Raw genomic sequence first — 112485 nt, forward strand, 5'->3', positions numbered from 1 at the left:
GCGATCATGCCCTCCAGAAGAGCGGAGAAGACCCCGGCGTCCCGCCAGACGCGAAAGCGCCCGTAGACCGTCGGCCACGGTCCGAACTCGGAAGGCATCTCGCGCCACTGGGCGCTGGACCGAAACCGCCAGATCACCCCCTCGAACTGCTCCCGCAGCCGCTCGGGATACGGACCGTACTCGCCTATCGGCAGGTACGGCTCGATGAACTCCCACTGCTCGTCGGTGAGTTGCGTACGTGTCACACCCAGCGTCCTACCAGGTCCCACCCCCGCACGGGACCAGAACCCGAGAATGATCACGACCTCACACAGGCACTAGCAGGTCCGGCTCGATGAGTGGCGGCAGCGACGAGCGATTGCCCCTGGGGCCTCCTTGGGCCGTCCCTGGGCCGTCCGAGGTCGACCAACGCCGACAGTCGGCACCCACAGGTGACCACCCCCACCCCGCTGTGGCCTGGGCTACTGGAGTTGATCTGCGACACTGGGAGGGTTATGCCGAAGCCCGGAGAACTGGCGTACTGACGGGCGCAGAAGCCCTTCACCTGCAGGTTTCTCGTCAGTCGGCTGCATCTGGACCACCCAGACCGTCTGTGGGCCGTGGCCCTGATGGGGGACGGCTTCGGGGAGTCCCGCAAAGGGAACTCCCCGAGTACATGCGGCCTACTGCTCGTGATGCAGCAGGATGATGATCGCGGTGGTGATCAGCCGCACGACGACCGCGACGGCCGCCTTCCGCCAGAGACCGCCCACTTCGCGCTGCTGCGTCTCATTTCGGCGTGACTCTTCCTTCATGATGAGAATCCACCCCTTCGCCGCTAGAGTCCCTGTAACTCCCGGCACCGGGGGTATGTCCTACCTACGCTTGACCAATCGGCGTGTGCTGTACCGACCGCATGCCGTACTGCCTCGCTGGTACAGCGATCCCCGCCTCGTACTATCCGGCTGGTACGAAGTGCTGAGCATCTGATACGGCCCTGGTACTGAAACCGAAGTGGCGAAACTCTGTACACATGAGCGACGAATCGAAGAAGACTGCACGCTACATCAACGAGCCGTGGTGCCAGGAGCTGCGGGCTGTGGCCGCCACCATGACTCGCGCAGAACTCGCGGTCAACGCCCGTATGGCCAAGGCAAAGGTCCAAGAAATCCTCGGTGGGCATGCCAAGCCGACGATGGACGACGCTGCCCGTCTGGCAGAGGCGCTCAACTATCCCAAGCTGCGGCTCCTCGCGCTTCTTGGTTATTTGGAGGGCTTGTCGAACCTCCTCGCGTATCTTGACCAGATCGAGGAACAGGCTGAGCGGATAGAGCACTCCGCTAAGCGTCTGCCGGGAGATCCCCTTTCAGGGGCTACCCGCATTGCCAATACGGCCTTGATGGAAGGGAACTTCGAGGTCTCCATGCGTCCGATCTTTCTGGGCATTGGAGACCGCCGGCGGCACTACGCCGACCGTGTTGTCCTTCGGCCACTGCATGACGGGCCAGTGTCGGAGACTGCCCGCACGCGTGTCGAGGCGACCCTCTATGACGAACTTGCTTGGTTTGGAGCAGGATTCAACGAAGGATGGAAAGAAGGTACGGACGCCCTAACCATCAACGTGCCGCGCTTCGTCGCCCTCCGCCGAGGATCTGGCACGCCCTTGCCGGGCGCCCCTCGGTCCATCGCGGTCGTCGGAGGACACTGGGCAGGCTCAGCGGACGTTGCAAGCTTCATGGGTTACGCCTTCGACTACGACTACAGCCACGTCGCCTTCGTCGCTTCACGCGCCTTTTCGCGACTCACGCATCACTACAGTGACAGCTTTCGCGACCGCGACCGACTGGAAGTCGCGCGCACGTACGTCGAGGGTAGTGATCTCGGGCGGGTCCGTGTTTGGGCAGCCGACACGGGAGACTCCGAGGCTGTCGCAAGGATCATTGCTACTTCAGCTACTCGAAAGACGCCGCTGGTGGTGCACTTGCGTCCCACTGATGACCTACTCGAATGGACAGCCCACGTTAGAAGTTCACGGCGCCACACTTCTGCTTCCGTGGGGAAAGATCTCCGTGCCCTGCACGAGGCGCGCCGCAATACGGACGAGGCTTTGCGCCCCGTGGCACCCAAGACTCTTGTGCTGCCAGCTTCCCTTCCTTCAGGTGCACGAGTCATGTCCTCTGGAGAGGTGGTCGATGCACCGGATGAGTTTTTCGTCATGTGGGCTTCACTGGCGGAGCAGGCGATCAGGAGGATGCACGACCAATTCCGCCTGCCATTCCGCCTCGAAGCAGCTCTGGAGCGCCTAAATGATGCAAAGATCCAGGTTTGAGTAGTGCATGCAGCATTGCCGGGCCCTCTGCTCTGAAGCAGTGGGCCCCAGTTTGTGGAGCACTGCCAGTGACGCACGTCGAACTAATCCGCTCTTGGCTTGACGGCGTTAGGTGCGCGTACACCCGCAGTGTCAGCCCTTCTCGGCTGACGTGCGCTGACCCCGCGCCCCGGGAGCCGCACCGGCTGAGTGTCTAACTGCGTGACAACGTCGACGAACAACGGCGGACGAGCGCGGACGTCTGCAGACGGTCAGCGCAGGTGCAGGCCCCACCAGCCCAAGGCGGCACGCCCGCCCAAGTTGCTTCGGGACGAAGAGGTCATCGCCGAAAGCGACACTGCTACACGTCCGCCGTCGCACGTTCCCAAGCTGAGGTCCCGCCAGGACACCGAAGCTGGTCACTCCTACATCAAGGCCGACGCCGTCATGGACGATGACCGCATGCGTTACTTCAACGGGACAGGCTGGCTCGCGATCTTCACCGGCACGGATACGATGATCGGTCGGACAGTGCGAGTGGACGCCTGGGACGAGACGACGGGCGTCGCGCTTGTGGTCGATCCCGAACGCGGTACCCGCCGCCCGGTGACGGACTACCCGGACCTCTCCCACCTGGAACAGGCCGACCAGGTTGTGGCAGCCATCCCAGGAGGCGGCTGGCGCGCGTACTGGAAGGACGAGGGACCCGACAACGGCCCGTTGACCGAGCAGGTGCTCGCATGGCTGGTCACGTCCAAGGGCCGAGCCACCCCGATCACCGTCGATGCCCATGGGCACGTTGACGACGCTGAGAGCGCCGATCGCCTCATCCCACCTGGTGAGGAGTGAAACAGCCTCCCCGCGCCGCCGTCTCATTTCCGTCTCATTCAGCCCTGTTCACAGCCGTTCAGGGGAGGCCACGCATCAGACTCGCCGCACAGATCAGCCGCCCATGAACGCAGGTGAACGCTCCTGCACACGACCCCTCACCCCACCACCACAGTTGGAAAGCGTGTTGGGTGGTGTGCGCCGAGGAAGAAGCTGGTTCGTGCCGATGTCAGAGGCCGATGAGAGTGTGTCGGCCATGGAGACACCCATTGCCCCTGGGAGCGGGGATGAGGAGCAGGCTGTCATCGCACACTTCCGGCTCGCCAGTGACGGTTTCGGCGAGGCCGACCAGCGGGAGCTGGTCTACGAAGCCGAGCAGGCGATGGCGGCCGCGGCCGAGGCAGCCGACGTTGGAGAGGTCGACGGCAACGAGTTCGGTGGGGGCGAAGCAGTCGTGTACGCCTACGGACCGGATGCCGATGCTCTTTTCAAGGTCATGGAGCCGACTCTGCGCGGTCTACCGTTCCGGCCGGCGCACGTCGTTCTCAGGCGAGGCGACGGCGAGTCTCGCCTGGACCTGTAAGCCCGGCCCAGCGGCCATAGGCGAACCGGGCAAGATAGAGACGAGGCGCACCACTAGCGCACCAGATCAGGCGGGGAACAGCGGGGAACCACGGTGAAGCAGCCGAGCCCTACGAGGCCACAGCTCGGCCGTTCGCCCAGGTCAGCACCCGAACCCGCCTCGAAGGCTCGCAGCTTCCCGAGCTGATGGCTCAGGTGTCGTCGATGCGGCCCGACTGTCGAGGCATGCGCTGACGACAGGCGATTCGTGGCTGAGCCTGGTTACAGCTCTGCCATAAAACGCTTGAGATGCGGTGGAGTATTTACACGCGGACAATCAGTTCATGAGGTCCGAGAATGTTCGAGCCCCGCGGTGGACATGGCGTGCGGCAGGTTCGGTGGCGCTCCTGCTGTGCTTCGCGACCGCGTGTGGTGGTAGCGACTCTCCGAGCGAGACGCCCACGCCAACGAAGACTGTCACAGATGCCGTTGAGACGCCTGTAGAGGTCGAAAAGTCGGTTGAGCAAGCGGCCCTACCAGACATGGTGGGTGAGGTGCTGCAAGATGCGCAGGACAGTGCGCAAGCGAACGGGTTCTATCGTCTCGACTCAACTGACGCTACGGGTGCAGGGAGGTACCAAGTCCTGGATCGCAACTGGGTTGTCTGTTTTCAGACACCAGAGCCCGGGACACATCCTATTGATGTCATGGTCAGCTTCGACGTAGTCAAGATCGACGAGACCTGTCCTTGATGCAGAGGATGCCGAAACTAGCTCTCGGATCAGATCAACCTCGTACACCACTTCGCTGGAAGCAATCGATCAGGGATCGGCTGATCAGCACTCAGGGCTGCTCAGGCAAGAAGTAGTCAGAGGTCAACACGGCTGGGCCAGCGGCCTGCGCTTGATCAAAGGCCTGATCCAGTATGCGGATGAATCTGCGGCTTCGACGCCCGTGGCTCATGGTCACCCGCCAGCCAGCAGCCCACATGGTCCAGTACTCCCGACCGATCTCCCCTTGAAAGAGACGGCTCGCGTTGGCTTTTAACACCGCATCAGCCGCTGCTCCCCTGGCTAGGGTGAACTCCGAGTGCCAGAAACTAAGGATCATATTCGTGTAGGTGAACTGCCTCCACCTCACAGGCGTAAGTCGTTCACGCGCCGGCCCCCAACACACCCGGAGTTCACGGTCGTCCAAGGCGAGCGACAGAAGGGCTCTGTGCGTGGAGTTTCTCGTCTCCTCGTGGCTCACCCGTGCTTGGCGAGCCTGATAAGTGAGAGACGCAACGGCTCCGAGCAGGGCTGCAGCTGTCAGCGGTGCCGCGATTGCGGCGTAGGTTTGGCTGATGTCGCTCAGTTCCGCCCAGTTCATTCCTCGCGGCGCAGTCAAGCGCAGTAGGAAGGGGGTCACGATGACAGCAGCCAAGCTCAGGGCCCCAAGCAGAAGCCACGATCCCCACCGTAACAGCATGTAACGCACGTTCTCCCCCTCGACTTATGCGTGTAGTTCGGTATGTTCCCGGAGCCTGTTGCACGGAACAAGGCCGCCCAACGCGCCCTGAGAGATCTGTGCAACCGAGCGTGACAATCCAGGGTTTTCCATACAGCCACCACCAGGCCGACACAGTTCGAAGAGTGCGCGGCAGCGGCACTGTCTGATCCTGGGCTTACGGTTCAGGACATGGCAATCAGACCATCAGCACGTTGGCGTGCGCGTGTGGACGAAGAGGCAGCAAAGATTGCGGCGGGGACACAGGAGCCGGGCGATGCCTTCCTGTCGGAGCTCTTCCCCGGGTCGCTCCTGGCGGCGACGGACGGAGCCCTGCGCACGTTCGAGCTGGATGTGGACGTGCTCCGGGGTCAGGACGACGAGCGGGCATTCGAAGCGATCAAGCGTGTCGTGGTGGCGCTGAACGAGATCAACGAGGACCACGACGGCGCCGGCTACGAAACCGATGAGCGTGAACAGCTGTGCCTCTACATCGATCAGACCTTGACCGAGCACGGCATCGACGTTCCCGCTCTGGCGGCGAGGCGAGGCATCAGCCGCACCGAGATCACTGATGACTGGCGGGACTGGTAGCCGTTGCTGTACCGCAACGAAGTACGGCAACCTCAGCCCTCAGCAGCGACCACCACCGGCCCTCACGACTCTCCCCGCAGCCTGCATGCCCTCCAATGACCGGTCCCTATAGAGCTAGGGATTCAGATGTTGCTCCTACGCAAGCACCTTCAAGACGCCGCAGCGGTGAGTGTCCAACTGCGTGACAACGCCGATGAACACCGGCAGACGGCTGCGAACGTCAGCGGACCTTCAGCGCAGGTGAGTGCCACGGCAGGCTTCGGTGGAGCCCTCAACCGAGTTACTTCGGGACGAAGAGGTCCGCGTGTAAGGACTGCCGCTAGGTCAGTTGGAGCAGCTTGAAACGATGCGGCCGTCTCAGCGGAGGAACTCGTGGGCGCCGCGGAGCCTGGCCTGCAACCGCTCCTGCGTTGCTCGGCTGTCGAGGCGTACGTCGAGGGCCCCGGGCAGGTTGGTGTCGGCTCGTCGTCCGGCAGGCAGTTGGGCATGGTCGAGTCCTTGATTCCGGGCGATGAGGACACCGAGATCGTGGCGGCTCAGGGCATCCGGCCCGGCGAGGTGGAACACGCCGGCTGCGTCGGACAGTGCGAGCTCCCACAAGGCTGCGGCCAGGTCTTCGACATGTACTGGGCACCGGATGTCGTCGGTGAACAGGACCCCGTCGCGAGTGCCGGCTGCCAGGGCATGCACCGTCCGCTCGTGCCCGGACTTGCCGTGTCCGAGGATCAGTGAGGTGCGGGCGACGACGGCATCTGGCAGCAGCAGTCGCACTGCCGTCTCTGCGGCGGCCTTTGCGGCGCCGTAGGGCGTGACCGGGTCGGGCAGGCTGCTCTCGTCGTAGCAGACGTGCGTACCGGAGAACACCGCGTCGCTGGAGACGTGGGCCAGGCGACAGCCTTGCTCGGCAGCAGCCAGCGCTAAGCGGATCGAGCCGTCAGCGGTGACCGCCCAGACTGGCCACTGGACGCGTTGACGACGACCGACGGGGTAACGTCGGCGATCAACCTGGCGATACGCGCAGGATCCCGGACATCGAGCCGATGCCAGGCGACACCCGAGGTTGTGCCGGGTCGGGAAGTGAATGTCGCGGCCGTTTCGTGCCCCGTCGCGATAGCACGGCGGACCAGTTCAGTTCCCAGAAAGCCACTGCCGCCGATAATCAGGACCGTCATGGGCTGCCACGGTAGCGAAGGGAGATCGACGCCAGGTCTACGCCTGGCGGGGCGGGTCCCGGCATCGCCTGTGCTGCTCGCGATGATCGAGCGCTCCAAGCCGCAGATCACGTACTGGCCCACCTTCAAGGCAGCCGAGTACGACCAGGCGGAGCGGCTGCGCTGAGCGCTGCGGTACAGCAGCGAAGTACAGCAACCACCGTGGCTGCAGCCGACTGGCACCAGCCATCAATGGCCCACCGACCAGCTCACCAGACTCCAATGACTTCACCGCCGAGAGTTCGGGACGAAGAGGTCGTGCCACCCAGGACAGCCGTAGGGTGAGGGCGTGCGAAACGACCGACACGACGAGTCTCTCTCCGACGAGGAGCTGGAACTCTTCCTGCAGTACCTCCATCGTTTCGCCAACCACGACGTCGATCAGTTCGTGATGATGGAAGTAGGCGACCCCGACCACCCGTGCTACCTGAACCTGTCCCGGGCTCCGGCACCCGGAACCGACCCTGCCGCCTACCGTCGCCCGTAGCCGCACCGGCGGGGCACCTGACATCCATGGCTGACATCAACAGCAACGGACGCCAGCAATTCCGGGCGGTCGTAGACGTCAGCTCCAGCCTCGCAGCAGCGGACCGCTGAGGGCGTCGGATCGAACTCTTAAAGCGGTGCTCAGCCAGCCGTGGACTATCCGTGGACTCGTCCCGCCTGATCTGCCAGGTGCAGGGGCGTGACCTGCGGCGTTGCCCAAGTCCCAAGGGGCCTCCGGAGCCGTGTGCGAGACGGTGGTCGTTCCGTGGGCAAGCCGTGCGGTTACTCGAAAGGTGGAGCAGCTGCCACCAACATGCCGCTGATCGAGCCCGCATCGGCGGCGACTTTCGTGGGGTCGACGCTGTTTTCCTCTGCGACCGTCGTCGCCCAGCAATCCCCCCAGGTCGCCGCCCAGTCGCCGGCCAGGTCGCTGTCAGGGGCGAGATCCTCGGGCTTGCCCGTGATGCCGTAGGCGTCGAGGAGTCGTCGCTCGACTCCGAACGGCTCACCCAGGGCGAGCTCCGGGTACTCACTGATCCAACGTCTGAGGATCCGTCCGCGTTCGGCGATCAGCCACGCCTCCCCGTCGTTCTGCTCGCTGTGGAAGAAGAGCTGGGCTTTGCCGAAGTGCGCGCTCAATTTTCGGCACAGGTCAGTGACGTGCGCTGTCTGCTGCGGATAGGACAGGCCGAAGTACGGTCCGACGACCAGGGTCCACCCCTGCACGGGCGGGGTGACGACGACTGTGGAGAACGGCTCCTCCTCGTCGTGTGCCACCTCGTCGATGAGTTCCACGCCATCGGCCCAGGTGGTCTCCCGCGCATCCATCAAGCCAAGGGTCTTCACCAACTCCGCTTGATCCACGGTCGCGACCGCGAGCCATGAGAGCCAGCAGGCGCGTATGAGTGGTGTGGAATCAGACGTCCCCATGACCCGCATCGTAGGGGCGTACGAGTGGGATTCGCGCAGCAGGCCAGATGCTGGCGAGGCACCGGCCGGACGTGCCAGATGCGTGCCAGATCTCGCGGAGAACCACGGGGAACAGCGGGGACCAAGTCTGCAACCGCTCGGAAGCGGTTCAAGTTCCGTCGCAGGTCAGAGCAGTAATCGCTTGCAGAACACCTGAGCTTCCCAAGCTGAGAGCGCGAGTTCGATTCTCGTCACCCGCTCCATGAGCAGGCCCAGGTCATAGACCTGGGCCTTCTTGCTGTGCTCTGTGCTCTTTCGCCACGTGCCGGATTCGGGCCAGTACGTTGATCGGCAGGATCGATCGGCTGTCTCCGGTTCCGGCACGGCCGCAACTTGCCGGCGTGCCTTGCGTACGGTCGCGTCGAGGCCGGCTGCAACTTCCTGCTGCCGGTCGTCGTCGGAGTGCTGGTAGATCAGTGATCGGATGCGTGCCGGGCGATAGCCCAGAGGTCGGCATCGTCGTGGAGGACGGCCAATCCGTGGTGGGCCGCCGTAGCGGCGATGGTGAGGTCCACCGCCGAAGCACCGCAATGCTCCCCAGCCTGGGCCCTACGGTGGTGCGCCGCGCTGATCCAGCGCCCCGCGTTCTTCGGCACCGAGTCGTCGGGGTATGGACACGTGGGGGCGGGGCTGTCCCTGGGCCGTCCGAAGCCGCTCAACAGCGGCCAAGAACGACCACAGGACGTACGGACCCACCGCTGCTGAGCAGGAAAACCCAGCTCACCAGGATCACCGCCAAGAATCAGGGCAAGAAGAAGTCCCGCACTACGCAACGGGGGTTCTTTGCAGTTCAGACCGGTGAGCGGGTGCCGCACCACAAGGGCGGCATCCTTGCGATGCCGTTCGTGGTCGCGGCGTCGGCAGATCATCGCGGCGTTCTCACGGGCCGGCGCGCCACCATGGCCTTGGACGGCGCCCGATGGGGCCTGGCGGGTTTTGCGACCCCGCGAGCCAGGTGGCGTACCGACGGGAGGGTGCTCGATCAGTCGTCTACCGCACCAGGCAGGGACGCTTGCTGTCGAACTCCCAGTCAGGGATGAGGCGTTGCATGGTGACGGCATCGTCGCGTGCCCCCAACGCCTTCTTCCGGTAGAGGTCGTGGGCCGCGAGGAGCCGGTCCATGTCGAGGTGGACGCCCAGCCCCGGGCCGTCCGGGACGGCGATCTCACCACCGACGATGCGCGGTGGGGCAGTGGTGAGCCGTTCCAGCCCTTCCTGCCAGATCCAGTGGGTGTCCAGGGCGTTGTACTCCCCCGGGGCCGCGGCGCCACAGTGGGTCACCATGGCCAGGGAGATGTCGAAGTGGTTGTTGGAGTGGCAGCCCCAGGTCAGACCCATCGCGTTGCACAGCTGCGCCACACGCACAGAGCCTTGCATCGTCCAGAAGTGGGGGTCGGCCAGCGGGATGGAGACCGACTGGAGGGCCAGGGCATGGGTCATCTGGCGCCAGTCGGTGGCGATCATGTTGGTCGCGGTGGGCAGGCCGGTGGCGCGGCGGAACTCGGCGAGGATCTCCCGTCCGGAGTAGCCGCCCTCGGCTCCGCAGGGGTCCTCGGCGTAGGCGAGCGTGCCGACCAGGGGCCGGCACAGCTCGATCGCCTCGCTCAGTGACCACGCGCCGTTCGGGTCGAGGGTGATCCGGGCCTCGGGAAAGCGGTCCTTGAGGGCGCGTACGGCCACCACCTCCTCGGCACCCTCCAGGACTCCCCCCTTGAGCTTGAAGTCCCGGAACCCGTAGAGATCGAAGGCCGCCTCGGCCTGACGGACGATCGCCTCCGGCGACAGGGCCTCCTCGTGCCGGAGCCGGTACCACTCCTCGGGCGAGTCCGGTTCGCGGACGTACTCCAGGTCGGTCCGGTCCGGGTCGCCGACGTAGAAGAGATAGCCCAACACCCTTACTGAGTCCCGCTGTTGGCCGTCTCCCAGCAGCGCGGCGACGGGCACGTCAAGGTGTTGCCCGAGGAGGTCGAGCAGCGCCGACTCGACAGCGGTGACCGTGTGGACGGTGGTCCGCAGGTCGAAGGTCTGCGCGCCCCGTCCGCCTGCGTCGCGGTCGGCGAACCGGTCGCCGATCTCGCGCAGGACGCGCTTGTAGTCGCCCACCTTCACCCCGACGACGAGCGACTCGGCGTCACGCAGCGTCTGGGTGATCTTCTCCCCGCCGGGTACTTCGCCCAGTCCGGTACGTCCTTCGGAGTCGGTGAGGACGACGATGTTGCGGGTGAAGTAGGGGCCGTGGGCGCCGGAGAGGTTGAGTTCCATGCTGTCCCGGCCGGCGACCGGGTAGACGGAGAACGCCGTGACGGTCGGCTGTCCGATGCTCATCGGGTGTCCTTCTGCGGTGAGATGGGTCGTGTGTGGGATCGGAGGTTCTGGTTCAGAGGCTGAGGACGTCGAGGGCCCACTCGGCCACCAGGACGCCGCCCAGGCCAAGCACGGCGAGCACCGTCGTATAGGTGGTACGAACCTTGATCGCCTCGATGACGGAGAGGTTGAAGTACTCCTTGAACAGCCAGAATCCGGGGTCGTTAACGTGGGAGCACGCGATGGAACCGCAGGCGACGGCAAGCACCATCATCTCCGGGTGGGCCCCGCTGCCCGCCAGAAGCGGCAGCACCACGCCGGAGGCCGTGACGACGGCGACCGTCGCCGAGCCGAGCGCTATGCGGAGGATGACAGCGACGAGCCAGGCGAGGACGATCGGCGAGATGGACCAGCCGTCCGTGACGTCCTTGATGTAGTCGGAGATCCCGCCTTCGACGAGTACGTTCTTGAAGGCCCCGCCGGCGCCGATCACCAGGAGGATCATCGCCATCGCCTGGGCCGCCGAGGTGCAGGAGGCGCCGACGTCCTCCAGACTCCGGCCGATCCGTGGCCCGAACGCCCAGACCGCCAGGCACAGGGTCAGCAGCAGCGCGATCGGTGCCGAACCGATGAAGGCGACGAAGTGCACCAGCGGGCTCTCGGTGGAGGCGGCCATCTCGGTCACGGCGGCGGCCACGATCAGTACCACGGGGAAGAGCGCCACGAACAGCGACCAGCCCAGTCCGGGCATCTCCTCGTCGGTGAACTCGCGCTCGCTGACCAGGCCCTTGGGGATGGAGGGGTTCATCGCCTGGATGAACGGAAGGCGAGGCCAGGTCAGGGCGATGAGCGCGCCGGCGGGAACGGCGATGAACAGACCGTAGAAGAGCGTCAGCCCGACGGAGGCGTGGAAGGTCGCGGCGACGGCGGTGGGGCCGGGGTGCGGCGGCAGGAAGCTGTGCATGGTGGACAGCGCGATGGACATCGGCAGACCGACCCACAGCAGCTTCGCCCCGGTGACCCTGACCAGGGTGAACGCGATCGGCACGATGATGATGAAAGCGACCTCGTAGAACATGGTCACGCCGATCAGCATGGACGTGACCACCATGGCCACCTGGACCCACCGCGGGCCGAAGGCGTCCAGGAGCTTGCCGGCTATCCGCTGCGCGGCGCCGGAGTCGCCCATCACCCGCCCGACCATGGCGCCGAGTCCGATGGTGAGCATGGTGTCACCGATCTGGCCCCCGATGCCTTCGGAGAGGACGTCCGGGATGGTGGCCACCGGGATGCCCCGGACCAGTGCGACGCCTACCGCCACGAGCAGCAGGGCCGCGAAGCCGTTCAGTCTCAGCCTGGTCATGAGGAGAAGCAGGATCACAACGCTGATCCCGACTACGAGGAGAGGCATGGCAGTTCCCCTTTGAACTGTTGAGTGAGCAGTCGCAGGCGCCGCCGAGTGCGGGGGCGGCCCGATCGGTGTACGGCGTGACGGACGCACGCTCCGGGGGAGCGGTAGGGCGCTGTCGCGTGGCTCGCGGCAGGGGTGTGGTGCGGGCGGCGCGGTACGGCGGCTGTGGCCGTACCCGGCCCACGGAAGGAGCGAGGAAAGTCGGTGAGGTGGCGGCCCCAGGGCTCCTCGGGACCGCTGGCTTCTCGGATCCGGTCCGGTCCGGTCCGGTCCGGTCCGGTCCGGTCCGGGACACGGGTCATCCTGCGGGCACGACGCTCACCCGCGGGTTCGTCGGGCGGGCAGGAGTGGTGCCCCGGTTCGTCAAGCGGTCCGTCGTACGGTGCCGACCAGGCTCAGGCCGTGGTCCAGCACCTTCTCCAGGTCGGCGAGGTCGATCGGGCCGGGGTCGATGAGCGGAGCCCGCACCGGGCCGACCGGGAAGCCGCGCAGCCGGGCGGCGGCCTTGACCAGGGAGACGGCGTAGCCCGGCACCCGGTCACGTAGTTCGACCAGTGGGACGTAGAACTCGCGCAGGAACTTGGTCACGCCCGCGTCGTCTCCGTCCCGCAGCGCGGCGAAGAAGGCGTTCGCTATCTCGGGTGCGAAGGCGTGGACGGCGGAGGAGTAGGCGGGTACGCCGACGGTGGCGTAGGCGCGGGCCTGGATCTCGGCGGTGGCGGCGCCGTTGAAGAAGAGGAAGCCGTCGGGCGCGGCGAGCGTGAGGCGCTGGAGCCGGTCGAGGTCGCTGTGGCCGTCCTTCAGGCCGACGACGGTGGGGATCCGCGCGACCCGGCGCAGGCTGTCGGCGGTGAAGGCGACCTGGCCGCGCTGGTAGACGATGAGTGGCAGCCGGGTGCCTTCGGCGATCCGACGCACCTGCTCCACCAGGCCGTCCTGCGGGGCCCCGACCAGGTAGTGGGGCAATACCAGCGCGGCGTCCGCGCCGGCTTCCTCCGCGATACGGGCGAAGCGCAGCGCCTGGGCCCAGCCGTAGCCGATGCCCGCCACCACCGGCAACCGTCCGTCGGCGACCTCGACCGTGGTCCGCACGACCGCCCGGTACTCGTCCTCGTCCAGTGAGAAGAACTCTCCGGTCCCGCAGGCCGGGAACACCGCGCCGGGTGCGGTGGCCAACCGGTCGGCCAGGTAGGCCCGGTAGGCCTCCAGGTCGAGGCTGCCGTCGGTCCGGAAGCTCGTGAGGGGGAAGGACAGCACCCCGCTCGTCATTCCGTCACGGAGTCGCTGGGCGAGCCCTGCGACCTCCACGCTGATCCCTGCCATAATCCCATCCCTGTATATAGATGACGTCTACGTATGCAGATGGAGGTTAGATGGGTCAACGGGGTGGGTCAACGGGGTGGGCGGACTCGGAGTGAGGCGGATCTACGATGGGGTCCGTGTCAGAGTCGAAAGGTGTCCGTGGTGTGAAGTCGGCGGCCCGGACCGTCGCGCTGCTGGAACTGCTCGCCGCGCGGGGTGAGCGGCCCTCGCGCCTGGACCAGCTCGCGGAGGACCTGGGTGTGCCGCGCAGCAGCATGTACCAGTTGCTCCAGACCCTGGTCGACTGCGGTTGGGTCCGCACCGACGCCACCGGCTCCCTCTACGGCATCGGCATTCGCGCACTGCTCACCGGCACCAGCTATCTCGACGGCGACCGGCGCGTCCGTGCGGTCCGCCCGTATCTCGACGAGGCGTCGGACGCGCTCGGCGAGACGATCCACATGGCACGGCTCGACGGCTCGGACGTCGTCTACCTCGCCACCCGCGAGTCCCACGAATACCTGCGCACCATCAGCCGGGTCGGCCGCCGCGTCCCGGCCCATGCCGGCGCCCTCGGCAAGGCGCTGCTCGCCGAGCGCCCCGACGACGAACTGCCGCTCGCGGACGGGCCCTTGACTGCCCTCACGGAGAACACACGTACCGACCGTGCCGCACTGCTCGCCGACCTGGCCGAGGTGCGCGAGCGCGGCTACTCCATCGACCGCGAGGAGACGGTGACCGGTATCGCCGGCTTCGGCTTCGCCCTGCGGTACGACGCACCGGCCACCGACGCCATAAGCTGCTCGGTCCCGGTGGCCAGGCTGACCCGGGAACACGAGGCCCGCATCGTCTCCGTGATGCGGGAGGTACGAGCGAAGATCGAAGCCCACCTGCCGCCCGTCGCGGGCATACCCGACTGGCGCTGAGGCTGCGGGTACGTTCGGGACCTCGTCGGCAAGAGCCGAGAAGCAGCGGTCACGCTCCGCCGGCCCCAGACCGCCCCCTTCGGAACCGATGCCGGCAGGCGGCTCCCCACCGGCCGCGATGGCGCCGCCGAACGACACAGGCCGAGGCCGTGCCCCATGCGTGCCCGCAAGAACGGACAGGCACGGTCAACAGCGGTGCTCAGACCGCTCACGCTGCCGACGGAGGAGCCGCCGGTGAAGACAGTGGTGCCGTTCGCCTTGATGACGGACTGGGAGCCACCGTAGGTGGGCACACCGACCAGGGCCGTCGTGCCACGGCACCCTCACGTGTACCGCGCCTCCAGGACGTAGAACTCCACGCAGGGGCCGGCATCGCCGGTGACCGTGCTCGTGTCGCCGGTGGTAGAGGGGAAACGTCCAGAACGACCACGCCGAGGCGAGCATCTGGTTGGGCAGCTCGGCGGTCCAGATGGCCGAGGGCATCGGGGAGTAGCGCGTCCCGGTGTCCTTCTGCCAGGAAGCCGGCTGCGAGATGGCCTTCTCGCCGAGGGTGTGGGGCTTGGTGCCGAAGGTGTTGAAACCTTCCCTCAGCCGGCTGACCACATCGCCCCACCACTGGGCGCGTTCGCGGGCCGGGCAGTCCATGCAGGTGTCCCGCATGTTGACGTTCATGGTGCGGGCGACCTTGGGTCCACAGGGTGTCCAGGGAGGCGTCGTTACCGGCGAACGACCCGCCGAAGTCCGTGTCGTACCCGGACTCCCGGTACGTGAGATCCACGATCGTCCCGCCCGCGGGGATGGTCGCGGACTCCTGTGCGGGACCGGCGGGGAGGGCGGCGAACGGGGCGGCAATCCGGAGGCCGGAAGGAATGGAAGTATCGGTTCAGCGTCTTTGAATCGTTTCAATAATGGGGTCGCAGGCGCGCCTTTTTGTCCTGATCTCGCCGCCGCCTGATGGTTGCGCAGCAGGAATTCCCGCGAGCCATCCGAACACACAAGGAGGTCTCCGCAGTTCAAGGGGATGAGCCAGGCGAGTACCCACCGCCGCGACCGGTCACGGGTGCGAACGCGGGAAACCGAACTGGCCAGTTCCATTGACGTACCTCTGACCGACATCTATCTTCTGCTCGAACTTGCGAACAATGTTCGATTTTTCGAACCATGGCCGTCAAAGGAGACAGCCCGTGTTGCGCATCCGTCTCCGGCGCACTTCTGAGTCGGCTCCTCCGCCGGCCGTCCCCGCCGTCTTCGTCACCCGTCCCGCCACCGCAGGGCCTCCGGTCGCTGCCGGGCTCACGCGGAAACCCAGGTTCGGCGGTCACTGACCGGCATGACGCGGCGTCCCACGTCGCGCGGGAACAGCCCTGCCCCGACGGTACGGAGGCCGGGTTTCACCCTCGACCCCACCAGCACCTGATCAGTGCACTCCACAAAGACAGGAACCAATATGCCCGCGGTTCTCTCCAGGCTGGCGGCGATATTCGTCGCCGCCTGCGTGCTCTTCACCGCCCAGGTCGTGACCACACCTCAACGGGCCGCCGCCGCCGATCCGGGTTACCTGATGACGCACTTCATCGGGGAGGGGGCGACCGGTCAGCAGATGTACTTCTCGTACAGCGCGGACGGGCTGAACTGGACCGACCTCAACGGTGGGGGGATGACCCTGCGCTCCACCGTGGGCACGCGAGGGGTGCGTGACCCCGCTCTGGTCCGCTCGCCCGACGGCAGCAAGTACTGGATCATCGCGACCGACCTGTGCATCGGCTGCGGACAGTCGTGGGGGGACTCGACCTCCAACGGCAGCCGCAACCTCGTGGTGTGGGAGTCGAGTGACCTGGTCACCTGGTCTCAGCCGTGGCTGCTCAATGTCGCCGGCGCCATCCCCGACGGGCGCAACGCATGGGCACCGGAGGCCATCTGGGACCCGGCCACCAACGACTACGTCCTGTACTGGGCCACCAACGCGACCCTCAACGGCGTACTGAAGCACCGCATCTACTACGCACGCACCTCCGACTTCCACACCATCACGACCCCGCAGATCTACATCGACCGCCCCGGCACCCAGGGCATCATCGACACCCAGATCGTCGAGGTCCCGTCCGGCGTCGGCAACTACCGCTACGTACGCGCCTCCGGCGACGGCCAGATCACGATCGAGGGCAGCAACTCGATCCTCGGCACCTGGACCAGCCTCGGCAACCTCTCCGGCATCGGCCTGACCGGCTCCCAGGTCGAGGGCCCGATGTGGATGAAGTTCCGCGACCGCAACGAGTGGACCCTCTACCTCGACCAGTACGCGGCCGGCAAGGGATACATGCCGGTCACGACGACCAACCCGTCCGCCACCGGCACCTACAAGCTCCCGACGTCGGGCACCTACTCCCTGGGCGGGACGAAGAAGCGCCACGGCTCGATCCTGAACCTGACGGCCGCCGAGGACGCCCGGATCACGGCGCGCTGGGCCAACGTCCCGGCCAAGCGGCTGCAGTCCTTCAACTTCCAGGACCGCTACGTACGGCACACCAACTTCGATGTGCGCATCGACCAGAACATCACCAACGACGACGCCAAGTTCCGCCCGCGCCCCGGCCTGGCCGGCTCCGGCACCGTCTCCTTCGAGTCGGTCAACTTCCCCGGCTACTACCTGCGCAGCGACGGAGCCGACTTCCAGCTCGTCTACAACGACGGCACCACCCAGTTCGCCGAGGACGCCACCTTCCGCCAGGTCGCCGGGCTCGCCGACTCGACCTGGTCGTCGTTCCAGTCGTACAACCACCCCGACCGGTACATCCGCCACTACGCGTTCCAGCTGAAGCTCGAAACGATCACCACCGCGACGGGACGCAGCGACGCCACCTTCCGTCTGACGAGCTGACCCGACCCGGATGCCGGCGCCCTCGGGCGACCCCCCTGCCGCCCGCCCGTGATCGGGAAAGGCGCCGGCATCCCACCCGCGAGCGCAAGCGACACCAGATGTATCCCGGCGGGACGCGGTGCCTCGGCCGAGGCACCGCGTCCCGCTCCTCAGGCATGTCTTCTTCAGGGATGTGAACCATGCACAGCGTGAAACCTCAGGGCCTCCGGAGATTCCGGCCCGGCGCCCCGGCCCGGGCGGGGGCCGCCGTGGCCGTCGCCTCACTCCTCATGGGCCTTGCCGGCCCGGCGGCCCCCGCCCAGGCGGCGGAGATCACCGACGGCCTGGCTCTCTGGTACAAACTCGACGCCACCTCGGGCACCGTGGCGGTGGACTCCTCGGGCAACGGCAGGAACGGTACCGTCAACGGCACCGCGGGCTGGTCGGGCAACGGACAGGGGCTGACGTTCAACGGATCCGACACCTACGTCAAGGTGCCGGACAACATCATGAGCGGCATGAACTCGATCACCGTCTCGATGGACGTGCAGATCGACGCCACCCAGGCCACGCCGTACTTCCTCTTCGGCTTCGGCAACACCGCGAGCAGCGGCGCCGGCAACGGGTACCTCTTCGCCACCGGCAATTCGTTCAGGGCCGCGATCGCCTCCGGGAACTCGTCCACCGAGCAGAACACCCGGACCTCCGCCGCGCTGCAGCGCTCGGTCTGGAAGCACGTCACCTACACCCAGACCGGCACCACGGGCGTTCTCTACGAGGACGGGGTGGAGAAGGCCCGCAACACGTCGGTCACCCTCACCCCCGGTTCCATCGGGTCCGGCATCACCACGGCCAACCACATAGGCAAGTCGGTCTACGCCAGTGACAAGCTCTTCAAGGGCAAGATCCGTGACTTCCGCGTCTACGACCGCGCGCTGTCCCCCGGCGAGGTTCTCGATGTCAGCGGGAACACCACCGGCATCGGCGCGGCCACCCACCCCGACCTGAAGATCGACGCCATCGTCGACGACGCGACCGGCAAAATCACCCTCCCACTGACCGAGGGCACCGACCTCACCACGCTCGCCCCGCAGTTCACCATCGCCCAGGGCGCGACCATCAGCCCGGCCTCCGGCACCCCGCGCGACTTCACCAGCCCCGTGACGTACGAGGTCACCGGCTCGGGCGGCGAGAAGCGCACCTGGACGGTCTCGGCCCTGGTCATGAGGAGTCCGGTCCTGCCGGGACTCACCGCCGATCCGAACATCGTCCGGTTCGGCGACACCTTCTACCTGTACCCGACCACCGACGGCTTCGCGGGCTGGAGCGGCACGAAGTTCAAGGCGTACTCCTCCAAGGACCTGGTCCACTGGACGGACCACGGCGTCGTCCTGGACCTCGGACCCGACGTCAGCTGGGCCGACACCCGGGCCTGGGCCCCGACGGCGACCGAGAAGAACGGCAAGTACTACTTCTACTACTCCGCCGACACGAACATCGGCGTCGCGGTCTCCGACTCGCCCACCGGCCCCTTCACCGACCCCCTGGGCAAGCCGCTGATCGCCCGCGGCGCCTTCAGCGGCCAGATGATCGACCCGGCGGTCTTCACCGACGACGACGGGAAAAGGTACCTCTACTGGGGCAACGGCCGGGCGTACGTCGTCCCGCTGGGCGACGACATGGTCTCCTTCGACGCCTCCAAGGTCACCGACATCACCCCCAGCGGCTACAACGAGGGCACCTTCGTCATCAAGCGCAAGGGCACCTACTACTTCATGTGGTCGGAGAACGACACCCGGGACGAGAACTACCGGGTCGCCTACGCCACCGGCTCCTCACCCACCGGTCCCTGGACCAAGCGAGGCGTGATCCTCGAAAAGGACCTCACGCTCGGCATCAAGGGCCCGGGCCACCACTCCGTCGTCCAGGTGCCGGGCACCGACGACTGGTACATCGCCTACCACCGCTTCGCCATCCCCGGCGGTGACGGCACCCACCGCGAAACCACCATCGACAAGCTGGAGTTCGACTCAGGCGACCTGATCAAGAAGGTCGCGCCCACCTTGAGCAGCATCGACCCGGTCTCCGTCGGCACCGTCCTGCCGACGCACACCAACCGCTCGCTCCAGTCGGTCAACTTCCCCGGCCGCTACGCCGCCGTCCGCTCCGACAACCTCGCCTACCTCGACCCGGTCACCTCCTCCAGCAGCCCGACGGTCAAGCAGAGCGCCACCTTCACCATCGTCCCCGGCCTGGCCGACCCCACCTGCTACTCGTTCCGCGACTCGTTTGGCCGCTACCTGCGCCACAAGGACTTCCGGGTCCGCGCCGACGCGAGCAACGGCACGGCCGTCTTCACCAAGGACGCCACCTTCTGCGCCCGGCCGGGCTCGGTCACCGGCTCGTTCGGCCTGGAGTCGTACAACTACCCCGGCCGCTACCTCCGCCACTACAACTACGAGCTGCGCATCGACACCTTCCAGGACACCACCACGTTCCGCGCCGACAGTTCCTTCAAGGCGGTCAACCCCTGGGCCTGACCGACCCCCTGCCCCGACAAAAGGGCGGCGCCCCGGCTGGGGTGCCGCCCTGTCGTTCCGCCCGGTCGGGCAGGTGGAGACCACGACGGGACTCGAACCCGCGTGACTCGCTTCGCAGGTCTGTCGGTGCTGGTCAGGGCGTGATCCGGATACGGTCACCCATCTCCGCCCCGAGTGGTTCGGCCGCCGCTGAGCCCTCCCTCGTGTGCTCTTGCAAGGGCGCCCTTCCGCCTGGGCTCTCGGCCGCCTCATCGGAACGCATGCTCCCAGGCCAGAAGCCACCCGGCATCCCAAGCGCCGTCGCTTCCCAAGCCGAGAGCGCGAGTTCGATTCTCGTCACCCGCTCCACGCGAAACCCCCAGGCCAGCGACCCGGGGGTTCTTCGTTGTCTAGACCGGTGGGCGGGTGCGCACCACAACCGCACCATAAGGACTCAGCTAGGCCGTTTCGTTCGGTCACCGAACCCTTGGTATGTGAGGGCGCTCGCCGAATGCGGCGCCGCCGGCGGCCTCTGTAGCCTGGCGGCGCTGTACGTCGGGGGGAGCTGACCGTGGAGAACATCCTGTCCGTGGCCATCGGGGCCGCTATCGGCCTCATAGGGGCGGTGTTCGGTTCGTGGTTCACCGCGCACCGGCAGGACCGCATGTGGCTCCGCGAGCAGAAACTCAAAGCCGGGATCAGCTTCAACACGGCCGTAGTTCAGCTGCTGGACTACCTGAAGGAAACACAGCTGAGTGACGACGGTCCCGGAGCCAACGAGTTGGCGAACCAGATGCAGGAAGCACGCTCAGCCCTCTACTTGCTCTGTGCCAGCGACACCGTCGATCTCGCCGATGCTCTCGCGCGCCGGGTCTGGAGCACCCGGCCCACCGGCGGCAGGGACGACCGCCGGGCCGAGTTCCGAGAGACGTTGGACCTCCTGCGTCGCTTCACCCACCAGCTCCGGCAGGAAATCGCCAGATCGTAGTCCCCATTGGATCTTCGTGGTCAGTCCGCCGGGGGACCGTCCGATGGCGTGGTCGTCGGGCTCGCCGGCCGGGGCAAAACGGAACTGCCCAGGTACCGGTGGCCTCCTCCTCGCGGTGCGCGGAGTCGCCCGGGAGGTTCTTCGCACGCTCGGCGCGCACCGTCAGCCGGAACGGCAACGTCCCCAGCAGGTCATCCAAGTCGTCTTCCAACCGGGCTGTACTCCAAGCCGAGTCGGCGAAGCTGTCCTCATACTCGGGCAGCCAGTGACGTAATTGCGCCACCGTGAGCGGATGCCGGGCGATCAGGAACGACTCGACCCGTACTTCTCGCACCGGCCGGGCTCGACAGCACCGGCGAAGAACCCTGACCGACGCCGTCCCGCACACGCTCACGACATCGGTGTAGGCCGAAGGCTGAGAACGCGGCGCGGCGCGGCTCCCGTCGCGGATGCCGTGAGGCAAGGATGACGGGTCATGACGATCGTGTTCCGGGTCCCCGCCGGTGGTGCGGAGCGGGTGGGGTTCGCCTACTCGCCGACGATGGAAGCCGTACTGAGTCTTCATGTGCTGGTGGAGCCCAAGCACCACCCCGTCCAGCACGGCTGGGTGCGTGCGATGCGCAAGCTGTCCCCGGCGCTCAAGCGGGAGATCGAGGCGTTCTCCTACGCGGTCCGCTCGTACTTCCCCGAGTTTCTCTTTCCGCAGCCGACCGGCGGACTGGCGGACTTCGAAGACGAACTGGCCGGCTTGCGCGGGGCGGATCCGGAGCTGGTCCGCCTGGAGTTCGCCGTCCCCCTGCTCACGCCCTGGCCGGGCGGCGGCAAGGGCAGGGATCCGCACGTGCTGGACGAACCGGAGGTACGCGAGCTGTTGCGGGAGCGCCTCGCACGGGAAAGCGACGAAGCGATGGCCGCGATGCTTCTCGACGATCCCCGCGCGTTGCTCGAACGGTTCCTGAGCATGCTGGAGCGCTACTGGCGGGAGGCGTTCGAGGAGGAATGGGCACGGCTCGAACCCGAACTCGCCGCCGGCGTCAGTGAGGCCGGACACCAGATCGAGCAGCGCGGGCTGTACGGGATGCTCCGTGGCCTGTGGCCGGAGGTGCGCAGCGACCGGCAGGCCGAACGCTTCTGGCTGGAGCGGCCGCACGACCACGAGGTCGCCATCGGCCCGGACGACACGCTCGTACTCGCCCCCAGCGCCTATGTGTGGCCGCACGTGCGCGTCAACTGCGACGGTCCGTGGCCCCTCGGTCTCGTCTTCCCCGTCTCCTCGATCGCCCGGGAAGCCCGCCCGAGGATTCCGCCGACCAGGCTCGTCGGCACCCTTCGCGCGCTCGCCGACGACACCCGGCTGCGCGCCCTGCGACTGCTCGCCGAACGCCCGCGCAGCACGCAGGAGTTGGCCCCGCTCGTCGGTGTCAGCGAGGCCGCCCTGTCCAAGCACCTGCGCGTCCTGGCGGACGCGGGTCTGCTGGAGCGCCGCCGCGAGGGCTATTACGTCCTGTACCGGCTCGCGCCCGGACAGGTGGCGGGCCTGACCCCCAGCCTGGAGAGCTTCCTCCACGGCGCCGGCGACGGCGAGGTGACTGCGCACGACTGATTAGCCATCTGCCTAATAAGTGGATCAGGGGCCGACGGGCCCCGACAGTGGCCGCATGTCACTGCTGAAGGACCGCAACTTCCTGCTTCTCTTCGCCGGTCAGGGCATCTCACGCTTCGGCGACGGCCTGTACACCGCCGCGACCGCCTGGCTGGCTTGGTCACTGACGAAGGACCCCACGGCCGTCGCCCTGGTCAGTGTCTCCGCGTTCGCGCCCGCGTTCGTGGCCACCTTCGTCGTCGCCTCGTACGCCGACCGCCGCGACCGCCGGAAGCTGATGATCGCCACCGACCTGGCCCGGGTCGCCGTGGTGGCCGTGGCTCTGGTCCTGCTCTCCCTCGACCTGCTGAACCTGCCGCTGCTCGTGGCGACCACGGCGCTGCTGGCGCTGATCGGCGCCCCGTTCGCCCCGGCCCGCAACGCCATCGTCCCGCAGATCGTGCCGGACGACTGCCTCCAGCAGGCCAACGGACTGCTGCAAGTCGCCTTCCGGGCCGCCTTCTTCGTCGGCCCGCTGATGCTCGCGCCGCTGCTGGCATTCGGCTCGCTGCAGTCGGCGCTGGTGGTGAACGGACTCACCTTCCTGGGCTCGGCGGCCGCCGTGGCCGCCATCCGCGTGACCCGCCCCGCACCGACCAGCGGTCAGACGGGGCTGTGGTCCGATCTCAGCGCCGGGCTCAGGGCCGTGCGGGCCGCTCCCGACGTACTCGTGGTCATAGTGACCTTCGTGCTCGCCCTCGCCCTGACCAACGGTTTCCTGACCGTCGGGCTTGTCGCGGTCGTGGGACAGGGCGGCCAGTACGGCCTGCTGCTCGGCGTCGCCGGGGTCGCCGAGGTGGTGGGCGCCCTGCTCCTGGCCGGCCTGCGCATCCGCAGGCTCGCACTGGCCGCGGTGCTGGCGTGGGCCCTGCTCGGGATCTTCCGGGCTCCGCTGGGAACGGTCACCTCCCCCGCCGTGGCGGCGGTTCTCCTGACCGCGACGGGGCTGGCCTCGGCCCTCACGGACATTCCCTTGATCGCACTGGTGCAGCAGCGCATACCGAGCCGTCATCTGGCGAAGGCGCTTGGCCTGTGGGAGGCCGGGGTGGCAGGAGCTCTGGCGATCTCCCCCTTTGTGGCCTCGACCGCCATCACCCTCGCCGGCGTCGCGAACGCCTTCCTGCTCTCGGGAGCCGCCGTTGTCGTCCTGGCCGTGACAGCCACGCTCACCCTCGCATGCGTCGGCGCACGGCAGCCCGGTCGGGAGCCCTTCGCCACGGCCGACGGCACGGCAAGCGTCGCGGCGCCGGAAGAGACAGCGGTGCGCCGGCATCGGTTCCACAGGCGGGCGAAGCCTCATACGACCGTTCTACGGCGCAGGTGACGGCTCCGCGACCCCCGCCAGTCTCGCCCACCGTGTGCGGTCGGGGCCCCCGAGTCATGTGCTTGGGGCTGCCTCCGACCGCGGTCATGTGGCTGCCAGCAGGATGGCCGTGTAGTGCGCGGTGAAGGCGGCGATGGTCAGGGCGTGGAAGACCTCGTGGAAGCCGAACCAGGCCGGTGAGGGGTCGGGGCGCTTGAGTCCGTAGACGACGGCGCCCGCGGTGTAGAGCAGACCGCCGGCGATGACGAGTACGACGACGGCGGTGCCGCCGGTGCGTGCGAAGTCGGGCAGGTTGAAGACGGCGACCCAGCCCAGCGCGATGTAGCACGGGGTGTACAGCCACCGGGGAGCCCCGATCCACAGGACGCGGAAGGCGATGCCGGCCAGGGCACCCGCCCACACCACGGCCAGCAGCACCCGCTGTTGACCCGCGGGCAGCAGGAGTACCGCCAGCGGGGTGTAGGTGCCGGCGATGATCAGGAAGATGTTCGCGTGGTCCAGCCGCCGCAGGACCGCCTCCCCGCGCGGACCCCATGTTCCGCGGTGGTAGACCCCACTGGTGCCGAACAGCAGACAGGCCGACAGCGCGTACACCGAGCAGGCCGCCACTGCCGCCGCCGAGCGCGAGACGGCGATCAGGACGATGCCGCCGGCCAGAGACAGGGGGAACACGCCGGCGTGCAGCCAGCCGCGCATCCTCGGCTTCAGCACGGCCGCCGCGCGCTCCACCCCGCCTTCCAGACCGACGGCGGCAGCCAGGCGGCCGGTTGGGCCGACAGGCGCGTCGACCGCGGGGGTGCGCGGGGCGTCGGGAGTGGTGCCGGGGCGGGCCTGGGGACAGCGCCCGTGGTCCGGCGGCTGAGTGTCTTCGGCGATCATGCACTCGTATTCTGAAATCGGCGGAGCAAGTACGGGCTGGCCGGTCACTGCGGACTGCGGGCTGCGGGCTGCGGGTCAGATACCGGCCGTGTGCCGGGAGGCGGCGCGGCGGTATTCGGCGTTGATGCGCTGGGCTTCTTCGAGCTGGTCTTCGAGGATGATGATGCGGCAGGCGGCCTCGATGGGGGTCCCGTGGTCGACGAGTTCCCGGGCGCGGGCGGCGATCCGCAGCTGGTAGCGGGAGTAGCGGCGATGTCCGCCCTCGGAGCGGAGCGGGGTGATGAGGCGGGCTTCGCCGAGGGCGCGGAGGAAGCTGGGGGTGGTGCCGAGCATCTCGGCAGCTCGGCCCATGGTGTAGGCGGGGTAATCGTCGTCGTCGAGACGGCCGAAGGAATCGTCTGCTGTCATCTCACCTCTCTGTGGAACGCGTGGAGGGGCCCTGGTGCCGTACGGCACCAGGGCCCCGAAGGAACTGCTACACCATCTGCCGGCCCTGGTACTGCGCCGGCCTACTGTGTCCGCTGACCCGACCGAGACGCTGTCGGGGACGCGGGGATCGCGGTTGCTCGACCGGAGACCACCTCACTATCGATGTCCTGCGGTACCCGGGCTTGAAATCGCTGCCCGGGCGATCCTGATGGCGCTCGGCTCCTCCGTTCTTCCCTCTGAACCGATCACTTGCCGAACGGGTACTGCGTACTGCTTGCACCGCTGATACTGCGAACCGCTGGTGGCCTAGCGAAGCGCCACTCTCCGGCAGCCAGCCCCGTCGCCCGTCCTGCGTCTGCCTGGCTTGGAACCCCGCTGCCGAACCTCCCGATGCGCGCGCCCGCAGCCGACGCCTTCACCGAGGTACTGCCCACTGACTTCACTGCTGGGTACTGCGAACCTTCACTTACGGGTACTGCCACTGCGGTACTGCTCATGGCGGCCCCTGATCACCGCGGGCCACCCGGTCCGGTCGTCAGCCCCGTCGCCGTCCTGCGACAACCCTGGCTTCGGAACTCCACCACCGCACCGTCCTGCGCACTGCAACTGCGTACTGCAACTACGTACTACTGCCCGGCAGTTCGTGTCTGCCGGGCCCTTCTGTCTCTCTGGGCTACGAGAGAAACCATAACCATGGGACCACCCAATGTCTACTCCAGCCACTACAGATTTTCGCGTGTTCGATGGGGAAGTAATCGCGTCGTGCGGCGATCGGGGAACTTGCCGCCGACGATGAGACACCGGGATGAGCTGATGGCCGCGATGCGCCGACGGACGCGATGAGCGTGGCAACGTCCTGGCGCGTGCCGCCTCGGGCGTCGCGGGCGCGGGACCACGAGGAGGGTGAAGTGGTCCGCCTCGCGCCGGCGACGAGGACGGTGTCGTCGCCGACCGGGGAGGAGCCGACGCGCACGACGCGGTCCTCGGCGACCGGCCGCGTCGGTGGTTCTTCCCAGGCGCTCGCGTCCGGGCCGACCCGTGCGACCTTGCCCAGCGGCTCGGTCAGCGCGGTGATCAGCGCGGGAAGCTCGGGCGCGGTGTCACGGGAGCGGGGCCACCACGCCCCCGTCGAGAACGCCCCGCCGGTCGGGTTGTCGTCTCCAGCCGTACGACGGCCGTACCGGGCTTCACGGCCCGGTGGACGGTGTCCGGCAGGAACCGGTCACCCGCGGGGAGTCGTGGCCGGTCTCATGGTCAGCCTCCCTCGGGGGTACCCGCCGCGGCCGCCATGAGCGGTTCCGCGGCCTCCTCGGTCGTGTCGGGGGGCACGACCAGCAGGTCCCAGCGCCCCCGGCCAGGAGCGAGCAGGACGATGGTGGACGGGGCGGACGCGGCCGGGGTTCTGCGCAGTCGTACGACCTGGTCGGCCACGAACATCCGGCCGGCCGTCACGGGCCAGACCGCCCCGTTGACGGTGACGCTGGTGACATGACCCCATTCCCGTGGCAACCCGGCGAGCAGACGCGGGAGTTCGACGAGGAGGTCGTAGGAGCGCGGCCACCACGCTCCGTCGATGGCCCGGGGCAGGCCGCCGTGGGGGGCCAGGCGCAGGCGCAGGACGGGGTGGGAGGGAAGTGGGGGTTGCAGTGCGGTGGTCATGGGCCGGGCTCCTGTCGGCTGCCGTGCGCGGATGGGTGGTTGACGGCAGGCGCGACGGGCCGCATACCGCGCCGGCGTGGGCCGGCGCACGCCGTGCAGTCGAGGCGTTCAATGTTTCGAGGCGTTTCGAGGCGCTCGAGGAGACGGATGACGGCGGCCGACGGGTCGACCCACTCCGACGGATGTGGCGCCGGGGTCACGGGCCGCCCCTGGGACGGGTGATGTGCTGGAGACGACCTGTCGGGTCGGCACGGAACACCCTCGTGCTCCCCACCGTACTCCTCGTGCGGGACGGGGCCCCGGACACCGCTGGTCAGCGCCCTCCGGCAGGTAGTCCGAGCCGGGTGGCGCGTTGACACCCACCGTCGCCGGACGTTGACTGGCAGCACGGCACAGGGCCAGGAAGGGAAGGGGCGACCGAGTCTCCGGAAGCCTGCGGCAGGCCGTCCAGGAGGCGAACGGCGCCTTCGGGCGGTGACCTCATCCCATGGAAGCGGTACACACCACGATGTACGACCAGACACGCGCCCAGCAGCCGGCGGACCGGCCCCCGGGCCTCGTCGGACGACCTGCCACCGGCCCGGAACCGCTGCTCCCCTCGGACGGACGGGAGGAGATCGTGCGCCGCCTCGGACATGCCGTCAACACCTTCGCGGACAGCCCACGCGAGGCGCTGGAGGAGGCGGAGGGGGCGTTCGACGAGGCCGCCGCCCAGCTGATGAACGCCCTCGCGGAGCGTCGGCGGGCCCTGCGCGCGGGCTGGTCGGACCTGGACCACGAGACGCAGTCCACCGAACTCCGCTTCGCGCTGCGGGAGTACCGCGAGATCACCGGACGGCTGCTGCGCGTATAAGCCGCCACGGGACCGGCGACGGGTGCGGCGTGTGCCGCCGGGCGCGGGACCGGACGTCCGGGGAAGCGCCGTGGCACGACCGGCCAGGGACGGGGGCGCGCGGTGGTGGCGTCTGACCTGGGCGTCGTGCCCTGGAGCGTTCCGACCCGACCCGACCCGACCCGGCCTGGACGGCGACTGCGACTGCGACTGCGACTGCGACTGCGACTGCGTACGAGCGGTCGCCGCCCGCCCGCCCACGGGCGTCGCGGCCTACGGCTGCGCCCTCTCCGGGCGGTCCGAGCGGGGGCTCACGGCGCCCTGATGGGTGCGGCGCCGGAGGCGGTGGTGGAGACGTCCATGTCCTGCGTCACGCCGACGGCCCGTGCCGGTCGTCCTCGCCCGGGCACGTGCCTTCCGCGGAGCGGGCGGTGACGGTCCCGCGACGGGCATGTCGGAATGACCGTAGTGGAAGGCGGCGATACGGTCGCCGTGCTGTGAGTTGAGCCGGTGGATGAGGAGCGCGCCGAAGGCGATCACCGCGATGATCACGGTCACGGTCAGGAATGTCTCCACGGTCCTCACCTTCCCATCGACTGGTGCCGTATCGCCGCGGTCACGGCGGCCGTCCCGACGCCCAGGCCGGCCGTCACCACGGTCATGGCGGCCGTCGCCGGGGTCATGGTTCGGGATCCGTGACCGTACGGCCTGATCGCCGGCCTCATGGCCCTCTGATCGCCGGCCCCATGTCCCCCTTCGGACTCCCAGACCGCCTCCCCGGCCCGGTCGGTCTCCGCAACCGCCGGCAGGCGCGCCTCCCGCTCCATCAACAGGCTCGCGGTCGACGTGCCCAGGGGGTCGCTCGCGGCGGCCATCAGCCGGGCGGCCGACGCGGGGGACGTGTGCGGTGGGATCACCAGGAGGTTCCAGCGGCCCACACGGTAGGAGAGCAGCAGCAGTTCGTGCGGGTCCTGCCCGGACCGGAACCAGCCCACTTTCACCACGTGCCCCGCGACGGGCACCTTGCGTGGAACGACCGGCCAGTGGACGGGATTCACCGTCACCCGGGTGATCCGCCCCCACAGCGGGTCCAGCACGGCCGTCAGGGAGGGGAGTTCCGCTCCGAGATCGCGGGAACGCGGCCACCACGCGCCGTCCAGCAGGGCAGGTGTGGGACCGACGGGAGCCAACGACAGACGGAGCGAGGGAGAAGGCGAAGGCGAAGGCGAAGGCGAGGAGGAACGGTCAGCGGCTTCGGCTGTCGGCGGGCGGGAAATGGTCACGGTCATGACGCGAACCCTGCCCCGGGCCGATCACGACCGGCCCGGTGTATTCGATCGCCGAAAACAACACGAGCCTGAAAGCCGGTGTGCGAAATATCCTCGGTGTCTTCGAGCCTACTCCTCGGACGGGCACGGCGGACCGCCGAGGCGGCGGAGACTCCATCCCGCGGGCCCCTCCCGCCGACCGTTGTCGGCAGCCACCGGCGGGCCGCGCACGGGCTGCCGGATCCGCCCGCCGCGACGACCCGCCCGCTCCGGCTGTGCGACGCACCGCGCACCGCGCACCGTACGCGCCCACCGCACGCGGACACATCGCCCGCCGGTGAGCGCGCCGTGCCACCGCACCGCCCCCAACACCCCCTGCGCCGCCCGACAAAACCGCTGGCCGTGGGCGGGTACCGGCGTACGGCCCGGAGTAGAGTGAGGACGGAGATCCGGCGGTCCGGGAGCCCAGGACGAGTGGCGGCGACCATGGCAACACTGCACCAGCGGAAGACCCACCGCGAAGCGATCATGAAGACCCTGTACGACGACATGGAAGGCAGTGGCCTTCCCGACGTCTCCGGGGCGAGGCTGCGCGACGAGTTGGAGATCCCCGAGCACGATCTGGCCGCGGCCTGCACCTACCTGGTGGGCGAAGGGCTCGTCACGGTCCGCTGGGCCCATGGAGAGGTGCCTGCGACGGTCGTGCTGACGCATCAGGGGATACGGCTCATGGAGGCCGCGGAGGAGAACCGCGGCTGACCGCGCGAGGGCGCCTGGGACACGGGTGCCGGGGTACTCGTACGTACCACCCGGTAAAGCGTGCAGACAGGGAGCAGGCCATGATCCGTCCAGCCGACATCCGCGAGTGGCGCAACCAGGACGTGGTCGACGAGAAGCAGCGCAGGATCGGCATGCTCGAAGCAGTCTACGTCGACACCGCCACCGACGAACCGGCCATGGCCACCGTCCGGACCGGACTGCCCACCCGCCACCGGCTGGTCTTCGTCCCCCTCGACGACGCGGTCCTCGGACCTGACTACGTCCGGGTCTCCTACACCAAGGGGCAGGTGCGCAAGGCCCCGTCGATCGGGACGGACGACGTCCTGCCGGCCGAGCAGGAGGAGGAGATCTTCCAGCACTACGGCCTGACGTACCGGCCGGGGACGGCCGGTGAACGTCAGCTCGCACGCCGGTGACCGCGCGCGCCCGGCACGGAGGAGATGGTCCGCGGTGATGGCGCTCTTCCTTCTGCTGCTCCTGGTGGCCGTCGTACTGGGAATCATCGGTGTGGCGGCGGAGGGTCTCGGCTTCCTCCTGGCCATCGGCATCGTGGTCTTCGCCGCCACCGTGATCTTCTTCGCGGTGCGGGTGTCCCTGCGCACCAGGCGGCGTCCCCTCCGCTGACGCCGTGGACGATCCCGGGGCCGACGCCGTGCCGTGGGCGGGCGCTCGGGAGGTGGCGTACGCATCGCCGGGTCGGGCGGGCGCGATCGTCGTGTCGGACGGGCGGGCGGGGAGCCGTCGGGGGACCATCGGACACCGGTGTGTCGGTTTCCCTGCCGTGTGTCCGGTTCCCGACGCGCCCCGGTCCTCGGTGCGGGGCCGTCATGGCGGGAGGCTGGCATGGTCGAGGGTGCGGTACCCGGTACGGGGGACGAGGAGCGGTCGCGGCCGGCGGCCGAACCGGGCCTGTGGCGGCAGGTGGTCGAGCAGCTGAGCACCGCTCTGATGGTGGTCGATCCGGCCGCACGGATCCTCGCTGTCAACCCGGCCGCCGAGCGGCTGCTGGGCCGTACCGCCGACGCGATGCGCGGAAGGGACGCGCACGAACTGCTGCACCGGGACGCGGGCGGCGGTGCTCTGGTCCGCGACCGCTGCCCGCTGCTCCGGGCGCTGGCCGAGAGGGCTGCCGCGGGCGGGGACGGTGACAGTTACCTGTGCGGTGACGGCCGTCTGATCACCATCGCCTGGTCCGCCTCTCCCCTGACGGACTCCGGCTCCTTCACGGGCATGACCGTGCTGTTCACCGACTCCACGGGCGGCCACGGCACGCGCCGGGAGCGCGCGGAACGGGCGGAGCGGGCTGCCTACACCAGTGCCCTGGAGGACCTCACCGAGCGACTGACGCTGGTCGCGGACATCACCGACGTACTGGGCCAGACCCTGGACGCCGACGAGGCCCTCGCCCGGCTGGGCCGCCTGCTGGTACCCCGCCTCGCCGACTGGACCGCGGTGGACCTCCGGACCGGCTCCGGGCAGGTGCACCGCGTCGCGGTGACAGGTCCCGCGGGCCGTGACACGACGCTGGAGGGCGGACGCGAGCACCTCCCCGAAGCGGGGGATGCGGACCCGTCGCCCCTCGTCCAGGTGCTGAACGGCGGTGATCCCGTGCTGTGGGACGGGGTGGGAGCGGCCGTACTACCCGGGTCCCCCCTGGCCGCCCACCACGGCGACTTCCTGCGGACGGTGGGCGCGACATCCGTCGTCACGGTGCCGCTGGGCTCGGGACCGCGGATCACCGGCGCCCTGACGCTGGTCCGCACCGACCCCGCGTACCCCTTCGACGCCGCCGACCTGGAGGTGGTGAGCGACATCGGCCACCGGGTCGGTCTGGTCGTCGACAACGCGCGACGGTACGGCCGCCAGCGTGCCGTCGCCGAGGCCATGCAGCGCAACCTGCTCGGTCCGCTGCCCCGGCCCGGACGGCTGCGGCTGGCCGCCCGTTACCAGCCCGCCCCCGTCGGATCCCAGGTCGGCGGTGACTGGTACGACGCGTTCGAACTGAAGGACGGCACGCTCGCGCTGGTCATCGGCGACGTCGTGGGCCACGACCTGACCGCTGCGGCCGGGATGGCCCAACTGCACGGCATCCTGCGCTCCCTGGCCTGGGACCACGTAGGGCCGCCGGGCAGCGTTGTCGACCGCCTCGACGACGCCATGCCCGCGATCACCACCGTTCCCATGGCCACCCTGGTCCTCGCCCGGGTCGAAGGCCATCCGCACGACGGCCCATGGACCCTGCGGTGGACCAGCGCCGGACATCCGCCGCCGCTCCTCCTCACCCCCGGCGGACACGCGCGGTACCTCGAAGCCGGGCAGGGACTGCTCCTCGGCGCCCACCTGGGCGACGGCGGCAGCCGGCCGAACGCCACGGAACCCCTGCCGCCGGGTTCCACGCTGCTGCTCTACACCGACGGCCTGATCGAGATCCCCGGCAGTGACCTCGACACCGGCCTGACCCGCCTGCGCCGCCACGCCCTGAAACTCGCGCACGCGTCCCTGGACACACTGTGCGACCAGTTGCTCGCCCGCATGCCGCCCGGCAGCACCGACGACGTGGCCCTCCTCGCCCTGCGGCTGCCGTCGGCGTGACAGCGGGCGGGCGACGTTCCAGACCCGACTGATCCAGACCCGACTGATCCAGACCCGACTGAGGGGACACTCCTGTGCGGTCGCGACGGCTCCGCGCGGCCGTGGCGGGGAGGCCCGGGAAGGCTGGAGTGAGGTGCGCCCGACCTGCCCGGGGCAGTGCCTCACCGTAGAACGGTGAGGCACTGCCCCGGGTCGAGCGGCCTCCTTGGCGCGTCCGGTGACGGCTCAGTGTCGGCAGTATCGGCTCAGTAGGAACCGTTGGCCTGCCAGAACGCCCATGCTTCGCAGGGGCTGCCGTAGCGGTCGTCCATGTAGTTCAGGCCCCACTTGATCTGCGTGGCCGGGTTGGTCCGCCAGTCGGCTCCGGCGGACGACATCTTGGAGCCGGGATAGGCCTGTACGAGACCGTAGGCCCCGGAAGAGGGGTTGACCGCCTTGTGGTTCCAGCCGGACTCGTGGTCCACGATGTTGCTGAAGCACTGGAACTGATCGCCGGGCACCATCTGCCGTGCGATGGCCTGCACCTGGGCCACGGTGTATGAGGACTGCGGTGCGACGTCGGAGGAGCCGGCCGACGAGCCGTCGGCCTGCTGCCGCGCCTCCCGGCGATCCTCGGCGTCCTCCAGCGCTTTCTGCTCGGCCTCCTTCTGCTTGGCCTCCTTCCGCTCGGCCTCCGCTTGCTTGGCCTCCTTCTGCTTGGCGATCGCGTCCTGGGCAGCCTGCCTGCGGGCTGCCTCCGCCGCGGTTTCCTTCGCGCTGTTGTCCGCGGCGATGGACTGCGCGTCGGCCTGTTGGGTCAAGGAGACCGTTTGTGTCCGGGCCTGCTGACCCATGGGTATGTCCGCGAGGAGGGTCGTACCGCTCGCCGTCGTTTGAGTGTCGTTCACCGCCTGGCCGGTGCTGCTCTGGCCAACTCCCGCAACGGCACCGACAGTGGTGACCGCGGTGGCAGAGACCACCGCGAATCCCCGGACTAAATTCCCGCTCACACGTCGTCCTTCCGGCTTCGTCCGATCAAGAGGTTGAGCTTCGTGGGAGGAAGACGGTTGATCGACCGCACTGGTGGCAACGACGGGCACACCATCGATGGCCGGGTCGACGGCCTGCCCGGCCGGAGCGCCCTGGAGCAGGCGTTCGACCGGGACCTGCGGGTTCTTGTTGGTGCGGGCGTGCGGGTGTGCGGGACGGCCGGCACGTCGAGGATCTCGTCCGGGACGGGGCGGATCTCGTCCGGGACGGGGCGGGGTGAGGCGCCGGTGCGGATGGCCTCGCGGATGCGGCCGCGCAGGGCGTCGTCCGTGTACCACAGGGGGCGGTCGCCGGGGCCCGGGTCGGACGGGAGGGCGAGGGGCTTGAGGTGTTCCAGCAGGACACCGCCGTGGCCGTGGACGATGCCCTGGGGCAGGCCGGTCGTTCCGGAGGAGAAGACGGGCTCAGAGGGGGGGGTGGCGATGGCCGCCACCGACCGGGCGCTCGACGACGCCCGCCTGGACCGCCCACGTGCGGGTGCCCCTCCTGGTTCCCGCCCCCCGCGACGCTCAGCGCACCCGGCGAGCCAGTGTCGTGGCTCGGTGGAGCAGGTGTTCCAGGGGGCCCCGGCGGAAGAAGCGGGACCAGGCCGTCGCGAAGGGGACGGCTCCGGTGATGAACGCGAGCAGCAGTGTGGTGGACGCGGACTGAGGTGGTGCGGCGGCTTCGCCGGGGGACAACGTGGCCGAGGCGGATGCGGGCCAACCACCCGACGTCTCACGGGAGTTGCCCCGCCGGGTGGCCCTCGTTCCCCCGCCGACCGGCGGGGCGGGAACCGGCCGGCCGGTTCGGTCCGTCAGGGGCAGTCGTACGTGACGGGGACGGTGACCGCTCGCTGCGAGGGGGAGAGGATGCGCAGTTCGGCCCGGCCCTCGTGACGGCCCTTGCCCTGGAACGTCCACAGCAGGTGCAGGCGCGCCTGACGCTGGTCCCGGACCAGTACTTCGCGCAGGACACCCGAGGTGGTGCCGTCGCTCCGGATCCAACGGTAGGAGAGCGTGCCCGGACGGCCGTTCGTCCCGACGAGGCCGACGATGTCCGCGGTGCCGTCGCACCCCAGAACCTTCGGCTCGGCCGCGACCGCCACCGTACGCACCTGCACGGACGGACCCAGGCGCTGCCAGGCGAGGAACGCGAGGACGCAGAGCACCACCAGGACGGGCAGGGCGTGCCGGCGCAGCCGCCGACGCCGGGGCACCTGGACGGGCGGCATGGTGGGCAGCGTCCTGTGGGTGCGGTGCGCGACCTCGGCGGTCACCCCCGGGCCGAAACGCAGCAGGGTGCCTTCGACGCGGTCGGGGGGTGTCGGTTCCGGCTCCCCGTCCGACTCGAACTCCGACCGTGACTGCGACCATGACTGCGACTGCGGCACGGTGGGGAGCACCGGTGTGGGCTCGGCGGCGGGCCGCGTCGGGGAGTGTTCGACGAGTGTGTCGCCGGACTGGGGTCGCTGGATCCAGTGGCTGGCCAGCATGGTGGCGCTGTACTCGGCGTCGTCGTAGGCGGATTCGCCGCTCGGGGGGTGGCCGTCGGAGGGGTCGAGACGGACGGTGGTGTCGTGCGCGTCGGCGGGGCCGAGGCGCACGGTCCCATCCTGGTCATCGACCGGGCCGAGGCGGACGGTCCCACCCTCCTCGTCGACGGAGCCGACGGAGCCGAGACGGACGGTACGGCCGTGCTCGTCAACAGACCCGAACCGGACGGTACGGCCGTGCTCGTCAACAGACCCCAGCCGGACGGTCCCGCCCTCCTCCTCGACCGGGCCCAGCCGGACAGTCGCTCCCTGCTCGTCGGCAGAACCCCGCACCTGCGTCGGCTCATGGTCCCCGGAAGGTCTCGGAGGACGGTCGTTGCGCGCGGTCACCGGATCTCACACTGCCTGGTCAGCAGCTGCTGCGACGCGCCGCCGTCGGCGGAGGCCGGGCTGGTGGTGCCCTGGACCGCCCAGTAGCAGCCGCCGCGTCCGAAGGTGTGGTCGACGTCGATCGTGTACTGGGTCGCGCCACCGCGCTGGAAGGTCTGGGACGCGCCGTCCGGGGCGCCGAGCTGTCCGGAGCCGTCGCCCTTGAACCAGGAGACGGTGAGGGAGACCGGGCCGGTGCCGTCCGTGGTGATGGTGATGGTCGACGTGGCGGTCGTGGGGCCCGTCTGCCGGAAGGCCGACACCGTGACGTCCTTGACGGCCGTGGCGGCGGGCGCGGAGGGGGCGGACGTCGTCGGCGCCGGTGGGCTCTCCGTGTCGCCGTCGCCGGGCGGCGTCGTGTCCGGGTCCCCGGTCGAAGGGGCGGAGGCCGAGGGCTCCCCCGTGTCGGTGGGCGACGGCGCCGAGGGCGACAGGCCGGGTGACGCCGACGCGTCGGCCGACTCGGAGGCGGTCGGGGACGGGGACGGGGACGCGGAGGTGGTCGCGGCTGTGGGGCCCGTCGTCTCCGTACCGGCCCCGGCACTGGTGGTCGCCAGGGCCTGGGCCGCCTCCTGCGGAGCGGCTCCCGGGGCGTGCTGGATCCCGTAGGTCAGGAGAACGCCCAGCAGCGCGGCGGCCCCGGACACGAGCATCCCGGGCCGGCCGGGTCTCCAGGACCGCGCCCAGCCGCCGCCCGACCCCTGGCTCAACACCGTGCGCGCGGTGTCCGTGCTGGTCCGGGGGCCGCTGCGGGCCGAGGGCAGCAGCAGCGGCAGCAGTGCCACCAGCGCGGCGAGCCGGCCTCGACCACGCTCCTCCCAGTCGGGCCCGTAGGCGCCGCCGGCGGCCGCCTCCAGATCCGAGACGAACGCCTCGACCTCCGCGGGCCGCTCCTCCGGGTCCTTGGCCAGCCCCCGCCGCACCAGATCCCGTACGGGCTCGGGGACCTCCTCCACGGGGACGGGCGCGTCGACGTGCTGCAGGGCGAGTTCGGCGAGGTTGTCGCCCGCGTACGGCTTGTGGCCCGTCAGACACTCGAAGAACGTGGCCGTGGCCGCGTACACGTCGGCGGCGGGCGAGGCGGGCGCGCCCGTCCACTGCTCCGGGGCCATGTAGGACGGGGTTCCCGCCACGCCGGCGCTGGTTCCCGCGTCCACCGCGATCCCAAAGTCGACGAGCTTGGACTCGCCGTCCGGTACGACCAGGACGTTCTCCGGCTTGTAGTCGCGGTGGACGACGCCGATCCGGTGCGCGTCGGCGAGGCCGAGCAGCGACCCCTTGAGGATGACGAGCGCCGCCTCGGGGTCGAGCGGGCCCTGTCTGGAAAGCATCGTCCGCAGCGAGACGCCGTCCACCAGCTCCATCACGATGGCGGCGCCGTGCGGGCTCTCCACGTACTCGTACAGGCCGGTCACGTGCGGGCTCTGCAGTCCGCCGAGCAGCCGCGCCTCGGCCCGGAAGTCGCGTACGAAGCCCGGCCGGGTGCGCAGGGGCTCGCTGAGGTACTTCACCGCGACCGGAAGGCCGGTCTCCTCGTGCACGGCCAGTACGACCCGCCCGCTCGCCCCGGACCCGAGTTCGAGTGACTCGGTGTATCCGGGCACCGCCCATGTGTTCATTCCACCCCCAAGGCCGCCGTGCGCCGCTGCCCATCCGCTCCCCCGGGACCGGCCGCGTGGAGAGTGAGACACATTTTCGGCCATCGCGGTTGCGTGTGATAGCCGCGGGTTCCACCGTTCTGGAGGGCCGGTGCCCGGTGGCTAAGTGGTGACGGCGCTCGCCGCCGCACTTCCGACGAGACCCCGAGTGTCGTTTTCGTCCGATTTTGGCGGGGCACTCGCGACCTGAGTGACGGGAGGTGAATCATGGCCGGGAAGCGACAGCCGCGCAAGGGCGATCGAGTGTCGTGGAAGAGTCACGGGTCCGAGGCCACGGGCAAGGTCGAGAAGAAGATCACCGAGAAGACCGAGGCCGCAGGACGCACCGTCGACGCCTCCGCCGAGGACCCTCAGTACCTGGTCCGCAGCGACAAGTCCGGGCGCACGGCCGTACACAAGCCGCAGGCGCTGCGCGGCAGGAAGAAGGACGGGTGACGCACCCACCGAGCGTGCGCTGCCGGCGTCGGCCGATACCCGTCGACGCCGGCACCCGCCGGTCACCCGGTCACCCGGTCACAGTGAGGCGGCGGCCTCCCGGTCGGACGTGGGCCATACGTACGGCAGGTCGTCCGGCACGTCGGGGAAGGACTCGGCGTAGAGGGCGGGGTCCTTGCGGACCAGCGCGGAGCGGTGGCTGCGGTGGAAGGCCTCGTCGCCGAGCCAGGGCGGCAGCTCCCCGGCAGCCGCCAGCCGCGCCTGGCCCCGGGTCGGCGCGTGGGGCCGGAACTCCGTGAAATCGGTGACCAGTGTGGCCGCGCAGCTGTCCCGGTGGCCCAGCTCGCACCACACCTCGCAGATCTCCAGGCCGTACCGGACGAGGGCCTCCTCGTAACCCGCCCACATGCGCACCGCCGGATGCCGCCGCCACCCGTACCCCGGCCGGATGAGCCCGCGCAGCACCTGCAGCGCCTCGACGCGCTGCTTTCCGAGCCGACGACGGTCCAGGGCCTCCGCCGAGGCCCGGAAGTCGGGATACGGCAAGAAGGTCTGCATGCCGTCGCCCCTCTCTGCACACCGATCAGGCGATCCGGTCGTCGACCCGGTCACGGCCCCGGTCACGTCCTCCACCGGGTACCCGCACACGGGGATACGAAGACCTCGAACCGGCGCGTCACGCGCAGATGCACAGATAAACAGACGCACGGGTACATACGGACAGGTGAGCGGCGCGCGGCGCATCCGCCCCGCTCACTGTTCGGCGAGTGTGTGGGCCACGAGGGCGTTGGCGTGGCCGTGGCCCAGGCCGTGCTCGCTCTTGAGCCAGGAGACGAGCTCCATGTGCCTGGTGAGCGGCGAGGCCCGGATCATGTCCTTCCACTCGGCAATGGGACGGCCGTACTTCTTCTCGATCGAGGGGAAGTAACTGGCGGGGCCCTTCACGGGTGCGGTCATGTCGGTCGCGTCCTTTCCGTCGGCCGGCCGAGCGCGGCGGGTGTCCGCGAGCGTCGGCTCGTGTCGTCGGTCATGACCGGCGGGGGCCGCGGATGTGATCGACCTCGTGGTGTGATCCGGGTCACTGGACCCCCGAGGCTACTTGAGGTCTTCCTCCGTGTAGAGGTCGCTCGCGGCCAGGACGTACTCGTAGTTGGACTTGTCGACGCTGATCGGCTGCAGCAGGTACGCCGGCACGGCCTTGACGCCGTTCTTGTACGCCCTTCTGTTGTTCAGCTCCGGAGTATCGCCGTTGAGGATGTCGTCCGCCATGTTCGCGGCCCTGCCGGCGAGTTGGCGGAGATCCTTGAAGACGGTCTGCGACTGGTCGCCCGCGATGATCGACTTCACCGAGGCCAGTTCGGCGTCCTGCCCGGTGATGATCGGGAGGGGCTTGGCGGCGGTGCCGTAACCGGCCGCCTTCAGCGCGGTGAGGACGCCGATGGAGATGCCGTCGTACGGCGACAGGACCGCGTCGACCCGCTGGCTCCTGTACGACTGGGAGAGGACCTGGGTCATGCGCTTCTGCGCGGTGGGCCCGTCCCAGCGCAGCGTGGTGATCTTGTCCATCTCGGTCTGGCCGGACCTGACCACCAACTGCTTGTTGTCCAGATACGGCTGCAGCAGATGCATCGCGCCGTCGAAGAAGAACTTGGTGTTGTTGTCGTCGGGAGAACCGGCGAACAGTTCTATGTTGAACGGGCCCTCGCCGTCCTCCAGGCCGAGCTTCTCGATGATGTGGCGGGCCTGGAGCCGGCCGACCTGCTCGTTGTCGAACGAGACGTAGTAGTCGACGTTCCTGGTGCCGAGGATGAGCCGGTCGTAGGAGATCACGGGGATCTTCGCGGCGGCGGCTTGTTCGAGCGCGCCGTTCAGCGACTTGTTGTCGATCGCCGCGATGATCAGCGCGTCGACGCCCTGCTTGATCAGCTTCTCGATCTGCTTGACCTGGGTCTGCGGGTTGTCCTCACCGTAGAGCAGCTCGGTCTTGTACCCCTTGTCCTGCAGGTCCTCCACGACACTCTTGCCGTCGGTGAGCCAGCGCTCGGAGGCCCGCGTGGGCATGGCGATGCCGATCGTGCCGCTCTCGGAGCTGCTCTCGCTGGTCTCGCCGCCGCAGGCGGACAGGGTGAGGGCGAGCGAGACCGCTCCGGCGAGGGCGGCGAGGGCGGCTCTTCGGTTGGGCATGGTGTCTTTCCCTGTTCTTGTCGTCGTCGAGACGGACCGAACGTCAGGTCGAGCGGCGTCGGCCGCGGAGGATCGGCCCGGCGGCCTCGTGCCGCCTCGGTGCCGGTGAGCGGGGGACGGACCGCGCGGGGTCATCGCGGTTCAGGTCGCCCGGCAGATCGGTCGAGCCGCTGCCCGGACGCGTCGGCGTCCCGGGACCCGTCGGCGGTCGTGATCCCGCTGCCCGCGTGCACCTGGACAAGGGTGAGGCTGTGCCACGGCGTCCCGGCCACGTCTGTGCTGACTCCGGTGCTGCGCAGGGCACTTGCCTTTCCCGTCGTTCGAAATCTCGTCACATGGTCGGAAGATTGGCGAGATTGGCGTGACATTAGGAGCGGATGTGCCGGGTGTCAACGGAACGCACACAAACGCTTTCAGTAGTTGTCCGCCACGAGGACCTGGGGTGTGGTTCTCGGTGACGTCCAGCATGAGGCACGGCATCCGTGTCAGGGCGGCGCGATCTGGCCGATTTCGATGTCCCGGGCCCGCCATCGACTGCCCGCGTCGACCGCCGTATCGACCGCCGTATCGACCGCCCGCGTCGACCGCCCGCGTCGATCTCCCGCGTTGGCCGTCCACGTCGATCGCCCGCATCGAACGTCCGCATCGAACGTCCGCGGTCGAGCGCCCGCCTCGACCGCCCGCATCAAGCGTCCGCGGCGAGCGCCCGCATCACCGGGGCGGGGGTGGGTGGCGCCGTGCGGTCATACGCGGCGAGGCCGGGGTCGTGTCGACGCGCCGTGCACGCTGGGCCAGTTGGAAGAGTTCGGTACCACCCCCTCCCTTGCGCCGAGCGCCGTGTGGAGTCGGCGTCGACACCGGCGGCGGGATGATGGGGGTCATGCACATCCGCATCGACGCCGTCGACCTTCCCGGCCGCACCCGCCCCGCCTCCGCCGACGGCAGAATCCCGGCGTACGACAACCTCCACGTCGCCGTGCAGCGCCGCGACCGTCCGGCCGAACTCCTCGACCCGCAGCCCGGCGACGCCCCGTCCGCGACCTGGACCCTGGAGTGCACCGCGAGCACCTCGGCGGACGGCACCAAGATCAAGGGGCCCTATGTGCAGGACCGGCTGGGCCGGCGCTTCGTCTACCTGTCGTGGGGCACGGTCGACGGCTCGGGCACCTTCACGATGTTCCGCCGCGCCAAGCTCATGCTCGACGTGATCCCCGCCGAGGTGCTCGCCGCCGCCGCACACGGCGGGCTGCTGGTGGGACGCCTCGGTCTGACCGACCCCCAGGGCGGCCCCCTGTGCGCCCGGGTCGAGCCCCCGCTGATCACCTGGACCGCCGGGCGGGCCGATTAGCGCGGGACCACAGCGCGGCACGGAGGAATATCTGTATCCGCGAAGTAAGAAATAGACGGGGCGTGCGACGAGTATTCCTCGACCCCTGACCGGAACGGAATTTTGGATCATTCAGGCCGGATCGTGGCGTGCTAATGTCGATGCCAGTTGCAGGTGTGGTTGCCAGAAGGTTCATTTCCTGACGGGTTGATCAGCACGGCGACGCGGAATCCGCACACGGCGAATTCCGTACCTCGTCTCCGAAGGAGAAATGACATGGCTACTGGCACCGTGAAGTGGTTCAACGCGGAAAAGGGCTTCGGCTTCATCGAGCAGGACGGCGGCGGCCCCGACGTCTTCGCCCACTACTCGAACATCGCCGCCCAGGGCTTCCGTGAGCTGCAGGAAGGCCAGAAGGTGTCGTTCGACATCGCGCAGGGCCAGAAGGGCCCGACGGCCGAGAACATCGTCACCGCCTGACGCTCGCGGCACATATTCTCAGTAGCTGGGGCCCGCACCTTGAGGTGCGGGCCCCAGCTCGTTGCGTTTCCGCCCCGCCAGGAACTTCCTTCCACGGCCGAGAGCGGATCACGGTCGCGCGATCACGCGTTCGGCGCATGTCGCATCCGATCCGCTCAGACGATTCCCTCGCGCAGGACACGGCGCCGCTTTCGCTTCCCCCCGTCGAATTCGCCGATCGCGGCCGACCCGGCCCACACCCCCGGGTCCACCCCAGTCCACGCCGGCAGGCAGCGGCCCGCTTCGGCCGCCAGTCGCCGCCATAACGGATCGCATGCCGCCCATCACCCCTGGTAGCAGGCTATCTATGCCTCCAGACGACTGAAATCTATCTTCGCCACAGTAGACATTGGCCTCCGACACGGTTAGCCTTCTACTCGTTGAGACGGTCTGGCGACCTACCGGCCACGGACCGGCGAGGTCGCAGTACACGAGCAAGAACGGAGGAGAACGCCATCAGGATCGCCCGGCCCGAGAGGCACTCGGCCCGGGTACCGCAAGACCCCGGATGGGAAGGTGGTCTCCGGTCAAGCAGCCGCGATCCCCGCACCCCCCTTCGTCAGGGCTGGTAGCGGATACAGAAGGTCGGCACAGCACGAGAGCCGACAGATGGTGTTGAATTTCCTTCGGGGCCCTGGTGCCGTACGGCACCAGGGCCCCTCGACGCGTTGCACTACGAGGTGACATGACAGCAGATAACCCCCTCAGTGGTCGTCTGGACGACGACGACTACCCCGCGTACACGATGGGGCGGGCCGCCGAGATGCTCGGCTCCACCCCGGCATTCCTCCGCGCCCTCGGTGAGGCCCGGCTGATCACTCCGCTGCGCTCGGAGGGCGGACACCGCCGCTACTCGCGCTACCAGCTGCGGATCGCCGCGCGCGCCCGCGAACTCGTCGACCGGGGCACCCCGATCGAGGCCGCCTGCCGCATCGTCATCCTCGAGGACCAACTGGAGGAAGCGCAGCGCATCAACGCCGAGTACCGCCGCCGTGCGGGGCACGAGGCGCTCGACGGCGAGGTGTCCGGTTCGGTGCCCGGCTCGGTGTCCGGTTCCGGCTGAAGGTCACGGCCGATAGGCGGCGCGGTTGTGGTACGTGACCTTGCCGCTGGGCAGCTTGGCCGGGGCGAAGAGCTGGTCGACGGTCACGAAGTGGAAGTCGCGGGCCTTGAGGGCCTTGATGATGCCGGGCACCGCGTCGACCGTCGTCCGGTGGATGTCGTGCATGAGGACGATGTCACCGGGCTTGGTCTGCGCGTTGACGTACTTGATGAGCCGGGCCGAGTCGCGGTACTTCCAGTCGAGGGTGTCCACGCTCCAGTGGACCAGCGGCCGTCCGGCGGCCGAGCGGACCGCCGCGTTGTGGGCGCCGTAGGGGGCGCGGAACGTGGTGGGCTTCTTGCCGGTCGCCTGCTTGATCGCCGTATCCGTACGGAAGAGCTGCGACTTGATCTTGGCGGCGCTGAGTCTGGTCAGATCGGCGTGGTCCCAGCTGTGGTTGCCTATCTGGTGGCCCGCGAGCGCCGCGGCGTTCATCGTCGACGGGTTTCGCTGGACGTTCGTACCGACGGCGTAGAAGGTCGCTCTGACGTCCCGCTCGCTCAGCAGGCGCAGCAGCCGCTGGGTGTCGGTGACCGGCCCGTCGTCGAAGGTGAGGGCGACGCACTTGACCTTGCGGCAGTCGACGGCCTGGGGTGCGGCCGAGGCGGATGTGGCGGTACCGACCAGTGTGGTGCCGCACAGGGCTGTGGTGATGGCCGAGATGACGAGGCGTCGTTGCATCGGATCCTCCGGTGGCGGGCAACTTCCCGTTTGAGCAGCGGACTTGTCTCGTAAGACGCACGCGACAGGGCCTTGGATGTACACGGGAAGCGGAAGGCCGCATACCGGAGCGAAGCGGGGCTGAGCGGGTCGGATCGGATGAGGGCCGGGCGGGTTCAACGGGCTCGTTCGGAGCGGGTCCGGGCGGGTCGGAGCGGGTCCGTTCGGAGCGGGTCCGGGCGGGTCGGAGCGGGTCCGTTCGGAGCGGGTCCGGGCCGGTCTGAGCGGGTCGGGCGGGTCGGGCGGGTCGGGAAAGGGTCAGCTTTTCGGGCGGCAGTAGAGCGCGTCGGGGGTGCGCGACGAGCCCACGCGGCCCGTGTAGGCGATCCCGGCGGCGTACTCGTGGTCGGCGCACTGCCCCTTGTGGTGACCCTGCGCGAAGTCACCGCCCCTGGGGGTGTCGCCCCGGTTGTCGCCGCGGTCGAACCAGACGGTGCGGCCGCTCGTGCCGGCTAGCGAACCGGGCTGCGCGGGTACGCACAGCGCGGCGGAGACGGCGGCCCCCCGGACGCTGTAGCCGGTGAGGAAGTGGCCCTCGGGGCACTGGAGTTTGGTGTATCCGGACGCCCAGTCGCGGCCCGGCGTGACGTACCGCTCGTCGACGACCACCCTGTGCCCGGCGGCCGGGTCCCACACGGGCCCGCCGGACACGTTCGAGCACAGGCCCCGGTTGCCGGTGTGGCTCAGGCCGACGAGGCGCCGGCCGTCGGGGCAGGCCGCCTTGCGGGCGCCGGGGTCCCAGTCGGGCAGGGCGCGCATCCGGCGCGACGCGACGAAGTCGCCGTGGTCGGGGCTGAGGCATCGGCCAGTCGGTCACCGGGGCCACGCGGCCGGTGCGGCCCTCGGCCCCGACGAGCCGGGTCCACGCGGCCGCTCGCCAGTCGTCACCGTCGTACAGGCCCATGCAGTTGCCCGCCGCGTCCCAGTGGAGCAGGGCCCAGCCGCATCCGACGAGGGGCCACGGTCGCCGTCGGCGTCGACGATCCAGTGGCCCCGTGTGCTGAGCGGTGCCGTCCAGTCGTCCGCCGCGGTCACGGCGGCGGACGGCGGAGCGGCGGACCCGGGAGCGGGTTCCTGCGCCGTCGCGACCGCCGGGGCGTGCGCCAGCGCGGGCGCCAGGGGCAGCAGCAGGAACACGGCGGGGGATTGGTCCAGGCCTTCGGAGGGGTCAGTTACGGCGTCCGGGGCGGCACGGGCCGGGCGAGGGCCGGGCGAGGGCCTGGCGAGGGCCTGGCGAGGGCTTGGTGAGGGCCTGGCGACAGGGGCCCCAGGGGACGCGCAGTGGTTGACCGTGTCGCTCACCCCGGCGCCACCCACCGGGACCACGGCCAGCTCCTGGAGGCACACGGCGGCCGCGCTGAAGTTCCAGTTGTTCGAGGCGTTCACGTCATGCCCTCGCGCACCACGGCAGTCCGCGCCAGCCCCCAGTGGACCTCCGGCCGGGACTCCCTGGACCGCACCGGACCGCACGGACCCCCTGGACTGCACCGGACCGCACGCCCCCCTGGACCGCACCCCACCGGATCGCGCTGGACCGCACCGGCCGCTTGACTACGCTGGATGAGAGCTATCCATAACGGGGTAAGATCGGGCAAATTCCCTAAGGAACATAAAATGGGTCTCGGTGTCGGTCGGTCGGCCGTGAAGCGAAGGTCCCTCAGCCGGGCGGGAGCGGCGGCCGTGGTCGCCGTCGGCCTGCTCCTGACCGGGGCGTGTGGCGCAGACGGAAGCGGCGGGGGCGGCGGGAGCGGGGGTGACGACCTCCAGGTCGGCGTACTGCTCCCGGGCGGCGGAGCCTCCCGGTTCGGACAGTTCGACCGGCCCCTGATCGAGAAGAAGCTGAAGGAGCTGTGCCCGGACTGCCCGGCGGCGACCGTCGCCGCCACGGCCGAACCGGCGGTCCAGCGGCAACAGCTCGACGCCATGATCACCCGGGGTGTGGACGTGCTGATCGTCGCCGCCGTCGACCCCAAGGCGCTGCGCTCCTCGGTCGAGGCCGCGGACCGGGCCGGTATCCCGGTCGTCGCCTACGACCGGCTCGCCCAGGGACCCATCTCCGGCTATGTCACCTTCGACGGGGAGGTCGTCGGCAGGCTCCAGGGCGAGGCCCTCCTCAAGGCCATGGGCCCGCGGGCGGACGGCGGCCAGATCGTCATGATGAACGGCGCCACCACCGACCCCAACGCCGGCTGGTACAAGCGCGGCGCGCTCTCCGTCCTGGAGGGCAAGGTGAAGATCGGAAAGTCGTACGACACCGTCGGATGGCGTCCGGAGAACGCGTACGTCAACATGAGCGGCGCCATCTCCGCCCTGGGCGCGAACAACATCGACGGCGTCCTGGCCGCCAACGACAGCCTCGCCGGCGCCGTGATCTCCGCCTTCGGCGCCAGTGGCGTGAGCCCGCCACCGCCGGTCACCGGCCAGGACGCGGATCTCGCGGCCGCGCAGCGCATCGTCAAGGGCGAGCAGTACATGACCGTCTACAAACCGTTCAAGCCGGCGGCCGACGCCGCCGCCGAGATGGCGGTCGCCCTGGGGCGCGACGAGAGCGTCGACTCCATCGCCACCGGAACCGTCGACAGCCCCACCGACCAGGACATCCCGGCGGTCCTGCTCCCGTCGGTCCCGGTGACGGCCGGCAACATCGAGGACACTCTGGTCAAGGACGGTATGTACACCATCGACCAGATCTGCACCCCGAAGCTCCGGCCCGCCTGCGACAAGGCCGGACTCAGCCCGTGAACCTCATCCAGGAGGTGGCCCGGTGGTTCAGCCCTTGCTGGCCCTGCGCGGTGTGTCCAAGCGCTTCGCCGCCGTCCAGGCGCTGGTGGACGTCGAGCTGGAGATCAGGGCCGGGGAGGTGGTCGCTCTGGTCGGCGACAACGCAGCCGGGAAGTCCACCCTGGTCAAGGTGATCTCGGGGGTCGGTCCCCCCGACCGGGGCGTCATCGAGTGGGAGGGCGCGGCCGTCCAGATCCGGCGCCCCCAGGACGCCCAGCTCCTCGGGATCGCGGCCGTCTACCAGGACCTCGCGATGTGCGGCAACCTCGACGTCGTCGGCAACCTCTTCCTCGGCCGGGAGATCCGCCGGTTCGGCGTCCTCGACGAGGTGGAGATGGAGCGCCGCACCCGCGAGCTGCTGCGCACCCTCTCCATCCGCATCCCCGACGTGCGGGTGCCGCTCGCGACGCTGTCCGGCGGGCAGCGCCAGGTCGTCGCGATCACCCGCTCGTTCGTCAGCGCGCCCCGGCTGCTCCTGCTCGACGAGCCCACCGCCTCCCTGGGCCTCGAACAGACCAACCAGCTCCTCGACCTCATCGAGGAACTGCGCGACCGGGGCACCGGGGTACTCCTCATCAGCCACAACATGGGGGACATCAAGGCCGTCGCCGACCGGATCGCCGTCCTGCGCCTCGGCCGCAACAACGGTCTGTTCAACGTGAGCACGACCTCCCAGGAGCAGATCATCTCCTCCATCACCGGCGCGGTGGACAACACCGCCGAGCATCGCCCCACCGACCCGGAGGAGACATGGCCGTGAGGGGGAGCGGGCGGGGCGACGGCAGCGGACGGGGCGACGGCGGGAAGACGGGGAGTCCGCGGGAGGGCGGGCGCCGGTGGTTCGGCGAGCGCCCCCGCGCGTACGCGCATGCCGTGCGCCGCAGAGTGCACGCGGGTGGGCTGGGTCCGGCGCCGGCCCTGCTCGCCCTCGCCGTCACCTGGACCGTCTTCCAGAGCCTCAACGAGAACTTCCTCTCGCCGCGCAACCTGTCCGTCCTCAGCGTGGAGATCGTCGGCACCGGCATGGTCGCCGTCGGTGTCGTCTTCGTGCTGCTGATCGGCGAACTCGACCTGTCGGTGGGCTCGTTGGCCGGGCTCTCCGGCGCCATGTTCGCGGCGCTGAACGTGAACCACGGCATGCCGGAAGGGCTCGCCGTACTCGTCGCGGTCGGCTGCGGCGCGGCGGCCGGGGCCCTGCACGGGGTCGTCTTCACCAGGATCGGCGTGCCCGCGTTCGTCGTCACCCTCGCCGGTCTGCTGGCCTGGAACGGCCTGATGCTCTATCTGCTGGGGCCGGAGAGCTCCATCAGCTTCAGCGACGACGGGCTGGTCGCCGACCTGACCAGCGTGTCCTTCGGCTCCCCCGTCGTCACCTACGGCCTGGCGGCGCTCGGCCCGGCCGTGTACCTCCTCCTCCGCCTCCGCGACCGCCGACGCCGGGCCGCCGCCGGGATGCCGTACCGGGCGGGGGCCGAGATCTGGGTGCGTACGGCCCTGCTCGCGGTGGTCTCGTTCGCCGCCGTCGCCGTACTGGACCGGTTCGAGGGGCTGCCCCTGGCGCTGGTGATCTTCCTCGGCGTCATCGTCGCCTCGGACCTCCTGCTGCGCCGCACGGTGTACGGCAGGCAGGTCCTCGCGGTGGGCAGCGGTGTGGAGGCGGCCCGGCGGTCCGGCGTCGACGTGGCGCGCGTACGGATCTCGGTGTTCCTGATCTCGGGGACCCTGGCCGCGGTCGGCGGTCTGTTCGTGGCCTCACGGCTCACCTCGGCGACCCAGGTGCCGGGCTCCGGAATGCTGCTGATCAACGCCGTCGCCGCCGCCGTCATCGGCGGCACGAGCCTGTTCGGCGGGCGCGGCTCGTCCTGGTCGGCGCTGCTGGGGGTGCTCATCATCCAGTCGATCGCCTCGGGCATGGCGCTGCTGGGGGTTCAGCCGGCGGTCCAGTTCATGATCACTGGTGGGGTGCTGCTCGTCGCGGTGGTCTTCGACTCGCTGGCCCGCCGCGCGGCGGAATCACGCGCACGGGCCTGACGGCACGCGCGTCACCCGGCCGCGACGAGGGCCCGTGCCGGTCACCCGGCGGTGCGCGGCTCGTCCATCCGCAGGACGAGCCGCAGGGTCTCGGTCAGGACGGCGGTGGGGACGGCCGGGTCGGCGACGCGCTGGACGCCGAGGCCGATGCCCAGGCTGAGGAGGGTCATCGCGGCCCGGTCCGCGGGCATGGCCGCGGTGACGCCCAGCTCCTCGGCGAGCGCGTCGATCAGCTGGGCGAGGGCCTCGCGGATCACGCCGACGCGCGCGGTGATCTCCCGTCGCAGCTCGGCGTCATGGCGCGCGCTCGTGAGGAACTCGACCTCCAGCGTCGTCCAGGCCTCGTCGCCGATGTGGGCCTCGGCCCACCCGGCGAAGGCCGCCAGGCGTTCGTCGATGCCGGCCTCGCCCATGACGGCGGCCGTGAGCAGTGCCAGCTGTTCGGCCCGGATGTCGTCGAGGGCGGCGAGGCACAGATGGCCCTTGCCGCGGAAGTTGGAGTAGACGGCGCCCTTGGAGTAGCCGGCCGTCTCCGCGACGTCGCTGAGCGAGGTGGCGGCGTAGCCGTGGGAGAGGAACAGCTGCCGCGCGGTGGCGACGAGCCGCTCGCGCGTGCGCTCCTGGCTCTCGACGCGGCTGAGGCGGGCCATGTCTCGCTCCCTCTCCCGTCCGGCGCGGTGTACTCGGGAACCTCTCACGGTTCCGCACTCTCCCAGCCCCCGGATCCTAACTCCGCCACGGTCTGTCCGCCGCTTCCGGATACCGCTAGTATCCGGATCTCGTCGGTATCCCGGATGGGCGGAGACCTCAGTGACCGCGCCGAGCACACGCACGACCCCTTCCCGAACGACCCCCTCCCGGGGCCTGGTCCTGGGCTGCGGAGGAACACTCGGCGCGGCCTGGACCACCGGCGCCCTGCACTCGCTCCAACGGGCCACGGGCTGGGACCCGCGCGACGCCGAGGTCCTGGTGGGGACCTCCGCCGGGGCCGAGATCGCGGCGCTGCTCGGTGCCGGTGTCGGCGTGGACGAACTGCTGGCCGCGCAGCTGGGCCGGGAGGACGCCCGTCCGGAACTCCTCCGGCACGTCGCCGCCCCGCCCCGGGCGCTGCCGCCCCGGCCGGCGGCCTTCCCCGGATCGCCCCGGCTGGCCCGCCGCGCGCTGGGCCGCACCGCTCCCGTCCTGGCCGGGCTCTCCGGCCTGCTCCCCCAGGGCCGCGGCGACGCCCGCCGGCTGGCGGCCCTCGCGGACGCGCTGGCCCCTCCCGGACAGTGGGTGCGGCATCCGGCGACCTGGCTGGTGGCCACCGACTTCGACACCGGCCGCCGTACCGTCTTCGGTCACCCGGACACCGCGCCGGTCGCCCTGCGGGACGCGCTCCGGGCGTCCTGGGCGGTGCCGGGCTGGTACCCGCCCGTACGCGTGGGGAGCCGGCGGTACGCCGACGGCGGCATCCTCTCCACCGCCTCCGCCGACCTGCTGGTCCCGAGCGGGCTCGACGAGGTGTACGTCATCGCGCCGATGAGTTCGCGCTTCCCCGGACCGCGCCGGGGGCTCGGCCGGGCGGAGGCACTGCTGCGCCGGGTCATGACCCGCACGCTCGACGCGGAGTGCGCCGCGCTGCGGGCGGCGGGCACCCGGGTCGTCCGCATCGAACCCACCGCCGCCGACCTGGAGGTGATGGGCGGCAACTTCATGGACCCCCGGCGCCGCCCGGCGGTCCTGGAGACCTCCCTGCGCACCACCCGCGCCCTCGTCCGCGAGGCCGTGGAGGCCGTGGAGGCCGTGGAGGCCGTGGAGGCCGTGGAGGCCGTGGAGGCCGTGGAGGCCGTGGAGGCCGTGGAGGCCTCCGACACCGCCACCACCGCCGAGGCCACCGCCGAGGCCACCGCCGACATCACCGACGCCCGGACAGGAGCCTGAGATGCCCCGGCCCGAAGAAAGCCCAGACAGCCCAGACAGCCCAAACAGTCCGGACAGCCTCGACACCCCAGACAGCCCCGAGCGTCCCGCCAACCCCGAAGCCCCCGCGAGCCCGGCCGGGAGCGTCACCCGCGAGACCCACCACGTCGAGGCTCTGGTCATCGGCAGTGGTCTCTCCGGCATCGGCGCCGCCATCAGGCTGCGCGAGGCGGGAGTGCGTGACCTGGTCGTCGTCGAGAAGGCGGACGACCTGGGCGGCACCTGGCGCGACAACACCTACCCGGGCTGCGCCTGTGACGTGCCTTCCGCCCTGTACTCGTACTCCTTCGCACCCAACCCGGAGTGGACGCGCGCCTTCGCCGGCCAGCCCGAGATCCGTGCCTACCTCCGCGCCACGGCGGACGCGTACGGCATCACCCCGCTCATCCGCTACGGCACCGAGGTCACCCGGGCGCGGTGGAACCGGGCGGAAGCCCGCTGGCACGTCGAGACCGGCCGGGACCGCTACACGGCCCGGTTCCTGATAGCCGCCGCCGGGCCCTGGCACGAACCCCGGCTCCCCGACCTGCCCGGCCTGGCCGACTTCCCCGGCGAGGTCTTCCACTCCTCGCGCTGGCGCCACGACCACGACTTCACCGGCGCCCGGGTGGCCGTCGTCGGCAGCGGCGCCTCGGCGGTGCAGTTCGTGCCCGCCGTCCAGCCCGGCGCCGGCCGGCTGCACCTGTTCCAGCGGACCGCCCAGTGGGTGCTGCCCAAGCCCGACCACCCGGTGCCGCGCGCCGAACGATGGCTGCTGCGTAGCCTCCCCGGAGCCCAACGGGCCCTGCGCCGGGCGGAGTACGCGGCGCTGGAGACCCTCGGCGTCGGCTTCCGCCACCCGGCCCTCCTGCGGGCCGTGCAGAAGGTCGGCACGCTCCATCTGCGGGCCACCGTCAAGGACCCGGCGCTGCGGCGGGCGCTGACCCCCGACTACACGCTGGGCTGCAAACGGCTGCTGTTCTCCAACACCTACTATCAGTCGCTGACCAGGCCCAACGTCACCGTGCACGCCACAGCCGTCAGGGCCGTCGAGGGCAGCCGAGTCGTCGGCGCCGACGGCAGCCACGCGGACGTCGACACGATCATCCTGGGCACCGGCTTCCACATCCTCGACATGCCCATCGCCCGTCGCGTGTTCGACGCCGACGGGGCCTGCCTCGACGACCACTGGAAGGGCAGCCCGGACGCCTACCTCGGCACCACCGTCAGCGGCTTCCCCAACGCTTTCGTCCTCCTCGGACCGCATCTAGGCACCGGCCACTCCTCCGCGTACGCGGTCCTCGAAGCCCAGCTCGACTATGTGACGGGCGCGGTGCGGCACTTCCGCTCGGCGGGCCTGACCAGCATGGACGTACGGCCCGAGGTGCAGGCCGCGTTCAACGCCGAGGTGCGGCAGGCGCTGCCGTCCACCGTCTACGACGCGGGCGGCTGCTCCAGCTACTACCTCGACGACAACGGCGTCAACAGCTTCAGCTGGCCCTGGTCCACGGGCCGGATGCGCCGGCGGCTCGCGCGGTTCGACCCCGAGGCCTACGACGTGACCGGTGCCGTCGGCTGAGGCCGCCGCCAGATGGACGCGGCCAGGAAGGACAGGCCCGTGGTCGCGGCGGCGGCCCCCAGCGCCACCATCATGACGCCGATGACGAAGAGGCCGCTGGCGTCGTCGGACCAGTCGTAGAAGGAAGCCACGGTCAGACCGGCCGTGGTACCGACGACGGCGCTCGCGATGTGCCCCCGGGACGCCGCCCAGACCACCGGAACCAGCAGCGTCAGCACCAGGCCGATCACCTGCCACGCCTCGTAGGGGCCGGTCGAGGAACCGTCGGGATGCAGGTCGCGCCGCTGGTCCCAGCCCAGCCAGACGGCCCACATCGTCAGGGAGGCCACCGCCGTCACCAGGGCCGGCAGCAGTGCGGGGACGGATCTCAGCAGTCGTTGGCTCATGACCTCAGCCTGCCGCCGCGCCCTCCGGCCGGACAGAGCACGGGTACTCATCCGCACCCGAGTACCCGAGCGGTCCGCACCCGAGTACCCGAGCCGGCGGGACCTGCCCTCTAAGCGGGTGAAGCCTGCGCTCCGGTGGGTGGTGCGGGGCATGGATGAAGCCCCGGCCGCATCCGGCCGAGTCGGCGGACACGACGCGCTGGAGTTGAGCGATGAACGCGAAGAAACAGAGCCCCGAGCGGACCGATCCCACCGGCGCCGCGACCCACGAGGTCCCGGTCCTGATCGTCGGGGGGTCTCTCGTCGGCCTGTCGGCCTCGGTGTTCCTGGGCCGGCTGGGGGTGCCGCACACGCTGGTGGAGCGGCACGCGGGCACCTCCATCCATCCCCGCGGCCGGGGCAACAACGTCCGCACGATGGAGGTGTTCCGGGCGGCCGGCGTCGAGTCCGGCATCCGGCGGGCCGCCGCCACGCTGGCCGGCAACCACGGCATCCTGCAGACGCCCACCCTGGTCGGGGACGCGGGCGAGTGGCTGTTCAAGGAGATCGACGCGGGCGGCGGACTCGCCCGTTTCAGCCCCAGCTCCTGGTGTCTGTGCAGCCAGAACGACCTGGAGCCGGTGCTGTTCGAGCACGCCGAGCGGCTCGGCGGCGATCTGCGGTACGCCACCGAGATGATGTCGTTCGACAGCGACCCCTCCGGTGTCACCGCGATCGTCAAGAGCCGGGAGACGGGCGAGCACACCACGATCCGCGCGCAGTACCTCATCGCCGCCGACGGCCCCCGCAGCCCCGTCCGCGAACAGCTCGGCATCGGCCAGAGCGGCCCCGGCGACCTGTTCCACAACGTCAGCGTCACCTTCCGCTCACGCGACCTCGCCGAGGTCGTGGGCGAACGCCGCTTCATCGTCTGCTATCTGACGAACCCGGACGCCGACGGGGCGCTGCTGCCCGTGGACAACCGGGAGAACTGGGTCTTCCACCTGCCCTGGCACCCCGAACACGGCGAAACGCTGGAGGAGTTCACCGAGGAGCGGTGCGTCGAGCACATCCGCCGCGCGGTCGGGGTCGCCGACCTCGACGTCCGGATCACCGGCAAGGCCCCCTGGCACGCGGCCCAGCGCGTCGCCCGCGGCTACCGGTCGGGGCGGGTCTTCCTGGCCGGCGACTCCGCCCACGAGATGTCCCCCACCGGGGCCTTCGGCTCCAACACCGGGATCCAGGACGCGCACAACCTCGCCTGGAAGCTCGCGGCGGTCCTCGGCGGCTGGGCGGGCGAGGGGCTGCTGGCCTCGTACGACGCCGAGCGCCGCCCGGTCGCGGAGGCCACCAGTGCCCGCGCCGCCGCCCGGTCGGTCGAACACAGCCACCCCGGTTTCGCCCCGGCCCCCGGCGTCGGCGGCGGCGGGGGCCCGCAGCGCGGCATCCTCAACGTGGCGCTCGGCTACCGCTATCCGCAGGGCGCCGTCCTCGGCACCGACCCCACCGCGCCGGTCGTCCCCGAACGCCTCGACCTGACCGGCGAACCCGGCAGCCGGGCCCCCCACCTGGCGGTACGGCACGAGGGCGAGAGCATCTCCACCCTGGACCTCTACGAACGCTCCCTCGTCCTGCTGAGCGACGCGGACGCCACGGCCGGCGAACCGGGCGACTGGCACGCGGCCGCGCTCCGCCTCGCCGAGGCCGTGTCCGTCCCCCTGGCCTCGTACCGGTTCGGCACGGGGCCCGACGCCGAGCTGACCCCGGAGGGCGACACGGACTGGGCGGCCGCACACGGGACGACGGCCGCGGGCGCCGTACTCGTACGGCCCGACGGGTTCGTGGCGTGGCGGTCGACGGGGGCGGTCCCGGACGCCGAGTCCGCCCTGCGTGAGGCCCTGACCACCCTGCTGGCGACGGCCTGACCCCACCGCACACGGCCGGCCGGCCCCGGGACACCCCGGGCCGGCCGGCCGAGTCATGCGGTGCCCGCCATCGCGTGCGGTGCGCACCGTCGTGCATCGCCGTGCACCGCCGCGGCTCCGCGCCGAACTCGCGCGCCCGGCCGCCTGATTCACCCGCGTGACGGTTCTGCGGAGCGGCCGGCACACGCCGAGCTGACGGCGAATCACATCACGCGGTGCGCGCCCCGGCTGACGAGGCGTCGGCCGTGTCGGCCGTGTCGGCCGTGTCGGCCGTGTCGGCCGCGGGACGAGGGGCCCTGGGCGACGACCACGAGAAGCCCGGGGGCGATCCCCCTACGCGGTGCGCCGCGGGAGGGCCGGCGCGGACCCGCCCGCGAGCGCGGCCCGCCCCCTGCCGGGCGCCGACAGCCGCGTGACCAGCCGCCGTGACCAGCCGCGCGGGGCGGCGGCCCGGCCGGGCACCGGGCGGCATACCACCCTTCACCCGAGCGGCGCAGCGGTCACCCGCGCAGTGCATACGAGTCGCGCGCCGGATGGGGCGGGCTCAGGATCGAGGCACGCCGACGTCACGCCGATCCGGCCGACATACGTCCGTCCCCGCCCCCCACCGAGGAGATGTGCGCAGGATGACCACCACGTCCGAACGTCTTACGGAGACGCTGAAGCGACAGGTGTCGCAGCGGGTCTCCCAGTCCGTCTTCGACGGCTCCCGGCTCCGTGTCGTCCTCCTCGTGGACGTCTACGACGGTGCCCAGCAGCAGTTCCTGGAGGCCTACGAGCAGCTGTGCAACCAGGTCGCCTCGGTGCCCGGACATGTCAGCGACCAGCTGTGCCAGTCCATCGAGAACCCCTCCCAGTGGCTGATCACCAGTGAGTGGGAGTCCGCCCCGCCGTTCCTCACCTGGGTGAACAGCGAGGAACACGTGGACATGGTGAAGCCGCTGCACAACTGCGTCCGGGACACCCGCTCGCTGCGCTTCCACATCGTCCGCGAGACCGGCGGGCCGGCCGTGGCGGCCGAGACCGGCGAGCGCCGTCTGCAGACCTCCCCGCGCATCGGTGACGGACTGATCCGGCACGCGCTCACCTTCACGGTCAAGCCGGGCAGCGAGGAGAAGGTCGCCCGGATCCTCGCCGACTACGCCGCGCCGGAGCCGAAGGTCGACGACACCACCCGGCTGTGCCGCACGTCCCTGTTCATGCACGGCAACCGGGTGGTCCGGGCCGTCGAGGTCCGGGGCGACCTGCTCGCCGCGCTGCGGCACGTCGCCCGGCAGCCCGAGGTGCGGGCCGTCGAGGAGGCCATCAACCCCTATCTGGAGCAGGACCGGGACCTCGACGACCCCGACTCCGCCCGGGTCTTCTTCACCCGCGCGGCTCTCCCCGCCGTCCACCATGTGACGGCCGGGCAGGAGAGCCCGGACGCGGTACGGCACGCGCTGTACTACCCGGCCCGCGAGGGCTGCGGTCTGCGGCTGGCCGAGCTGCTCGCCCGGCAGGACGAGGCGGCGGCGGACGACCCGCAGGGGCCGGTGCTGCGCAGCACGATCTTCCAGCGCGACGACATCGTGGTGCGCCTGGTCGACGTGCGCGGCGGCATCGACAACGATCCCGGCCCCGTGCTCGGTCTCACCGACCGCGCCCGCGCGAAAGAACTGACCGCGCTCCTGGACGGCGGCGCCCTCGGCGCGGACGGCACGCCGAGGGACGGCGCCCCCGCCCGCCTGCTCACGGTCGCCCGCATGGAACTCGTCACCGACCGCCGGGCGCCCGACGCCTGATCCCCCCGGAACCCGGGGCCGTGCGGCCGCGCCGCACGCCCCGCCCCCGCCCCCGTCCCCGTTCGACGCAGCTCATGTTCGGAGGAACGTCGTGATCAATCGCCATCCCGGCATCGTGGATGTCAGCGAGGTCGAGCCCAACACCCGGCGCGGCGGCGATCTGCGCGCCATGCTGACCCCCTCCACGGTCGGCTCCACCAGCGGTTTCATGGGCGTGGCCATCGTGGCGCCCGGCGACCGCATCGCCGAGCACTACCACCCGTACTCCGAGGAGTTCATCTACGTCATCTGCGGCGAGCTGGAGGTGGACCTCGACGGCGAGCCCCACCGACTCCAGCCCGAGCAGGGGCTGTTGATCCCCGCCCACATGCGGCACCGGTTCCGCAACGTCGGCAAGGTGGAGGCCCGCATGGTCTTCCACCTCGGCCCGCTGGCCCCGAGCCCGCCGCTCGGCCACGTCGACACCGAGGACGCCAACGGCGTACCGATCCCGGTGGAGGCCCACGCCGGACGGGCCGAGCGGCCTCAGGTCCGCTCATGACCAGGCGCGTGGCGGTCACCGGCATAGGCATCGTCGCTCCGGGCGGCATCGGTGTCCCGGCGTTCTGGGACCTGCTGGCCGACGGTCGCACGGCGACACGTGGCATCACCTTCTTCGACCCGTCCGGGCTGCGTTCGCGGATCGCCGCCGAGTGCGACTTCGACCCGGCGGCCCACGGACTGGACGCCGGGCAGATCGCCCGGTGCGACCGGTACATCCAGTTCGCCCTGGTGGCCGGTGAGGAGGCCGTACGGGACTCCGGGCTCGACCTCGCCGCGGAGAACCCCTGGCGGGTCGGGGTCTCCCTCGGCACCGCGGTCGGCGGCACCACCCGGCTGGAGCACGACTACGTGCTGGTCAGCCATGGCGGGCAGCGCTGGGACGTGGACCACCGGGAGGCCGGGCCGCATCTGCACCGGGCGTTCGCGCCGAGCACCCTGGCCTCGACGGTCGCGGAGCGCTTCGAGGCGCGCGGGCCGGTGCAGACCGTCTCCACCGGCTGCACCTCGGGGCTCGACGCCGTCGGGTACGCCTTCCACACCATCGAGGAGGGCCGGGCCGACATCTGCATAGCCGGCGCCTCGGACTCGCCGATCTCCCCGATCACCATGGCCTGCTTCGACGCGATCAAGGCCACCTCCCCCGACAACGACGACCCGGCCCACGCCTCGCGCCCCTTCGACGCCGACCGCAACGGGTTCGTCATGGGTGAGGGCGGCGCCGTACTCGTCCTGGAGGAGCTGGAACACGCACGGGCCCGCGGCGCGCACGTGTACTGCGAGATCGGGGGCTACGCCACCTTCGGCAACGCCTACCACATGACCGGTCTGACCAGCGAGGGCCTGGAGATGGCGCGGGCCATCGAGGACGCCCTCGACCACGCCCGGATCGACCGCACGGCCGTCGACTACGTCAACGCCCACGGCTCGGGCACCAAGCAGAACGACCGGCACGAGACGGCCGCCGTCAAACGGACGCTCGGCGCGCACGCCTACGACACGCCCATGAGTTCCATCAAGTCCATGGTGGGCCACTCGCTCGGCGCGATCGGCGCGATCGAGGTCGTCGCCTGTGCGCTGGCCCTGGCCCACCAGGTCGTCCCGCCCACCGCGAACTACCAGACCCCGGACCCCGAGTGCGACCTGGACTACGTCCCGCGCGTCGCCCGTGAGCGGAAGCTGACCAACGTGCTCTCCGTGGGCAGCGGGTTCGGCGGGTTCCAGTCCGCGGTGGTCATGAGCCTGCCGAGGGAGAAGACACGATGAGCGAACGGCGTCCTCGGCGCGCGGCCGTCACCGGAATCGGCGTGGTCGCGCCCAACGGAACGAGCACCGAGACGTTCTGGAAGTCCACCAGGGAAGGCATCAGCGTCCTGGACCGGGTCACCCGCGAGGGCTGCGAGCACCTGCCGCTGCGGGTGGCCGGCGAGGTCCGCAACTTCGACCCGCCGTCGGCGGTCGAGGAGCGCTACCTCGTCCAGACCGACCGCTTCACGCACTTCGCCATGGCCGCCGCCGACCAGGCGCTCGACGACGCCCGCCTGGACCGGCCCGAGACCGACGCCGCGCCGTTCTCGGTGGGCGTGGTCACCGCGGCCGGCTCCGGCGGCGGCGAGTTCGGGCAGCGGGAGCTGCAGCAGCTGTGGTCCAAGGGCAGCCGCTTCGTGGGCCCGTACCAGTCCATCGCCTGGTTCTACGCGGCGAGCACCGGCCAGATCTCCATCCGCCGCGGCTTCAAGGGCCCCTGCGGGGTCATCGCCTCCGACGAGGCCGGCGGACTGGACGCCGTGGCGCACGCGGCACGGGCCGTGCGGCGCGGCACGGACGTGATGGTGGCCGGCGCGACCGAGGCGCCGCTCGCCCCCTACTCGGTGGTCTGCCAGCTCGGCTACGAGGAGCTGAGCACCGTCGACGACCCGGCCCGCGCCTACCGCCCGTTCACCGCCGCGGCCTGCGGGTTCGTCCCCGCCGAGGGCGGCGCGATGCTCGTCGTGGAGGCCGAGGACACGGCCCGGGAGCGGGGCGCGCCCGTGCGGGCCCTCCTCGCGGGCCACGCGGCCACCTTCACCGGCGCCTCCCGCTGGGAGGAGTCCCGGGCGGGCCTCGCCGAGGCCGTCCGGGTCGCTCTGGAGGAGGCCGGCTGCGCCCCGGAGGAGATCGACGTGGTCTTCGCCGACGCCCTCGGCGTACCGGCGGCGGACCGTGCGGAGGCGCTGGCGATCACGGACGCCCTCGGCGCGCACGGCACCCGCGTCCCCGTCACGGCGCCGAAGACCGCGATCGGCCGGGGCAACGGCGCGGCGGCCGTGCTGGACCTCGCGGCGGCCGTGCTCGCGATGGAGCACCGCGTGATCCCGCCCACCCCCAACGTCTTCGACGTCTGCCACGACCTCGACCTCGTCACCGGCACCGCCCGCGCCGCCGAGCCGCGCACGGCCCTGGTCCTCAGCCGGGGCCTCATGGGGTCGAACGCGGCACTGGTGCTGCGGCTCGGCCCCGGCGGCGCCTCCTGACCACCCCTCACCGCACCCCCGCGCCAACCCCCTCACCACGCACCACCGACGCACCAAGGAGAACCGCATGAGTGACCGCATCACCGTGGAAGAGCTGTCCGAGCTGATGAAGAAGGCCGCCGGGGTGACCGTCACCCCGGAGGAGCTCCAGCGGCGCCTGGAGTCCGGCTTCGACGTCATCGGCATCGACTCGCTCGGTCTGCTCGGCATCGTGGGCGAGCTGGAGAACCGCTACGGCACGCCGATGCCGCCGGACGCGGAGAAGAGCCGCAGCCCCAAGCAGTTCCTCGACCAGGTCAACACCGCGCTGATGGCGGGTGCCTGACATGACCGGACACACGCAGAACGAGATCACCATCGCCGCTCCGGTCGACCTGGTCTGGGACATGACCAACGACGTCGCGAACTGGCCCCGGCTGTTCAGCGAGTACGCCACCGCCGAGATCCTCTCCCAGGAGGGGAACCGGGTGACGTTCCGGCTGACCATGCACCCGGACGAGAACGGCAAGGTGTGGAGCTGGGTCTCGGAGCGGGAGACGGACCGCGAGACGCTCAGCGTGGAGGCCCGCCGCGTCGAGACCGGGCCGTTCGCCTACATGAACATCCTGTGGGAGTACGAGAAGGTCCCCACCGGCACCAAGATGACGTGGACGCAGGACTTCGCGATGAAGCCCGACGCGCCGGTCGACGACGACTGGATGACGGACAACATCAACCGCAACTCCAAGGTCCAGATGGCCCTGATCCGGGACCGCATCGAGAAGGCCGCCGCCGAACAGGGCGCCGCGCCGGGCCTGACCGACTGAGCGCCACGCGCACATGAGCGCCAGGCGTGCCCCACGCGCCCGGCGCGCCGACTGAACGAGCCGGACGGAGAACACCGTATGCACCAGTCCCTGATCGTCGCCCGGATGGCCCCGGGGTCGGCCCCGGACATCGCCAAGATCTTCGAGGAGTCCGACCGGGGTGAGCTGCCGCACCTCATCGGGGTCTCCCGGCGCAGCCTCTTCCAGTTCGACGACATCTACATCCACCTCGTCGAGTCCGAGCGGGACCCCACGCCCGTCATCACCAAGATGGCCGGACACCCCGAGTTCAAGGCCATCAGCGAACGGCTGTCGTCGTACGTCACCGCCTACGACCCGGCCACCTGGCGTTCGCCGAAGGACGCGATGGCGAACCGCTTCTACCGGTGGGAGCGGGACGGCCGCTCCTGAACCGCCGTCGGGCCGCCGGGCACGTGCGACGCGCGTGCCCGGCGGCCCGTGCGGTCATCCGGGCACGTGGCAGTCGAAGGCGTGCAGATAGGCGTTGACCGGGCGCACGTCGTCGATCACCAGCCCCGCGTCCGTCAGCCTGCGGGTCATGCTCTCGGTGGTGTGCTTGGCCCCGCCGACGTTGAGGAGCAGCAGCAGGTCCATGGCGGTGCTGAACCGCATCGAGGGCGAGTCGTCGACGAGGTTCTCGATGACCACGACGCGTGTGCCGGGGCCGCCCGCCCCGATGACGTTGCGCAGCAGCCGGACCGTGCTGTCGTCGTCCCATTCCAGGATGTTCTTGATGACGTAGACGTCGGCCCGGACCGGGACGGCCTCGCGGCAGTCGCCGGGGACGACGCGCGTCCGCTCCGCGAGCGCGCCGCCTGGCCGCAGCCGGGGGTCGGCGTTCTCCACCACGCGCGGCAGGTCGAGCAGGGTGCCGTGCAGCGCCGGGTGCTTCTCCAGCAGGCTCGCCACCACATGCCCCTGTCCCCCGCCGATGTCGGCGACGGACGAACTCCCCGACAGGTCGAGGAACTCGGCGACGTCCCGCGCGGACTGCGTGCTGGAGGTCGTCATGGCGCGGTTGAAGACGTCGGCCGACTCCGGGGCGTCCTCGTTGAGGTAGACGAAGAACTCCTTGCCGTACAGCTCCTCGACGACGTTGTGGCCGGAGCGCACCGCCTCGTCGAGCTTCGGCCAGGCGTCCCAGGTCCACGGCTCGGTGCACCACAGGGCGATGGCGCGCAGGCTGTGCGGGTCGTCCTCGCGCAGCAGCCGGGACATGTCGGTGTGCGCGAACGTCCCGTCCGGCCGTTCGGTGAAGACGCCGTAGCAGGACAGGGCCCGCAACAGCCGCCGCAGCGGCTTCGGTTCGGCCTTCACCGCGGCCGCGAGGTCCTCCGCGGAGGACGGGGTGTCACCGAGGGCGTCGGCGACCCCCAGCCGGGCGGCGGCGCGCAGGGCCGCGGCACAGGCGGCGCCGAACACCAGCTCCCTGAACCGCATGGGGGGCGGGGGCGCCGGGGCGTCCTGCGCGGCGTGCGGGGCCTTGGCCGGCGAGACGGGCGTGGTGGTGGTCTGTCTGGTCTGAGCGGTCGTCATGCGACAGCCTCCTTCTTCGAGTTCATGAGCGACCGGGGCCGGTCAGCACAGTCCCGCGGGCCGGGACGCCCGACAGGTGTTGCCCGTGAAGGTGTTGCCCTTGCCGGCGGTGTCCGTGTTGACGATGTCCGCCGGGGAGTTGCCCTCCAGCACGTTGTCGGTGATCCGGTTCCGCTCGCTGGTGGTGCCCACGAAGCTCTTCCAGACGACGATGCCGCCCGACAGCGGGGAGGCGCCGGCGTTCTCCGTGATGCGGTTGCGGGTCACCAGGGTGTCCTCGGCCCCGGTCAGCACGATGCCGGTGCCCTGCAGCGCGTCCAGCCGCGCGGTCTTCGGGCAGGACTTGTTGTTCCGCTCGATGAGGTTGTCGCGCACGGTGAGCGCGCCGGCCCTCGGCATGTTCTCGTCGCCCACGACGAAGACGCCCGCGCAGTTGCCGGTGAGGTGGTTGTCCGCGACCGTGAGGTTGCGCAGGCGCCGCACGGTGAGGCCGATCCGGTTGCCCTCCAGGCGGTTGTGCGCGACCACGGTCGCGCCGCTGTCCGTGGCGCCCTGCTCGGCCTTGACGGTGTTCGCGAGGAACAGGCCCGCGTCGCCGTTGTCCCGGGCGGTGTTCTTGCGGAACACCCCGCGTACCGAGCGCTCCTGGGCGATGCCCCACACGCCGTTCTTCTCGGCGGTCACGTGCCGTACGGTCAGCCGGTCGGTGTCCTGGGCGAACACCCCGGACCCGGTGAAGCCGGTCACGGTCAGGGCGGCGACGGTGACGTCCTCGACCTTGCGGTCCTTGGTCCCGATCACACAGATGCCGTTGCCGTCGGCGCAGCCGCCGGCGGCCTTCGCCGCGGCCGGTACGACGACGGTGCCGCGGCCCATGCCGCGCAGGGTGATCCCGTGTGTGCTCACCCTGACGCTCTCGCGGTACGTGCCGGAGGTCACGAGGACGGTGTCACCCGCCGCGGCGGCGTCCACCGCCTCCTGGATCGACTCGCCGGGGAAGACCACATGGGTCCGGTGCTGGTCGGCGACGGCCGACGGGGCGGCCCCGAGCCCCGCCCCGATGACCGCCACGATGCTCGCCACAAAGGCAATATGCCATTTCGTCATATTCCGCAAGATATGACCAGCTTCGTCAAGAAAGCCGCGATAGCCCATCCGACGGCGTGTCCCGCCCCGCCACCGCACGAGGCCGGACCGCGACCCGGGCAGCCCCGCAGCCCCGCAGCCGGGCTGAGGGTCAGCCCGGCCAGGTGCCGGTCAGTCTGCGGCTCGCGACCGCACCGCCGCGGTCCACCACGGCCTTGACGCCGGCGAAGATCGCGCCCTGCAGGACGGCCGCCGACACGACCTCGCGCCAGGCGCGGCCCTCGTCGGTGGCGTCGGGGGCGTCCTCGTCGTGCCCGAGCTTCTTCCACACCTGCTTGAACACCCCGCCGGCCAGGGCACCGCTGAGGGCGCCCAGCGCGAGACCGAGGGGCTTGTAGACGACCTTGGAGACCTTCATCACCGACTCCTTCAGGATCCGAGGCGGCGCCGGTCGTCCTCGTCCCACTTCCGCGTGTCACGCGGCTGGACGTACGGCTCCTCGTGCGGGGGATGACCGCCCTCGACGGCCCGCCGCCGGGCCAGCTCCGCGTCGAACTCCAGGCCCAGCAGGATCGCCAGGTTGGTGATCCACAGCCAGACCAGGAAGATGATCACACCCGCGAGGGCGCCGTACGTCTTGTTGTACGACCCGAAGTTCGCCACGTAGAAGGCGAACCCGGCGGAGGCGGCCATCCAGATCAGCAGGGCGAGGAAACTGCCCGGGGTGATCCAGCGGAAGCCGCGGCTCTTGGCGTTCGGGGTGGCCCAGTAGAGGACCGCGATCATGATCGTGACCAGCAGGAGCAGCACCGGCCACTTCGCGATCGACCACACGGTGAGTGCCGTGTCGCCGACCCCGAGCGCGGTGCCCACCTCGCGCGCGAGGCCGCCGGTGAACACCACGATCAGCGCGCTGATCACGGCCATGACCATCAGCACGACCGTCACACCGACCCGGACCGGCAGCACCTTCCACACCGGGCGCCCCTCGGGGACGTCGTACACCGCGTTCGCGCTCCTGATGAACGCCGCGACATACCCGGAGGCCGACCACACCGCGAGCACCAGACCCACGATCGCCATGATCGAGCCGAGTCCGGAATTGCTCTGCATCTGCTGGACGGCGTTGGTCAGCACGTCCCGGGCGGCGCCGGGGGCCAGCTTCTGGATGTTGTCCAGCACCTGCTGCGTCGCCGACTCCCCGACGATCCCCAGCAGGGACACGAGAGCCAGCAGCGCCGGGAACAGGGCCAGGATGCCGTAGTAGGTCAGCGCCGCCGCCCGGTCGGTCAGCTCGTCCTTCTTGAACTCCTTCAGGGTGCCTTTCAGCACCGACCGCCAGGAGCGGCCGGACAGGTCCGTGGGGCTGTCGGGGGCCCGCCGCTCCACCTGCTCGTCCGGCCCGACGCCCTGTTCGACGTCGGGCCGCTTGTCATGTCGTTTCAACGTCCGCATCATGGCGGGCGGGTATCCGGCTGATTCCCGCCTATGCGTACAGGTGCCCCATTTGCCACATTCGGCGCATACGAGTCAGCGCGGGGGCGCGGGGCGGTCGTACACGTTGTCCGGGGTGACGATCTCCGTGATCGCGCGGGCCAGCAGCGAGGACGGCTCCTGGCCGTCGTGGGTGATGTCGGTGTTCAGCAACAGCACCAGGGTGGCCTTGCGCGAGGGCAGGTACACGGTGACGGTCTGGTAGCCCGGGATGGAGCCGTTGTGCCCGATCCAGCCGCCGGTCTCGAAGATGCCGAGGCCGTAGCTGGTGCCGGGGAAGCCGGTCGGCAGCATCCTGAGCCGCTCCCGCTGGGTCTGCGGGCTGAGCAGCGTCCCGGTGGCGACGATCCGGGCCCAGCGGCGCAGGTCGTGCAGGTCCGAGATCATCGCCCCGGCCGCCCAGGCCCAGCCGGGGTTCCAGTCCGTGGCGTCCTCGACCTCACCGCTCAGCGTCTGGTCGGTGTAGCCGCGCGCGTGCGGCTCGGGGAACTCGCGGCCCTCGGGGAACAGCGTGTGCCGCAACCGGGCCGGGCGCAGCACCCGCTCGTGGATGAACTCGGCCAGCGGCCGCCCACCGACCTTCTCGATCACCAGACCGAGCAGGACGAGGTTGGTGTTGGAGTACTGGAACCGCTCACCCGGCGCAAAGGTGTTCTGGTGCCGGAAGGCGTACGCGAGCAACTCGCGCGGGGTGAACGAGCGGCTCGGGTCGCTCAGCAGGGCCCGCACGAAGTCCGAGTCGGCGCTGTACGGGAACAGTCCGCTGCGCATCTCCGCGAGATGACGCAACGTGATCCTGTCGCCGTTCGGCACGCCGCGCACATAGCGGGAGACGGGGCTGTCGAGCCGGATCCGGCGGTCGTCGAGGAGTTCGAGCAGGGCGGTGACCGTGAAGGTCTTGGTCTCGCTGCCGATCCGCACGTACTGGTCGGTGGTCATGGGCCTGCCGGTGGCGGTGTCGGCGACCCCGGTCGCGCGGACGTAGCACCCCTGCCCCGGCATCCACAGCCCGACGACGACGCCGGGGATGCCGGCCTCACGGCGGACGTCCGCGACGGCCCTGTCCAGCCGGGCGGTCAGCGAGCGGCCGAGACCGCCCGACGGACAGTCGCCCTTGTCGTGGCGGTCGCGCTCGCCGTGGTCGCGCTCGCCGTCGCGGTCGCCGTTGTCGTGGCGGCCGGCGGTGTCGTGGCGGCCGCCGGTGTCGTGGCGGCCGGCGGCCGCGGCGTGGACGGTCGCGGCGGGCGTCACCGCCATCGGGACCAGCACGGATGCCGCCAGCACGGCGGCGACGAACAGACGGCGGTAGGGCGTACATCGCATGCGGGGGGCCTCTTCCGGAGCGGGGACCAGAGGGGCCAACGTCACCATCCGGGCCCCGGACAACGAGCGCCGTCCAGGACGCGTCGAGGCGAGTCCACTCGTTCGGAGCCGACCGCACCCGCCCCATTTCATCGGCCATCCACCGCGATTCGAAACTCGCGAAAATCGCCGCCGATCGCTATTCTCCCGAATGCCCAAAATCAGGTATCGACTCCTCGCGTACCGGTCGGAAAAGCGGATCCCGAATGGACTGGATACAAAATGAGAACCGATTACGACCCGGTGGACCATCACTTCGACGGGGCCCAGCCGTTCGAGACGCAGCCCATCTGGCTCCCCGGTCCGAGGGCGTCGTCCGGTGTGTGGGACCCGAACGACGAGCTGATCCACATGCCTTACGTGACACACGCCGTGGAGGTCCCCGTCCCTCCCCTGCCGGACGTACGCGACCTCCCGCGCCGTCCGGTCAGCCGGCGGCGGCCACGCCCGGGCGCCCACATGCTTTCGAAAAACCCTAGGATCGTCCCTGTCTTTTTCTTAATTACGACAATCGCCGTGTGCGCACTGACAATGCTTTATTGGTCCGTCTCCTATTCGTACGGTCAGCTTCGCGGCATCGCCCTGCTGGTCGTGGCGGAGCATCTGGCCCGATGGTGGCCCCTGACCGTGTACGGGCCATGGCTCCTGGCGGGTCTGTCCATCCTGCGGGCGTCCGTCCAGCAGCGGACCGCCCGGAAGTCCTGGGCCGTGATGCTCATCTGCTCCGGCACGGCGGTGGCGCTGTGCATCGGCCAGTCGACGAGTTCCGTGCTGGCCATGGTGATCGTCGGCATCCCTCCGATCACCGCCCTCGTCTGTTTCCGTGAACTCGTCGGCCAGTTCTCCTCGGGGCACGGCCCCCGGCACGCCGCCGACACCCTGACCGGACCCCAGCAGGGCAGGCCGTAGCCCCTACCGCGGGGTCGTCCGGTCAATCGAGGGCCTGTTCCGTCCAGATCGTCTTGCCCGTGGGGGTGGGACGGGTGCCCCAGCGGCGGGTCAGCTGGGCGACCAGGAGCAGGCCCCGACCCCCTTCGTCGTAGCTGCGGGCGCGGCGCATGTGGGGTGCCGTGCTGCTGGCGTCCGAGACCTCGCAGATGAGGCTCCGGTCGTGGATCAGGCGCAGCCGTACGGGCGGTTGGGCGTGCCGGATGGCGTTGGTGACCAGTTCGCTCACGACCAGCTCGGTGACGAAGGCCGCGTCGTTGAGTCCCCACCTCTCCAGTCGGCCCAGGGCGTTCTTGCGGGCGTCCGCGACGGCGGACGGGTTCGGGGACACCTCCCAGGTGGCGACCCGTTCGGGGTCGAGTGCGCGGGGCCGGGCGAGCAGCAGGGCCACGTCGTCGGTCGGCAGCCGCGGCAGTACGGCGTCCAGGACCCGGTCGCACAGGGCGTCCAGGGAGGCGTCGGGGGCGGCGAGGGCCTGACGCAGGCGGGTGATGCCGTCGTCGATGCCGGCTCGTTCCCCGCTGCCGGAACCGTCACCGTTGTCGTCACCGCGGCGGGACTCGATCAGCCCGTCGGTGTAGAGGGCGAGCAGGCCGCCCTCCGGCAGTTCCGTCTCCAGCGACTCGAAGGGCAGTCCGCCCAGGCCCAGCGGGGGTCCCGCCGGCATGTCGAGCAGTTCGGCGGAGCCGTCCGGGCTCACCACGACCGGCAGCGGATGCCCCGCCCGGGCGAGCGTGCACCGGCGCGAGACGGGGTCGTACACGGCGTACAGGCACGTCGCCCCGACGACGCCCGCGGTCGCGTCCCCTGCCGCCTCCCCTTCCTCGGCGGCCAGCTCCGCGCCGGCCTCCGCCTCGGTGGCCAGCCGGGCCACGAGGTCGTCGAGGTGCGTGAGCAGTTCGTCGGGGGGCAGGTCGATGTCGGCGAGGGTGCGGACGGCGGTGCGCAGTCGGCCCATGGTCGCGGAGGCGTGGATGCCGTGGCCCACGACGTCTCCGACGACCAGCGCCACCCTGGCCCCCGACAGCGGGATCACGTCGAACCAGTCGCCGCCCACCCCGGCGCGGGCGCCGGCCGGCAGATAGCGCGAGGCGACCTCGACCGCGTCCTGCTCGGGCAGGCTCCGCGGCAGCAGGCTGCGCTGCAGCGTGACGGCCGTACCGCGTTCGCGGGTGTAGCGCAGGGCGTTGTCGATGCTGACCGCCGCGCGGGCCGCCAGTTCCTCGGCCAGGACGAGGTCGTCGTCCTGGAAGGAGTCGGGGTGCCGGTGACGGGCGAAGACGACGACGCCCAAAGTGGTTCCGCGTGCCGACAGGGGCACGGTCATCACCGAGTGGAACCCGAAGTCGCGGATACGGGAGGTCCGGAGCGGGTCCTGGGCCACCCAGTCGGCGATCGCGGGATCGGTCACCTGGTACAGCATGGCGCGGCCCGAGCGCAGGCTCTCCACCGGCGGCGAGCCGTCCGGGTACTCGTCCACCTCGCCCGGCGCGACGACCGCCTCCGGGCTCCCCGGCAGCACGGACTGGTGGGCGATGCGCCGCAGCGCGAGGGCGCGTCCGGCGGCCGGGGCGTGCGGGGGCGGCTCGTGGACGTCGTCGAGGGACGCCAGCAGGTCGACGCTGACGAAGTCGGCGAGGTCCGGGGCCGCGATGTCCGCCAGTTCCTGCGCGGTCCGGGTCACGTCGAGGGTGCTGCCGATGCGCCGGCCGGCCTCGGCGATCAGCTGGAGGCGTTTGCGGGCCCAGTACTGCTCCGTCATGTCGTGCCCGGTGGAGGCCACGCCGAGGACGCGGCCGTCGTCGTCCTCCAGCCGGTAGATGTGCACCGACCAGGCGTGGTCGCGGCTCTCGCCGGGGGCGCGCGCGTGGTTCTCCAGGTACTGCGGCTCGCCGGTCTCCAGGGCCCGCCGCATCAGCCGCTCGACCTCCCCGCCGATGGGGTCGTCCAACGCCTCCGTCATCCGCAGCCCGCGCAGATCGTCGTCGCCCAGCCCGAGGGCACCTCCCGAGGCCAGGTTGGACCGGCGAAAGCGCAGGTCCGTGTCGTGCACGGAGGTCGCGCAGCACGGGGAGTCGAGGAACCCGTGGAGCGCGAGCGCGTCGTCGCCGGGGCGGGGCCGGGCGCCCGTGAGGGCGGAGACCAGAAACCAGTCGCGGGTCCCGCAGTACGACGTGCGGTGGTGCGCCAGGACCCTGACCTCCACGCGGCGCCCGTCCCGGTGCCGCAGGACGAGCGTGCCGTGCCATCTCGGCAGGTCGGAGAAGGACGGGAGGGTGCTCGGCGAGGGCTCCTCGGCGAGCAGCGCGGCGGCCCGCCGGCCCAGGATCTGCGCCGGCGTGTATCCGAGCAGCCGCTCGGCGCCGGCACTCCAGCCGGTCACGGTGCCCTGTTCGTCGACGGTGGCTCGCGCGGTGGGTGCCTCACCCACCGTGTCCGGGCCCGGATCGGCTCCCGGTCCGCCGACGACATGCCGTTTCATGGCCGCTCATCTCACTCTCGCCCGAGCCCACCCTCGCCGAGGCTCTCATCGCTACCTTTAATATGTCCGTTTGCATCCTTTTCACTCTATTTCGGGACCGCCAACCGGGCATCGGCACCTCAGCGGCGGGCGCGGCGCCGGACCGAGGACGCCCGGCGCGCACGGAACGTCGTAAGCACCCGAACAATCTGTGGCCCTACACGTGTCACTCCCTTGCCAGGCAGGCCTGTTGGGGCAAACATGGGGCAGCTCGTTTGAGCCGAAACCACATCCTTCTCTTCCGCCCGACAGGTGAGGCATGTCTACAAGTGCGTCCAGAATGCGGCACGCGGCCGGCGACGGTTACGCGTCCACCGGCTCCCTCAAACAGAACGCGCTCGGCGTCCTGGGCATCCTCTTCTTCGTGCTCTCCGCGCAGGCGCCGCTGACCGGTGTGGCGGGGGCGGCCCCGGTGGCGATAGCCATCGGCAACGGTCCGGGCGTCCCGGCGATGTACGTCGTGGCCGGTGTGGTCGTCCTGCTCTTCTCCGTCGGGTACGTCGCCATGGGCCGCCATGTGGTCGACGCGGGCGCCTTCTACTCCTACGTCGGCAAGGGCCTCGGCGGTACGGCCGCCGCGGGCAGCGCGGGTGTGGCACTGCTCGCCTACCACGCCATCCAGGCGGCGGTGTACGGCCTGTTCGGCGCGGTGATGAACGGGCTGGCCCTGCAGTACCTGGAGACGGACGTGCCCTGGTGGCTGTTCGCGCTCGGCACGATGGCGATCGTGCAGGGACTCGGCGCGACCGGCGTCGACGTGGGCGCCAAGGTCCTCGCGGTGTTCGTGCTGGCCGAGATCAGCCTGCTGCTGGTGTTCGGCGTGGTGATGCTCCTCAAGGGCGGCGGCCCCGAAGGACTGGCGCCGGGCTCCTCCTTCTCCCTGTCGGCGGCGCTGGAGGGGGCGCCCGGGGTGGCGCTGATGTTCGCGGTGGCGTCGATGTTCGGCTTCGAGGCGACCGCGATCTACGGCGAGGAGGCGCGCGAGCCGCACAGGACGGTCCCCCGGGCCACCTATCTCGCGGTCGTCCTGGTCACCGCGTTCTTCGCCTTCACGTCCTGGATGCTCATCTCCGCGCACGGCCCGTCCTCCAGCGCGGCCGCCGCGGGCAAGGCCCTGGAGGCCGGGGACGGGGCGGCCTTCGTCGCCGTGCCGGTCGCCGCGGAGCTGGGCGCGTGGGCGGGGGACGCGCTGCCGATCCTGCTGGCCACCTCGCTCTTCGCCAGCATCCTGGCCTTCCACAACTCCGCCAACCGCTATCTGTTCTCCCTGGGCCGGGAGGGCCTGCTGCCGCGCGCGCTCAGCACGCTCAACGGCCGCCAGTCGCCGTGGCTCGCGGGTGTCGCGCAGACCGGCATCGCCGCGCTGCTGGTCTTCCCCTTCGCCCTGGCGGGCAAGGACCCCGTCCTCACCCTCTTCTCCTGGCTGAGCGGTCTCGCCGTGCTGGCGATCATGCTGCTGTACTTGCTGACGTCCGTGTCGGTCATCGTGTACTTCCGCCGAGAGCAGTCCGGTGACACCCGGCTGTGGAACACCCTGATCGCCCCGGCCCTGGGCGCGGGCGGCATAGCCGGTGCCATCTGGCTGATCGTCTCCAACTTCACCACCCTCATCGGCGGTGACACCGCCACGGCCGTCTGGCTCGGCCTGGCCGTGCCGGGTGCGCTGCTGGCGGGCATGGCGATGCCCCTGCTGGCACGGGCGCCGAGCAGGCGTTAGGAAGCGGGTGCCCCCGGCGGGTCGGCCGGGGGCACGTGGGTGGCTCGGTGCGCTGTCGGGTGCGGGTCCGGTGGGGCTTCTCGCGCAGTTCCCCGCACCCCTGAAAAGCAGGGGCCGCGCCCACTGCTTTTCTGGCCCGCCAGGGCCCGACAACACACCGAGCCGGCCCGAGAGTCAGCTCGTCGCGCGCTGCTGCCAGTTGGTGAAGGACGTGACCGGGTCGCCGCTCTCCAGGCCCCACGGGTACGCCGTCGCGAGGCCCCCGATCGCGCGGAACACCTCACCCGCCTCCCCCGCCCGCTTCGCCTGCACCATCGCGTACGCCAGCAGGTTCAGGTCGGCGACGGCCCCCGCGTGGGTCAGATACCCGGGGCGGGGCCAGTCGGCCAGCGCCCGGCCCAGGGCCGCCACCGCGTTGGGCCGGCTCCACAGATGCACGGCGGTGAGCGCTTCGAGGCCGCCCTGGTCGAGGGTGCCCTGGTAGAGGTCGATGAGGGCCGCGATCTCCAGGCCCGCCGTCGGCGCCGTGGGCGCCGCGCCCGCGCGTACCCGGTCCAGGAAGTCGACGGTCTGCGCGTGCGAACCGCACTCCCACGGCGACAGATAGCCCAGCATCTGGAAGTGGGCCTCGCGGTGCCAGGGATCGCGCCGGACGATCTCGTCCCAGAGCGGGAAGACCTCCGCGGCCGGCCGCCGCCACAGCCGCAGCAGTCCGAGCCGCACCACCCACGGGGTGGGGTCCTCGGGCCGCAGCGCGACGGCGCGTTCGCAGGCGTCGAGCGCCTCCCGGGTCTCCCCCGGCACCGGCTGCGCCTCGTACCGCGCACGCAGCAGGACGCCCCAGGCGAACAGCAGTTGCGCGTCCGGGTCCTGCGGCTGTTCCTCGGCCCAGGAGCGCTGCAGGGGCGGTGAGGACGACTCCGCGAGGACGCTCAGCCGGTGGGACCGGCGGTCCCAGTCCCGGCCGCTGTCGCGGAGCAGTTGCTCGATCATGGCCACCGCGAGACTGCGGCCACCCGAACTCCCCCTCTCCACAAGACGCTTGCGCACCTTCCCGAGGTCGGTGTCGTCGAGTTCGGGAGCGAGTCTGGTCGTGCTGCGCCGGCGACCGAGGAGAGCCATGCCCGGAGAGTAACGAATTTTGGTCGCACAGTGATGCTTTGCGATCGACGTATGCAGATCCGATATCACGACCGAAGAACGAGGGCGGGAATCCTAGACTCAACTCCCTTATGTGCGGGGTGACTTCACCTTATGCACACGATCTCCGCTCCCTATGATCGGATGATGACGGAACCGACTCAGCCCGGCCCGTACACGGGCCCACCCGCCCCTCCGCCCCCGCACCAAGGGGCCCCCTCTCCCTACGCGACCACACCGCCCGCCGGATACGGAAGACCGCCCGCCCCGCCGGGGACCCCGGCGGGGACGACCGCCCGCGCGGCCGGCGCCCTGCTGATACTCGGCGCCCTCCTCGCCATCGGCGGCTCGTTCGCCACCCTGGACAAGTCGCTCCAGTACCTCGGCGACGGAGGGAAGGGGGAACCGGTCTTCGAGAGCGTCGCGACGGCCTGGTCCTACTCCAGCTCGGGAGCGACCGACGGGCCGACCTCGGTCACGCAGTTCTCGGGGGTCCCGCTACTCCTCGGCGGCCTGCTGGCCATCACCGCCGCCGTGCTCCTCCTGTCCGGCCGCAGCCGGTCGTTCCCGCTGGGGCCCGCGCTCGGCATCGCCGGAGCGGTACTGCTGTTCGGCACGTCGCTCACCGTACTGACGGACGCCGTCAACGACACCCAGTGGGACGGGGACGGCCGGACCACGACCTTCGGCCCCGGCTTCTATCTGCTGACCTTCGCCCTGCTGCTCGCCCTCGGCGCCGCCGTGACCAGCGTCCTCACCCTCCGCGGCCCCGCCGCCCCCTTCCCCGGCCCCGCCCGGGCCGCGTTCCAGGCCCCACAGGCCCCTCAGCCCGCGCAGCACTGGCAGGCGGTCCCCGGCGTGCCGGGCGCGCCAGGCACGCCCGTGGCCCAGCCGTACCCGTCGGCACCGCCCGCGGTGCCGCGTCAGCCACCGCCTCCGCCCCCGGCCGCCGACTGACGCACGGTTCGCGGCTCGCGGCTCGCGGCGGAAATTTTCGCTGGGGGTGGCCCATGTCTCACACCAGTCACCCCCAGCCTGTGCTACCTTGCCATGAAGTGGCAGTTTTGGTTACCAGAGGCTTCTGAGTGCTCTTCGACCTTCCGTCGACGAGCACTCTTTGTTGTTTCCGGGACTTTCGGGACGTTGAAACTTCCCGTCGGGTCGAACCGTGCTGCGACACCGGGTCCGCAAAGTGTGGACTCCGGGCACTGCATCAAGGGAGTTACAGCATGGCATCCGGCACCGTGAAGTGGTTCAACTCGGAAAAGGGCTTCGGCTTCATCGAGCAGGAGGGTGGCGGCCCCGACGTCTTCGCCCACTACTCGAACATCGCCACCTCCGGCTTCCGTGAGCTTCAGGAAGGCCAGAAGGTGACCTTCGACGTCACGCAGGGCCAGAAGGGCCCCCAGGCCGAGAACATCGTTCCCGCCTGACTCTGACGCGTACGCATGAGCCGGGGCCCGCGCCCGAAAGGTGCGGGCCCCGGCTCGTGTGTGACCGGCGTCGCCGCATCAAGGAAGGTCCCCATGAACCGCACGGCTCGTACCAACAGCAGCAGCTCCTCCCGCCCCCGTACGGAGAAGGGCTCTGCCACCCGCTCGGACAAGGGCTCCACCGGTGCGGGCACCTCCCGGGGCAACCGCACCCGCGCACAGGGAACGGGAGCCGGTGCGGGGACGGGATCAGGTTCGGGCAACCCCGGCGCTCCCTCTCGTGCGGCCAGGAACGGTTCGACCAGGAACGGCGCGTCCAAGAACGGTGCCGCCCAGGCCGGCGGCGCCAAGAACGGCTCGCCCAAGAACGGCCGGAGCCGTCGCGGAGGCGGAGGCGGAGGCGGCAGGACCGCCGCCGTGGCCGTCGGTGGGGAGTTCGCGCTGCCGGTGACAGTCACGCCCGCGCTGCCCGCGGTCGACACGTTCGACGAACTGAACCTTCCCGGGCGGCTGTTGGAGACCCTCCACGCCGAAGGGGTGACCGCCCCCTTCCCCATCCAGGCCGCGACGCTGCCGAACTCGCTCGCCGGCCGGGACGTCCTCGGCCGCGGACGCACCGGGTCGGGCAAGACGCTCGCCTTCGGTCTCGCGCTGCTGGCCCGTACGGCCGGGCAGCGGGCCGAACCCCGCCAGCCGCTCGCCCTCGTCCTCGTACCCACCCGGGAACTGGCGCAGCAGGTCACCGACGCCCTCACCCCGTACGCCCGCGCGCTGCGGCTGCGGCTCGCCACGGTGGTCGGCGGCATGTCCATCGGACGTCAGGCCAGCGCGCTGCGCGGCGGCGCCGAGGTGGTCGTCGCGACACCCGGACGGCTCAAGGACCTCATAGACCGCGCCGACTGCCGGCTGGACCAGGTCGCGATCACCGTCCTGGACGAGGCCGACCAGATGGCGGACATGGGCTTCATGCCGCAGGTGACCGCGCTGCTCGACCAGGTGCGTCCGGGCGGCCAGCGGCTGCTGTTCTCGGCCACCCTCGACCGCAACGTCGACCGCCTGGTCCGCGACTACCTGCACGACCCCGTCGTCCACTCGGTCGACCCGTCCGCGGGCGCCGTCACCACGATGGACCACCACGTGCTGCACATCGAGGACGACGACAAGCACGCCACCACGACCGAGATCGCCGCCCGTGAGGGCCGGGTGATCATGTTCCTGGACAGCAAGCACGCGACGGACCGGCTGGTCAAGAAGCTGCTGGCGGTCGGCGTGCGCGCCGCCGCCCTGCACGGCGGCAAGTCGCAGTCCCAGCGCAACCGGGCCCTGAGCCAGTTCAAGGACGGTGACGTGACGGCGCTGGTCGCCACGAACGTCGCCGCGCGCGGCATCCACGTCGACGACCTCGACCTCGTCGTCAACGTCGACCCGCCGGGCGACCACAAGGACTACCTGCACCGGGGCGGCCGTACGGCGCGCGCCGGCGAGTCCGGCACGGTCGTCACCCTCGTCCTGCCGCACCAGCGCCGTGACGTCACCCGGCTGATGGCCGTCGCCGGGATCACCCCGACGACCACCCGGGTCCGCTCCGGCGGCGCCGACCTGACCCGCATCACCGGCGCGCAGGCTCCCTCGGGCGTCCCGGTCGTCCTCGCCCCGCCGGTCACCGCACAGCCGGCCGGCCGCCCCTCCTCGTCGTCGCGCAACCGCCGCAGCCGCCCCTCCCAGGGCCGCCGCCGCGCCCCCGCGAAGGGCAACGGCCGCTGACAGCGGCGGCGCGGGCCTCGGAACTCTGAAGGGGGTGGCGGCCGTTCACCGGGTGACGTGCGGAACGCACGCGGACGACCGGAACGACCGGCACGACACGGGCTGAAGCCGAGGTGGCAACGCATGGCGATGTGGGATCGGATCAAGGACCAGGCCAAGGGTCTGCAGCAGCAGGCGCAGGGAGCGCGGGGCGGCACCGCACACGGGCGGCCCGGCGCGGGGCCCCTGGGCTCCACGGGGTCCTCCGGCTCCGGGCGGCCCGGCGGCGGCTCGAAGGCCCAGCTGGTGAGCGCGCTCAAGTCCCAGCTCACCTCCCTCAAGACGGAGCTGAAGAGCGGGGCCTACCGGGACGCCAGCATGGCCATGTGCGCCTTGGTCGCCGCCGCCGACGGGAACGTGGACGAGCACGAGCGGGCGCACGTGGAGTCGCTCATCCTGAACAACGACGTCCTGCAGAACTTCCCGGCCGACCAGCTGCGGCAGCGCTTCCACAAGCATGTCGACCTGCTGTCCCGGAACTTCCAGCAGGGCAAGGCCGAGGCCATGCAGGAGATCGCCAAGGCCGCGAAGAAGCCGACGGAGGCGCGGGCGGTCGTGCAGACCGGCTTCGTGGTGGCGGGCGCGGACGGGTACATCGCCCAGTCCGAGGAGCAGGTCCTGCGCGAGGCGTGCGCGGCCCTCAACCTGTCGCCGCAGGAGTTCGGCCTCTGACGGGCGCCGACGTGCCCCACGGACGCCGGCCGTCCCCACACCCGGCGTCCGTGGAGTTCTGAGGGGTGGGCCCTACAGCCCTACACCCAGCAGCCGTTGACCGTGGCCGCGAGGCCGTCCAGGGCGTCCTTGATGTCGGACGGCCCGGCGGCGGAGTCGTTCTCGATGAAGGAGAAGACCTTCCACTCGCCGTCCTGGGCCTTGGTCAGACCGCTCAGGGCCACGGCGCCGGTCAGCGTGCCGGTCTTGGCCTTGACCTGACCGACGGCGCACCGGGAGTCGGCGGTGTCGAAGCGGCCGAACTCCGGGCCCAGCGTGGCGCCCGCCTCGCCCGAGACGGGCAGCCCGTCGATGACGTACTTCAGCGTCTGCGCGTGCCGGGGGTCGGCGGCCAGGTCGACGATGTCGGCGATGGTCCGCGCCGGGATGCGGGTCGCGCGGGACAGCCCGCTGCCGTCGTACATCTCGAAGTCCGCGAGCGAGATGCCGTACCGGGTGAGGACGTCACGGACGACGGCCGTGCCGTCCTCGAAGGTGGCGGAGCGGCCGGCGCCGAGCGCGGTGAGCCTCAGCAGCGACTCGGCGATGTCGTTGTCGCTGACCTTGAGCATCTGCTTGACGACCGTGGACAGCTTGTCCGAGGTGTGCGTCGCGACCGGCACGTCACCCGTGCCGACGACCCCGCGCGTGACCCCGCCGTCGACGGTCACGCCCCGCGCGGCGAGCTGCTCGGCGAAGACGCCGCCCGCGTCGAGGGAGGTGTCGTCGACGTTGTGGGAGTCGACGACCAGCGCGCGTACCGGGGCGACGGAGTCGGGGTAGTAGCCGGTGTTCCAGCCGTTGGCCAGGGTCGGCTCGGGGAAGAGACTGTCGTCGATGCGCACCTTCACCGAGGTGAGGCCGGCGTTCTTCAGCCCGGCGACGGCGGTCTTGGCGAGCGCGTCGAGGTCGGCGGTCGTCAGCGTGCGGTCGCCGCCGCCGACGAGGGTGAGCGTGCCGTCCCCGTACACCACCTTCGTGGTGAACCGGTGGTCCGGGCCGAGCACCGTCAGCGCCGTGGTGGCGGTCGCCAGCTTCGTGTTCGACGCGGCCATCAGCGCGGTGTCCGCGTCGTGACCCCACACCACCTTGTCGGACTTGGCGTCGATGACGACACCACTGAGCTTGCTGCCGAGGCGTGTGTCCTGGCTGCGCGTGTTCAGGTTGTCCGCGATCTTCTGCTCCGCGGCGTCGAGTTCGGTGGCGCCGGGCTTCGCGGTCGTCTTGTCGGCGGCGAAGGCGGACGTGCCGGCCAGGATCGTCCCGGCGACCGGCGCGACCACGGCGAGCACGGCCGCCCGTCGCAGCGCCGGGTTCGGCGCCTTGGCCTTGCGGTGCCGGCCGCTCGCGCGAAGGGCGGTGGACGGGGAGGTGGAGGGGGAGCTGGGCATGGGGGCCTCGGTGGGGGGAGGTTCAGAAGGTGCGGGAGGTTCATGAGCCGTCGAGGAGACGCGGCGGGCGCGAATCTTGAAAGCGAAAGTAACAGGAGGGACTCCCGCTACCCATGGGTACTTTGTGAAGACTTGACGCGCCGACAGGCGTTTGTGACAGAGGCCACGGCATGCCGTTGTCAGTGGCCGGGGCTAGTCTCCGGACAACTGACCGTTTGCTCCTTTTCAGGAGTTTCCGAGTCCCTTCAGGAGGTTCTCGTGGTCTCGCGACTCAACCCCTACGTCAGCTTCGACGGCGACGCCCGGCAGGCGCTGGAGTTCTACCAGGAGGTCTTCGGCGGCGATCTGACGCTGAACACCTTCGGCGACTTCGGGCAGCCCGGCACCCCGGTCTCCGACAAGATCATGCACGGCATGCTGGAGACGCCGAGCGGCTTCACCCTCATGGGCGCCGACACCCCGCCCGGCATGGAGTACACCCCCGGGTCCAACTTCTCCGTCAGCCTCAGCGGTGACGACGACACAGAACTGCGCGGCTACTGGGAGAAGCTCTCCGCCGGCGGCAGCGTCTCCGTCCCCCTCGACAAGCAGATGTGGGGCGACGTCTTCGGCATGTGCACGGACCGCTTCGGCGTGCCGTGGATGGTGAACATCGGCGAGCCCCAGGGCTGAGCACCGGCGTCACAGTGCCGCGCGGGGCGCCCCCTCGTTGAAGTCCACAGCACCAACCCCCCAGTGGACCGACGAACGAGGAGACCGGGCGTGCCAAGGGCCGAGGCAAACGGCGTCGAACTCTTCTACGAGGTGGCCGGGTCCGGCGACCCGCTGGTCCTGGTGCACGGCTCCTGGGGCGACCACCACAACTGGCTCCCCGTCCTCCCCGCCCTCGCCGGGCGCTTCCGCGTCCTGGTCTACGACCGCCGCGGCCACAGCCGCAGCGAACGTCCACCGGGACAGGGCGCCCGGCGCGAGGACGAGGAGGACCTGGCCGCCCTGATGGAGACCCTGGACCTCGCCCCTGCGTACGTCGCCGGCAACTCCTTCGGCGCCTCGACAGCCCTCGGTCTGGCCGCGCGCCGCCCCGGCCTCTTCCGGGGAATCGTGGCGCACGACCCCCCGCTCACGGGCATCGTCCCCGACGACCCCCGCCTACGGCCGCTCATGACGGCCGTGGGCGAGCGGTTCGCCTCCGTCCTCACCCACCTCCGCGCACACGAACCCCTGGCGGCGGCACGCCGGTTCACCGACGAGATCGCCCTCGGCCCCGGCACCTGGGACCGGTTGCCGCCCCCGGTGCGGCAGACGTTCCTGGCCAACGCCCCCACGTTCCTCGACGAGCACGGCGACCCGCACTGGGCGGACCTCGACCTCGCCGGCCTCTCCGCCTACACCGGCCCGGTCCTCCTGACCCGGGGCACGGACAGTCCGCCGTGGTTCGCCCCGATCACCGGGCGGCTCATGGAGGCCCTCCCCCAGGCGGACACGTTCACGTTCGAGGGCGCGGGCCACATCCCGCACGTGACCCATCCGGAGGCGTACGCGCGGGCGGTGACGGCCTTCGTGGACGGGGCGGGTGCGGGTGCGGGTGCGGGTCCGGGTCCGGGTCCGGGTCCGGGTCCGGGTTCCGGCGACGGTCGGGCAGGGGAGAGCCCCCGTCCGTGAGGGCGGACCGTCACGGGCAGGGGCGAGGGCGGGGCAACGGCGGGGCGGGGACTATCCGAAGGTGACGTTCAGCTTGCCGTCGCCGCCGAAGGACCAGTGCAGGCCGCCGGAGTACGAGGAGCAGCGGGAGCCGTTCGTCCCGGACCAGAACTGGTTGGAGCTGTCGGAGCTGCCGATGATCCGGTCGTTCGTACCGCTGCCGCTGCGGCACGACGTGTTGTCGCGGAACACCGACGTACCGCCGTCGAAGCTGAAGTTCCGCTCGGTGTTGTCGATGCTCACGTTCCCGGAGACCGCCATCGAGCCCGGGTTGCTGTTCCACGTGAAACCGTGCTTGCCGTTGTCGTAGGCGATGCTGCGCCGGACGACGTGGTTCACGGCGATGTCGTCGCCGCCGAGCTTGTAGCCGTTGCGGTCGCCGTTGCCGGCCTGCGAGCCGTCGGTGAGCGTGCCGTTCACGTAGGCGAGCGAGTCCTCGATGGTCACCGGGCCGATGGGGCCGGTGTCCGTCTTGGTGTAGAGGTCCCAGCCGTCGTCGATGTTGTTGTGGGCCACGGCGTAGCGGAAGACGTTGCCCGTGCCGGTGGTGAGCTTCGCCGCGAACCCGTCCGCGTCCTCGCCGTCGGAGTCGGCGTTGTCGTGCGACTCGGCGCTCAGGATCAGGTTGTCCGAGGGCCAGTCGGCGGCGGGGGTGGTGGAGGCCATCCGGCCCAACTGCAGCCCCGTGTCCCGGTTGAACCGCGTCACGGTCCGCTCGATGATGTTGTCGCTGCCGCCGACGTAGATGCCGTTGTCGCCGGCGCGCTCGACGATCAGCCCGGAGACGTGCCAGTACGAGGCGTTGAGCTGGAGGCCCCGGTTCGACGAACTCTCGCTCTGGGCCGAGAAGTTGAGGATCGGCTTCTCACCCGGGTAGGCGGAGAGCTTGGTGCGGGCGGCGGCGGTTCCGGAGCTGCCGGCCGGGATGGTGACGGTCGCGGCCTGGGCGTACGTGCCGCCGCGCAGGTAGATGGTGCCGCCCGCGGTGATACGGCTGATCGCCGAGGTCAGGGTGGTGGGGGCGGAGATCGTGCCGGCCGCGGAGTCCGTCCCGCTCGGCGCGACGTACAGCGTGGAGCCGGTCGACGGCGGGGGCGTGGTGCCGCCGTCGGGCACGGTCGCGTCGAGGTAGTCGATGTTGGGCAGGCCGGTGGCGGCGGTGGGGTTGACGCGGATGACGTTGCTGCCCGACGTCACCGGCACGGTCAGCGTCTTGGTGGTCCACGCCGTCCAGGTGCCGGTGCTCTCGAAGGACGTGGTCGCGGCGGTGGTGCCGTTCACCGTGACGCTCGCGGCCCGGGCGCCGGTGGTGCCGTTGGCGAACCGTACGGACAGGGTCGCCGTGCCCGATGCGGGTGCGGTCACGGTGAACTGCGCGTAGGCCCCGGCGGCGTTGGTGCCGTTGCAGAATCCGCTGCCCGAGTATCCGGCCCAGTCGGAGTCGATCGTGCCGGTGCAGACGGCCGGCGACACCTCGGCCTCGTACCGCGCGCTCGCGGCCCGCGCCGCCGTACCGGCCGCCGCGACCAGCAGGCCTGCCACCAGAGCCGCGCTCGCCGTCGCCATGACGGGTCTCATATGCGTCGTATGCATCGTTGATCTCCTGGACGGGTTGGCCGATGAGAGTCAGAAAGCGCTTTCTCCAGTTGAGTGTCGGAGGATGTTCTGGACACGTCAATAGACTGGTACGTGAGTTGTGTTCACATGGATGAATCCGCGGGAGAGTGGTGGAGTGCCGCCTCAGAGGGGCGGACAACTGCTGTTCAGGAGTGCCGGGGAGCCCAAAGGCGGGACTGGTGCGAGGGCGTTGGGGGTGGTTGGGATCGCCTTGCTACCGGCTTCCCATCCGAGGTTGTGAACGAGCGCTGCCGGGCTCGATGGTCTCGGCTCAGTGGGTCCGGGGGGCGGGGTGCACCTGGCCCAGGGGTCCTGACGGTGCAAGGGGCTCATGCGTGGCTTCGGGCCCGCAGGGCCCGGCTTTCAGGGGCGCGGGGAACTGCGCGAGAAGCCCCACCCGAGCCGCGGCCGTGTACGGACCCTCAGCGCTCCGCCGCGTTGTGACCACCACGTGGCGTCGCGCGCCCTCGGCGCCCGGGCAAAAGCGAAGGCAAGGAGGTCACGCTCTCCTTGCCACTCTCAACGTATAGCGCACCGGGGGGCTTGCGGCAAGGCCCCCGTCGTGGCGCAGAATCTCCGGCCTGAGCCAGTGTCGAGGGGAACCGGGGGCGTTGCATGCGTGTGCTGTTGGCGAACTACGACTCGCGTGGAGGGCTGGAGCCGCTGCTGGGGCTGGCGGTCCGGTTGCGCGAACTCGGCGTGGAGGTGCGCGTGTGCGCGCCGCCGGACGAGGAGTTCGCGCGACGGCTGGCCGGGGTCGACGTACCGCTGGTGCCGTTCGGTCGGCCGGTGCGCGCGCTGATGACCGCGGCCACGCCGCCGACGGCGGACGGCGTGCCCCGGCGCGCGGCCGAGCTGCTCGCGCGGTTCGACACCGTCGCCGAGGCGGCCGAGGGCTGCGATGTGCTGGTGGCGACGGGCCTGCTCCCGGCCGCCGCCTGTGTGCGGGCGGTGGCCGACAGGCTGGACATCCCGTACGTGTACGCGAGCTTCCAGTCCGTCTCCCTGCCGTCACCGCACCATCCGCCCATGCCGCGGCCGGGCAGGCCTCTGCCGCCGGACGAGACCGACAACCGTGCGCTGTGGGACGTGGACGCCCGGAGCGCGAACGACTTGTTCCGCGAGGTGGTCAACGAGCGGCGGGCGTCGGTCGGTCTGGCACCGGTGGACGAGGTGCGCGACCACGTCTTCACCGATCACCCGTGGCTGGCGACGGACCCGGTGCTCGACCCGTGGGACGCGGGGGCGTCTCGTGGCCCCGCCCCGGACCCGCGACAGGGATCATCCGCCCCCGGCGTCGTCCAGACCGGCACCTGGATCGTGCCCGACGAACGCCCGCTCCCGCCCGAGCTGACGGCCTTCCTGGACGCCGGCGCACCACCCGTGTACGTCGGCTTCGGCAGCATGGCTCTGGGCGACTCCGGGGCCGCCGCCCGCGCCTGCGTCGAGGCCGTCCGCGCACAGGGCCGCCGCGCCGTCGTCTCCCGGGGCTGGGCGGAGCTGGCGCCGGTCGACGACCGGGACGACTGCTTCGTCGTCGGCGAGGCCAACCACCACGCCCTGTTCCGCCGGGTCGCCGCCGTGGTCCACCACGGCGGCTCGGGTACGACGACCACGGCGGCCTGGGCGGGCGCGCCGCAGGTGGTGGTGGCCCAGGGCGGGGACCAGCCGTACTTCGCGGGCCGGGTCGCCGCCCTCGGCATCGGCGCGGCGCACGACGGCCCGGCCCCGACCTTCGCGTCCCTGTCGGCGGCGCTGGATGTGGCCCTGGCGCCCGGGACGCGCGTACGGGCGGCCGACGTCGCCGCCACGGTCCGTACGGACGGGGCGGCGGTGGCGGCGAAGCTGCTCCTCGACACGGTCGTGCGCGGCTGAGCCACCCACCCGCCGGGCGACACCACCGAGCGACCCACCACGCACCCTGCACCACCGACCGTGCAGGCTTGTCCCACACACCCCCAGGAGGACCAGTAACACCGCAGGCAGGACACCCAGCAGCACCCATGGTCGTAGACAACCCCCCATTCGGAGCGTTCGGAGCGATTGACATGAACCCCCCGACCACCAGCCCCAGCGCGTTCGACCTCCCCGACCGCCTCTCCGCCAAGGCCGACCCGGCGCTGATCGCCGCCGACGAGCGGTACTTCGCCGCGCTCGCCGCCTGCCTCGCCCAGTCGATCGCCGAGGTGTCCGCCCAGCTCGACGCCGCGCGCAGGGCTCCCGGCGGGATGGGCCGGCACGCGATGGACCGGGACACGGAGGTCCACCGTCTGACCGCCCGCCTGCGCACCCTGCGCCGCTTCGGGCTGGACCTGTGCCTGGGCCACATGGTGACTCCGGACGACCCCGACCCCGTCTACATCGGCCGCCTCGGCCTCACGGACAGCGCGACCGGCCGCCGTCTGCTGATCGACTGGCGCTCCCCGGCCGCCGAGCCGTTCTTCGGCGCGACCCACGCCAACCCGATGGGCCTGACGAGCCGCCGCCGCTACCGCTGGACGAACGGCCGGATCAGCGACTACTGGGACGAGGTGTTCTCCCGCGACGAACTGGACGGACTCACCGGCCACCACGCCGCGGCCCTCGACGACCAGTCCGCCTTCATCGCCAGCCTCGGCACCAACCGGTCGGAGCGCATGCGGGACGTCCTCGGCACCATCCAGGCCGACCAGGACGCCATCATCCGCGCGAGTTCCCGGGGCGCGCTGGTCGTGGACGGCGGCCCCGGCACCGGCAAGACCGTCGTCGCCCTGCACCGCTCGGCGTACCTGCTCCACTCCGACCCCCGGCTCGGCCACCGCCGGGGCGGCGTCCTCTTCGTGGGTCCGCACCGCCCGTACCTCTCCTACGTCGCCGACGTGCTCCCGAGCCTCGGCGAGGAGGGCGTACAGACGTGCATCCTGCGCGACCTGGTCGCGGAGGGGGCGGCGGCCGGTACGGAGAGCGACCCGGAGGTGGCGCGCCTGAAGTCGTCGGCGGCTCTGGTGGGCTCGATCGAGAAGGCCGTCCGCTTCTACGAGGAACCCCCCGCCAAGGGCATGACGGTCACCACCCCCTGGTCCGACATCTGGCTGAGTCCCGAGGACTGGGCGGCCGCCTTCGACGCGGCGGAACCCGGCACCCCGCACAACGAGGCCAGGCACCAGGTCTGGGAGGAGCTCCTGACGATCCTGACGGACAAGCACGACGCCGAGGCCGACCCCGATCCCGACCCGGAGACCTCCGCCGCCCCCACCCCCGCGCTCCTGCGCAGGTCACTCCTCCAACACCGCGACCTGGTCACGACCTTCAACCGCGCCTGGCCCCTCCTCGAAGCTGCGGACCTGGTCGGAGACCTGTGGTCGGTGCCGGCGTACCTCCGGATGTGCGCGCCCTGGCTCGGCCGCGAGGAGGTTCAGCGGCTCCAGCGCGAGGAGCCCCAGGCCTGGACGACGTCCGACCTTCCCCTCCTGGACGCGGCCCGTCAGCGCCTCGGCGACCCGGAGACGGCCCGCCGCAAGCGCCGCCACGCGGCGACCCTCGCCGCGCAGCGTGAGCGCATGAGCCAGGTCGTCGACAACCTGGTCCAGGCCGTGGCCAACTCCGGCGCCGACGGGGACGAGGGCATCGGCCTGGTGAACATGCTCCGGGGCGAGGACGCGCAGGTCAGCCTGGTGGACGACTCCGAGCTGGCCGTCGCCGATCCCGACCTGCTCGCGGGTCCGTTCGCCCATGTCGTCGTGGACGAGGCGCAGGAGCTGACGGACGCGGAGTGGCAGATGCTGTTGCAGCGCTGCCCGTCCCGGAGCTTCACCATCGTCGGCGACCGCGCCCAGGCCCGGCACGGCTTCACGGAGTCCTGGCAGGAACGCCTGAAGCGCGTGGGCCTCGACCGCGTCACCCTGGCGTCCCTGACGATCAACTACCGGACGCCGGAGGAGATCATGACGGAGGCGGAGCCGGTGATCCGGGCGATGCTTCCCGACGCGAACGTCCCTACCTCGATCCGCAGCGGGGGCGTCCCGGTCGTCCACGGCCCGGTCTCGGACCTGGACGAGACCCTGGAGACGTGGCTGGCCACCCACGCGGACGGTATCGCCTGCGTCATCGCGGCGCCGGGGTCGCCCCGTACGACCCCTACGTCGCCCCGGGTCCGCACCCTGACCCCCGAGCTGTCGAAGGGCCTCGAATTCGACCTCGTGGTCCTCATCGATCCGGAGGACTTCGGCGAGGGCATCGAGGGGGCGGTGGACCACTACGTCGCGATGACGCGGGCGACGCAGCGGCTGGTCGTCCTGACGTCGCGATGACGCGGCGACGCGGGCGACGCGGCCGCCGGTCGTCCTGACGTCGTCCTGACGTCGTCCTGGGGCTTCGTCCTGGGGCTTCGTCCTGGGGCTTCGTCCTGACTTCGTCCTGGGGCTTCGTCCTGACTTCGTCCCGACGTGGTCAGGACGACGACGTCTCAGGCGACCGCCCTGGCCTCGGCCAGCCGGTGGAAGGCCCGGGTGGTGCCGGGGTGCACCATCTCGTCCAGCAGATGCCGCCAGTCGGGGTCGGAGACGGGGGCGGGGTGCGCCCGGTCCCACGCGACGAGGAACGGACCGAAGCCGCTCTCGTCCCGTGCCTCGGGGGCGTGCGTCTCCGTCCCGGTGGCGCTCGTCTTCGAAGGCCGCGTCGACTTCATGGGGAGTCTCCCTCCGTCTGGGAACCGTGCGCTCGCGGAACCCGCCTCACTCCACGGTCCCGCACACGAGTGCCCAGGACCATGCGGCCCTCACCGAACCGGGGGTGCGGCCACCCGCACCCCCGGGGGACCCGCTCTCCCCCGCTTCCCTCAGCCCCGCCGGGCGGCCCCGTCCGGCCACACCACGTCCACGGGGATGCCGGCCGCTCGGGCGTCGAGGACGGCGTCGGCGGTGCCGCCGCCGTTGCCGGTCGGCGGTGCGCCGTTCCACACGGCGACGAGACGGTCGGCGCGCGCGACGAGTACGGCGTTGGCGGCCTCGTACGCCTGCCGTCCGGCCGTCTCGTAGGGCAGCGCGACGACCTCCTCGGCGGCTTCGACCAACCGGTCGTAGGACGCCCCGTGCTCGGCCTCGACCGTGTTCCGGCGGTAGTCCCGCGACGGCGTGACGACGACCAGCCGCCCCCCGAGCGCGAGCACGGCCTCGGCGAACAGGGTGTCGGCCCCCTTGGCGACACACGACACCCCGACGAGTCCCCCGTCGGCGGCGTAGGGCCTGAGCAGTGCGTCCAGGGCCGCCCGCACCAGGGGGACGGTGTTCTCGGTCAGATCAAGATGCCCGGTCACCGCGATGGTCGTCACGGCCGTCCCTCCCTCTCCGTACGCGCTCACGGGCTCAGCTCGCCGTCGAAGGATTCTCTGAGCGGTTCCGGGTGATGGCGTAGCCGAAAGCCGTCGCCAACACATACATGAGAACCGAGTAGACAGCGCTGGGAACCGCCACCTCGGTGCTGTCGAGAATGCTCAGGGCGATGGTGAGGGCCACCGTGGTGTTGTGGATGCCCACCTCCATGGCGCTGGCGACAGCCTGGGGCTCGTTCAGGCGAAGGGCCTTGGCGCCGCCGTAGCCGATACAGAGGCTCGCCAGACAGAAGAGGCCGGTGACCAGGCCGACTTGGCGAAGGTAGTCCGCGAGGTTCTCCCGCTCTCCCAACAGCGCCCCCAGGGACACCGCGACCAGGATGACGATGGAGAACACGCGGACCGGGCGGTCCGCGCGGGCGGCGAAGTCCGCGGAGCGCTTCCGGACGAGCATCCCGAGACCGACCGGGACGAGCACGATGGCGATCACTTGCAACACCTTGCCGAACTGCAGTCCCAGGTCGCCCTCGGCATCGAAGTAGTTGATGGCCAGGTTGGTGATGAGGGGAATGGTGACGGCGGCCAGCACGGAATTGATGGCGGTGAGGGTGATGTTGAACGCCACATCGCCGCGGAACAGGTGGCTGAAGAGGTTGGCGGTGGTGCCGCCCGGGGAGGCGGCCAGCAGCATCACGCCCACGGCGAGCAGCGGGTCCACGTCGAAGAGTTCGACCAGCCCGAAGGCGAGCAGCGGCAGCACCGCTATCTGCACGGTCAGGGCGAACACGACCGCCTTCGGCGAACGGGCCACCCGCTTGAAGTCGCCCGTGGTGAGCGAGAGCCCGAGGCCGAACATGATGACGGCGAGCGCGACGGGCAAGCCGGTGGTGATCAGCGCTGAATCGTTCATGCCTCACGCTTTCTGAATGACGGCATGACAGCAGCAGAGATGGCGAGACTGCCGCACGGCCCGTAGGTCGCCACAGTGAAGCAGTTGCCGAGTCTCTGTCACAAGGTTCGTGCTGGTCAGCGTGATCTGCGATTCGACGGACCGGTGCTCTGCGCGGCGTATATGGCGTGACATGTGGGGCTTCGGTGCGGAACGAGAGGGAGGATCGGAGGCAGGATCGGAGGCAGGATGAGTGGCATGAGTGCCCCTACCGGTAAGTACTCGATCACCATGCCGCGCGACATCGCCGAGGCGGCCAAAGCCCGCAGCGGCCCCTCCGGCCTGTCCGCCTATGTGGCCGCCGCCGTCGCACGCCAGATCGAGCGGGACAATCTCAACGAGCTCATCCAGGTCGCGGAGGCCGAGCACGGGCCCGTCACCTACGAAGAGATCCAGGCCCTGCGCGACCAGCTCCACGAGACCCGACGGCAGCAGGCCCAGGGCCGTGCGAGCGCCGTATGACCCGCTCCTGGGGTGCCACCCCGCTCCTGGGTATCGAAGGGCTGGCCAAAGCCTGGTGGAAGTGGTCCACCCCCGGATCAACCGCCCGGCCCTCGAATGGACCCTCTCCCGTCTCGTCATCGAACCGGTCACCGAGCCCATCGCCCGCCACGCCGTCGAACTCCTCGCCGACGCGGCCTGCACGGCCACGAGTACGCCATCGACGCCATGCTCGGCGCCACCGCCCTCGCCGCCCCCGGCCCCACGACGGTCCTCACCTCGGACCCCGAGGACCTGACCGCCCTGTGCGGCTCCCGCATCACCGTCATCAAGGTCTGAGGGAAGGCACCGGGCGTACCACCTCTCGGACGTGGCCACCGCTCCGCCCAGGGGCCTGGACTCGTTCCGCGAGTCCGGCGGTGGCCGCCGCCGATACCGCCTGAGGAGGGCTCAGACGCAGGTCAGGATGGTCACAGCCCGATCGGGTTGAGGAAGGTGCCCGGGTGGGTGGCGCCGTCCTGCTTCAGGATCTGGCCGCCGAACGGCCACTTCAGGGTGAAGGACTTCGTCTCGTCCGGCGGGGTCACCACGAACTTCGCCGGAACGAACTTCTCCGCCTTCGGAGTGGAAGCGGCCACCGGGAGCAGCGTGATGCTGAAGTCCACCGTGCCACCCGGCTCCAGGGTCAGCTTCGAGGGCGTCCTGGAGGAGCGCACCAGTGACCAGGTGCCGTCGGTCGTCTGCGCGCCGACCATGTCGACACCGGCGAACCCGGACAGGGTGCAGGTGCGCTCACTCTGGTTGGTGAACCAGATGTACGCCTGCGTCTGCTTCTCGGTCTGCCCCATCTCCGGCGCGGCGTCACCCCCGGTGGCGAAGCCGGCCTTCAGGTCGGCCGTGTGGCAGCGGGTGGGCGCGGCCTTGGCGGCGGCCGAGGCAGGTAAGGCGGTAGCGGCAGTACCGGCGGCGACGACGGCCGCAAGGGCCATGACGGTCAGCTTGCTCTTCATGAAGTTACGGATTCCCCTCGCGTACGAATCGGCGCGCCAGGTCGATGCGCGCCTACGCACCTCAAGAGGGGTATTGCCCGGCGGAGGTTCGGTGCACCGGACATTCTTTCCAGGTGACCGAACTCGCGACCGAGGCCACGCACGAGGCTTCACACGATGCGGAACCGACGCGGCGGCGGCCCGGCCCGGCTCACGGTCCAGACCCCGAACGTCGGCGTGTGTGAGACCGCAAGGGGGCCGGGTTCGCCAGGCGGCACCGGCTAGCGGGCGCACAGGGCAGCCCTGCCACGACGCAAGCCTTCTCGACTGTTCGAGCCGACTCCTCCGCATCCCGCAACGACTCCTCGCCCTGGCTGCGGATCTAATCGGCCGCGACCCCCCAGTAACCCATCAGCGCGTGCGGACCGGGTGCCCGGTGAGATCGCGGCACCGTGGACAGCAGTCGGAAGGAGACGAGGGGACTACGGCCAGGCGGAGCCGCTACTCCTGGACGGGAAGGTCCGGGTGGGTGGCCAGGAAGATCTGGTAGGCGACCGCCGCGGCTGCTCCCAGAAGGGACAGCGCGCCGCCCGCGACGGCTCGCGACCTGTTCGCCCGGCCCTGCGCCGACGCCCGGTACTCGATCCAGGCCCGCGCGAGGCCGACGAGGGCCAGGGGCAGGGCGGCCACGGAGACGAGGATCCAGAACGGACAGCAGAACCAGCACGCCACGGACGCCCCACCGAAGAAGACGGCGAACTCCCCTGTCTGTCGGGGCTCGTCCGGTGCGTCGGTGGAAAGCATGGGCCGATTCAAGCAGAGCCCTTGCGGGAGCCTACGGCGCTCGACGACAGGCGCACCGGCACCCCACCGGCCCCGGCGCAGAGCCGCCAGACACCACCCCGCTCGACGCCCGGAGAGGCTGGCCATCGGACGGTGCCCAGGGGAACGTCCGGTGCGAACGCGTCAGGGCACGAGCGCACGAGGAAGCCCCAGGACGATGCCTGGGGCTTCCTCGTGGGCCGTGGACGCGGGTCCCGGTCGCTTCCGGCGGCTACGAAGCCGGCGTCACATCCGTCAGCTTCCAGCGCTGGTTCGAGCCCGAGTTGGGGATCCAGAGGCCCACGCCCGCGCCGTCGTTGGTGGACTGGCCGCCGACGTCGGTGAGTTGGCCGGTGGCCGCGTTGACCAGGGTCCAGGTGGAGTCGCCGGTGGTGGAGAGGATCCACTGGGCGGCCTTGTCGCGGGTGCCCGTGTCGGGCTCGGCGACCAGGGAGCCGCCCCGGACCGCCAGGCGCTTGTGGGAGGCCGCCTCGGTCAGGACGTAGCGGGTGCGGTTGTCCGTCGGGCCGGTGCCGACGCGGTCCAGGGTCCATCGCTGGCCGGCGGCGGCGGTCGTGTTCGGGTTCTTGATGACCAGGCTCTTGCCGTCGGCGGCGACGGCCAGGTTCTTGCTGCTCTGGACGCCGGTCAGGGTGTAGGTGTGGTCGTCCTGCAGCTCGGCGGCGGAGGTGGCGACGCCCGAGACGTTGCTGATCAGGAACGACGTCACCGACTGGGCCGGGACCGTGATGGTGGCCTTCTTGTCCCGGACGTCCACGGCCTTCTGGCGGACCAGCTTGCCGGAGGCGTCCGTCACCACCGGGGTGACCCGCGCGTGCTTGCCGACGTCGCCGAAGCGGGAGAGGTCGAGCGTCACCGCGCGCGGTGCCGTCGTGCTGTTGACGTGGACGACCGTCGCCTTCTTGCCCTTCTTCGCGACCGCGGCCGTGCTCGACGTGTCGTCGGTCTTGATGAGGCGGTCGCCCGGCTTGATGTAGTGCGTGAAGTTACGGGCCGTGTCGAACTTGGTGTTCGTGTAGATGGGGCACGACTTCAGCGTGTCCGTCGACTTGCAGGAGAACGACATCTGGATGGAGCCCCAGTTGCCGCCCTTGGCGGACTCGCCGCCCGGCTTCATGTTGTCGTAGTCCTCGACCGGCTGCCAGAAGACCCAGGCCTGGGGCTCCAGTTCGCGCAGGTCGTTGACCATCTGCTGGGCGAGGCCCAGGCCGGGGCGCATGTCGGTGAAGCTCTGGCCGTCGCCCCAGTCGCCCTCGACCTCGCTCATCCACAGCGGCTTGTCGGCCGCCTTGGCGAGGTCACGGACCATGGTGCGCTGGCCGGTGCCGTAGGTGTGGACGTTCATCTGGCCGACGAGGTCGCGGACTTCCTGGGGGTAGGAGTTCCAGTTCGTGGCGAAGATGCTCGGGTTGGTCTCGTCCATCGCGGAGATCTCCGCGTCCGTACGGGACTTGTCCAGGACCGGGGCGAGCGCCTTGAGGACCTTCTGCTGCAGCTCCGGGCCGATGTGGGCGCCCTCCTGGCGGCCGCCGGTGGGCTGGCCGTCCGCGCCGAGCTTGGTGCCCCAGTAGTTCGTGTTGGGTTCGTTGAAGGGGTCGAGGGTGTCGACCTTGATGTGGTGCGCCTTCTCCAGGCGCTCGGTGGCGCCGACCAGGTACTTGGCGAAGTCGTCGACCGAACTGGCCTTCAGCTGGTCCTTGGAGGAGTCGAAGCCGCCGGAGACGTAGCCGCTCTCCGTCATGAACCACGGCGGGGAGTTGCTGAAGGTCTCCCAGTGGTCGATGTCGTTCTTGATGCGGTCGACCCACCAGCGCTGGGTGGCGTCGGCGTCCTTGTTCCAGTCGTTCTTGTCGTCGGCGCTCCACCAGTCGACGTCCGTGCGGGTGGTGCCCGCCGGGGCCTTCCACCAGCCCTCCACCGCGCCGCCGGCCCGCAGGTAGTCCTTGACGTCGGGGGCGTTGCCGCCGCCGATGTTGTAGCGGGCGATGTTGAGGTCGAGGCCGTCCTTGCCGAAGAGGAGGTCGGCCAGCTTCTCGCGGACCTCCGGGGGGTAGTCGCCGGTGGCGTTGGCGAACCACACCAGGCTGGTGCCCCAGCCCTCGAAGCCGGCCGCCTTGTAGGAGGGGTCGGGGCGGACCGTCACCGAGGCGACGGCGGCCGTGTCGGCGTGCGCCAGCGGCAGCGAGGTCGTGGCCATGGCCGTTCCGGTGGCCAGGGCCGTGACGCCGATGGCCCCCAAGAGCCGTCTCGTACGGGTGCGGTGTGCCATTCGAGTACTCCAACTCTTCCGTGGGTCGCGTCCCGGCGAGACACGGAGAAAGGGGCCGGCGTTCGGCGTGGTGCGGTTCGTGCGACGCGTGGTGGTGCGGTTCGGACTGCTGAGGGCTCAGACTGGTACGGGTTCAGACTGGTACGGAGCGGTTCGTTGCGCTCTCATAGGGTTTGTCTCGATGCATGTTTACGTAAACATCCACTGAGGCGGATGTCTACACTGTCCGAATCGCGGCGGTCAAGGATTGGTAAGAGATCAACACGTCGTTCCGGAAGTGCCGGAAGTGGCACAAGGGCCGGACCAGCAGGAAGAGTCGGGGGAATCAGGTGGACGCGACCGACGGTCGTAGCACGACGAGGAGACGCTCCGCCCGGCCCCGGCAGGGGCCCTCCATGGGTGACGTCGCGCGGCTCGCCGGTGTCTCCTCCCAGACCGTCTCCCGGGTGTCCAACGGGTTCGCCGGGGTCAACGAGGACACCCGGCGGCAGGTGCTCACCGCGATGCGGGAGCTGGGGTACCGGCCCAACAGCGCCGCGCGGGCGCTGCGGCGCGGGGAGTTCCGGACGCTCGGCGTGATCACCTTCTCCCTCTCCACCCTGGGGAACATCCGCACGCTCGACGCGATCGCCACCTCCGCCGCGCGGGAGGGGTACGCGGTCACGCTGCTGCCCGTCGCCGTACCGACGCAGGACGAGGTGAACGGGGCGTTCTCACGGCTCGGGGAGCTGGCCGTGGACGCCGTGATCGTCATCATGGAGGTGCATCTGCTGGACGCGGCGACCGTGTCGGTGCCGCCCGGGGTGCAGGTGGTGGTGGCGGACTCGGACGCCGGGGACCGGTACACCGTCGTCGACACCGACCAGGCGGGCGGCGCGCGGGACGCCGTACGGCATCTGCTGGAGCTGGGGCACGCGACGGTGTGGCATCTGGCCGGGCCCGAGGACTCCTTCGCGGCGCAGCGGCGGGCCAACGCCTGGCGCGCCACGCTCGACGAGGCCGGGTGCGAGGCGCCGCCGCTGGTACGGGGCGACTGGTCGGCGGAGTCCGGGTACCGGGCCGGGCTGCGGATCGCCGAGGAGACGGACTGCACGGCCGTGTTCGTCGCGAACGACCAGATGGCACTGGGGTTGCTGCGGGCCCTGAACGAGCGTGGGCGTCGCGTTCCCGAGGACGTCAGTGTCGTCGGGTTCGACGACATTCCCGAGGCCGCGTCCTTCCTGCCGCCCCTCACCACCGTCCACCAGGACTTCGCGGAGGTGGGGCGGCTGTGTGTGGAGGGGGTGCTGAGCAAGATGCGGGAGGGCGGGGTGGAGAGCCAGGGCCGGCGGGACGGGCAGGAGAGCGGGGAGCACGGTACGACGCTCGTGCCCACGCGGCTCGTACGGCGGCGGAGTACGGCATCGCCGCCGACGCCCGTGCGCTGAGCGCGCTCAGCTCTCGCGCGTCGCCGGCTCCTGTTCCTGTTCCTGCGGGTGCTGATGCTGCCGCCCGTGCCGCTGTTCCCGCTGGTTCCGTTCGTTCCAGAGGTGGGCGAGTTCGTCGAACGCACTGTGGAGACGGCGTACTTCCCAGAGCAGGTAGACGCCGGCGCCGGCGAACGGGAGCCACGCGCCCCAGTGGAAGACGAGCGCCGGCGTGGACAGCAGGCCGACCAGGACGAAGAACTTGAGCAGGATCACCGTGTACGGCTGGTTCTGTTCGACCATGGCGCGTTCTCCCCGGCCCGGAATCCACACCAAGCGCGACCTCATGCCACCCTCCCTCGGGCTCGCCCTGGAACCCCAGGGGTGCCCCTCGGACTCCGCTGGTCATCATGCCGTCGCCGTTCGGTGCGGACCACGTACGGGCCGGTAAGGGCTCGCACAGGTTTCTTCACAAGCGGTGGGGTCGGTTCTTCTTCGCGCCGTGCGGAGGAGGGTGTGAGGTGGAGAGTCGTGAGTGGCATACGGGGTGGGCGCGGCGTGCGGGAGTGGTGGGAGCGGGGGCGGGTGCTTGCGGAGGGATATCCGTGGGTGGTCGACGCCGGGGTCGCGCTGCTGGTGCAGGGGGCGGTGACGATGCCGTTCGTGGTGCCGCGGGCGGCCGGGATGCCGCCGGCGACCTGGGCGGCGTACGGGCTGACGACGCTGACCGTGGTGCCGCTGGTGTGGCGGCGGCGGGCCCCGATCGCCGCGCTGCTGGCGATCATGGTGACCAGCCTGGTCTACCAGGTGGCGCTGGACGGGCCCGGGCAGCCGCTGCCGTACAACGGGCTGGTGATCGTCTATACGGTCGCCGTGCTCTCGCCGCCGTGGAAACGGCTGGTCACCGGGGTGCTCGTGCTGGTCGCGGTGCCGGTGGGGGTGGGGCTCAACAGCCGGTCGGCGCGTGAACTGGCCTTCTCCGCCTTCGTGTTCGCGGCGGCCTACGTCTTCGGGCGGCTGACCGACGCCCGCCAGCGGGCGCACCGTGTCGAGGCCGAGCGGGCCGCCGCGCGCGAACGGGCCCGGATCGCCCGCGAGATGCACGACATCCTGTCCCACGCCGTGAGTCTGATGATCGTGCAGGCGGAGGCCGGGCCGGTGGCCGTGCGGACGGCGCCGGAGCGGGCCGAGGCCGCCTTCGACGCGATCTCCGAGGCCGGACGGGACGCCATGGTCCAGCTGCGGCGGATGCTGGGCGTGCTGCGGGAAGAGACCGAAGAGGGGGCCGGGGAGGGCGCTGGGGAGGGGCGCGCGCCCCGGGAGCCGCAGCCGGGGATCGGGGATCTGGCCGCGCTGCTGGACCGGGTGCGGGGCAGCGGGCTCGACGTCGTGCACGAGGTGGAGGGGCGGGAGCGGCCGCTGCCGGGTGCCACCGGGGCGTCCGTGTTCCGGATCGTGCAGGAGGCGCTGACGAACACGGTCCGGCACGCGCACGCCCGTACGGTCTCCGTGCGGCTCGTCTACGGGGACGACGACGTGCGTGTGGAGGTGACGGACGACGGGCGCGGGCCGCGCGCCGGGCACGCCGGCGGGCACGGGCTCGTCGGGGTGCGGGAGCGGGCGGCCGCGCACGGCGGCACGGCGCAGACCGGGGCGGGGCCCGGCGGACGGGGGTTCGGGGTGCGCGTACGGATACCGGTGGCGCCCCTCGCGGGCACGACGACCGGAGCGGGGGCGGGGCGTTGACGATCCGGGTGGTCGTGGCCGACGACCAGGAGCTGGTGCGCAGTGGCTTCGCGCTGATCCTCGACGTGCAGCCGGACATCGAGGTGGTCGCCGAGGTGGGTGACGGGGCGGCGGCGGTCGAGGCGGTGCGGCGGCACCGCGCCGACGTGGCACTGCTCGACGTCCGGATGCCCCGGACGGACGGGATCGAGGCCTGCCGGGCGATCAGGGAGAGCGGGGGCGCGGGCGGCGGGGACGGTGGCTGCCGGGTCGTGATGCTGACGACCTTCGACACCGACGAGTACGTGTACGAGGCGCTGCACGCGGGGGCGAGCGGGTTCCTGCTGAAGGACGTCCGGCGCGACGACCTCGTGCACGCCGTACGGGTCGTGGCGCGGGGCGACTCGCTGCTCGCGCCGTCCGTGGCGCGGCGGCTGGTGGAGCAGTACACGCGGCCGGCCGCCGCCCGGGCCGCGCGGCCCGACCCCCGGCTCGACGTGCTGACCGGGCGGGAGCGCGAGACGCTGTTGCTGCTGGCGCGGGGGCTGTCGAACGCCGAGATCGCCGCCGAACTGGTCGTCAGCGACCACACGGTCAAGACGCATGTCGGCAACGTGCTCGCCAAGCTCGGACTGCGGGACCGCATCCAGGCGGTGATCTGCGCCTACGAGACCGGTCTGATCGCGGCGGGGGACGCGCGCGCCCCGGCCGCGGGTCCCCCGCCCGGGGGAGTCCTCCGGCCCGGTTCCTCCCCCGCGTCGGCGAGGAAGTGACCGCACCCGGACCCCGAAGACCCCCGGCGCGGGCGATCCGCGCCGGGGCCGCCGGTCAGCAGGATGGAGCCGTCGAGAGCGACCCGCCGCAGGGTCGCGAACACCGGCTCACATCAACGGAGTTGACCATGAAGCGCGCCACCCGTTCACTGCTCGCCGCCGTCTTCGTCCTCGGGGTGGTGACGGGTCCGGCGGCCCTGCCGGCCACCGCCTCCTCGTCGGGCGGCCCCGGGGCCGTGACCGCGCCGTCGCGGACGGACCCCGCGACGGCCGCCGCGCTGGAGGCCGCCGTCGCCGGACTGCCCGCCGCCGACGCCACCGCCGCGCTCGTACGGGTCGGGGGCACCGACGGGGTGTGGCGGGGCAGTTCGGGGGTGCGCGACCTGACGACCGGCCGCGCCGCCGATCCGCACGCCCGCTTCCGGGTGGGGTCCGTGACCAAGGTGTTCACGGCGGCCGTGGTGCTGCAGCTGGCCGCCGAGGGGAAGGTCGACCTCGACCGGAGCGTCCGCGCGTATCTGCCGGAGCTGATTCCGGCGTCGTACGGCGGGGTCACGGTCCGGCAGTTGCTCGATCACACGCACGGCATCCCGGCGGCCGACTTCCCGGGGACGACGGTCGAGGAGTGGTACGCGAACCGTTTCCGCGTCCACGACCCGGAGGCGATGGTGCGGTCGGCCACGGCGAAGGAGCGTGAGTTCGCGCCGGGTGAGCGGCAGCACTACCTCAACATCGGCTACACGATCGCCGGCCTGCTGGTGGAGCGGGTGACCGGGGACTCCTACGAGCGGCAGGTCACCCGGCGGGTGCTGAGGCCGCTCGGGCTGCGCGACACCTACCTCCCGGGCGCCGACCCGCGGATCGTCGGCCCGCACAACCACGGGTACCAGCGGATGACGCTGGACGACGGGTCGACCGGGCTGCGGGACGTGACCGTGTGGGGGGTGACGGACGGGTGGGCGGCCGGGGACATCGTCTCGACCACGGCGGATCTGGAGCGGTTCACCCACGCGCTGTTCGGGGGGCGGGTCGTGCCGCGCGGGCCGCTGCTGGAGGAGATGTTCACGGTGCCGAAGGTGACCGCCTTCCCGGGCGGCAAGCCGGCCGAGTACGCCGTCGGGCTGGCCAGGAAGGTGCTCGGCGGGCGTGAGGTGTGGGGCAAGACGGGCGGCCGCTGGGGCTACAACGCGGCCATCGCCTCCACCCGCGACGGCTCCCGCACGCTCGTCTACAGCGTCAACTCCACGGATGCCAAGGGCCGGGACGTGAGCAGGGTGGCCCTCGATGTGATGGTCGCGGCGTACGGGCCGCCGTCGTAGCGGGACGCGCGGTCAGTGCGCGCGTCGACGCCAACTGACCGCCAGGTGGAGCGAGTTGGGAGTCGTGGATCACGGTCGCCCTTAGCATCGATCTCATGCGATTTTGGCAGCGCCATGACAGTCGGACCCTTGATCCGACCACCCTGCCCCGTGATCCCCGTGCCGACGAGTATCCGATGCCGAGCGTGCCCCACGGGTGGTACGCCGTGCTGCGCAGCGGGGAGCTGCGGACGGGGAAGGTCGTCAGCCTGCACTACTTCGGGCGGGCACTGATCGCGTTCCGCGGGACGGACGGACGGGCGGCCGTGCGGGACGCGCACTGTCCGCACTACGGCGCGCATCTGGGCGTCGGCGGGAAGGTCGTGGACGGGACGGTGGAGTGCCCGTTCCACGGGTGGCGGTTCGGGGCGGACGGGCGGTGCGTGGAGGCGCCGTTCGCCGCGCGGACGCCCAAGGTGTCGATCGGCGGGTTTCCGGTGCGGGAGCACAGCGGGCTCGTGTTCGTGTACGCCGGGCCGGGCGAGCCGGCGTGGGAGGTGCCGGAGATCGGGGAGACGGGGTCACGGGACTTCGCCTCGCCGATCGACGACGTCTGCCGGGCGCGGATCCATGTCCAGGAGATGCGCGAGAACATCGTCGACGAGTCCCACTTCCACTTCATCCACGGGCAGAGTGAGCCGCCGGTCCAGGAGTGGCGGGAGGACGGGCCGTTCGCCGAGGCCCGGGGGACGATCAGCAGGCGGGTGTTCGGCTGGAACATCGACAACACGTTCGACGCGTACATGTACGGGCCGGGGGTGATGGTCGTGCGGGCCCACGGGCCGGTGCTGTCGGTCACGGCCGTCGCGCTCAGCACACCCGTCGACGACCGCACGAGCGAGCTGCGAATGCTGTACTACCTGCGCAAACCGGCCTGGCTTCCCTTCTTCACCCCCCTGTTCAAGCTCGTCTTCCGGGCCGAGGCACTGGGCGAGGTACGCGAGGAGGTCCGGATCTGGGACCACAAGATCCACCAGCCCCGGCCGGTACTGCTGCCGCACGAGAAGGGGATCAGGGCGCTGCGGCGGTGGTACGCGCAGTTCTATCCGGGGCGGGGGGAAGAAGCGGCCGCGGGCTCCGGGGAAGGTGCGATCGGAGGTTCGGCGCAGGGTTCGGCCGGGGGCTCGGCCGAGCACGCGACGGCCGGAACGGACAGTGACACGACCGCCGAGTCGCCCAGGGTCGCGATCGGCGGACCGGCGGACGGCACGGGCGGGGGTTCGGTCGACCACCCGGCCGGGGGCAGCACCGAGGGCTCGGCGAAAGACGCGCCGCAGGAAGCGGCCCAGGTGTATTGATCACGCCTGGGCCGCGGGGCTCCCGGCCTCCTGATACGTCACGCTCTGGGGCGGGTGGCACGTGCGGCCGTCGTGAGCCGACCGGTGCATCGATGTCCGGGCGGGCATTCATGGGACATGGCCCGGCACCCTGGCTCAGGTTGCGGGGAGGATACGGCGCGTTTCGTAGGCCCACATCGCGATCTCGACCCGGTTGCGGGCGCCGAGTTTGGCCATCAGGCTGGCCAGATGCGTCTTCACCGTGCTGAGGCTGATGTGCAGTGCATCGGCGATCTCGGTGTTGGTCAGCCCGCGAGCGACGGCGAGGAGCACCTGCTCCTCGCGGGCGGTGACGGGGGAGACGGGCTGGGCCACGGGCCGGCCGGCGGGCAGGTCCGCGAACGTCTGGAGCAGGCGGACGGTGACGCTGGGCGCGATGAGCGCCTCACCGTCGGACGCCGACCGTACGGCCTGCGCCAGAAGGTCCGGTCCCGTGTCCTTGAGGAGGAATCCGCGGGCGCCGGCACGCAGTGAGCCATAGACGTACTCGTCGAGGTCGAACGTGGTGATGACGACCACGACCAGCGGGTCGGCGACGCCCGGGCCGGCGACCAGCCGGGTGGCCTCGAGCCCGTCGATCACGGGCATACGGATGTCGAACAGACAGACGTCGGGGCGCAGTTCGCGGGCCAGACGTACCGCTTCCCGCCCGTCGGCGGCCTCACCGACCACCTCGATTCCGGGCTGGGCGTTCAGCATGATCCGCAACCCGTTGCGGATGATCGCCTGGTCGTCAGCGACGAGGACGCGAATGGACACCGCTCTCGCTCCTCGCTCTCGGCAGTTCGGCTTCGACATGCCAGCCCCGGTCGGTGCCCGGGCCGGCTCGTAGTGTGCCGCCGAGCAGGGTCGCGCGCTCGCGCAGTCCGGTAAGTCCGTATCCGTCGCGACCCCGGCCGGTGCGCCGGCCGTTGTCGCGCACGCTCACCCGTACCGTGTGCCGTTCCGCGGCGACCCGGACGACGAGATCGGTCGCGTCGACCGCATGGCGCAGCGCGTTGGTCACCGACTCCTGCACGATCCGGTAGACGGCCGCGTCCACGGTGGGGGACAGCGCGTCCAGTTCGCCGTCGAGCCCCAGGTCGACCCTGAGGCGGCCACCCGGGGTGCGCACCAGGCGCTCCAGATCCGCGACTCCGGCAGGCGGCGCCAGCTCGGCGCCGACCCCGCGGTCGCGCAGCGCGGCGACCATGGCGCGCATTTCCTCCAGCGTGCGCGCCCCTTCCTCCTCGACCCCCTCCAGCGCCTCGACGGCGGCGGACGGGTCGGTGCCCGCGAGCACCCGGCCCGCCTGAGCGATGATCACCATGGCCGACACGTGGTGGGCCACCGTGTCGTGCAGTTCCCGGGCGAGCTGCTCGCGCTCGCGGGAGCGCACCTGATCCACCTGCCGCTCGCGAGCGGTCACCCGGAACCGCACGGCAGCGCCGACCACCCCGGGCAGCATCAGGAAGACGAGGCCCACGACCTTTTCGACGACCGGGGTGTCGTCCGCGACGGCACACAGCGTGCCGACCGCGAGGATCACAGCGCCGCCCAGCACGGTCTCGCGTCCCGATCCCCACCGGGGCAGCGCGTACACCAGCACGAGCACGACCGTGCCGGTGTACAGGCCGACGGGCTCGCGCGGTCCGGCGACGAGCCAGGCCACCTGGAGCAGGGCCACCGAGCCGAACGCCAGCGTCACCATCGCCAGCGGGCGGGTACGGCGCCACAGGGGCAGCAGCCACAGCCATACGGCGAACACCACCGCCACCGGCCGCCACACGACGTCCTCGCGCAGGGTGGCCTCCAGCGCCACACCGGCAAGGCCCGCGGCGAGCAGCGCCCAGTCCCGCCGCACCCGGGCGGTCGCGCCGGGCGGCCGGGGTTCGGTCCACAGGGTTCGCAGGTCGTCTCGGAGCACGGTTCTCAGCCTAGGGACCACGGCGGGCCGCGCATCGGCCGAAAGGACGGGTTGTCACTCCGCCCCGGGGCCGACGGATCCGCGGCCCGCGGGCCGATGCCGCGGAGCGCCGTGGCGACGAGCCTCGGCATCGGCGGCCGTACAAGGACGGCCGACAAGGTGGTTGGAGGACCCGATGCTCTCGAAAGCCCTGTTGCGTCTGGGCGCAAGCGCCGCCCGCCATCCCTGGCGGGTGATCGCGGCATGGCTGGTCGCCGCCACGCTCGTCGTCCTCGCCGCCGTCGCCTTCGGCGGGCGGACCGCGGACTCGATGACCGCTCCGGGACTGGACTCGCAAAGGGCCGCGGAACTGATCGAGCGGGCCCGCACCGGCCAGGAGGGGATGACCGCCCAAGTGGTCGTCACCCCCCTCGACGGCGCTGCGACGTTCTTCGACCGCGGCAGCGCGCGCACCGCTCTCACGCGGCTGCAGACCGAGGTGGAGCGGCTGCCGCACGTGCTCGGCACGAGCGACCCGGCGGGGGCACTCGACGCACGCGGGGACACCGCCGTGCGCGGCGGCCTCGTCTCGGCCGACGGGCGGATCGCGGTCGTCCGGGTGCAGTACCCCGACCAGAGCCGGCTGTCGGCCGAGGACCTCGACGCCCTCGTCGATCTCGGGGACCGGCTGCGCGCCGAACTGCCCCTGCGCATCGAGATGGGCGGGAACCTCTTCTACGCCTTCTCCGACCCCGACGGCGGCGCGAGCGAGCTGATCGGCCTCCTCGCCGCGGCCGCGATTCTGTTCCTGGCGTTCGGTTCGCTCGTCGCCGCCGCGCTGCCGATCGGCATGGCGGTCTTCGGACTGACCGTCGGGGTCGCCACGATGACGGTACTGGCGGGGGTCACGGACGTCCCCACCTTCGCACCGGTCCTGGGCAGCATGGTCGGGCTCGGAGTGGGCATCGACTACGCGCTGTTCGTGCTCGCCAGGCACCGGGAGTACCTCGCGGGCGGGCTCGATCCGCAGACGGCGGCCGGACGAGCGGTGGCGACGGCGGGGCGGCCGGTGGTCTTCGCCGGCGGCACCGTCGTTGTGTCGATCCTCGGCCTGGCGGTCGCGAACGTGCCGTTCATGACGGTGGGCGGGGTTGCCGTCTCGATCGTCGTCCTGATCATGGTGCTCGCGTCGGTGACGCTGCTGCCGGCCTTCCTCGGCGCGGCGGGCCCGCGTCTGGGCCGGGCCGGTCGGATCGGCCGGGCTCTGCGGACCAGGAAGCCGGCCCGACTCGCACGGCGGCGGGACCCGGCGGCAGGCGCCGCTCACGCCGCCGGGTGGCGGCGCTGGATCGGGCACGTCAGCCGGCACCCGGTTCCGTACGCGGTCGGCGCGGCGGGGCTGCTGCTGACCGCGACGCTGCCCGTGCTCGGCCTGCGCGTCGGCCTGCCCGACGACGGCTCACTTCCCCACAGCCGTACCGAGCGCCGGGCCTACGACCTCGTCGCCGAGGGGTTCGGCCCGGGCACCAACGGTCCCCTCGTCATCGCCGCGGACCCCACCGGTGATCCGGGAGTGCTGGACCGACTCGTCGGGGCGGTCGCGGCGGATCCGGGCATCGCATCCGTCGCGCCGACGCACACCGATCGGGCCACCGGCATCGCGACCCTCGTGGTGTTCCCGACCACCAGCCCTCAGGACAAGGCCACGGCCGACACCATCGCCCGGCTGCGCACCGACGTGCTGCCCACGGCGATCGGGCACGGCCCGGCCAGGGCCCACGTCGGCGGCGCCGCCGCGAGCCTGTCCGATGTGGGCCAACGCACCAGTGAGCGCCTGCCGGTGTTCGTCGCCGCCGTGCTGGCGATGTCGTTCCTGCTGCTGATGCTGGTCTTCCGCTCGATACTCGTACCGCTCAAGGCGGTTCTGCTGAACCTGCTGAGCATCGGCGCGGCCTACGGCATCATGGTCGCGGTCTTCCAGTGGGGCTGGGGAGGCGCACTCATCGGGCTGGAAGCGACGGTTCCGATCGTGTCGTTCATCCCGATGTTCCTCTTCGCCATCCTGTTCGGCCTGTCGATGGACTACGAGGTGTTCCTCCTCTCCCGCGTACGCGAGGAGTACCTGCGCACCGGCGACAACGGCACGGCGATCGTCGAGGGCGTCTCGCGCACCGCCCGGATCATCACCTCGGCCGCCCTCATCATGGTGGCGGTCTTCCTGTCCTTCGCCGTCGCAGACGACCCCTCCACCAAGATGTTCGGGCTCGGCCTGGCCACCGCGATCCTCATCGACGCCACGGTCGTCCGCATGGTGCTGGTACCGGCGACCATGACCCTCCTGGGCCGGGCCAACTGGTGGCTGCCGAAGTGGCTGGACCGGCTGCTTCCCCACGGCCCGGTCGGCACCGGCGACACCGACGCGGAGTTCACGGGTGCGGCCCCGCGTCCACGGTTGGCCGACCGTTGACTCGACTCCTGCCCGCCCTTGGCGTCCGGCACCTCAGCGCGTCACCCAGGGGCATCCGGACCGGTCCGTCGCACTCGCGTCACGTAGGACCGTCTCTCGGACCGGACCGTGTCACGAAGGCACACCCCACACATGGATCACGACTCGGTACGCACCCTAGGAGCAGGTGGGAGGCGATGCCTTTGGCGGTTCAAGGGGAGGCGGGGGGAAAGCTCCCCCCGTGGAGCAATCCGAGATCATGCGGCGAGTCGTGGGCATCCCCACCGAGGCGATCGAGATGCGGCGGCAGGTCCGCGAACATCTCGGAGGCCAGACGGCGTTGACGGGCGCCGTCTCCGCGTTGCTCACGGAGACGCTGCCCAGCGAGCAGCTACTCCGCGCCGAGGATGCGCAGACCGTGACCTCGTAACCCTTGAGGTTGAGCGCGGCCAACGGCAGGTCGTAGGCAGGTTCGGGATGGAACAGGGCTGGCCCCATAGGACGGGCTGTGAGGGGAAGCCCATTTCGATCGGCCTTTGTCAGGTCTTGGTTCGAGGGAGCGGAGGTTGGCTCCGCAACCAAGCCTCGTCACCCAGTGGGCCACCACCGCACGAGCGGCTTCGAGACAGGCTCACGGACGGCGAGTGACCCGGCTAGGCGGGCGGTCGGGTAGCGGGACGGAGCAATGAGCGGCCCGGCCGAGTGCCCGATCGTTCGGAGAAGGCGCCGCGCACGGCTGGCCCTCTTATCTGGGGTTACGGAGGCGGTCCCGCAGCTTGAGTCCATGATCGCCATGCAGGCAAGGCACTCCACCGGTTCACGGCACGGAATGCGGCTCATCCAGGACCACGGTGACAAGGAACTGGAATCATCGTAGGCGATGGCGCTGCAGTAATGCTGCAGTCGGCCTGCCCCATGCGCTCGTGGAGGGCACCGCTCACGGTGGCCCGTCCCCACTTCCAACTCTCCGGCCTGCGTACCTGCTTTCCTGCCTCCTCGTGCAACCCTTCGACGCCTTCGCAAGTCTCCTGATTGCCGAACGATGGATCAATGAGTCATACATGGAACAACTTCGGGCAGACACTAACGGACCAGCACTTCGTCGACCGGGATGTCCGCCGAATGTCCCGGTCCCCTCGCAGGATCCGCCCCTGATCGGCGGCCTCCTCGCCGCGTCGGCGGCTCGGCGGAGGTCGGCTGGGAGGGCTGTGCGACGTTCTGGGTGAACGCCGGCTGCCGGGCTCGCCGCGGTGGCCACCCTGGGGCGATCAGCACGGCTACACCCGACTCGTCATCGGCAACAGCCCAGCGAAAGGGCCGTCCATGAAGCGAACGTTCACATTGATCAGTGCACTGGCCGTCACCGCGCTGTCGCCGACCGCGGCGCACGCTGCGGTCAAGAAGGCCAAGACTCCCCTCAGTTGCGAGTCCCGGACGTTCACCTCGACACCGGGTCCTCGCTTCAACGACCCGGAGGACCCCGACGCCCGGATGAACGTCATGGCCCCGATCATCGAATCGATCAACAGCGCCAGTTGCGGGCAGACCATACGCGTCGCCATGTACTCGATCGGCAGCACGCAGCCGGGCCCGGACTTCGCCAACGCCCTGATCGCCGCGCACCAGCGCGGCGTCATCGTCAAGGCGCTGATGGACGTGCACAGCGACAACGCGGTCTGGCAGTCGTTGGTCACCGAGCTCGGCAACGATCCGCGAGCCTCCAGCTTCGCCGCGCTGTGCCCGGGCGGCTGCCTGACCCACTATTCCGGCTCCTCCCTGCACGCGAAGTACTACATGTTCAGCGGCGGGAGCGGCGCGAACAGGACCGTGACCGTCAGCAGCGCCAACCCCACGTCCGCCCAAGCCAATACCGCGTGGAACAGCAGCGCCACCGTCAAGGGCAACGTCGACCTGTACAACCTCTACGCCCGCTACTTCACCGCCATGGCCAAGGGTGCGCTCAACGGCCCGGGCCCGCTGATGCCCGACTACTACAGCTCCACCGACGGCCAGGCCGCCAGGACACTGTCCCCGCCCTCCTACCAGTGGCCCAAGGCACGCTCCAAGAGCGACACCTGGGTCGACTTCCTGAACAACGTCAAGGCGCCGGCCACGATCAACATAGCCATGTTCCAGTGGACCTCTCACGGGCAGCCGGGCGACCGGAACTATCTCGAACTGCCGAAGAAGCTGGTGAGCCTGGCACAGACCGGCGTCAAGATCCGCATACTCCTCACCGCCGGTCAGGTCGACAGCAGCGTGCAGAACCACCTGAAGGACCGGCCGAACATCTCCGTGCACGACACCAGCCGCGGAATCGACGCGAACGGCCACGCCCTGCACTACACGCACGACAAGTACATGATGGTCAGCGGCGGCTACGCAGGTACGGTCAACTCCAGAATCGTGTTCGTCGGCTCCGCGAACTGGACAAGCAACGGCGTCTGGCACAACGACGAGTCGGACCTGAAGCTGGTCGGCCAGTCCAGCTACGACGCGTTCATGACGGACTGGCAGAACCAGTACGACCGCTGCTGCGGGACCGCAACTCTGAAGCTGGGCGCAGAGGAGCGCGCCGAGAACACGGCACGCGAGATTCCGATCGACCCGAAGCAGGCCAAGGAGTAGGCATTCCCCGCCGCCCGGTCACCCCTGTGGGTACCGCACGGTGAGTTCTTCGAACCGCACCTGGGGCTTTCCCTTCGCATGTTGGGGAGTGGCCCCAGTGCGGGTCCGTCCCAGGTCGGTCATTCAGAGGCGAGTTGGCCCTAGGCTCCCCCCGTGGAGCAATCCGAGATCATGCGGCGAGTCGTGGGCATCCTCACCGAGGCGATCGAGATGCGGCGGCAGGTCCGCGAGCATCCCGGGGACGAGGTGGCGTTGACGGGGGCGGTCTCCGCGTTGCTCACGGAGACCCTGCCCGTGATCAGGCTGCCCGCCGACGCGAGCGCCCAGGAGGCCACGGGCATCATCACGGATGCCCTGGCACCGGCGATCGTGGGCCTCGTCAACTGTTTCTCCTACGCCTTCGCGCACCTCGCCGAGGTGCACGACGAGGGACGGACCGACACGACGACCGCCGACGTCCTGCGCGCCCTCTCCCTGCAGTTCGCCCAGCGGGACGGGACCTGACGCGACCGCGCCCCGCGCTTCAGCCGAACATGCCGACCTGGTAGTCGCCCGCCGGCTGCCGCACCATGACGTTCAGCCGGTTGAAGGTGTTGATGAGGGCGATGAGCGCCACCAGGGCGATGAGCTGGTCCTCGTCGAAGTGCTTGGCCGCGTTCTCCCAGACCTCGTCGGGGACGCCGCCGGCCGCGTCGGCGATGCGGGTGCCCTGCTCGGCCAGCTCCAGCGCGGCACGCTCGGCCTCGGTGAAGACCTTGGCCTCCCGCCAGGTGGCGACCAGGTGCAGCCGCTGGGCGGTCTCCCCGGCGTGCTCGGCCTCCTTGGTGTGCATGTCGAGGCAGTACCCGCAGCCGTTGATCTGGCTGGCGCGGATCCTCACCAGTTCCTGGGTGGTGACCGGCAGCCCCGTGTCGTCGACGGCCCGGCCGGCCGCGACGAGATGCTTGACGAGCTTGCCGGCGACGGGGCTGGCGAGCAGGTTCAGACGTGCTTCCATGGCGGGCTCCTTGTGCCGTCGTATGCGGTGACAACACGAGGACGGGCCGCACCGGGTCCGATGTGACATCACGGGATGTGACCCCCGTCACGCCCCGCTGCGGCGTCGTCCGGTGCTCCCCCACGCCAGGTCCGAGAAAGGGCCGGGCCCGCTCCGAGGAGCTGGGCCCGGCCCTGTGCCTGTCCGGCGGGCGGTGCGGCGGGTGGTCAGTAGAGGGCGATCCTCGGGTGGACGGTGCCCTCGGCCGCCGGGTCGGTGACGGTGACGCGGTAGACCTCGGTGAGGGTGGCGCCGGCCGGCAGGGTGCGCCGCGCGGTGGTCAGGTCGGTGAAGAGGGTGCCGGTCTGGCTGCCGAGGGCGACGGCCTTCCAGCAGCCTCCGGCGGTGCGGTGCTCGACCTCGACGTCCGCCGGGTCGAGGAACGGGCCGGCGTCCGGGGACTCCAGCAGGAGCTGCGGGGCCACGGTCCGGTCCGCGGCCGAGTCGTTGCGGTAGGTGAGGGTGACCTCGTGGCTCTCGCCGTCCGCGGTGAGCGGGACGGCGGTGAGGTCGACGAAGTCGACGGGTATGGCGGGGGCCTGCGTGGACGTGGACACGGTGGTGGGGTCGGTCTGCGGTGCTGCCGCCGCGGCGGGGCCCGCCAGGGCGAGTCCGGCGGCGGCGACGGCCACGGCGAGGAGGGCGAACCTGAGACGGCTGTTCTTGATCGACACGTGCGCGGATCCTTCGTGCTGGTGGGGGGCCGGCCGGGCCTCACACGGGAGACCGTCGGCCGGGAACGGTCCCAGATTACGAAGTGGTGATCGTGAACGGTAACTACCGTCGGGTAGTGGAAAGATGGCGTGGAAACCCGGCCACGACGGCACCGCTCTGGCCTTTTTACCGTCTCTTCGGCTAGACATTCCCCGAACTCACCTTGACCAGTGGGTTCTTGGGGTCTCTACCGCTCAGGGGGAACGCACCCATGACCACACATCACCACGCACCCAGACGTTTCACACGTCTCAGAATCGTCGGCGCCGCGCTGACCGCCCTCGTCCTCGCCGGTACGGGGACGGCGACACAGGCGATGGCCGCGCAGGACACGACGCAGAAGCCCCGGACGGCGGAGCTGCCGCCGCCGCCCGTCCCGTCCCTGACCTGGTCCGACTGCCAGGGCGGCTTCGAGTGCGCCAACGCGGACGTGCCGCTGGACTACCGGGCGCCGGAAGGCACCAAGATCACGCTCGCGGTGGTCCGCAAGAAGGCCGCCGACCAGACGAAGCGCAAGGGCACGCTGTTCATGCAGCCCGGCGGCCCCGGCAACTCCGGTGTGGACTACGTCCGCAACAACTACGCGGGCCTCCCGGCGAAGCTGCGCGAGTCGTTCGACGTCTTCGGCTACGACGTCCGCGGTGTCGGCCGCAGCTCGGCGCTCACCTGCTTCGACGACGCCCGCTACACCAAGGCCGTCACCGACGCCAAGGGCGTCCCCGGCCCGGACGCGTACGGTCCCGCGCTGGCCGAGGCCGCCGAGTTCGACGCGGCCTGCCAGACCAACTCGGGCTCGCTGCTGCCGTACGTCGGCACCGAGTACGTCGCCCGCGACATCGACCTGCTGCGCCAGGCGCTCGGCGAGGAGCAACTGACGTACTACGGGCGGTCGTTCGGCTCGTACATCGGCACCGTCTACGCCGCCATGTTCCCGAAGCGGGTGCGGGCGCTGACGCTCGACGGCGCGTACGACCCGTACAAGTACGCCTACCGGCCCTACGCCTACGACCGCGACCAGTACCTGGCGCTGGACGGCTCGATGAGCCGTTTCCTCGACTGGTGCGCCTCCGACCAGCCGATCTGCGGCTTCGGCGACGGCGACCCGCGCGCCGCGTTCGAGCAGCTGAAGAAGGACCTCGACGCCAACCCGGTGACCACCGCGAGCGGCGGCAAGGCCAACGGCTACACCCTGGTCTACCGGCTGATGTTCAACATCAACGAGGGCAAGGTCATCTGGCCCTCGCTCGGCGCGGCCCTGCGCAAGGCGCAGCTGCGGGACAACACCTCGTTCCTGCTGCGCCCGCCGTCCCCGGCCAGCTTCGACTTCCTCGGCCCGAACGTGGTCGTCGAGTGCGTCGACAAGGACTACCCCAAGAGCCTGCGCAAGCTGGAGTGGAACGTCGAGTCCAACGCGGCCGCGGCGCCGCTGCTGGGCCCGGCCATGGCCTTCGGGCCGCCGACCTACGACCACCAGCACGCCACCGCGTGCGTCCAGTGGCCCGCCGAGAAGGCCAGCCGCTACGACGGCTCCTTCCGGGCCAAGGGCTCGGCACCGATCCTGGTCCTCGGCACCACCGGTGACCCGGACACCCCCTACCAGCACGCGGTCGCGCTGTCCCACCAGCTCGACAACGCCGCGCTGGTGACGTTCGAGGCCGAGGGCCACACCGCCTTCGGCCGAAGCGCCTGCGCGACCAGCGCGGTGATCGACTACCTCGTCGACCTGACGGTCCCGGCCCGCGGCACCACCTGCGCGGACGAGACCCAGCCGCCGTCCTCCACCCCGAAGACGGCCCCGCCCGGCACGACGCTCGGCGAACTCCGCAACGGCGTCAACGAGCGCGTCGACAGCCTCGGCGTCGTCCGCTGACCGGCCTGCCCGGCAGGTGACGCGGCCCGGTCGGTGACCTGACCGACCGGCACGAACCCCGGGGTGCCCGCCCCTCCACGGCGGGCACCCCGGGGTTTCGCACGTCCGCGTGTCCGCGGCCGGCGGCTAACGGTCGTGGTCCGGGCCGATGTCCAGGTCCTCGAAGGACAGCGTGTCCAGGTCGCCGTCGAAGTCGTCCGGGATCAGGAGCAGGTGGTCCAGCGGGTCCGGTGGTGGGGTGCGGTCGGGGCCGGTGAGGGACTGTTCGGTCCAGATGCACTTGCCGGTGGGCGTGTACCGGGTGCCCCAGCGCTGGGAGAGCGCGGTGATCAGCTGCAGGCCCCGGCCGCCCTCGTCGGTGTCGGTGGCCCGGCGTATGCGGGGCATGGTGAGGCTGCCGTCGAAGACCTCGCAGACCAGCGCGGAGCCGTGCAGGAGCCGCAGCCGGACGGGGCCCTTGGCGTGGCGTACGACGTTGCCGACGAGTTCGCTGGCGAGGAGTTCGGTGGTCGGGGCCAGGTCGGTGAGGCCCCAGACGGCGAGCTGCTCGCGGACGTGGCGGCGGGCCTGCCCGGCGGCCCTCGGGTCGTCGAGCAGCGACCAGGAGGCCATCCGGTCGCCGGTCAGGGCGTGCAGGCGGGCGACGAGGAAGGCCGCGTCGTCCGCCGCAGCGTGCTCGGCGGGGAGCAGGCCGTGGGTGAGGGCGTCGCAGAGGCGTTCCAGATCGGCGGCGGTGCCGTCCTCGTGGGCGGTGCGCAGGAGACGGGCCAGGTCGGCCATGCCCTCGTCGATGCCGCGTCTCGCCGACTCGACCAGACCGTCGGTGTAGAGCACGAGCAGGCTGCCCTCGGGGACGCTCAGCTCCACCGTCTCGAACGGCGGCTCGGCCGCGCCGAGCGGCGGGTCGGCGGTCCACTCCGGGAAGCGCACGGTCCCGTCCGGGCTTACCAGGGCCGGGGGCGGGTGCCCGGCGCGGACCAGGGAACAGACCTGGGTGGTGGAGTCGTAGAGGGCGTACAGGCAGGTGACGTACGACTCCTCGCCCATGCTGCCGACGATGTCGTTGAGGTGGCTCATGATCTCGTCGGGGGGCAGTTCCAGGTCGGCGAGGGTGTGCACGGCCGTGCGCAGGCGCCCCATGGTGGCGGCCTCGGACAGGCCGTGGCCCATGACGTCCCCCACGACGAGGGCCACCTGTCCGCTGGAGAGCGGGATGACGTCGTACCAGTCGCCGCCGACGTCCATGCCCTGCCCGGCCGGGAGGTAGCGGGCGGCCGACTCGCAGGCGGCGAGGACGGGCAGGTCCTGGGGCAGCAGGGCGCGCTGGAGTTCGCGGGACCGGGTGTGTTCGAGGTCGTAGAGCCGGGCGCGTTCCAGGGCCTGCGCGAGGAGCGCGCTGATGGCGGTGAGGAGGGTGCGCTCCTCGTCGGTGAGGCGGCGCGGCCGGTCGAAGGAGACGACGCACACGCCGAAGGTGTGGTCGGACGCGGTCAGCGGCAGGAACGCCCAGGCCTGCTTGCCCGCACGGGCGGGCAGGTCGGCGTGCTGGGGGACGTACTCGGCGTACTCCCGCGGTGAGGAGATGAAGATCGGGGTGCCGGTGTTGATGGCGTCCCAGGCCGGGCCGTACGGCGTTCTGGGGCGGTGGTTGACGAGGTGGATGAACTCGTCCGTGTAGCCGACGGCGCCGACGTTCTGCAGGCGGCCGTTCTCCACGGTCTGGACGAGCAGGCCGGCGGCGGCGAACGGCGGCAGGACCCGCAACGCGACCGCGTCGACGACGTCCTGCGAGGTGGTCGCCTTGGCGAGCGCGGCGGTCAACGCGGCGATGCGGTGGGCCCGTTCGGAGGCCGCGTGTTCGGCCTCGCGGCGCTCCTCCTCGTGCCGCCGCTTGTCGGTGACGTCGCTGAAGTAGATGGTGCGGCCGTCGGGGCCGGGGACCAGCCGCAGGTGGTAGACGAGGTCCTTGTCGGGCACCTGGACGTCGAACCCGGCGGGCTTCTCCTCGGCGGCGGCCTCCCGGCAGCGGCTCTCCAGGCACGGGGTCTCGCGCACGGAGGGCAGGTCCCACAGGAGCCGTCCGAACAGCTCCTCCTCGGAGAGGCCGAGGGTGCGTTCCGCCTCCAGGTTGGCGAAGGTGATGCGCCAGTCGTCGTCGACGGCGAGGAAGCCGTCGCTCATGTGCCGCAGGGCCCGGCCGAGCGCGTCCCGCGCGGTCCGCGACTCGTTGCTCTCCCAGCCGACGCCGATCATCCGGTGGGGCAGGCCCTGCTCGTCGTAGGTCGCCCGGCCGCGGGCCCGCGTCCAGCCCCAGGTGCCGTCGAGGCGTCGCACGCGGTACTCCGCCTCGTACACGCCGTGTTCGCGGATCGCGCGTTCCGCCGCGGCCAGGGTCGGGGCGAGGTCGTCGGGGTGGACGATCCGCATCCAGTTCTCTATCTGGCCGGTGAACTCGGCCTGCCTGGTGCCGTAGAGCTCCAGGGCCGCCTCGTCCCAGATCAGGTCACCGGTGCGGATGTCCCAGTCCCAGGAGCCGACGCTGACCTCCTTCAGTGCCTGACGCAGCCGTTCACCGCCCGGCTCGGGCTGCGCGGGGCCCGACGGCGGGGGTGCCTGCGCCATGCGGTCCTCGGTCCAGTCGACGACCTCCCGCAGGAAGTCCCATTCCAGACCGGTGGGTTCGCCCCGGTCGCCGGTGAGGACGGTGAGCGCGCCGATCGTGCGGTCGCAGCTGGAGACGGGTAACGCGGCGAGACCGGTGCCGGGCCAGGCGAGGGCCATGGAACCCAGCGGCGACCACACCCCGCTGCCCTGGTGCAGGGCGCGGGCCGGGGGCAGCGGCCCCTCCTGGTCGATGATCTCCCAGGGGCGGGTGAGGGCGGGCGGCAGACCGGTCACCGACACCAGACGCAGGGCCGACATGGGCCCCCGCAGATGGATCATCGCCCCGAGGGCGTTGAGTTCCCCGACCGCGTGCTGGAGCGCCAGCCGGAAGACCTCGCTCTCCGCGACGCCGGGATCCACCGTGCTGAGCAGGGCCAGCCGTGCGTTCATACGGCAGACCCTAGTGCTCTACTCACACGTAAGGCAGCCCGCGACAGGAATTCCACAACGACTGCTCCGGCCCGCGCCCGGGAACCCGCACCCGCCTCAACCGCACTCACGACAGGGCGAGTTGACCGGCGGGACCGGCGCCGGCGTGACCAAGATCCGCCGACGGTCGTTGGGCCGCTGCGACACAGGATGTGGCGACACCCAGATCTCCGGCCCGACCTCAGCAGGCGGCATGTTCAAGGCATTGAAGACGTTGGTCAAGACGTTCGTCGAGCAGTACGCGAGGAACCAGCAGCTCGAACGGGAGCTGCGGGCGCAGCGCGGTGAGCAGGAGCGGCGCTGGCGGGAGGAGGACCGGTCGGTCCTGCGGTCCGCCCTCGCCGCGAACCGGGTCGCCCTCGAACAGCACAACGCCACGCTCCAGCAGGCGGCCGGCGTCTCGTACCTCACCCTGCGCTGCCACGAGGACACCTGGACCTTCCTGGCCCGTACCGCGTTCGGCGCCTGGGAGCCGAACTGGACCCAGAGCACGCGCGACCCGTACAACCGGGTCGGGCCGACCGCGACCAGGGCGGCCCATTTCACCACCGATCCCAACCTGCCGCCGGGCCGCATCAACAAGGCGGACGGCGGCATGCAGGACGTCCTGCTCTCCGGCCACAACCTGGTGCTGGTCCTCGACGCGCTCCGGGACGCCCAGGCCTCGGACCTCACGGCCACCGGGGCCCGCGCCAGGACGCTCTACGACCGGCTGGCCTCCTTCACCGCCAAGCTCGACCCGGCGGCCGCCACGGGCCGCACCACCGGCATCCTCTGGCGGATCGACGACAGCCTGCACAGCCAGTACGTGAGCCGCCCGCCCGGCACCGGCCGCCCCACCGCAGCGCCGCTCCTCCACAAGGTCCCCTCCCCCGCCCCGACGGCCCGCCGCCGCCACCCGGAACGCAACGGCTCCCCCGTCGCGTAGCCGTAACCCCGGAATACAACCTTCCACCGGAACCGGTCGTCCTCCCCGATGACAACGCCACCGCAGCGTTGCGTCACCAAGGGGGACAACATGCGACGAATCGGAGCCATGGTCATGGCACTCGCGCTCGCGGGGACCGCGATCGGGACGGCGGCGGCCACCGCGAGTGCCGCGCCGGGGGGCGCCGCACGGGCCGCCGCGGCCTGTCCGACGGGCTGGGGCAGCGGCGTCAAGGGCAGCCCCGACAGCGGCGCGGTGCCGCTGTCGGACATCCGGACCGGCCGCCACGACTGCTACGACCGCATCGTGTTCGACGTCCCCGACGGCGGCGACCACCTCGGCTACTGGGTCCAGTACGTCGACCAGCTCCACCAGACCGGCTCCGGCGACCCCATCCCGGTGAGCGGCGGGGCCGTCCTGGAGATCCGGGTCGCCGCGCCCAGCTACGACCCCGAGACCGGCCAGGTCGCCTACCCGGGAGACGTCGCCGAGCCCCTGCCCGGCGTGAACATCTCCGGTTACCGCACCTTCCGCGACACCCGCTTCGCGGGCAGCTTCGAGGGCGAGACCCAGATCGGCGTCGGCGTCCGCGCCCGCCTGCCGTTCCGGGTGCTCCGGCTCCCCGGCCGGCTGATCGTGGACGTGGCCCACAGCTGGACGTAGCAGGAGGAGGTTCCGGGGGGGGGTCGGAAGCGCACTGGTGCCGTCTCCGCCTAGTCCTCCCGGACCGC

General features: G+C 70.7%; 102 protein-coding genes and 3 pseudogenes (1 of these 105 only partly in view). 57 read left to right on the plus strand and 48 right to left on the minus strand.

Going from position 1 to position 112485, the window contains the following annotated elements:
• Both ACWCRJ_RS00005 and ACWCRJ_RS00010 read right to left on the minus strand, forming a co-directional pair.
• Positions 1–245: transposase (locus ACWCRJ_RS00005; protein WP_450937097.1), on the minus strand; the 245-nt coding region annotated here is incomplete at its 3' end.
• 417 nt (positions 246–662) lie between these two features.
• On the minus strand, positions 663–794 hold the full coding sequence (locus tag ACWCRJ_RS00010; protein WP_450937098.1) for a hypothetical protein: 132 nt from the start codon (positions 792–794) through the stop codon (positions 663–665).
• 218 nt (positions 795–1012) lie between these two features.
• On the opposite strand from ACWCRJ_RS00010, the gene ACWCRJ_RS00015 reads away from it, so the two are divergent.
• From ACWCRJ_RS00015 to ACWCRJ_RS00025, 3 genes are all read left to right on the plus strand, one after another.
• Positions 1013–2308, plus strand: a complete 1296-nt coding sequence (locus ACWCRJ_RS00015; protein WP_450937099.1) for a helix-turn-helix domain-containing protein — start codon at positions 1013–1015, stop codon at positions 2306–2308.
• Between the two features lie 441 nt (positions 2309–2749).
• Complete coding sequence (locus ACWCRJ_RS00020; RefSeq protein WP_450937100.1) at positions 2750–3136, plus strand: hypothetical protein; 387 nt, start codon at positions 2750–2752, stop codon at positions 3134–3136.
• 205 nt (positions 3137–3341) lie between these two features.
• On the plus strand, positions 3342–3698 hold the full coding sequence (locus tag ACWCRJ_RS00025; protein WP_450937575.1) for a hypothetical protein: 357 nt from the start codon (positions 3342–3344) through the stop codon (positions 3696–3698).
• A gap of 821 nt (positions 3699–4519) precedes the next feature.
• Here the strand turns inward: ACWCRJ_RS00025 and ACWCRJ_RS00030 are convergent.
• Positions 4520–5146, minus strand: coding sequence for a DUF6082 family protein (locus ACWCRJ_RS00030; RefSeq protein ID WP_450937576.1), 627 nt, complete (start codon positions 5144–5146; stop codon positions 4520–4522).
• Between the two features lie 246 nt (positions 5147–5392).
• On the opposite strand from ACWCRJ_RS00030, the gene ACWCRJ_RS00035 reads away from it, so the two are divergent.
• A complete protein-coding gene (locus tag ACWCRJ_RS00035; protein WP_450937101.1) occupies positions 5393–5758 on the plus strand; it encodes a hypothetical protein in 366 nt (121 codons plus the stop codon).
• Between the two features lie 357 nt (positions 5759–6115).
• Here the strand turns inward: ACWCRJ_RS00035 and ACWCRJ_RS00040 are convergent.
• A pseudogene (locus ACWCRJ_RS00040) lies at positions 6116–6930 on the minus strand (SDR family oxidoreductase).
• A 328-nt stretch (positions 6931–7258) separates the two neighbouring features.
• Between ACWCRJ_RS00040 and ACWCRJ_RS00045 the strand changes: the two are divergent.
• Positions 7259–7456: a hypothetical protein gene (locus tag ACWCRJ_RS00045; RefSeq protein WP_450937102.1), complete on the plus strand. Its 198-nt coding sequence runs from the start codon at positions 7259–7261 to the stop codon at positions 7454–7456.
• 281 nt (positions 7457–7737) lie between these two features.
• Here ACWCRJ_RS00045 and ACWCRJ_RS00050 read toward each other — a convergent pair whose 3' ends face one another.
• The 4 genes from ACWCRJ_RS00050 to ACWCRJ_RS00065 form a co-directional block, all read right to left on the minus strand.
• Positions 7738–8385, minus strand: coding sequence for a hypothetical protein (locus ACWCRJ_RS00050; RefSeq protein WP_450937103.1), 648 nt, complete (start codon positions 8383–8385; stop codon positions 7738–7740).
• Positions 8386–9414: 1029 nt separating this feature from the next.
• Positions 9415–10743 carry an enolase C-terminal domain-like protein gene (locus ACWCRJ_RS00055; protein WP_450937577.1) on the minus strand — a complete coding sequence of 443 codons (1329 nt, stop codon included), beginning with the start codon at positions 10741–10743 and terminating at the stop codon, positions 9415–9417.
• 58 nt (positions 10744–10801) lie between these two features.
• Positions 10802–12139, minus strand: coding sequence for a gluconate:H+ symporter (locus ACWCRJ_RS00060; RefSeq protein ID WP_450937104.1), 1338 nt, complete (start codon positions 12137–12139; stop codon positions 10802–10804).
• A gap of 363 nt (positions 12140–12502) precedes the next feature.
• A complete protein-coding gene (locus tag ACWCRJ_RS00065; protein ID WP_450937105.1) occupies positions 12503–13462 on the minus strand; it encodes a 5-dehydro-4-deoxyglucarate dehydratase in 960 nt (319 codons plus the stop codon).
• A 107-nt stretch (positions 13463–13569) separates the two neighbouring features.
• Here ACWCRJ_RS00065 and ACWCRJ_RS00070 point away from each other — a divergent pair, with 107 nt between their 5' ends.
• The 6 genes from ACWCRJ_RS00070 (at position 13570) to ACWCRJ_RS00095 (ending at position 23697) form a co-directional block, all read left to right on the plus strand.
• Positions 13570–14367, plus strand: a complete 798-nt coding sequence (locus ACWCRJ_RS00070) for an IclR family transcriptional regulator (protein WP_450937106.1) — start codon at positions 13570–13572, stop codon at positions 14365–14367.
• Positions 14368–15814: 1447 nt separating this feature from the next.
• Positions 15815–17245, plus strand: a complete 1431-nt coding sequence (locus ACWCRJ_RS00075; RefSeq protein ID WP_450937107.1) for a glycoside hydrolase family 43 protein — start codon at positions 15815–15817, stop codon at positions 17243–17245.
• A gap of 188 nt (positions 17246–17433) precedes the next feature.
• A complete protein-coding gene (locus tag ACWCRJ_RS00080) occupies positions 17434–19764 on the plus strand; it encodes a family 43 glycosylhydrolase (RefSeq protein WP_450937578.1) in 2331 nt (776 codons plus the stop codon).
• A 550-nt stretch (positions 19765–20314) separates the two neighbouring features.
• A complete protein-coding gene (locus ACWCRJ_RS00085) occupies positions 20315–20731 on the plus strand; it encodes a hypothetical protein (protein ID WP_450937108.1) in 417 nt (138 codons plus the stop codon).
• Positions 20732–21206: 475 nt separating this feature from the next.
• Positions 21207–22334: a DUF5937 family protein gene (locus tag ACWCRJ_RS00090; RefSeq protein ID WP_450937109.1), complete on the plus strand. Its 1128-nt coding sequence runs from the start codon at positions 21207–21209 to the stop codon at positions 22332–22334.
• Between the two features lie 55 nt (positions 22335–22389).
• Positions 22390–23697: an MFS transporter gene (locus ACWCRJ_RS00095; protein WP_450937110.1), complete on the plus strand. Its 1308-nt coding sequence runs from the start codon at positions 22390–22392 to the stop codon at positions 23695–23697.
• Between the two features lie 84 nt (positions 23698–23781).
• On the opposite strand, the gene trhA is transcribed toward ACWCRJ_RS00095, so the two are convergent.
• The 4 genes from trhA to ACWCRJ_RS00115 all read right to left on the minus strand — a co-directional run bounded on the left by trhA (position 23782) and on the right by ACWCRJ_RS00115 (position 26664).
• Positions 23782–24576 (minus strand): PAQR family membrane homeostasis protein TrhA, encoded by a 795-nt coding sequence (gene trhA / locus ACWCRJ_RS00100; RefSeq protein ID WP_450937111.1) that lies wholly within the window; start codon positions 24574–24576, stop codon positions 23782–23784.
• 75 nt (positions 24577–24651) lie between these two features.
• Complete coding sequence (locus tag ACWCRJ_RS00105) at positions 24652–24984, minus strand: helix-turn-helix domain-containing protein (protein ID WP_257566010.1); 333 nt, start codon at positions 24982–24984, stop codon at positions 24652–24654.
• A gap of 694 nt (positions 24985–25678) precedes the next feature.
• Positions 25679–26083: a DUF5994 family protein gene (locus ACWCRJ_RS00110; RefSeq protein ID WP_450937579.1), complete on the minus strand. Its 405-nt coding sequence runs from the start codon at positions 26081–26083 to the stop codon at positions 25679–25681.
• 176 nt (positions 26084–26259) lie between these two features.
• Complete coding sequence (locus ACWCRJ_RS00115; protein ID WP_450937112.1) at positions 26260–26664, minus strand: DUF5994 family protein; 405 nt, start codon at positions 26662–26664, stop codon at positions 26260–26262.
• 508 nt (positions 26665–27172) lie between these two features.
• On the opposite strand from ACWCRJ_RS00115, the gene ACWCRJ_RS00120 reads away from it, so the two are divergent.
• Complete coding sequence (locus ACWCRJ_RS00120) at positions 27173–27517, plus strand: hypothetical protein (protein ID WP_450937580.1); 345 nt, start codon at positions 27173–27175, stop codon at positions 27515–27517.
• A gap of 252 nt (positions 27518–27769) precedes the next feature.
• On the opposite strand, the gene ACWCRJ_RS00125 is transcribed toward ACWCRJ_RS00120, so the two are convergent.
• Complete coding sequence (locus ACWCRJ_RS00125) at positions 27770–28072, minus strand: hypothetical protein (protein WP_450937113.1); 303 nt, start codon at positions 28070–28072, stop codon at positions 27770–27772.
• Positions 28073–28077: 5 nt separating this feature from the next.
• Positions 28078–28785, minus strand: coding sequence for a DUF5994 family protein (locus tag ACWCRJ_RS00130; protein ID WP_450937114.1), 708 nt, complete (start codon positions 28783–28785; stop codon positions 28078–28080).
• 465 nt (positions 28786–29250) lie between these two features.
• Between ACWCRJ_RS00130 and ACWCRJ_RS00135 the strand changes: the two genes are divergently transcribed.
• From ACWCRJ_RS00135 to ACWCRJ_RS00150, 4 genes are all read left to right on the plus strand, one after another.
• Complete coding sequence (locus tag ACWCRJ_RS00135) at positions 29251–29523, plus strand: hypothetical protein (RefSeq protein ID WP_383896622.1); 273 nt, start codon at positions 29251–29253, stop codon at positions 29521–29523.
• Positions 29524–29603: 80 nt separating this feature from the next.
• Entirely contained in the window at positions 29604–29960 is a 357-nt protein-coding gene (locus ACWCRJ_RS00140; protein WP_450937115.1) for a PRC-barrel domain-containing protein, read from the plus strand.
• Between the two features lie 37 nt (positions 29961–29997).
• Positions 29998–30168, plus strand: coding sequence for a hypothetical protein (locus tag ACWCRJ_RS00145; RefSeq protein WP_450937116.1), 171 nt, complete (start codon positions 29998–30000; stop codon positions 30166–30168).
• Between the two features lie 219 nt (positions 30169–30387).
• Positions 30388–32136: a SpoIIE family protein phosphatase gene (locus ACWCRJ_RS00150; RefSeq protein ID WP_450937117.1), complete on the plus strand. Its 1749-nt coding sequence runs from the start codon at positions 30388–30390 to the stop codon at positions 32134–32136.
• Positions 32137–32381: 245 nt separating this feature from the next.
• Here ACWCRJ_RS00150 and ACWCRJ_RS00155 read toward each other — a convergent pair whose 3' ends face one another.
• The 5 genes from ACWCRJ_RS00155 to ACWCRJ_RS00175 form a co-directional block, all read right to left on the minus strand.
• On the minus strand, positions 32382–33125 hold the full coding sequence (locus ACWCRJ_RS00155) for an aggregation-promoting factor C-terminal-like domain-containing protein (protein WP_450937118.1): 744 nt from the start codon (positions 33123–33125) through the stop codon (positions 32382–32384).
• Entirely contained in the window at positions 33122–33598 is a 477-nt protein-coding gene (locus ACWCRJ_RS00160; protein ID WP_450937604.1) for a hypothetical protein, read from the minus strand. The genes ACWCRJ_RS00155 and ACWCRJ_RS00160 overlap by 4 nt, the downstream gene beginning before the upstream one ends.
• A 76-nt stretch (positions 33599–33674) precedes the next feature.
• Positions 33675–33845: a DUF418 domain-containing protein gene (locus ACWCRJ_RS00165; protein ID WP_450937119.1), complete on the minus strand. Its 171-nt coding sequence runs from the start codon at positions 33843–33845 to the stop codon at positions 33675–33677.
• Between the two features lie 116 nt (positions 33846–33961).
• A complete protein-coding gene (locus ACWCRJ_RS00170) occupies positions 33962–34972 on the minus strand; it encodes a hypothetical protein (protein WP_450937120.1) in 1011 nt (336 codons plus the stop codon).
• Between the two features lie 53 nt (positions 34973–35025).
• The gene (locus ACWCRJ_RS00175; protein WP_450937121.1) at positions 35026–36687 is read right to left on the minus strand and encodes a protein kinase domain-containing protein; all 1662 of its coding nucleotides are present in this window, start codon (positions 36685–36687) and stop codon (positions 35026–35028) included.
• Between the two features lie 246 nt (positions 36688–36933).
• Here ACWCRJ_RS00175 and ACWCRJ_RS00180 point away from each other — a divergent pair, with 246 nt between their 5' ends.
• Complete coding sequence (locus ACWCRJ_RS00180; RefSeq protein WP_046915930.1) at positions 36934–37161, plus strand: hypervirulence associated TUDOR domain-containing protein; 228 nt, start codon at positions 36934–36936, stop codon at positions 37159–37161.
• A gap of 78 nt (positions 37162–37239) precedes the next feature.
• On the opposite strand, the gene ACWCRJ_RS00185 is transcribed toward ACWCRJ_RS00180, so the two are convergent.
• From ACWCRJ_RS00185 to chvE, 3 genes are all read right to left on the minus strand, one after another.
• Positions 37240–37719 (minus strand): MSMEG_6728 family protein, encoded by a 480-nt coding sequence (locus ACWCRJ_RS00185; RefSeq protein ID WP_450937122.1) that lies wholly within the window; start codon positions 37717–37719, stop codon positions 37240–37242.
• 195 nt (positions 37720–37914) lie between these two features.
• Positions 37915–38118, minus strand: coding sequence for a DUF4287 domain-containing protein (locus ACWCRJ_RS00190; RefSeq protein WP_450937123.1), 204 nt, complete (start codon positions 38116–38118; stop codon positions 37915–37917).
• A gap of 138 nt (positions 38119–38256) precedes the next feature.
• The gene (chvE, locus tag ACWCRJ_RS00195; protein ID WP_450937124.1) at positions 38257–39345 is read right to left on the minus strand and encodes a multiple monosaccharide ABC transporter substrate-binding protein; all 1089 of its coding nucleotides are present in this window, start codon (positions 39343–39345) and stop codon (positions 38257–38259) included.
• Between the two features lie 880 nt (positions 39346–40225).
• On the opposite strand from chvE, the gene ACWCRJ_RS00200 reads away from it, so the two are divergent.
• From ACWCRJ_RS00200 to ACWCRJ_RS00210, 3 genes are all read left to right on the plus strand, one after another.
• The gene (locus tag ACWCRJ_RS00200; protein ID WP_450937125.1) at positions 40226–40693 is read left to right on the plus strand and encodes a DUF5990 family protein; all 468 of its coding nucleotides are present in this window, start codon (positions 40226–40228) and stop codon (positions 40691–40693) included.
• Between the two features lie 255 nt (positions 40694–40948).
• Positions 40949–41152: a cold-shock protein gene (locus tag ACWCRJ_RS00205; RefSeq protein ID WP_020113641.1), complete on the plus strand. Its 204-nt coding sequence runs from the start codon at positions 40949–40951 to the stop codon at positions 41150–41152.
• A 724-nt stretch (positions 41153–41876) separates the two neighbouring features.
• The gene (locus ACWCRJ_RS00210; RefSeq protein WP_005483412.1) at positions 41877–42254 is read left to right on the plus strand and encodes a helix-turn-helix domain-containing protein; all 378 of its coding nucleotides are present in this window, start codon (positions 41877–41879) and stop codon (positions 42252–42254) included.
• A 3-nt stretch (positions 42255–42257) separates the two neighbouring features.
• On the opposite strand, the gene ACWCRJ_RS00215 is transcribed toward ACWCRJ_RS00210, so the two are convergent.
• The gene (locus ACWCRJ_RS00215) at positions 42258–42974 is read right to left on the minus strand and encodes a polysaccharide deacetylase family protein (protein WP_450937126.1); all 717 of its coding nucleotides are present in this window, start codon (positions 42972–42974) and stop codon (positions 42258–42260) included.
• 297 nt (positions 42975–43271) lie between these two features.
• A pseudogene (locus ACWCRJ_RS00220) lies at positions 43272–43974 on the minus strand (glycoside hydrolase); the annotation flags it as partial.
• A gap of 653 nt (positions 43975–44627) precedes the next feature.
• On the opposite strand from ACWCRJ_RS00220, the gene ACWCRJ_RS00225 reads away from it, so the two are divergent.
• The 3 genes from ACWCRJ_RS00225 to ACWCRJ_RS00235 are packed head-to-tail and all read left to right on the plus strand — an operon-like array spanning position 44628 to position 47825.
• Positions 44628–45755 (plus strand): sugar ABC transporter substrate-binding protein, encoded by a 1128-nt coding sequence (locus ACWCRJ_RS00225; protein WP_450937127.1) that lies wholly within the window; start codon positions 44628–44630, stop codon positions 45753–45755.
• A 22-nt stretch (positions 45756–45777) separates the two neighbouring features.
• The gene (locus tag ACWCRJ_RS00230) at positions 45778–46554 is read left to right on the plus strand and encodes an ATP-binding cassette domain-containing protein (RefSeq protein WP_450937128.1); all 777 of its coding nucleotides are present in this window, start codon (positions 45778–45780) and stop codon (positions 46552–46554) included.
• A complete protein-coding gene (locus ACWCRJ_RS00235; protein ID WP_450937129.1) occupies positions 46545–47825 on the plus strand; it encodes a sugar ABC transporter permease in 1281 nt (426 codons plus the stop codon). The genes ACWCRJ_RS00230 and ACWCRJ_RS00235 overlap by 10 nt, the downstream gene beginning before the upstream one ends.
• Positions 47826–47866: 41 nt before the next feature.
• Here ACWCRJ_RS00235 and ACWCRJ_RS00240 read toward each other — a convergent pair whose 3' ends face one another.
• The gene (locus tag ACWCRJ_RS00240) at positions 47867–48475 is read right to left on the minus strand and encodes a TetR/AcrR family transcriptional regulator (protein WP_450937130.1); all 609 of its coding nucleotides are present in this window, start codon (positions 48473–48475) and stop codon (positions 47867–47869) included.
• 160 nt (positions 48476–48635) lie between these two features.
• Between ACWCRJ_RS00240 and ACWCRJ_RS00245 the strand changes: the two genes are divergently transcribed.
• Together ACWCRJ_RS00245 and ACWCRJ_RS00250 are read left to right on the plus strand one after the other, a co-directional pair.
• On the plus strand, positions 48636–49748 hold the full coding sequence (locus ACWCRJ_RS00245; protein WP_450937131.1) for a patatin-like phospholipase family protein: 1113 nt from the start codon (positions 48636–48638) through the stop codon (positions 49746–49748).
• 1 nt (position 49749) lies between these two features.
• On the plus strand, positions 49750–51345 hold the full coding sequence (locus tag ACWCRJ_RS00250; RefSeq protein ID WP_450937132.1) for an NAD(P)-binding domain-containing protein: 1596 nt from the start codon (positions 49750–49752) through the stop codon (positions 51343–51345).
• Here the strand turns inward: ACWCRJ_RS00250 and ACWCRJ_RS00255 are convergent.
• Complete coding sequence (locus ACWCRJ_RS00255) at positions 51318–51731, minus strand: hypothetical protein (protein WP_450937133.1); 414 nt, start codon at positions 51729–51731, stop codon at positions 51318–51320. The genes ACWCRJ_RS00250 and ACWCRJ_RS00255 overlap by 28 nt on opposite strands.
• 212 nt (positions 51732–51943) lie before the next feature.
• Here ACWCRJ_RS00255 and ACWCRJ_RS00260 point away from each other — a divergent pair, with 212 nt between their 5' ends.
• The 8 genes from ACWCRJ_RS00260 to ACWCRJ_RS00295 all read left to right on the plus strand — a co-directional run bounded on the left by ACWCRJ_RS00260 (position 51944) and on the right by ACWCRJ_RS00295 (position 59686).
• Positions 51944–53635 carry an FAD-dependent oxidoreductase gene (locus tag ACWCRJ_RS00260; protein WP_450937134.1) on the plus strand — a complete coding sequence of 564 codons (1692 nt, stop codon included), beginning with the start codon at positions 51944–51946 and terminating at the stop codon, positions 53633–53635.
• A gap of 626 nt (positions 53636–54261) precedes the next feature.
• Entirely contained in the window at positions 54262–55416 is a 1155-nt protein-coding gene (locus tag ACWCRJ_RS00265) for a SchA/CurD-like domain-containing protein (protein WP_450937135.1), read from the plus strand.
• A 91-nt stretch (positions 55417–55507) separates the two neighbouring features.
• Positions 55508–55957, plus strand: coding sequence for a cupin domain-containing protein (locus ACWCRJ_RS00270; RefSeq protein WP_450937136.1), 450 nt, complete (start codon positions 55508–55510; stop codon positions 55955–55957).
• Positions 55954–57222 carry a beta-ketoacyl-[acyl-carrier-protein] synthase family protein gene (locus ACWCRJ_RS00275; protein ID WP_450937137.1) on the plus strand — a complete coding sequence of 423 codons (1269 nt, stop codon included), beginning with the start codon at positions 55954–55956 and terminating at the stop codon, positions 57220–57222. Before ACWCRJ_RS00270 ends, ACWCRJ_RS00275 begins: the two co-directional genes overlap by 4 nt.
• A complete protein-coding gene (locus ACWCRJ_RS00280; RefSeq protein WP_450937138.1) occupies positions 57219–58469 on the plus strand; it encodes a beta-ketoacyl synthase N-terminal-like domain-containing protein in 1251 nt (416 codons plus the stop codon). The genes ACWCRJ_RS00275 and ACWCRJ_RS00280 overlap by 4 nt, the downstream gene beginning before the upstream one ends.
• Before the next feature lie 67 nt (positions 58470–58536).
• Positions 58537–58794, plus strand: coding sequence for an acyl carrier protein (locus ACWCRJ_RS00285; RefSeq protein WP_059083437.1), 258 nt, complete (start codon positions 58537–58539; stop codon positions 58792–58794).
• 1 nt (position 58795) lies between these two features.
• On the plus strand, positions 58796–59275 hold the full coding sequence (locus tag ACWCRJ_RS00290) for an SRPBCC family protein (protein ID WP_450937139.1): 480 nt from the start codon (positions 58796–58798) through the stop codon (positions 59273–59275).
• Between the two features lie 78 nt (positions 59276–59353).
• On the plus strand, positions 59354–59686 hold the full coding sequence (locus tag ACWCRJ_RS00295) for a TcmI family type II polyketide cyclase (RefSeq protein ID WP_450937140.1): 333 nt from the start codon (positions 59354–59356) through the stop codon (positions 59684–59686).
• Between the two features lie 54 nt (positions 59687–59740).
• Here the strand turns inward: ACWCRJ_RS00295 and ACWCRJ_RS00300 are convergent, their stop codons facing one another.
• From ACWCRJ_RS00300 to ACWCRJ_RS00320, 5 genes are all read right to left on the minus strand, one after another.
• Positions 59741–60832 carry a methyltransferase gene (locus ACWCRJ_RS00300; protein ID WP_450937141.1) on the minus strand — a complete coding sequence of 364 codons (1092 nt, stop codon included), beginning with the start codon at positions 60830–60832 and terminating at the stop codon, positions 59741–59743.
• Between the two features lie 42 nt (positions 60833–60874).
• Positions 60875–61939, minus strand: a complete 1065-nt coding sequence (locus ACWCRJ_RS00305) for a right-handed parallel beta-helix repeat-containing protein (RefSeq protein ID WP_450937142.1) — start codon at positions 61937–61939, stop codon at positions 60875–60877.
• A 130-nt stretch (positions 61940–62069) separates the two neighbouring features.
• Positions 62070–62336, minus strand: a complete 267-nt coding sequence (locus ACWCRJ_RS00310; protein WP_450937143.1) for a DUF4235 domain-containing protein — start codon at positions 62334–62336, stop codon at positions 62070–62072.
• Between the two features lie 11 nt (positions 62337–62347).
• On the minus strand, positions 62348–63376 hold the full coding sequence (locus ACWCRJ_RS00315) for a YihY/virulence factor BrkB family protein (protein ID WP_450937144.1): 1029 nt from the start codon (positions 63374–63376) through the stop codon (positions 62348–62350).
• Between the two features lie 72 nt (positions 63377–63448).
• Positions 63449–64735, minus strand: coding sequence for a serine hydrolase domain-containing protein (locus tag ACWCRJ_RS00320; RefSeq protein WP_450937145.1), 1287 nt, complete (start codon positions 64733–64735; stop codon positions 63449–63451).
• 570 nt (positions 64736–65305) lie between these two features.
• On the opposite strand from ACWCRJ_RS00320, the gene ACWCRJ_RS00325 reads away from it, so the two are divergent.
• Complete coding sequence (locus ACWCRJ_RS00325; protein ID WP_450937146.1) at positions 65306–65683, plus strand: DUF2637 domain-containing protein; 378 nt, start codon at positions 65306–65308, stop codon at positions 65681–65683.
• 22 nt (positions 65684–65705) lie between these two features.
• Here ACWCRJ_RS00325 and ACWCRJ_RS00330 read toward each other — a convergent pair whose 3' ends face one another.
• Positions 65706–68204: a SpoIIE family protein phosphatase gene (locus ACWCRJ_RS00330; protein WP_450937147.1), complete on the minus strand. Its 2499-nt coding sequence runs from the start codon at positions 68202–68204 to the stop codon at positions 65706–65708.
• 319 nt (positions 68205–68523) lie between these two features.
• Here ACWCRJ_RS00330 and ACWCRJ_RS00335 point away from each other — a divergent pair, with 319 nt between their 5' ends.
• Positions 68524–69960: an APC family permease gene (locus ACWCRJ_RS00335; RefSeq protein ID WP_450937581.1), complete on the plus strand. Its 1437-nt coding sequence runs from the start codon at positions 68524–68526 to the stop codon at positions 69958–69960.
• 174 nt (positions 69961–70134) lie between these two features.
• Here the strand turns inward: ACWCRJ_RS00335 and ACWCRJ_RS00340 are convergent, their stop codons facing one another.
• Positions 70135–71082, minus strand: coding sequence for a hypothetical protein (locus tag ACWCRJ_RS00340; RefSeq protein WP_450937148.1), 948 nt, complete (start codon positions 71080–71082; stop codon positions 70135–70137).
• Positions 71083–71247: 165 nt separating this feature from the next.
• On the opposite strand from ACWCRJ_RS00340, the gene ACWCRJ_RS00345 reads away from it, so the two are divergent.
• The 4 genes from ACWCRJ_RS00345 (at position 71248) to ACWCRJ_RS00360 (ending at position 75008) form a co-directional block, all read left to right on the plus strand.
• Positions 71248–72057, plus strand: coding sequence for a hypothetical protein (locus ACWCRJ_RS00345; RefSeq protein WP_450937149.1), 810 nt, complete (start codon positions 71248–71250; stop codon positions 72055–72057).
• 272 nt (positions 72058–72329) lie between these two features.
• The gene (locus ACWCRJ_RS00350; RefSeq protein ID WP_005483357.1) at positions 72330–72533 is read left to right on the plus strand and encodes a cold-shock protein; all 204 of its coding nucleotides are present in this window, start codon (positions 72330–72332) and stop codon (positions 72531–72533) included.
• A gap of 93 nt (positions 72534–72626) precedes the next feature.
• Positions 72627–74297: a DEAD/DEAH box helicase gene (locus ACWCRJ_RS00355; RefSeq protein ID WP_450937150.1), complete on the plus strand. Its 1671-nt coding sequence runs from the start codon at positions 72627–72629 to the stop codon at positions 74295–74297.
• Between the two features lie 123 nt (positions 74298–74420).
• Positions 74421–75008, plus strand: coding sequence for a tellurite resistance TerB family protein (locus ACWCRJ_RS00360; RefSeq protein ID WP_450937151.1), 588 nt, complete (start codon positions 74421–74423; stop codon positions 75006–75008).
• A gap of 80 nt (positions 75009–75088) precedes the next feature.
• On the opposite strand, the gene dacB is transcribed toward ACWCRJ_RS00360, so the two are convergent.
• A complete protein-coding gene (gene dacB, locus ACWCRJ_RS00365; RefSeq protein ID WP_450937152.1) occupies positions 75089–76438 on the minus strand; it encodes a D-alanyl-D-alanine carboxypeptidase/D-alanyl-D-alanine endopeptidase in 1350 nt (449 codons plus the stop codon).
• Between the two features lie 258 nt (positions 76439–76696).
• Between dacB and ACWCRJ_RS00370 the strand changes: the two genes are divergently transcribed.
• Positions 76697–77110: a VOC family protein gene (locus tag ACWCRJ_RS00370; RefSeq protein ID WP_450937153.1), complete on the plus strand. Its 414-nt coding sequence runs from the start codon at positions 76697–76699 to the stop codon at positions 77108–77110.
• Positions 77111–77200: 90 nt separating this feature from the next.
• Positions 77201–78100, plus strand: a complete 900-nt coding sequence (locus ACWCRJ_RS00375; RefSeq protein WP_450937154.1) for an alpha/beta fold hydrolase — start codon at positions 77201–77203, stop codon at positions 78098–78100.
• Between the two features lie 51 nt (positions 78101–78151).
• On the opposite strand, the gene ACWCRJ_RS00380 is transcribed toward ACWCRJ_RS00375, so the two are convergent.
• The gene (locus ACWCRJ_RS00380) at positions 78152–79717 is read right to left on the minus strand and encodes a carbohydrate-binding protein (RefSeq protein WP_450937582.1); all 1566 of its coding nucleotides are present in this window, start codon (positions 79715–79717) and stop codon (positions 78152–78154) included.
• Positions 79718–80371: 654 nt separating this feature from the next.
• On the opposite strand from ACWCRJ_RS00380, the gene ACWCRJ_RS00385 reads away from it, so the two are divergent.
• Complete coding sequence (locus ACWCRJ_RS00385; RefSeq protein WP_450937155.1) at positions 80372–81631, plus strand: glycosyltransferase; 1260 nt, start codon at positions 80372–80374, stop codon at positions 81629–81631.
• Positions 81632–81804: 173 nt separating this feature from the next.
• On the plus strand, positions 81805–84045 hold the full coding sequence (gene helR / locus ACWCRJ_RS00390; RefSeq protein ID WP_450937156.1) for an RNA polymerase recycling motor ATPase HelR: 2241 nt from the start codon (positions 81805–81807) through the stop codon (positions 84043–84045).
• Between the two features lie 155 nt (positions 84046–84200).
• Here helR and ACWCRJ_RS00395 read toward each other — a convergent pair whose 3' ends face one another.
• From ACWCRJ_RS00395 to ACWCRJ_RS00405, 3 genes are all read right to left on the minus strand, one after another.
• Positions 84201–84422, minus strand: coding sequence for a hypothetical protein (locus ACWCRJ_RS00395; protein ID WP_450937157.1), 222 nt, complete (start codon positions 84420–84422; stop codon positions 84201–84203).
• A 150-nt stretch (positions 84423–84572) separates the two neighbouring features.
• A complete protein-coding gene (locus ACWCRJ_RS00400; RefSeq protein ID WP_097249726.1) occupies positions 84573–85064 on the minus strand; it encodes a hypothetical protein in 492 nt (163 codons plus the stop codon).
• Between the two features lie 34 nt (positions 85065–85098).
• On the minus strand, positions 85099–85974 hold the full coding sequence (locus tag ACWCRJ_RS00405) for a bile acid:sodium symporter family protein (protein ID WP_450937158.1): 876 nt from the start codon (positions 85972–85974) through the stop codon (positions 85099–85101).
• A gap of 237 nt (positions 85975–86211) precedes the next feature.
• On the opposite strand from ACWCRJ_RS00405, the gene ACWCRJ_RS00410 reads away from it, so the two are divergent.
• A complete protein-coding gene (locus ACWCRJ_RS00410; protein ID WP_450937159.1) occupies positions 86212–86475 on the plus strand; it encodes a CopG family transcriptional regulator in 264 nt (87 codons plus the stop codon).
• A gap of 49 nt (positions 86476–86524) precedes the next feature.
• Positions 86525–86793: pseudogene (locus ACWCRJ_RS00415) on the plus strand (type II toxin-antitoxin system VapC family toxin); the annotation flags it as partial.
• A gap of 131 nt (positions 86794–86924) precedes the next feature.
• On the opposite strand, the gene ACWCRJ_RS00420 reads toward ACWCRJ_RS00415, so the two are convergent.
• The 3 genes from ACWCRJ_RS00420 to ACWCRJ_RS00430 form a co-directional block, all read right to left on the minus strand.
• A complete protein-coding gene (locus ACWCRJ_RS00420; RefSeq protein WP_450937160.1) occupies positions 86925–87464 on the minus strand; it encodes a DUF4232 domain-containing protein in 540 nt (179 codons plus the stop codon).
• Positions 87465–87944: 480 nt separating this feature from the next.
• Complete coding sequence (locus ACWCRJ_RS00425) at positions 87945–88247, minus strand: hypothetical protein (protein ID WP_450937161.1); 303 nt, start codon at positions 88245–88247, stop codon at positions 87945–87947.
• Positions 88248–88497: 250 nt separating this feature from the next.
• The gene (locus tag ACWCRJ_RS00430) at positions 88498–90555 is read right to left on the minus strand and encodes an RICIN domain-containing protein (protein ID WP_450937162.1); all 2058 of its coding nucleotides are present in this window, start codon (positions 90553–90555) and stop codon (positions 88498–88500) included.
• A gap of 395 nt (positions 90556–90950) precedes the next feature.
• Here ACWCRJ_RS00430 and ACWCRJ_RS00435 point away from each other — a divergent pair, with 395 nt between their 5' ends.
• Positions 90951–91982 carry a LacI family DNA-binding transcriptional regulator gene (locus tag ACWCRJ_RS00435; protein WP_450937163.1) on the plus strand — a complete coding sequence of 344 codons (1032 nt, stop codon included), beginning with the start codon at positions 90951–90953 and terminating at the stop codon, positions 91980–91982.
• 6 nt (positions 91983–91988) lie between these two features.
• Here ACWCRJ_RS00435 and ACWCRJ_RS00440 read toward each other — a convergent pair whose 3' ends face one another.
• Positions 91989–92309 (minus strand): hypothetical protein, encoded by a 321-nt coding sequence (locus ACWCRJ_RS00440; protein WP_450937164.1) that lies wholly within the window; start codon positions 92307–92309, stop codon positions 91989–91991.
• A gap of 183 nt (positions 92310–92492) precedes the next feature.
• Here ACWCRJ_RS00440 and ACWCRJ_RS00445 point away from each other — a divergent pair, with 183 nt between their 5' ends.
• The 4 genes from ACWCRJ_RS00445 (at position 92493) to ACWCRJ_RS00460 (ending at position 97115) form a co-directional block, all read left to right on the plus strand.
• On the plus strand, positions 92493–93707 hold the full coding sequence (locus ACWCRJ_RS00445; protein WP_450937165.1) for a sensor histidine kinase: 1215 nt from the start codon (positions 92493–92495) through the stop codon (positions 93705–93707).
• A complete protein-coding gene (locus tag ACWCRJ_RS00450) occupies positions 93704–94459 on the plus strand; it encodes a response regulator (protein ID WP_450937166.1) in 756 nt (251 codons plus the stop codon). The genes ACWCRJ_RS00445 and ACWCRJ_RS00450 overlap by 4 nt, the downstream gene beginning before the upstream one ends.
• A gap of 128 nt (positions 94460–94587) precedes the next feature.
• A complete protein-coding gene (locus ACWCRJ_RS00455; protein WP_450937167.1) occupies positions 94588–95778 on the plus strand; it encodes a serine hydrolase domain-containing protein in 1191 nt (396 codons plus the stop codon).
• A 95-nt stretch (positions 95779–95873) separates the two neighbouring features.
• Positions 95874–97115, plus strand: a complete 1242-nt coding sequence (locus tag ACWCRJ_RS00460; RefSeq protein ID WP_450937168.1) for a Rieske 2Fe-2S domain-containing protein — start codon at positions 95874–95876, stop codon at positions 97113–97115.
• 135 nt (positions 97116–97250) lie between these two features.
• Here ACWCRJ_RS00460 and ACWCRJ_RS00465 read toward each other — a convergent pair whose 3' ends face one another.
• Positions 97251–97913 (minus strand): response regulator, encoded by a 663-nt coding sequence (locus ACWCRJ_RS00465; protein ID WP_450937169.1) that lies wholly within the window; start codon positions 97911–97913, stop codon positions 97251–97253.
• On the minus strand, positions 97888–99060 hold the full coding sequence (locus ACWCRJ_RS00470; protein ID WP_450937170.1) for a sensor histidine kinase: 1173 nt from the start codon (positions 99058–99060) through the stop codon (positions 97888–97890). The genes ACWCRJ_RS00465 and ACWCRJ_RS00470 overlap by 26 nt, the downstream gene beginning before the upstream one ends.
• 175 nt (positions 99061–99235) lie before the next feature.
• Here ACWCRJ_RS00470 and ACWCRJ_RS00475 point away from each other — a divergent pair, with 175 nt between their 5' ends.
• The 4 genes from ACWCRJ_RS00475 to ACWCRJ_RS00490 all read left to right on the plus strand — a co-directional run bounded on the left by ACWCRJ_RS00475 (position 99236) and on the right by ACWCRJ_RS00490 (position 104617).
• On the plus strand, positions 99236–101506 hold the full coding sequence (locus tag ACWCRJ_RS00475) for an MMPL family transporter (protein ID WP_450937171.1): 2271 nt from the start codon (positions 99236–99238) through the stop codon (positions 101504–101506).
• Between the two features lie 220 nt (positions 101507–101726).
• The gene (locus ACWCRJ_RS00480; protein ID WP_450937172.1) at positions 101727–101915 is read left to right on the plus strand and encodes a hypothetical protein; all 189 of its coding nucleotides are present in this window, start codon (positions 101727–101729) and stop codon (positions 101913–101915) included.
• 893 nt (positions 101916–102808) lie between these two features.
• A complete protein-coding gene (locus tag ACWCRJ_RS00485; RefSeq protein ID WP_450937173.1) occupies positions 102809–104113 on the plus strand; it encodes a phospholipase D-like domain-containing protein in 1305 nt (434 codons plus the stop codon).
• 153 nt (positions 104114–104266) lie between these two features.
• A complete protein-coding gene (locus ACWCRJ_RS00490) occupies positions 104267–104617 on the plus strand; it encodes a hypothetical protein (RefSeq protein WP_450937174.1) in 351 nt (116 codons plus the stop codon).
• A gap of 19 nt (positions 104618–104636) precedes the next feature.
• On the opposite strand, the gene ACWCRJ_RS00495 is transcribed toward ACWCRJ_RS00490, so the two are convergent.
• The gene (locus ACWCRJ_RS00495) at positions 104637–105110 is read right to left on the minus strand and encodes a carboxymuconolactone decarboxylase family protein (protein ID WP_450937175.1); all 474 of its coding nucleotides are present in this window, start codon (positions 105108–105110) and stop codon (positions 104637–104639) included.
• Positions 105111–105316: 206 nt separating this feature from the next.
• Complete coding sequence (locus ACWCRJ_RS00500) at positions 105317–105823, minus strand: signal peptide protein (RefSeq protein WP_450937176.1); 507 nt, start codon at positions 105821–105823, stop codon at positions 105317–105319.
• A 251-nt stretch (positions 105824–106074) separates the two neighbouring features.
• Between ACWCRJ_RS00500 and ACWCRJ_RS00505 the strand changes: the two genes are divergently transcribed.
• Positions 106075–107733, plus strand: coding sequence for an alpha/beta hydrolase (locus ACWCRJ_RS00505; protein WP_450937177.1), 1659 nt, complete (start codon positions 106075–106077; stop codon positions 107731–107733).
• A 126-nt stretch (positions 107734–107859) separates the two neighbouring features.
• Here the strand turns inward: ACWCRJ_RS00505 and ACWCRJ_RS00510 are convergent, their stop codons facing one another.
• Positions 107860–110787, minus strand: a complete 2928-nt coding sequence (locus tag ACWCRJ_RS00510) for a SpoIIE family protein phosphatase (protein ID WP_450937178.1) — start codon at positions 110785–110787, stop codon at positions 107860–107862.
• 232 nt (positions 110788–111019) lie between these two features.
• Between ACWCRJ_RS00510 and ACWCRJ_RS00515 the strand changes: the two genes are divergently transcribed.
• Positions 111020–111754, plus strand: a complete 735-nt coding sequence (locus ACWCRJ_RS00515; protein ID WP_450937179.1) for a hypothetical protein — start codon at positions 111020–111022, stop codon at positions 111752–111754.
• 90 nt (positions 111755–111844) lie between these two features.
• Positions 111845–112417, plus strand: coding sequence for an AMIN-like domain-containing (lipo)protein (locus ACWCRJ_RS00520; RefSeq protein ID WP_450937180.1), 573 nt, complete (start codon positions 111845–111847; stop codon positions 112415–112417).
• A gap of 50 nt (positions 112418–112467) precedes the next feature.
• Here ACWCRJ_RS00520 and ACWCRJ_RS00525 read toward each other — a convergent pair whose 3' ends face one another.
• Positions 112468–112485, minus strand: the final stretch of a protein-coding gene (locus ACWCRJ_RS00525; RefSeq protein ID WP_450937181.1) for a HEAT repeat domain-containing protein. 783 nt of this gene lie beyond the right edge of the window; only the last 18 of its 801 coding nucleotides appear in the window; its start codon lies off the right edge, out of view — the gene reads right to left on this strand; it ends in the stop codon at positions 112468–112470.

It is taken from the genome of Streptomyces sp. NPDC002324 (assembly GCF_053593335.1).

Bases quoted from the DNA above. Each gene is read 5' to 3' on its own strand.
- ACWCRJ_RS00010 (WP_450937098.1), bottom strand. From the start codon at position 794: ATGAAGGAAGAGTCACGCCGAAATGAGACGCAGCAGCGCGAAGTGGGC.
- ACWCRJ_RS00015 (WP_450937099.1), top strand. From the start codon at position 1,013: ATGAGCGACGAATCGAAGAAGACTGCACGCTACATCAACGAGCCGTGG.
- ACWCRJ_RS00020 (WP_450937100.1), top strand. From the start codon at position 2,750: ATGCGTTACTTCAACGGGACAGGCTGGCTCGCGATCTTCACCGGCACG.
- ACWCRJ_RS00025 (WP_450937575.1), top strand. From the start codon at position 3,342: ATGTCAGAGGCCGATGAGAGTGTGTCGGCCATGGAGACACCCATTGCC.
- ACWCRJ_RS00030 (WP_450937576.1), bottom strand. From the start codon at position 5,146: ATGCTGTTACGGTGGGGATCGTGGCTTCTGCTTGGGGCCCTGAGCTTG.
- ACWCRJ_RS00050 (WP_450937103.1), bottom strand. From the start codon at position 8,385: ATGGGGACGTCTGATTCCACACCACTCATACGCGCCTGCTGGCTCTCA.
- ACWCRJ_RS00060 (WP_450937104.1), bottom strand. From the start codon at position 12,139: ATGCCTCTCCTCGTAGTCGGGATCAGCGTTGTGATCCTGCTTCTCCTC.
- ACWCRJ_RS00065 (WP_450937105.1), bottom strand. From the start codon at position 13,462: ATGGCAGGGATCAGCGTGGAGGTCGCAGGGCTCGCCCAGCGACTCCGT.
- ACWCRJ_RS00070 (WP_450937106.1), top strand. From the start codon at position 13,570: ATGGGGTCCGTGTCAGAGTCGAAAGGTGTCCGTGGTGTGAAGTCGGCG.
- ACWCRJ_RS00075 (WP_450937107.1), top strand. From the start codon at position 15,815: ATGCCCGCGGTTCTCTCCAGGCTGGCGGCGATATTCGTCGCCGCCTGC.
- ACWCRJ_RS00090 (WP_450937109.1), top strand. From the start codon at position 21,207: ATGACGATCGTGTTCCGGGTCCCCGCCGGTGGTGCGGAGCGGGTGGGG.
- ACWCRJ_RS00095 (WP_450937110.1), top strand. From the start codon at position 22,390: ATGTCACTGCTGAAGGACCGCAACTTCCTGCTTCTCTTCGCCGGTCAG.
- trhA (WP_450937111.1), bottom strand. From the start codon at position 24,576: ATGATCGCCGAAGACACTCAGCCGCCGGACCACGGGCGCTGTCCCCAG.
- ACWCRJ_RS00105 (WP_257566010.1), bottom strand. From the start codon at position 24,984: ATGACAGCAGACGATTCCTTCGGCCGTCTCGACGACGACGATTACCCC.
- ACWCRJ_RS00115 (WP_450937112.1), bottom strand. From the start codon at position 26,664: ATGACCACCGCACTGCAACCCCCACTTCCCTCCCACCCCGTCCTGCGC.
- ACWCRJ_RS00120 (WP_450937580.1), top strand. From the start codon at position 27,173: ATGTACGACCAGACACGCGCCCAGCAGCCGGCGGACCGGCCCCCGGGC.
- ACWCRJ_RS00130 (WP_450937114.1), bottom strand. From the start codon at position 28,785: ATGACCGTGACCATTTCCCGCCCGCCGACAGCCGAAGCCGCTGACCGT.
- ACWCRJ_RS00135 (WP_383896622.1), top strand. From the start codon at position 29,251: ATGGCAACACTGCACCAGCGGAAGACCCACCGCGAAGCGATCATGAAG.
- ACWCRJ_RS00140 (WP_450937115.1), top strand. From the start codon at position 29,604: ATGATCCGTCCAGCCGACATCCGCGAGTGGCGCAACCAGGACGTGGTC.
- ACWCRJ_RS00145 (WP_450937116.1), top strand. From the start codon at position 29,998: ATGGCGCTCTTCCTTCTGCTGCTCCTGGTGGCCGTCGTACTGGGAATC.
- ACWCRJ_RS00150 (WP_450937117.1), top strand. From the start codon at position 30,388: ATGGTCGAGGGTGCGGTACCCGGTACGGGGGACGAGGAGCGGTCGCGG.
- ACWCRJ_RS00175 (WP_450937121.1), bottom strand. From the start codon at position 36,687: ATGAACACATGGGCGGTGCCCGGATACACCGAGTCACTCGAACTCGGG.
- ACWCRJ_RS00180 (WP_046915930.1), top strand. From the start codon at position 36,934: ATGGCCGGGAAGCGACAGCCGCGCAAGGGCGATCGAGTGTCGTGGAAG.
- ACWCRJ_RS00185 (WP_450937122.1), bottom strand. From the start codon at position 37,719: ATGCAGACCTTCTTGCCGTATCCCGACTTCCGGGCCTCGGCGGAGGCC.
- ACWCRJ_RS00190 (WP_450937123.1), bottom strand. From the start codon at position 38,118: ATGACCGCACCCGTGAAGGGCCCCGCCAGTTACTTCCCCTCGATCGAG.
- chvE (WP_450937124.1), bottom strand. From the start codon at position 39,345: ATGCCCAACCGAAGAGCCGCCCTCGCCGCCCTCGCCGGAGCGGTCTCG.
- ACWCRJ_RS00200 (WP_450937125.1), top strand. From the start codon at position 40,226: ATGCACATCCGCATCGACGCCGTCGACCTTCCCGGCCGCACCCGCCCC.
- ACWCRJ_RS00205 (WP_020113641.1), top strand. From the start codon at position 40,949: ATGGCTACTGGCACCGTGAAGTGGTTCAACGCGGAAAAGGGCTTCGGC.
- ACWCRJ_RS00210 (WP_005483412.1), top strand. From the start codon at position 41,877: ATGACAGCAGATAACCCCCTCAGTGGTCGTCTGGACGACGACGACTAC.
- ACWCRJ_RS00215 (WP_450937126.1), bottom strand. From the start codon at position 42,974: ATGCAACGACGCCTCGTCATCTCGGCCATCACCACAGCCCTGTGCGGC.
- ACWCRJ_RS00225 (WP_450937127.1), top strand. From the start codon at position 44,628: ATGGGTCTCGGTGTCGGTCGGTCGGCCGTGAAGCGAAGGTCCCTCAGC.
- ACWCRJ_RS00235 (WP_450937129.1), top strand. From the start codon at position 46,545: ATGGCCGTGAGGGGGAGCGGGCGGGGCGACGGCAGCGGACGGGGCGAC.
- ACWCRJ_RS00240 (WP_450937130.1), bottom strand. From the start codon at position 48,475: ATGGCCCGCCTCAGCCGCGTCGAGAGCCAGGAGCGCACGCGCGAGCGG.
- ACWCRJ_RS00250 (WP_450937132.1), top strand. From the start codon at position 49,750: ATGCCCCGGCCCGAAGAAAGCCCAGACAGCCCAGACAGCCCAAACAGT.
- ACWCRJ_RS00255 (WP_450937133.1), bottom strand. From the start codon at position 51,731: ATGAGCCAACGACTGCTGAGATCCGTCCCCGCACTGCTGCCGGCCCTG.
- ACWCRJ_RS00260 (WP_450937134.1), top strand. From the start codon at position 51,944: ATGAACGCGAAGAAACAGAGCCCCGAGCGGACCGATCCCACCGGCGCC.
- ACWCRJ_RS00265 (WP_450937135.1), top strand. From the start codon at position 54,262: ATGACCACCACGTCCGAACGTCTTACGGAGACGCTGAAGCGACAGGTG.
- ACWCRJ_RS00275 (WP_450937137.1), top strand. From the start codon at position 55,954: ATGACCAGGCGCGTGGCGGTCACCGGCATAGGCATCGTCGCTCCGGGC.
- ACWCRJ_RS00280 (WP_450937138.1), top strand. From the start codon at position 57,219: ATGAGCGAACGGCGTCCTCGGCGCGCGGCCGTCACCGGAATCGGCGTG.
- ACWCRJ_RS00285 (WP_059083437.1), top strand. From the start codon at position 58,537: ATGAGTGACCGCATCACCGTGGAAGAGCTGTCCGAGCTGATGAAGAAG.
- ACWCRJ_RS00290 (WP_450937139.1), top strand. From the start codon at position 58,796: ATGACCGGACACACGCAGAACGAGATCACCATCGCCGCTCCGGTCGAC.
- ACWCRJ_RS00295 (WP_450937140.1), top strand. From the start codon at position 59,354: ATGCACCAGTCCCTGATCGTCGCCCGGATGGCCCCGGGGTCGGCCCCG.
- ACWCRJ_RS00300 (WP_450937141.1), bottom strand. From the start codon at position 60,832: ATGACGACCGCTCAGACCAGACAGACCACCACCACGCCCGTCTCGCCG.
- ACWCRJ_RS00305 (WP_450937142.1), bottom strand. From the start codon at position 61,939: ATGACGAAATGGCATATTGCCTTTGTGGCGAGCATCGTGGCGGTCATC.
- ACWCRJ_RS00310 (WP_450937143.1), bottom strand. From the start codon at position 62,336: ATGAAGGTCTCCAAGGTCGTCTACAAGCCCCTCGGTCTCGCGCTGGGC.
- ACWCRJ_RS00315 (WP_450937144.1), bottom strand. From the start codon at position 63,376: ATGATGCGGACGTTGAAACGACATGACAAGCGGCCCGACGTCGAACAG.
- ACWCRJ_RS00320 (WP_450937145.1), bottom strand. From the start codon at position 64,735: ATGCGATGTACGCCCTACCGCCGTCTGTTCGTCGCCGCCGTGCTGGCG.
- ACWCRJ_RS00325 (WP_450937146.1), top strand. From the start codon at position 65,306: ATGCTTTATTGGTCCGTCTCCTATTCGTACGGTCAGCTTCGCGGCATC.
- ACWCRJ_RS00330 (WP_450937147.1), bottom strand. From the start codon at position 68,204: ATGAAACGGCATGTCGTCGGCGGACCGGGAGCCGATCCGGGCCCGGAC.
- ACWCRJ_RS00335 (WP_450937581.1), top strand. From the start codon at position 68,524: ATGCGGCACGCGGCCGGCGACGGTTACGCGTCCACCGGCTCCCTCAAA.
- ACWCRJ_RS00340 (WP_450937148.1), bottom strand. From the start codon at position 71,082: ATGGCTCTCCTCGGTCGCCGGCGCAGCACGACCAGACTCGCTCCCGAA.
- ACWCRJ_RS00345 (WP_450937149.1), top strand. From the start codon at position 71,248: ATGACGGAACCGACTCAGCCCGGCCCGTACACGGGCCCACCCGCCCCT.
- ACWCRJ_RS00350 (WP_005483357.1), top strand. From the start codon at position 72,330: ATGGCATCCGGCACCGTGAAGTGGTTCAACTCGGAAAAGGGCTTCGGC.
- ACWCRJ_RS00355 (WP_450937150.1), top strand. From the start codon at position 72,627: ATGAACCGCACGGCTCGTACCAACAGCAGCAGCTCCTCCCGCCCCCGT.
- ACWCRJ_RS00360 (WP_450937151.1), top strand. From the start codon at position 74,421: ATGGCGATGTGGGATCGGATCAAGGACCAGGCCAAGGGTCTGCAGCAG.
- dacB (WP_450937152.1), bottom strand. From the start codon at position 76,438: ATGCCCAGCTCCCCCTCCACCTCCCCGTCCACCGCCCTTCGCGCGAGC.
- ACWCRJ_RS00380 (WP_450937582.1), bottom strand. From the start codon at position 79,717: ATGAGACCCGTCATGGCGACGGCGAGCGCGGCTCTGGTGGCAGGCCTG.
- ACWCRJ_RS00385 (WP_450937155.1), top strand. From the start codon at position 80,372: ATGCGTGTGCTGTTGGCGAACTACGACTCGCGTGGAGGGCTGGAGCCG.
- helR (WP_450937156.1), top strand. From the start codon at position 81,805: ATGAACCCCCCGACCACCAGCCCCAGCGCGTTCGACCTCCCCGACCGC.
- ACWCRJ_RS00395 (WP_450937157.1), bottom strand. From the start codon at position 84,422: ATGAAGTCGACGCGGCCTTCGAAGACGAGCGCCACCGGGACGGAGACG.
- ACWCRJ_RS00405 (WP_450937158.1), bottom strand. From the start codon at position 85,974: ATGAACGATTCAGCGCTGATCACCACCGGCTTGCCCGTCGCGCTCGCC.
- ACWCRJ_RS00410 (WP_450937159.1), top strand. From the start codon at position 86,212: ATGAGTGCCCCTACCGGTAAGTACTCGATCACCATGCCGCGCGACATC.
- ACWCRJ_RS00420 (WP_450937160.1), bottom strand. From the start codon at position 87,464: ATGAAGAGCAAGCTGACCGTCATGGCCCTTGCGGCCGTCGTCGCCGCC.
- ACWCRJ_RS00425 (WP_450937161.1), bottom strand. From the start codon at position 88,247: ATGCTTTCCACCGACGCACCGGACGAGCCCCGACAGACAGGGGAGTTC.
- ACWCRJ_RS00430 (WP_450937162.1), bottom strand. From the start codon at position 90,555: ATGGCACACCGCACCCGTACGAGACGGCTCTTGGGGGCCATCGGCGTC.
- ACWCRJ_RS00435 (WP_450937163.1), top strand. From the start codon at position 90,951: ATGGGTGACGTCGCGCGGCTCGCCGGTGTCTCCTCCCAGACCGTCTCC.
- ACWCRJ_RS00440 (WP_450937164.1), bottom strand. From the start codon at position 92,309: ATGAGGTCGCGCTTGGTGTGGATTCCGGGCCGGGGAGAACGCGCCATG.
- ACWCRJ_RS00455 (WP_450937167.1), top strand. From the start codon at position 94,588: ATGAAGCGCGCCACCCGTTCACTGCTCGCCGCCGTCTTCGTCCTCGGG.
- ACWCRJ_RS00460 (WP_450937168.1), top strand. From the start codon at position 95,874: ATGCGATTTTGGCAGCGCCATGACAGTCGGACCCTTGATCCGACCACC.
- ACWCRJ_RS00475 (WP_450937171.1), top strand. From the start codon at position 99,236: ATGCTCTCGAAAGCCCTGTTGCGTCTGGGCGCAAGCGCCGCCCGCCAT.
- ACWCRJ_RS00485 (WP_450937173.1), top strand. From the start codon at position 102,809: ATGAAGCGAACGTTCACATTGATCAGTGCACTGGCCGTCACCGCGCTG.
- ACWCRJ_RS00495 (WP_450937175.1), bottom strand. From the start codon at position 105,110: ATGGAAGCACGTCTGAACCTGCTCGCCAGCCCCGTCGCCGGCAAGCTC.
- ACWCRJ_RS00505 (WP_450937177.1), top strand. From the start codon at position 106,075: ATGACCACACATCACCACGCACCCAGACGTTTCACACGTCTCAGAATC.
- ACWCRJ_RS00510 (WP_450937178.1), bottom strand. From the start codon at position 110,787: ATGAACGCACGGCTGGCCCTGCTCAGCACGGTGGATCCCGGCGTCGCG.
- ACWCRJ_RS00515 (WP_450937179.1), top strand. From the start codon at position 111,020: ATGTTCAAGGCATTGAAGACGTTGGTCAAGACGTTCGTCGAGCAGTAC.
- ACWCRJ_RS00520 (WP_450937180.1), top strand. From the start codon at position 111,845: ATGCGACGAATCGGAGCCATGGTCATGGCACTCGCGCTCGCGGGGACC.